The sequence below is a fragment of the Pseudomonas sp. CFBP 8771 genome (genome assembly GCF_014841695.1).
Taxonomy (GTDB): domain Bacteria; phylum Pseudomonadota; class Gammaproteobacteria; order Pseudomonadales; family Pseudomonadaceae; genus Aquipseudomonas; species Aquipseudomonas baltica.
Window position 1 is genome coordinate 799478 of the sequence record NZ_JACYUJ010000001.1, and the last position, 113406, is coordinate 912883.

The 113406-nt window shown below is 63.6% G+C and carries 108 protein-coding genes, 2 tRNA genes and 1 riboswitch (2 of these 111 only partly in view); of the genes, 54 read left to right on the top strand and 56 right to left on the bottom strand.

Translation table 11 applies throughout. From position 1 onward, the window contains the following. On the top strand, positions 1-418 hold the end of the coding sequence (locus IFT80_RS03475) for a glycerate kinase (RefSeq protein ID WP_192136757.1). Its footprint begins 716 nt before the window's first position; 418 of the gene's 1134 nt are visible here — the last part of the coding sequence; its start codon lies beyond the left edge, outside the window; the stop codon is at positions 416-418. 19 nt (positions 419-437) lie between these two features. On the opposite strand, the gene IFT80_RS03480 is transcribed toward IFT80_RS03475, so the two are convergent. Further along, complete coding sequence (locus tag IFT80_RS03480; protein ID WP_192136758.1) at positions 438-1637, bottom strand: hypothetical protein; 1200 nt, start codon at positions 1635-1637, stop codon at positions 438-440. A gap of 222 nt (positions 1638-1859) precedes the next feature. On the opposite strand from IFT80_RS03480, the gene IFT80_RS03485 reads away from it, so the two are divergent. Both IFT80_RS03485 and IFT80_RS03490 read left to right on the top strand, forming a co-directional pair. Further along, positions 1860-2267 carry an SRPBCC family protein gene (locus IFT80_RS03485; protein WP_122797708.1) on the top strand — a complete coding sequence of 136 codons (408 nt, stop codon included), beginning with the start codon at positions 1860-1862 and terminating at the stop codon, positions 2265-2267. 52 nt (positions 2268-2319) lie between these two features. Further along, positions 2320-3270, top strand: coding sequence for a site-specific integrase (locus IFT80_RS03490; RefSeq protein ID WP_192057140.1), 951 nt, complete (start codon positions 2320-2322; stop codon positions 3268-3270). Positions 3271-3303: 33 nt separating this feature from the next. Here the strand turns inward: IFT80_RS03490 and IFT80_RS03495 are convergent, their stop codons facing one another. Then, positions 3304-4668, bottom strand: a complete 1365-nt coding sequence (locus IFT80_RS03495) for a nucleobase:cation symporter-2 family protein (protein WP_192136759.1) — start codon at positions 4666-4668, stop codon at positions 3304-3306. Between the two features lie 179 nt (positions 4669-4847). Beyond that, a complete protein-coding gene (locus IFT80_RS03500; RefSeq protein ID WP_043189407.1) occupies positions 4848-5519 on the bottom strand; it encodes a Bax inhibitor-1/YccA family protein in 672 nt (223 codons plus the stop codon). Positions 5520-5662: 143 nt separating this feature from the next. Between IFT80_RS03500 and IFT80_RS03505 the strand changes: the two genes are divergently transcribed. Next, a tRNA-Ser gene (locus IFT80_RS03505) sits at positions 5663-5753 on the top strand. Positions 5754-6041: 288 nt separating this feature from the next. On the opposite strand, the gene IFT80_RS03510 is transcribed toward IFT80_RS03505, so the two are convergent. Further along, positions 6042-6692, bottom strand: coding sequence for a DUF2238 domain-containing protein (locus IFT80_RS03510; RefSeq protein ID WP_122477010.1), 651 nt, complete (start codon positions 6690-6692; stop codon positions 6042-6044). 255 nt (positions 6693-6947) lie between these two features. On the opposite strand from IFT80_RS03510, the gene IFT80_RS03515 reads away from it, so the two are divergent. Together IFT80_RS03515 and IFT80_RS03520 are read left to right on the top strand one after the other, a co-directional pair. Then, positions 6948-7622 carry a glycosyltransferase gene (locus tag IFT80_RS03515; protein ID WP_122477011.1) on the top strand — a complete coding sequence of 225 codons (675 nt, stop codon included), beginning with the start codon at positions 6948-6950 and terminating at the stop codon, positions 7620-7622. Between the two features lie 158 nt (positions 7623-7780). Next, positions 7781-8029 carry a CsbD family protein gene (locus tag IFT80_RS03520; RefSeq protein WP_122477013.1) on the top strand — a complete coding sequence of 83 codons (249 nt, stop codon included), beginning with the start codon at positions 7781-7783 and terminating at the stop codon, positions 8027-8029. A gap of 104 nt (positions 8030-8133) precedes the next feature. Here IFT80_RS03520 and IFT80_RS03525 read toward each other — a convergent pair whose 3' ends face one another. Continuing rightward, positions 8134-8667: a hypothetical protein gene (locus IFT80_RS03525; protein WP_192136760.1), complete on the bottom strand. Its 534-nt coding sequence runs from the start codon at positions 8665-8667 to the stop codon at positions 8134-8136. 121 nt (positions 8668-8788) lie between these two features. Beyond that, entirely contained in the window at positions 8789-10075 is a 1287-nt protein-coding gene (locus tag IFT80_RS03530) for a DUF2254 domain-containing protein (protein WP_192136761.1), read from the bottom strand. Positions 10076-10305: 230 nt separating this feature from the next. Here IFT80_RS03530 and IFT80_RS21705 point away from each other — a divergent pair, with 230 nt between their 5' ends. From IFT80_RS21705 to IFT80_RS03540, 3 genes are all read left to right on the top strand, one after another. Then, positions 10306-10431 carry a hypothetical protein gene (locus tag IFT80_RS21705; RefSeq protein ID WP_090358366.1) on the top strand — a complete coding sequence of 42 codons (126 nt, stop codon included), beginning with the start codon at positions 10306-10308 and terminating at the stop codon, positions 10429-10431. 52 nt (positions 10432-10483) lie between these two features. Beyond that, positions 10484-10651: a DUF6021 family protein gene (locus tag IFT80_RS03535; protein ID WP_192136762.1), complete on the top strand. Its 168-nt coding sequence runs from the start codon at positions 10484-10486 to the stop codon at positions 10649-10651. Between the two features lie 141 nt (positions 10652-10792). Continuing rightward, a complete protein-coding gene (locus IFT80_RS03540; RefSeq protein ID WP_122477018.1) occupies positions 10793-11062 on the top strand; it encodes a DUF1652 domain-containing protein in 270 nt (89 codons plus the stop codon). Here IFT80_RS03540 and IFT80_RS03545 read toward each other — a convergent pair whose 3' ends face one another. The 3 genes from IFT80_RS03545 to IFT80_RS03555 all read right to left on the bottom strand — a co-directional run bounded on the left by IFT80_RS03545 (position 11063) and on the right by IFT80_RS03555 (position 14180). Next, the gene (locus IFT80_RS03545; RefSeq protein ID WP_446730972.1) at positions 11063-12337 is read right to left on the bottom strand and encodes an MFS transporter; all 1275 of its coding nucleotides are present in this window, start codon (positions 12335-12337) and stop codon (positions 11063-11065) included. It lies immediately after the preceding gene. Between the two features lie 280 nt (positions 12338-12617). Then, positions 12618-12818 (bottom strand): hypothetical protein, encoded by a 201-nt coding sequence (locus IFT80_RS03550; RefSeq protein WP_192136764.1) that lies wholly within the window; start codon positions 12816-12818, stop codon positions 12618-12620. Between the two features lie 210 nt (positions 12819-13028). Beyond that, a complete protein-coding gene (locus IFT80_RS03555; protein ID WP_240998721.1) occupies positions 13029-14180 on the bottom strand; it encodes an aldose epimerase family protein in 1152 nt (383 codons plus the stop codon). 292 nt (positions 14181-14472) lie between these two features. On the opposite strand from IFT80_RS03555, the gene IFT80_RS03560 reads away from it, so the two are divergent. From IFT80_RS03560 to araH, 3 genes are all read left to right on the top strand, one after another. Beyond that, positions 14473-15474 carry a substrate-binding domain-containing protein gene (locus IFT80_RS03560; RefSeq protein WP_122715288.1) on the top strand — a complete coding sequence of 334 codons (1002 nt, stop codon included), beginning with the start codon at positions 14473-14475 and terminating at the stop codon, positions 15472-15474. A gap of 76 nt (positions 15475-15550) precedes the next feature. Continuing rightward, a complete protein-coding gene (araG, locus tag IFT80_RS03565) occupies positions 15551-17050 on the top strand; it encodes an L-arabinose ABC transporter ATP-binding protein AraG (RefSeq protein ID WP_122477023.1) in 1500 nt (499 codons plus the stop codon). Positions 17051-17071: 21 nt separating this feature from the next. Next, positions 17072-18037, top strand: coding sequence for an L-arabinose ABC transporter permease AraH (araH, locus tag IFT80_RS03570; RefSeq protein ID WP_192136765.1), 966 nt, complete (start codon positions 17072-17074; stop codon positions 18035-18037). 109 nt (positions 18038-18146) lie between these two features. Here araH and IFT80_RS03575 read toward each other — a convergent pair whose 3' ends face one another. Both IFT80_RS03575 and IFT80_RS03580 read right to left on the bottom strand, forming a co-directional pair. Then, positions 18147-19499, bottom strand: a complete 1353-nt coding sequence (locus IFT80_RS03575; protein WP_122477027.1) for a GntP family permease — start codon at positions 19497-19499, stop codon at positions 18147-18149. Positions 19500-19604: 105 nt separating this feature from the next. Then, a complete protein-coding gene (locus tag IFT80_RS03580; RefSeq protein WP_122477029.1) occupies positions 19605-20135 on the bottom strand; it encodes a gluconokinase in 531 nt (176 codons plus the stop codon). Positions 20136-20316: 181 nt separating this feature from the next. On the opposite strand from IFT80_RS03580, the gene IFT80_RS03585 reads away from it, so the two are divergent. Further along, a complete protein-coding gene (locus IFT80_RS03585) occupies positions 20317-21333 on the top strand; it encodes a LacI family DNA-binding transcriptional regulator (protein WP_192136766.1) in 1017 nt (338 codons plus the stop codon). Positions 21334-21857: 524 nt separating this feature from the next. Here the strand turns inward: IFT80_RS03585 and IFT80_RS03590 are convergent. After that, positions 21858-22742, bottom strand: coding sequence for an AraC family transcriptional regulator (locus IFT80_RS03590; RefSeq protein ID WP_122478229.1), 885 nt, complete (start codon positions 22740-22742; stop codon positions 21858-21860). Positions 22743-22912: 170 nt separating this feature from the next. On the opposite strand from IFT80_RS03590, the gene IFT80_RS03595 reads away from it, so the two are divergent. The 3 genes from IFT80_RS03595 to IFT80_RS03605 all read left to right on the top strand — a co-directional run bounded on the left by IFT80_RS03595 (position 22913) and on the right by IFT80_RS03605 (position 26522). Further along, positions 22913-23965 (top strand): NAD(P)-dependent alcohol dehydrogenase, encoded by a 1053-nt coding sequence (locus IFT80_RS03595; RefSeq protein WP_185793405.1) that lies wholly within the window; start codon positions 22913-22915, stop codon positions 23963-23965. A gap of 441 nt (positions 23966-24406) precedes the next feature. Next, the gene (locus tag IFT80_RS03600; RefSeq protein WP_240998779.1) at positions 24407-25477 is read left to right on the top strand and encodes a glycosyltransferase family 4 protein; all 1071 of its coding nucleotides are present in this window, start codon (positions 24407-24409) and stop codon (positions 25475-25477) included. Continuing rightward, the gene (locus IFT80_RS03605; protein WP_192136767.1) at positions 25470-26522 is read left to right on the top strand and encodes a hypothetical protein; all 1053 of its coding nucleotides are present in this window, start codon (positions 25470-25472) and stop codon (positions 26520-26522) included. Before IFT80_RS03600 ends, IFT80_RS03605 begins: the two co-directional genes overlap by 8 nt. 16 nt (positions 26523-26538) lie before the next feature. Here IFT80_RS03605 and IFT80_RS03610 read toward each other — a convergent pair whose 3' ends face one another. The 14 genes from IFT80_RS03610 to IFT80_RS03675 all read right to left on the bottom strand — a co-directional run bounded on the left by IFT80_RS03610 (position 26539) and on the right by IFT80_RS03675 (position 39625). Then, positions 26539-26814: a DUF1652 domain-containing protein gene (locus IFT80_RS03610; RefSeq protein ID WP_122478290.1), complete on the bottom strand. Its 276-nt coding sequence runs from the start codon at positions 26812-26814 to the stop codon at positions 26539-26541. 126 nt (positions 26815-26940) lie between these two features. Then, entirely contained in the window at positions 26941-28245 is a 1305-nt protein-coding gene (locus IFT80_RS03615; RefSeq protein ID WP_192136768.1) for an MFS transporter, read from the bottom strand. A gap of 99 nt (positions 28246-28344) precedes the next feature. Beyond that, positions 28345-29286 carry a sugar kinase gene (locus IFT80_RS03620; protein ID WP_192136769.1) on the bottom strand — a complete coding sequence of 314 codons (942 nt, stop codon included), beginning with the start codon at positions 29284-29286 and terminating at the stop codon, positions 28345-28347. Further along, a complete protein-coding gene (locus tag IFT80_RS03625) occupies positions 29279-30061 on the bottom strand; it encodes a sugar phosphate isomerase/epimerase family protein (RefSeq protein ID WP_192136770.1) in 783 nt (260 codons plus the stop codon). Before IFT80_RS03625 ends, IFT80_RS03620 begins: the two co-directional genes overlap by 8 nt. 65 nt (positions 30062-30126) lie before the next feature. Further along, complete coding sequence (locus IFT80_RS03630; RefSeq protein ID WP_192136872.1) at positions 30127-31089, bottom strand: LacI family DNA-binding transcriptional regulator; 963 nt, start codon at positions 31087-31089, stop codon at positions 30127-30129. A gap of 283 nt (positions 31090-31372) precedes the next feature. Beyond that, the gene (locus tag IFT80_RS03635) at positions 31373-31726 is read right to left on the bottom strand and encodes a RidA family protein (RefSeq protein WP_049859546.1); all 354 of its coding nucleotides are present in this window, start codon (positions 31724-31726) and stop codon (positions 31373-31375) included. An 11-nt stretch (positions 31727-31737) separates the two neighbouring features. Then, positions 31738-32907, bottom strand: a complete 1170-nt coding sequence (locus IFT80_RS03640) for an NAD(P)/FAD-dependent oxidoreductase (protein WP_342214328.1) — start codon at positions 32905-32907, stop codon at positions 31738-31740. After that, on the bottom strand, positions 32900-34276 hold the full coding sequence (locus tag IFT80_RS03645; RefSeq protein WP_192056150.1) for an FAD/NAD(P)-dependent oxidoreductase: 1377 nt from the start codon (positions 34274-34276) through the stop codon (positions 32900-32902). Before IFT80_RS03645 ends, IFT80_RS03640 begins: the two co-directional genes overlap by 8 nt. Continuing rightward, entirely contained in the window at positions 34273-34641 is a 369-nt protein-coding gene (locus IFT80_RS03650; protein ID WP_192136772.1) for a (2Fe-2S)-binding protein, read from the bottom strand. The genes IFT80_RS03645 and IFT80_RS03650 overlap by 4 nt, the downstream gene beginning before the upstream one ends. Beyond that, on the bottom strand, positions 34631-35770 hold the full coding sequence (locus IFT80_RS03655) for an NAD(P)/FAD-dependent oxidoreductase (protein WP_192136773.1): 1140 nt from the start codon (positions 35768-35770) through the stop codon (positions 34631-34633). Before IFT80_RS03655 ends, IFT80_RS03650 begins: the two co-directional genes overlap by 11 nt. Next, positions 35767-36564: an ABC transporter permease gene (locus IFT80_RS03660; RefSeq protein WP_122478214.1), complete on the bottom strand. Its 798-nt coding sequence runs from the start codon at positions 36562-36564 to the stop codon at positions 35767-35769. Before IFT80_RS03660 ends, IFT80_RS03655 begins: the two co-directional genes overlap by 4 nt. Positions 36565-36570: 6 nt before the next feature. Then, on the bottom strand, positions 36571-37443 hold the full coding sequence (locus IFT80_RS03665; RefSeq protein WP_122478212.1) for an ABC transporter permease: 873 nt from the start codon (positions 37441-37443) through the stop codon (positions 36571-36573). Beyond that, positions 37430-38503, bottom strand: a complete 1074-nt coding sequence (locus IFT80_RS03670) for an ABC transporter ATP-binding protein (protein WP_122478211.1) — start codon at positions 38501-38503, stop codon at positions 37430-37432. The genes IFT80_RS03665 and IFT80_RS03670 overlap by 14 nt, the downstream gene beginning before the upstream one ends. 69 nt (positions 38504-38572) lie before the next feature. After that, positions 38573-39625, bottom strand: coding sequence for an ABC transporter substrate-binding protein (locus IFT80_RS03675; protein WP_122478209.1), 1053 nt, complete (start codon positions 39623-39625; stop codon positions 38573-38575). Positions 39626-39852: 227 nt separating this feature from the next. Here IFT80_RS03675 and IFT80_RS03680 point away from each other — a divergent pair, with 227 nt between their 5' ends. After that, a complete protein-coding gene (locus IFT80_RS03680) occupies positions 39853-40749 on the top strand; it encodes a LysR substrate-binding domain-containing protein (RefSeq protein ID WP_122478207.1) in 897 nt (298 codons plus the stop codon). 249 nt (positions 40750-40998) lie between these two features. On the opposite strand, the gene IFT80_RS03685 is transcribed toward IFT80_RS03680, so the two are convergent. Beyond that, a complete protein-coding gene (locus tag IFT80_RS03685) occupies positions 40999-43353 on the bottom strand; it encodes an FdhF/YdeP family oxidoreductase (RefSeq protein ID WP_192136774.1) in 2355 nt (784 codons plus the stop codon). A gap of 242 nt (positions 43354-43595) precedes the next feature. Between IFT80_RS03685 and IFT80_RS03690 the strand changes: the two genes are divergently transcribed. Next, positions 43596-45272, top strand: coding sequence for an NAD-dependent malic enzyme (locus IFT80_RS03690; protein WP_192136775.1), 1677 nt, complete (start codon positions 43596-43598; stop codon positions 45270-45272). A 12-nt stretch (positions 45273-45284) separates the two neighbouring features. On the opposite strand, the gene hyi is transcribed toward IFT80_RS03690, so the two are convergent. From hyi to IFT80_RS03705, 3 genes are all read right to left on the bottom strand, one after another. Next, the gene (hyi, locus tag IFT80_RS03695) at positions 45285-46067 is read right to left on the bottom strand and encodes a hydroxypyruvate isomerase (protein WP_192136776.1); all 783 of its coding nucleotides are present in this window, start codon (positions 46065-46067) and stop codon (positions 45285-45287) included. Between the two features lie 128 nt (positions 46068-46195). After that, positions 46196-47482, bottom strand: coding sequence for an MFS transporter (locus tag IFT80_RS03700; RefSeq protein WP_192136777.1), 1287 nt, complete (start codon positions 47480-47482; stop codon positions 46196-46198). A 92-nt stretch (positions 47483-47574) separates the two neighbouring features. Further along, entirely contained in the window at positions 47575-48786 is a 1212-nt protein-coding gene (locus tag IFT80_RS03705; RefSeq protein WP_122478197.1) for a pyridoxal-phosphate-dependent aminotransferase family protein, read from the bottom strand. 153 nt (positions 48787-48939) lie between these two features. Between IFT80_RS03705 and IFT80_RS03710 the strand changes: the two genes are divergently transcribed. Next, positions 48940-49644: a GntR family transcriptional regulator gene (locus IFT80_RS03710; RefSeq protein ID WP_192136778.1), complete on the top strand. Its 705-nt coding sequence runs from the start codon at positions 48940-48942 to the stop codon at positions 49642-49644. A gap of 74 nt (positions 49645-49718) precedes the next feature. Here IFT80_RS03710 and IFT80_RS03715 read toward each other — a convergent pair whose 3' ends face one another. The 3 genes from IFT80_RS03715 to nhaR form a co-directional block, all read right to left on the bottom strand. After that, positions 49719-52373 carry a two-partner secretion domain-containing protein gene (locus IFT80_RS03715; protein ID WP_192136779.1) on the bottom strand — a complete coding sequence of 885 codons (2655 nt, stop codon included), beginning with the start codon at positions 52371-52373 and terminating at the stop codon, positions 49719-49721. A gap of 195 nt (positions 52374-52568) precedes the next feature. Beyond that, positions 52569-53810, bottom strand: a complete 1242-nt coding sequence (gene codA, locus IFT80_RS03720) for a cytosine deaminase (protein WP_192057123.1) — start codon at positions 53808-53810, stop codon at positions 52569-52571. Positions 53811-53902: 92 nt separating this feature from the next. Continuing rightward, positions 53903-54805 carry a transcriptional activator NhaR gene (nhaR, locus tag IFT80_RS03725; RefSeq protein ID WP_122478191.1) on the bottom strand — a complete coding sequence of 301 codons (903 nt, stop codon included), beginning with the start codon at positions 54803-54805 and terminating at the stop codon, positions 53903-53905. A gap of 181 nt (positions 54806-54986) precedes the next feature. Here nhaR and IFT80_RS03730 point away from each other — a divergent pair, with 181 nt between their 5' ends. Next, positions 54987-55742 carry a TerC family protein gene (locus tag IFT80_RS03730; protein ID WP_122478189.1) on the top strand — a complete coding sequence of 252 codons (756 nt, stop codon included), beginning with the start codon at positions 54987-54989 and terminating at the stop codon, positions 55740-55742. An 85-nt stretch (positions 55743-55827) separates the two neighbouring features. Here the strand turns inward: IFT80_RS03730 and IFT80_RS03735 are convergent, their stop codons facing one another. After that, positions 55828-56007: a hypothetical protein gene (locus tag IFT80_RS03735; protein ID WP_192136780.1), complete on the bottom strand. Its 180-nt coding sequence runs from the start codon at positions 56005-56007 to the stop codon at positions 55828-55830. 213 nt (positions 56008-56220) lie between these two features. Here IFT80_RS03735 and IFT80_RS03740 point away from each other — a divergent pair, with 213 nt between their 5' ends. Then, complete coding sequence (locus tag IFT80_RS03740) at positions 56221-56892, top strand: peptidase C39 family protein (RefSeq protein WP_192056121.1); 672 nt, start codon at positions 56221-56223, stop codon at positions 56890-56892. Positions 56893-57068: 176 nt separating this feature from the next. Here IFT80_RS03740 and IFT80_RS03745 read toward each other — a convergent pair whose 3' ends face one another. After that, a complete protein-coding gene (locus IFT80_RS03745; protein WP_192136781.1) occupies positions 57069-58352 on the bottom strand; it encodes an NAD(P)/FAD-dependent oxidoreductase in 1284 nt (427 codons plus the stop codon). A gap of 174 nt (positions 58353-58526) precedes the next feature. Between IFT80_RS03745 and IFT80_RS03750 the strand changes: the two genes are divergently transcribed. Both IFT80_RS03750 and IFT80_RS03755 read left to right on the top strand, forming a co-directional pair. Next, a tRNA-Val gene (locus IFT80_RS03750) sits at positions 58527-58603 on the top strand. Positions 58604-58659: 56 nt separating this feature from the next. Continuing rightward, positions 58660-58860, top strand: coding sequence for a hypothetical protein (locus tag IFT80_RS03755; protein WP_192136782.1), 201 nt, complete (start codon positions 58660-58662; stop codon positions 58858-58860). A gap of 76 nt (positions 58861-58936) precedes the next feature. On the opposite strand, the gene IFT80_RS03760 is transcribed toward IFT80_RS03755, so the two are convergent. The 3 genes from IFT80_RS03760 to IFT80_RS03770 all read right to left on the bottom strand — a co-directional run bounded on the left by IFT80_RS03760 (position 58937) and on the right by IFT80_RS03770 (position 59879). Then, complete coding sequence (locus tag IFT80_RS03760) at positions 58937-59170, bottom strand: DUF6555 family protein (RefSeq protein ID WP_122478181.1); 234 nt, start codon at positions 59168-59170, stop codon at positions 58937-58939. A 150-nt stretch (positions 59171-59320) separates the two neighbouring features. Then, positions 59321-59494: a hypothetical protein gene (locus tag IFT80_RS03765; protein WP_192136783.1), complete on the bottom strand. Its 174-nt coding sequence runs from the start codon at positions 59492-59494 to the stop codon at positions 59321-59323. Between the two features lie 88 nt (positions 59495-59582). Continuing rightward, positions 59583-59879, bottom strand: a complete 297-nt coding sequence (locus tag IFT80_RS03770) for a DUF6388 family protein (protein WP_192057118.1) — start codon at positions 59877-59879, stop codon at positions 59583-59585. Between the two features lie 145 nt (positions 59880-60024). On the opposite strand from IFT80_RS03770, the gene IFT80_RS03775 reads away from it, so the two are divergent. Continuing rightward, positions 60025-60597, top strand: coding sequence for an SPOR domain-containing protein (locus tag IFT80_RS03775; protein ID WP_185793380.1), 573 nt, complete (start codon positions 60025-60027; stop codon positions 60595-60597). A 30-nt stretch (positions 60598-60627) separates the two neighbouring features. Here the strand turns inward: IFT80_RS03775 and IFT80_RS03780 are convergent, their stop codons facing one another. Together IFT80_RS03780 and IFT80_RS03785 are read right to left on the bottom strand one after the other, a co-directional pair. Further along, on the bottom strand, positions 60628-61317 hold the full coding sequence (locus IFT80_RS03780; protein WP_192136784.1) for an endonuclease: 690 nt from the start codon (positions 61315-61317) through the stop codon (positions 60628-60630). 4 nt (positions 61318-61321) lie between these two features. Beyond that, positions 61322-61564, bottom strand: a complete 243-nt coding sequence (locus IFT80_RS03785) for a DUF1654 domain-containing protein (protein WP_122478175.1) — start codon at positions 61562-61564, stop codon at positions 61322-61324. A 279-nt stretch (positions 61565-61843) separates the two neighbouring features. Here IFT80_RS03785 and IFT80_RS03790 point away from each other — a divergent pair, with 279 nt between their 5' ends. From IFT80_RS03790 to IFT80_RS03805, 4 genes are read left to right on the top strand one after another with little or no spacing between them, the layout of a single operon-like run. Then, entirely contained in the window at positions 61844-62725 is an 882-nt protein-coding gene (locus IFT80_RS03790) for a TauD/TfdA dioxygenase family protein (protein ID WP_185793379.1), read from the top strand. A gap of 13 nt (positions 62726-62738) precedes the next feature. Beyond that, complete coding sequence (locus tag IFT80_RS03795) at positions 62739-63620, top strand: ABC transporter ATP-binding protein (RefSeq protein ID WP_192136785.1); 882 nt, start codon at positions 62739-62741, stop codon at positions 63618-63620. Between the two features lie 24 nt (positions 63621-63644). Next, a complete protein-coding gene (locus IFT80_RS03800; protein WP_185793377.1) occupies positions 63645-64511 on the top strand; it encodes an ABC transporter permease in 867 nt (288 codons plus the stop codon). Positions 64512-64541: 30 nt separating this feature from the next. Continuing rightward, positions 64542-65543, top strand: a complete 1002-nt coding sequence (locus IFT80_RS03805) for an ABC transporter substrate-binding protein (RefSeq protein ID WP_122478169.1) — start codon at positions 64542-64544, stop codon at positions 65541-65543. Positions 65544-65636: 93 nt separating this feature from the next. On the opposite strand, the gene IFT80_RS03810 is transcribed toward IFT80_RS03805, so the two are convergent. Further along, complete coding sequence (locus IFT80_RS03810; protein WP_446730973.1) at positions 65637-67676, bottom strand: mechanosensitive ion channel family protein; 2040 nt, start codon at positions 67674-67676, stop codon at positions 65637-65639. A gap of 169 nt (positions 67677-67845) precedes the next feature. Between IFT80_RS03810 and IFT80_RS03815 the strand changes: the two genes are divergently transcribed. The 7 genes from IFT80_RS03815 to IFT80_RS03845 all read left to right on the top strand — a co-directional run bounded on the left by IFT80_RS03815 (position 67846) and on the right by IFT80_RS03845 (position 73359). After that, a complete protein-coding gene (locus tag IFT80_RS03815) occupies positions 67846-68997 on the top strand; it encodes an MFS transporter (protein WP_192136787.1) in 1152 nt (383 codons plus the stop codon). Between the two features lie 72 nt (positions 68998-69069). Further along, entirely contained in the window at positions 69070-69561 is a 492-nt protein-coding gene (locus IFT80_RS03820; RefSeq protein ID WP_192057113.1) for a GFA family protein, read from the top strand. 128 nt (positions 69562-69689) lie between these two features. Then, positions 69690-70022, top strand: coding sequence for a hypothetical protein (locus tag IFT80_RS03825; protein ID WP_446730974.1), 333 nt, complete (start codon positions 69690-69692; stop codon positions 70020-70022). Between the two features lie 29 nt (positions 70023-70051). Next, positions 70052-71197, top strand: a complete 1146-nt coding sequence (locus IFT80_RS03830; RefSeq protein ID WP_192136788.1) for a PQQ-dependent sugar dehydrogenase — start codon at positions 70052-70054, stop codon at positions 71195-71197. A 107-nt stretch (positions 71198-71304) separates the two neighbouring features. Next, entirely contained in the window at positions 71305-71955 is a 651-nt protein-coding gene (locus IFT80_RS03835; RefSeq protein WP_192136789.1) for a glycosyltransferase, read from the top strand. 15 nt (positions 71956-71970) lie between these two features. Continuing rightward, positions 71971-72816 (top strand): glycosyltransferase family 2 protein, encoded by an 846-nt coding sequence (locus IFT80_RS03840; protein ID WP_197975701.1) that lies wholly within the window; start codon positions 71971-71973, stop codon positions 72814-72816. Positions 72817-72900: 84 nt separating this feature from the next. Then, entirely contained in the window at positions 72901-73359 is a 459-nt protein-coding gene (locus IFT80_RS03845) for an REP-associated tyrosine transposase (protein ID WP_192102025.1), read from the top strand. A 390-nt stretch (positions 73360-73749) separates the two neighbouring features. On the opposite strand, the gene IFT80_RS03850 is transcribed toward IFT80_RS03845, so the two are convergent. The 7 genes from IFT80_RS03850 to IFT80_RS03880 form a co-directional block, all read right to left on the bottom strand. After that, positions 73750-75723 carry a response regulator gene (locus IFT80_RS03850; protein WP_192057111.1) on the bottom strand — a complete coding sequence of 658 codons (1974 nt, stop codon included), beginning with the start codon at positions 75721-75723 and terminating at the stop codon, positions 73750-73752. Beyond that, entirely contained in the window at positions 75713-76588 is an 876-nt protein-coding gene (locus tag IFT80_RS03855) for a sensor histidine kinase (RefSeq protein ID WP_122478158.1), read from the bottom strand. Before IFT80_RS03855 ends, IFT80_RS03850 begins: the two co-directional genes overlap by 11 nt. Continuing rightward, positions 76581-77597: an ATP-binding protein gene (locus IFT80_RS03860; protein WP_192136790.1), complete on the bottom strand. Its 1017-nt coding sequence runs from the start codon at positions 77595-77597 to the stop codon at positions 76581-76583. The genes IFT80_RS03855 and IFT80_RS03860 overlap by 8 nt, the downstream gene beginning before the upstream one ends. Continuing rightward, positions 77588-77992 carry an anti-sigma regulatory factor gene (locus tag IFT80_RS03865; RefSeq protein ID WP_122715337.1) on the bottom strand — a complete coding sequence of 135 codons (405 nt, stop codon included), beginning with the start codon at positions 77990-77992 and terminating at the stop codon, positions 77588-77590. The genes IFT80_RS03860 and IFT80_RS03865 overlap by 10 nt, the downstream gene beginning before the upstream one ends. Next, on the bottom strand, positions 77989-78351 hold the full coding sequence (locus IFT80_RS03870; protein ID WP_122478154.1) for an STAS domain-containing protein: 363 nt from the start codon (positions 78349-78351) through the stop codon (positions 77989-77991). Before IFT80_RS03870 ends, IFT80_RS03865 begins: the two co-directional genes overlap by 4 nt. Positions 78352-78355: 4 nt before the next feature. Continuing rightward, entirely contained in the window at positions 78356-79207 is an 852-nt protein-coding gene (locus IFT80_RS03875; RefSeq protein WP_192056088.1) for an STAS domain-containing protein, read from the bottom strand. 136 nt (positions 79208-79343) lie between these two features. Beyond that, positions 79344-79706 carry a YkgJ family cysteine cluster protein gene (locus tag IFT80_RS03880; protein ID WP_122797656.1) on the bottom strand — a complete coding sequence of 121 codons (363 nt, stop codon included), beginning with the start codon at positions 79704-79706 and terminating at the stop codon, positions 79344-79346. A 214-nt stretch (positions 79707-79920) separates the two neighbouring features. On the opposite strand from IFT80_RS03880, the gene IFT80_RS03885 reads away from it, so the two are divergent. The 5 genes from IFT80_RS03885 (at position 79921) to IFT80_RS03905 (ending at position 88857) form a co-directional block, all read left to right on the top strand. Continuing rightward, positions 79921-80661: a FadR/GntR family transcriptional regulator gene (locus IFT80_RS03885; RefSeq protein ID WP_122478282.1), complete on the top strand. Its 741-nt coding sequence runs from the start codon at positions 79921-79923 to the stop codon at positions 80659-80661. A gap of 325 nt (positions 80662-80986) precedes the next feature. Beyond that, on the top strand, positions 80987-82348 hold the full coding sequence (locus IFT80_RS03890; RefSeq protein ID WP_122478149.1) for an MFS transporter: 1362 nt from the start codon (positions 80987-80989) through the stop codon (positions 82346-82348). A gap of 87 nt (positions 82349-82435) precedes the next feature. Then, entirely contained in the window at positions 82436-83989 is a 1554-nt protein-coding gene (gene garD, locus IFT80_RS03895; protein WP_192057108.1) for a galactarate dehydratase, read from the top strand. A gap of 148 nt (positions 83990-84137) precedes the next feature. Next, positions 84138-85778: a phosphoglucomutase (alpha-D-glucose-1,6-bisphosphate-dependent) gene (pgm, locus tag IFT80_RS03900; protein WP_192136791.1), complete on the top strand. Its 1641-nt coding sequence runs from the start codon at positions 84138-84140 to the stop codon at positions 85776-85778. A 985-nt stretch (positions 85779-86763) separates the two neighbouring features. Beyond that, the gene (locus tag IFT80_RS03905; protein ID WP_244652281.1) at positions 86764-88857 is read left to right on the top strand and encodes a UvrD-helicase domain-containing protein; all 2094 of its coding nucleotides are present in this window, start codon (positions 86764-86766) and stop codon (positions 88855-88857) included. A gap of 1 nt (position 88858) precedes the next feature. Here the strand turns inward: IFT80_RS03905 and IFT80_RS03910 are convergent, their stop codons facing one another. From IFT80_RS03910 to IFT80_RS03920, 3 genes are all read right to left on the bottom strand, one after another. After that, positions 88859-90886 carry a response regulator gene (locus tag IFT80_RS03910; RefSeq protein WP_192136792.1) on the bottom strand — a complete coding sequence of 676 codons (2028 nt, stop codon included), beginning with the start codon at positions 90884-90886 and terminating at the stop codon, positions 88859-88861. Positions 90887-90888: 2 nt separating this feature from the next. Beyond that, entirely contained in the window at positions 90889-92373 is a 1485-nt protein-coding gene (locus IFT80_RS03915) for an ATPase domain-containing protein (protein WP_185793365.1), read from the bottom strand. 136 nt (positions 92374-92509) lie between these two features. Then, positions 92510-93565, bottom strand: a complete 1056-nt coding sequence (locus IFT80_RS03920) for a tetratricopeptide repeat protein (RefSeq protein ID WP_192136794.1) — start codon at positions 93563-93565, stop codon at positions 92510-92512. Between the two features lie 174 nt (positions 93566-93739). Between IFT80_RS03920 and IFT80_RS03925 the strand changes: the two genes are divergently transcribed. From IFT80_RS03925 to IFT80_RS03965, 9 genes are all read left to right on the top strand, one after another. Continuing rightward, positions 93740-95401 (top strand): MFS transporter, encoded by a 1662-nt coding sequence (locus IFT80_RS03925; protein WP_122478138.1) that lies wholly within the window; start codon positions 93740-93742, stop codon positions 95399-95401. Continuing rightward, positions 95398-96570 carry an HlyD family secretion protein gene (locus tag IFT80_RS03930; protein ID WP_192136795.1) on the top strand — a complete coding sequence of 391 codons (1173 nt, stop codon included), beginning with the start codon at positions 95398-95400 and terminating at the stop codon, positions 96568-96570. The genes IFT80_RS03925 and IFT80_RS03930 overlap by 4 nt, the downstream gene beginning before the upstream one ends. A gap of 218 nt (positions 96571-96788) precedes the next feature. Further along, positions 96789-97817: an ABC transporter substrate-binding protein gene (locus IFT80_RS03935; RefSeq protein WP_192102019.1), complete on the top strand. Its 1029-nt coding sequence runs from the start codon at positions 96789-96791 to the stop codon at positions 97815-97817. After that, complete coding sequence (locus IFT80_RS03940; protein WP_192136796.1) at positions 97814-98854, top strand: FecCD family ABC transporter permease; 1041 nt, start codon at positions 97814-97816, stop codon at positions 98852-98854. Before IFT80_RS03935 ends, IFT80_RS03940 begins: the two co-directional genes overlap by 4 nt. Then, the gene (locus IFT80_RS03945) at positions 98851-99606 is read left to right on the top strand and encodes an ABC transporter ATP-binding protein (protein WP_192136797.1); all 756 of its coding nucleotides are present in this window, start codon (positions 98851-98853) and stop codon (positions 99604-99606) included. Before IFT80_RS03940 ends, IFT80_RS03945 begins: the two co-directional genes overlap by 4 nt. A gap of 31 nt (positions 99607-99637) precedes the next feature. Continuing rightward, a riboswitch (cobalamin riboswitch) is annotated at positions 99638-99833 on the top strand. Positions 99834-99923: 90 nt separating this feature from the next. Next, positions 99924-100988 (top strand): cobalamin biosynthesis protein CobW, encoded by a 1065-nt coding sequence (gene cobW, locus IFT80_RS03950; RefSeq protein WP_122478280.1) that lies wholly within the window; start codon positions 99924-99926, stop codon positions 100986-100988. A 3-nt stretch (positions 100989-100991) separates the two neighbouring features. Beyond that, positions 100992-104744, top strand: coding sequence for a cobaltochelatase subunit CobN (cobN, locus tag IFT80_RS03955; RefSeq protein ID WP_192136798.1), 3753 nt, complete (start codon positions 100992-100994; stop codon positions 104742-104744). A gap of 13 nt (positions 104745-104757) precedes the next feature. Next, complete coding sequence (locus tag IFT80_RS03960) at positions 104758-105762, top strand: ATP-binding protein (protein WP_192102017.1); 1005 nt, start codon at positions 104758-104760, stop codon at positions 105760-105762. Next, on the top strand, positions 105687-106418 hold the full coding sequence (locus tag IFT80_RS03965; RefSeq protein WP_192136799.1) for a VWA domain-containing protein: 732 nt from the start codon (positions 105687-105689) through the stop codon (positions 106416-106418). Before IFT80_RS03960 ends, IFT80_RS03965 begins: the two co-directional genes overlap by 76 nt. Before the next feature lie 2 nt (positions 106419-106420). Here the strand turns inward: IFT80_RS03965 and IFT80_RS03970 are convergent, their stop codons facing one another. Continuing rightward, entirely contained in the window at positions 106421-107113 is a 693-nt protein-coding gene (locus IFT80_RS03970) for a DUF421 domain-containing protein (protein ID WP_122478126.1), read from the bottom strand. On the opposite strand from IFT80_RS03970, the gene IFT80_RS03975 reads away from it, so the two are divergent. Beyond that, positions 107112-107288 carry a hypothetical protein gene (locus IFT80_RS03975; RefSeq protein WP_192136800.1) on the top strand — a complete coding sequence of 59 codons (177 nt, stop codon included), beginning with the start codon at positions 107112-107114 and terminating at the stop codon, positions 107286-107288. The genes IFT80_RS03970 and IFT80_RS03975 overlap by 2 nt on opposite strands. A gap of 36 nt (positions 107289-107324) precedes the next feature. Next, positions 107325-108254: a sigma 54-interacting transcriptional regulator gene (locus IFT80_RS03980; protein ID WP_192136801.1), complete on the top strand. Its 930-nt coding sequence runs from the start codon at positions 107325-107327 to the stop codon at positions 108252-108254. Positions 108255-108260: 6 nt separating this feature from the next. On the opposite strand, the gene IFT80_RS03985 is transcribed toward IFT80_RS03980, so the two are convergent. Both IFT80_RS03985 and pnuC read right to left on the bottom strand, forming a co-directional pair. After that, entirely contained in the window at positions 108261-108788 is a 528-nt protein-coding gene (locus IFT80_RS03985) for an AAA family ATPase (protein WP_192056071.1), read from the bottom strand. Further along, complete coding sequence (gene pnuC, locus IFT80_RS03990; protein ID WP_192136802.1) at positions 108785-109348, bottom strand: nicotinamide riboside transporter PnuC; 564 nt, start codon at positions 109346-109348, stop codon at positions 108785-108787. Before pnuC ends, IFT80_RS03985 begins: the two co-directional genes overlap by 4 nt. Positions 109349-109590: 242 nt before the next feature. Here pnuC and IFT80_RS03995 point away from each other — a divergent pair, with 242 nt between their 5' ends. Both IFT80_RS03995 and IFT80_RS04000 read left to right on the top strand, forming a co-directional pair. Further along, positions 109591-110421, top strand: coding sequence for an undecaprenyl-diphosphate phosphatase (locus IFT80_RS03995; RefSeq protein WP_122478277.1), 831 nt, complete (start codon positions 109591-109593; stop codon positions 110419-110421). A gap of 52 nt (positions 110422-110473) precedes the next feature. Further along, entirely contained in the window at positions 110474-110851 is a 378-nt protein-coding gene (locus IFT80_RS04000; RefSeq protein WP_192136803.1) for a DUF1294 domain-containing protein, read from the top strand. Between the two features lie 24 nt (positions 110852-110875). On the opposite strand, the gene IFT80_RS04005 is transcribed toward IFT80_RS04000, so the two are convergent. Beyond that, the gene (locus IFT80_RS04005; RefSeq protein ID WP_192136804.1) at positions 110876-111637 is read right to left on the bottom strand and encodes an OBAP family protein; all 762 of its coding nucleotides are present in this window, start codon (positions 111635-111637) and stop codon (positions 110876-110878) included. Positions 111638-111883: 246 nt separating this feature from the next. On the opposite strand from IFT80_RS04005, the gene IFT80_RS04010 reads away from it, so the two are divergent. Further along, on the top strand, positions 111884-112921 hold the full coding sequence (locus IFT80_RS04010; protein ID WP_192136805.1) for an alpha/beta hydrolase family protein: 1038 nt from the start codon (positions 111884-111886) through the stop codon (positions 112919-112921). On the opposite strand, the gene IFT80_RS04015 is transcribed toward IFT80_RS04010, so the two are convergent. Then, positions 112915-113406: the 3' portion of an MFS transporter gene (locus IFT80_RS04015; RefSeq protein WP_192136806.1), read on the bottom strand. It continues 690 nt past the right edge of the window; the window shows 492 of its 1182 coding nt (coding positions 691-1182); the start codon falls outside the window, past its right edge; the stop codon is at positions 112915-112917. The genes IFT80_RS04010 and IFT80_RS04015 overlap by 7 nt on opposite strands.

Sequence of the window (113406 nt, forward strand, 5' to 3'; positions counted from 1 at the left end):
GGACTGCCGTGACGCGCCTGGTTGCGGCGCAGCAGGGGGCATGGGCTTCGCGGCCAAGGCCTTTCTCGGTGCCTCGTTCCGCCCAGGGGTCGAAGTGGTAGCGCAACTGGTGGGCCTGGCCGATGCCGTCATCGGCGCCGACCTGGTGATCACCGGCGAAGGGCGCTTCGATGCCCAGACCCTGCGCGGCAAGACGCCCTTCGGCGTGGCCCGCGTTGCGCGCGCTGCGGGTGTCCCGGTGGTGGTGCTGGCCGGCACGCTGGGCGAAGGCTACCAGGACCTGTACGCCCATGGCATCGATGCCGCGTTCTCCATTGCGTCCGGTCCGATGACCCTGGAGCAGGCGTGCGCCGAAGCCAGTGCGCTGCTCAGCGATCGCGCCCGCGACATCGCCCTGCTTTGGCAGCTGCGCGGTTAGGACGCAAGTGCGCCGTGGGTCAATCGCGCTCGCGCATGAAGAAGCCCGCCACGTACTTGCGGAAGGTCTCCAGGCTCTTGAAGTCGGCCAGGCGCTTGAAGGTTTCGGAACTGGGCTCCGGACCCAGCGGCTCTTTCATCAGCGAAACCGAGAGGACCCGGTCCAGGTCCGAGCTGAGCACCAGTTCGTCCATCACCATGGCGCCGATCACCGGTCGGCGCATCAAGACCTTGACGCCTTTGCTGGCCATCCAGTCGATCAGCGACACCAGCATCTTCAACGCCTCGCGTTCCTCGTCGCGGAACACCGGGAACAGATGCCCGCGGGTCAGCACCGGCACCGTCGCCACATGCACCATTTCATAGAATTGGCTGCCGGCGGTTGCCGGTGAATACAGGGCCAGGGCCAGCAGCGGCCCACTGCTGCGCGCGCCACCCCACAACAGATGATGGCCCTGGAAGTCGAAGCCGGCGGTGCTGCGCTCGGTCATCACCTTGCGCCCGACTACGTCGGACACGCAGTCGAGCAGCAGCCCATAGCGGCGCTGCCCAATGAAGGCGGTGGAATCCTTCAGGCGTGCCTTGAGCATCATCATGTGCTTCATGTCGATGCGGGTTTCCAGATAATTGCTCGCCGGCACCCTGTCGATCAGCGGGTAGCGTGTGGCCACTTCGCGCAGGTCGGCGAACTGGCGGGTCAGATCCTTCTTCAGGTGCGTGGCGTACACATTGAGCCCAGAGGCTTCGATGAACGTCAGCAGCAGCGAGAGCAACCGGTGCTGCTCCCGTCGCGGACTTGCCACCACGGCGGTGCCAGGCGTGCCGGGCATGGCCGGGGCGCGGAAATCGCCAATCAGCTTCAGCGGCACATCGGGGGGCAACCAGGCGGCCGGCAGTGGCCCTTCATCCTCGCGCCCAGGCGTACTGTCACGCTCGTCATGTATGAAGGGGCAACCCTCGGCATGCTCGGCCGTGCCGGGGTTGTTCTTCAAAAACAGCGTGCCGGTACTGCTGTTGAGCGTCACGTTCATCACCGGCAGCGTACCGGGCCGGCAATCGCACGCCAGCCACTGGCCCTGGGTGCGGACCTTCATCAGCCACTGGTTGGCCTGCAGGAGCTTCGGGCCTTCACTGCGGCCTTCGACGAATTCGGTCACCAACTGCTGTTCGGCAGGGGTCAGGGCGCGGACTGGCGCGCCGGTCTTTTCGATGATTCTCATGACGCTGCAAACGCCCCTTCAATGAACGGATCCAGGCCGGGCTGGCCTCCATGGGACAACGTTTGCGCAGCATGTATCCATTGCTGGTGCCGCGCCCGCGCCCACTGCCAGGGCATGATCGCCCCAGCTGCATCGGCCGCATGAACGAATGCACTAACGGCTTGCCGCGCACTCGAACGACCGCTACCGTTGTAGCCTCAGCCCACCGACAGGAGCCATGACATGGCAAGCACGCAAGCGAGCATCGACATTCCGGCATCGGCCGATCAGGTCTGGAATCTGGTGGCCGGGTTCAACTCCCTGGCCGACTGGCTGCCCATGATCCAGCACAGCGAAGCCCAGGAAAACGGCCGGCTGCGCCACCTGACCACGGTGGACGGTACCGTCATCATCGAGCGTCTTGAGACTTACGACAACGCCGCGCGCACCTACAGCTATTCCATCATCGAAGGTCCCTTTCCGGTGAGCGATTACCTGGCGACGCTCAAGGTCATCGAGGTGGACGCCGGCAACAGCCGAGTGGAGTGGGGCGGTCGCTTCAACCCGGTCGGCATGAGTGATGCCGAGGCGGTGGAAATTTTCGACGGTGTCTATCAAGGTGGCCTGCAGGCGCTGCGCGGTAACTTCTGATCGAACCGGCCAGGTAAGGGCGGACGGGTCAGGCACCGACGCGGATGCTAGAATGGCGGGCGTCTACCCTGGCACTCAAGGATCCCCCGGTTTGTCTGATCTGCAGAACCCTCTGTTGCAATATCTCGCGCGGCTGATGCCGTCCAGCCGCACGACCATGCAATACGTATTGCAGGATGCCGCGGACCGGCTGGGCTTCGAGGACGTCGACATTCGCGAGGTGCCCTGGCACCGTCTCGAACCCGGGCACGTTACCTCGCTGGTGGCCGCCCTGCGCGAAGATGGCTACGCCCCCAATACCACCTCGCTTTACGTCAACGCCGTGCGCGGGGTCATGAACGAGGCGTGGCGGCTGAGCCTGATCGACCAGGATCACCTGCTGAAGATTCGCTCGGTCAAGCCCATGCAGGGCACCCGCCTGGGCAACGGCCGCAACCTCAAGCGCAGCCTGATCCGCGACCTGATGGAGGTCTGCGCCAACGATCCGCGGCCGCAGGGCCTGCGCGACGCCGCCGTCATCGCCATCCTGTATGGCTCTGGCATGCGCAAGTCGGAGTCGGTCAACCTCGACCTGGCCCAGGTCGACTTCAGCGAGCGCAGCCTGCGCGTGACCGGCAAGGGCAACAAGGAGTTGATCAAGTACGCGCCGGGCTGGGCTTTTGCCCATCTGCAAACCTGGCTGGCGTTTCGCCGCAGCCAGCTTCCCGCAGGCCAGGCCGATGACGACTTTCTTTTCAATCGCATCCGCCGCGGCGCGCACATCACCCGCGAGCGTATCACCAAGCACGCCATCTACTACATCGCCCGACAACGCGGCACCCAGGTCGGCGTGAAGATCATGCCCCATGATTTCCGCCGTTCGTTCATCACCCGAGTGATCGAAGAGCACGACCTTTCGATTGCCCAGAAGCTGGCGCACCACACCAATATCCAGACCACTGCGGCCTACGACATGCGCGACGACAACGAGCGTCGCCGCGCCGTGGACCGCTTCGATCTTTGAGCCTGCAGGCCCTTGTCGCAAGCTCGGGCCAGCTCAGTGACGAGCCACTGGGCCGGCTGGCAAAAACCAGTTCAGCAGCAGCGCGCAGATACCGCCAGTGGCTACACCCGACTCCAGCACATTGCGCAATGCGCCAGGCATGTGCGCGAGGAACTCCGGCACCTGAGCCACACCCAGGCCGAGGGCGAGCGATACGGCGATGATCAGCAGCGCCCGACGATCAAGGTCGACGCTGGCAAGGATATTGATGCCCGATGCGGCCACCGCGCCGAACATCACCATGGCAGCTCCACCCAGTACCGGTTCGGGCACCGCCTGGATCACCCCGGCAACCGTCGGGAACAGCCCGAGCAGAACCAGCATCCCGGCGATCCATACGCCGATGTGGCGGCTGGCGATGCCGGTGAGCTGAATGACCCCGTTGTTCTGCGCGAAGATGGAGCTGGGGAAGGTATTGAAGACACCGGCCAGCAGCGAGTTGGTACCGTTGACCAGCACGCCGCCCTTGATGCGCTGCATCCACAGCGGGCCCTCTACGGGCTGGCGCGACACCTTGCTGGTCGCCGTCACGTCACCGATCGCTTCCAGGGACGTCACCAGGTAGATCACCAGCATTGGAATGAACAACGCCCAGGAGAAACCGAGGCCGAAGTGCAGCGGTACGGGCACCTGAAATACCGCGGCCTGGTGCATGCCGGTGAAATCCAGTCGGCCCAGGTAACCGGCCAGCGCGTAGCCCATGGCCAGAGCGATGACGATGGCGGCGCTGCGCATCCAGGTCACCGGAATCCGATTGAGCACCACGATGATCGCCAGTACCAGGCCGGAGAGCGTGAGGTTTTCGCCGTTGGCGAACGTGCCATTGGCCATGGCGCCGAAGCCGCCACCCATGCTGATCAGACCGACCTTGATCAGGGTCAGGCCGATCATCAGTACGACGATACCGGTGACCAGCGGCGTGATCAGCCGTTTGACGAAGGGCAGGATTCGCGAAATGCCGATTTCCACGAACGACCCTGCGATGACCACGCCGAAGATCGCCGCCATCACAGCTTCCACCGGTGTGCCCTGTTGCACCATCAGCGCACCCCCGGCAATCAGCGGGCCGACGAAGTTGAAACTGGTGCCCTGCACGATCAAGAGGCCCGCGCCGAACGGGCCGATGCGTCGGCATTGAACGAAGGTAGCGATGCCTGAAATGACCAGCGACATGGAAACGATCATGTTGGTGTCACGGGCGCTGACGCCCAGTGCCTGGCAGATCAGCAGGCCAGGCGTGACGATCGGTACGATGATCGCAAGCAGGTGCTGCAGCGCGGCAAGCATGCCCAGCAGTGGGCGAGGGCGGTCTTCCAGGCCCAGGATCAATTCGTCGCTGGGTGGCTGTGGGGTGCTCATGGCAAGGGCTCCTGAGAAAGAGCGCGAAGGCTCCGGCAAAAAGAGCGCGATGGCTCAATCGAAAGGAGCGCGATTCTACGGCGCGGCGCCCATGGGGCAAACCGGTTTTTGCTGAGGATGTTCGAACCAGGGGCAAGAAAAAGCCCGCACGAGGCGGGCTTCGACAGGGCAACGGTGAATCAGTCGTCGCGACCCATGATGCCGAACAGCTGCAGCAGGCTCACGAACAGGTTGTAGATCGACACGTACAGGCTGATGGTCGCCATGATGTAGTTGCGTTCGCCACCATGGATGATCGCGCTGGTCTGGAACAGGATGCACACCGACGAGAACAGCACGAAACCGGCGCTGATCGCCAACTGCAGACCGGCGATCTGGAAGAAGAAGCTCGCCAGCACCGCGCCCAGCAGCACGAAGAAGCCTGCGGTAATGAAGCCGCCCAGGAAGCTCATGTCCTTGCGAGTGATGAGCACATAGGCCGACAGGCCGCCGAACACCAGCGCCGTCATGGCGAAGGCCGAGCTGACCACTTCGGCGCCGCCCTGCATGCCCAGGTAACGGTTGAGGATCGGGCCGAGCAGGAAGCCCATGAAGCCGGTCAGGGCGAAGGTGGACACCAGGCCCCAGGCCGAATCACGCAGCTTGTTGGTCAGGAAGAACAGCCCGTAGAAGCCGATCAGCACGACGAAGATGTTCGGGTAGCCGACGCGCATCTGCTGCGCGACGTAGGCCATCACGCCACTGAAAGCCAGGGTGAGTGCCAGCAAGCCGTAGGTGTTGCGCAGGACGCGGCTAACTTCTAGCTGCTGCACCTGCGAGCCTTGATTAACTGCATAATCCTGTTCGCGCATGGCGAGACTCCTTTGATTGAACACGTCTGAAACGTTCAGATGCAAAGATCATATCAGACCCTTGCCTAGCCGCTCTATCCAGAGTTTGACAGCGTGTTTCATTCCGGTATTATGGCGCCCGCAAAGCAACCAGCAAGACATTCGGGAAATTGGCAGAGTGGTTGAATGCACCGGTCTTGAAAACCGGCGAACGTTAATAGCGTTCCCAGGGTTCGAATCCCTGGTTTCCCGCCAAACATCGAAAAGCCCCGCATTGGCGGGGCTTTTTCGTTTTCGCCGTTGCAGAAGTGCCATGTCGCGAAACCCACTTGTGCAGGTGTCCTGATTGTTGCGTTACAGCAAGAAAAAGATATCGAGGTTGATCAGGAAAGGCGTCGTCTACGTGACGGTCATGGGGGTGATGGGAAATTCCGGGAGGATCTTCGATCACCTTTCGGTTTGGCAGCCGTGGCGCCTGGCGAAACAGATGCTTGGCTATGTATTGATGCATTGAGGTATCGATGCATTGAGCCGCTGGGCGTTTCAGTGCGGTGTCAATCGCCCGCGCAGCGCCGAAACCCCGGCGCGCAGCGCGTGGCCGCGGCAGGTCAGCACCACCAGCGAGGCAGCCGCCGCTACGGCCATGTCTTTCTGGGCATCCCAGAAATCGCCCTGGGCACCGACGAAGGCCGAGTCGCCACCGCCCACGTACGCGGCGCCTGCCCACTCCATCAGTTCATAGAGCATCGAGGTCGACAGCACCAGCGACCAGGCGATCAATGATGCCCACGCACCCTTGAGCTGGCATTTCTCACTGACGATTTCCCGCAAGGGCAGGCTGAGCAGCAGGCCGTAGGCCAGGTGCACGAAACGATCATATTGATTGCGCTCCCAGCCCAGCGCTGCATTCACGTCCACCCCGCTGATCAGGTACAACGCTTCGTTGTAGGGAACCTGGGGGTAGGTGAAGTGCGTGCCCACCTGATGCAGGCATAGAAAGATGATCACCATCACCCACGCGCGTCGGCTCCACTGGAAATGGTCACGGGTGAACCACACGGCCACGGCGCCCACCAGCACCAGAATGTTTTCGATCAGCCAGGTCTGGCGGTCCAGCGGCTGCCAGCCCGAGGCGATCACCGCCAGCAGCAACACCCAGTGCCAGTAGCCTATGCTTGTCCTTCGAGTTGCCATTGTCACGCTCCTCGCCAAGTCCTCTGCTGCAGTTGATCACCATGCCCTACATTAATTCGTTCAGGCTTGCAGCGCTGGCTGATCGACAGCCCGGTCCGGGTCGTCGGGCCTCTGGAGGGGAGAAAGTGAATTGCAAATTGGAATGAACATTTGCCGAACTACCACCCGTCGTATCTATCTGCAACCAACGCGCGATAGATAGGTCAAGAGACTTACAGCCGCCGGATGCCGGCATCTCCTCGACAGGTATCGTCCATGATCGGAATCATTGTCCCAGCTCATAATGAAGAAGCAGTGGTCGCTCAATGCATCGAGTCGTTACTGATTGCCGGTGAGCATCCTGGACTGTCGGGCGAAGAGGTCAAGGTGGTTATCGTGCTGGACGAATGTTCCGACGGTACCCAGCAAGTGGTCAACCGCTACCCCGTACAGAGCGTGGCCGTGGCGCACTGCAACGTCGGTCGTACGCGCGCCGCGGGTGCTCAACTGTTGTTGGATCAAGGCGCCCGCTGGTTGGCGTTCACCGATGCCGATACCCTCGTGCCGCCCACCTGGCTGGTCGATCAGCTGCGCTTTCGCACCGACGCGGTTTGCGGCACGGTGCGCGTGGATGACTGGTCGTTGCATGCCGAGGAAGTTCGCAGCCGTTACGACGCCCTGTATACCCCGGTGGAAGGTCACAAGCATGTCCACGGCGCCAACATGGGCGTCAGTGCCCAGGCCTACCGCCGGGTTGGCGGGTTCAAGCCGCTCAAGGCCCACGAGGACGTGCACCTGGTGGCCGACCTGAAAGAGGTCGGGGCGTCGATCACCTGGACTTCGATCAACTGCGTGACGACCAGCGCCCGGCTGGATTGTCGCTGCCGTGAAGGCTTCGGCGACTACCTGCGCTCGCTGTCGATCGGTGCTCCGCTGGAAGCAGTTGGTTGAGCGTGCCCGAGCGTCCGAATTTGCCAACATGAACACTGAAAATAAGATCGGAACTATTTCCAACCGGCAACGCCCTAAGTTCAGGCAGCAAGTACGTAGCTTCCGGCTTACATACTTCAAGTACTGTCACTAAAACGATGATCAAAGTGAGGCTCAACATGAAAAGCGAACAAATCGAAGGCGTAGCAGAAAAGATCGCCGGCAAGGCTCAAGGTGTAGTGGGCAAACTGGTCGGTGACCATTCCCTGCAGGCAGAAGGCGCAGGTCGTGAAGCGGCTGGCCAACTGACCAAGACCTACGGCGACGCGCTGAACAATGTGTCTGCCTTCGTCAAGGAAAAGCCAGGTGCCTCGTTGGCCATTGGCGCTGCCATTTTCGTACTGGTAAGCCGTTTCCTGCGTCGCTGATTCTGCTGCGCTTAAAGTGTCTTCCCAACCGTTCGATTCCTGGCCTTCAGCCAATTGAACGGTAGGGAAGTGCAGCAACCCCCCCCCGCACTCCCTCTAACGCTTCAACCCCCCCAACCCAGCGAACGACGAATGACGTCTCTGTAAGGCGTTTCTAGTTGCTGCGGCAGTTGTTCAATGTATTCCCGCGCATGTATTCGCACTTCACCCGTCAAGTTTTGCAGATAGTCGAGAACATCGTCGATGGTGGGTATCCGTGCCTCTATACCCGCGAATCGCGGCGGCAAAGCGGTCCAGATGACTGCATCCAGTTCTCGCTCACGAGCCCATTGGGCAAGGACCCCGGTGGACCGGTCGCTGCAGATGAAACTGCCGATGCCATCATCGCGCGAATGGGGTATCTGTTCACGTTCGCGCAGTGCCTGGCAGGCGTCGTCGAGCGAGGTGGTGTCCAGCAAGGCCCAGAGAGATGGCACAGCAGGTGCATTCAGGCAGATCGCCGTGGCCAGCTCGCCGCCATCGCCGACCCTGCAAAGCTCGACGGGTAATGCAGGGCCGTCGGTGTGCCACGGGCTGCAGGCCGGTAAAGCCCCCGGCTTCCATACCAGCGATCCCCAGGCCAGGCAGGCTATGTTCATCATCGTTTTCCGTTTGAGCAGTGATTGCCTGCAAGTGCAGGTGTCAACTCAGGCCCGCCGACAGCTGCACAAGTTCAGCGCCATCGCCCCAGTGGACGCTTCGGGCGCCGGTGCTCGGCATTCAGCCCAGCAGCGGTTTGGCCAATTCACGCAGCCGCTGCTTGTCTTCATCCAGGGTAAGCGCGCTGTCGGCGCGTTTCAGCAGTCGAGTCGCGTGCAGCCGGCACTGGGCGGCGAAGGTTTGCGGGCTGATCTCGTTCAGGCTGATCAGCGCCTTGATCATGCGAATGTCGACTTCCAGCAGCCCGGCGCCGTCGCGCGCCACGAAGGTGAAGAAGTCGTCGAACAGATCGGCCACCTGCAAGCCGCGAACGTGCACTCGGCGGCAGTGTGGATCGATCTCGCGGGATGTCGAATCGGTAGTGCTGTGTACATGCCAGGCGGTGAAGCACCTGACTCCGCGGCCAATCACGTCGATCACCGTGCCCGAGTCGTTGGTGGCCGGCGACAGGGCGCGCGAAGCGATCTCCGCGAGAACCGAAATGCCGAAACGTGGGTCCTGTTCGAAGGTACGGCGCAGGCCGATCGTGACAGCCGCGCGGATCTCCGCGGCGAGGTCTGCCTGGGCCTGCGCCTGGCCGTCGCTGTCCGCGGTATACCAGGCCAGGTCTGCGCCGAGGTGAAGGAACGCGCCTGGCAGTACGCTCAGGTAGATCTGCAGCGCGTGCTTCTCGGCCAGCACGCCAAGGGCGGCGACATCGATGTGCTGCACGTAGCCGGTGTCCTCGCTGCGCACGGTGGCTGCCGTTGGCGGAGTCATCAGATCGAGCGGGTAGGGCGCCGCGCCCATGTACGGCCAGCGCGCGCGGTTTTCCAGGGATTGCAGCGCTGCGGCTTCGACCCGGTCGATGGTTTCGCCGACCCGGCCCAGCTTGGACAGGTGGTCGATCCAACGCAGCAGCGTATAGACGATCAGGATGATCATGACGATGGTCACCGCGAACAGCACCACTCGCCCTTGAGCGCCGTAGGCGCCGGTGCTCAGGGCAATGATCCCGACCAGGCTGAACAGGAACGAACCGATGAAGGTTGCCAAGGCGTTCTGCGTGGTGGTGTCCTCCATCACCAACGATGTGGCACGGGGCGTCACGCCGCTGCTGGCAGCGCTGTAGGCACTGACCATGGTGCTGAGCGAAAAGGTAGTCACCGCGAGCATGCTCGAGGCGATGATGGCCAGGATCTTGTCGACCGAGTCGGCGCCGATCCGCGTCGGCAGGTCGGCGGGTACGAAGTCCTTGAAGACGATGGCGACCAGTGCCGTGGCGATGCCCGTCAGGGAGAACAGGCTTGCGCGGAACCACAAGCGTTTGGTCATCTGACCCAGAGCCCAGCGCCAGCGAGCGATCATCGTGTATTCCTCGGGATTGTCAGTCGGACCGCCAGCAGCCATGCTGGCGCGGCTGCACATTGAGTGCCTGGAGCTGACGAAAGTTTCATGCCACCGCAAGAGCGGTCATCGGCCGCGAAAGGAGCGACGCGATGTATCGGCCATGACGACAGCGGCCTGGTCGATTGCACGGAACCCCGGATCGGTCTGCAGGCTCACAGTGTAGAGCCCCTCATTGAAAGGAACCGATCATGGCCGATGACAAGCAACCGCCCGCCGAGGACACCGAGGACCAGACGCCCGCCCATTCCACCCCGGAAGAAAAGGAACGGCTGAAGGATTTCAACAAGGACGGCATCCCGCCAGGCGTCGCCTGATGCTGGAGCAGCGCTATCGCGCCGATGGCCCCCATTCAAGACCGGAGAATTTATGAGCAACGAGACCAAGCCCGACAACGACCTGGGGTTCGACCCGGACTCTCCCGACCTTGCCGACCCGCAGGTCGATCCGATCGGGCCCGCCAAGAAGCCCGAAGACGACACGTCCGAAAAAACCGGTGACGCAGATAAATATCCGCCCTATGGCACCCAGGACTGAGTCTGGTAGCCTTGTGCAGGCAGCCCTCGGAGCCTGCCTGCCGCAATACGCTGAAAGTGTGAGCGCGCCGCCGCTGCCGAGCGGCCGTGCACCCACGCTGCGACACGTCTCCAGCCATGACATCGCCAGGAGAAGCTCTAGATGATTCCCACCACTGAAATGCGCCGCATCGTCGAAGCCAGCTTCGCGCCCCTCAAGTGCCACTGCACGTTGAATCCGGGGGGCACTATGACGGTCGAGGTGTCCGACCCGGCCAGTGGTCAGGTCGACCTGCTGATGGTAGGTGTCGATACCCAGCCGTTGTCCAGCAGTCGGGCGATTGCCGAACTGGTGGCGCAGCTGCGTGCCGAGCTCAAGGGCAACCAGGAGTGGTTCTGCCGCCATGCCCCGCGCGGCGCTAGCCGGTCGTGATCAGGCTGGTGTGTTCTGGCGCTCGGGCAAGGCCTGCTCGTTGTTCTCGATGGTCCACAGCGGTCTGAACAGCCGTGTCCACAAGGCGACGATCACCAACGTACTGACAGCGCCAAACAACGCTGCTGGCACCGTGCCCAGCGCCGTCGCGCTGACCCCCGCACGGAATTCGCCCAGTTCGTTCGAAGAGCCGATGAATAACATGTTCACCGCGCTGACCCGTCCACGCATATCGTCGGGCGTGGCGAACTGGATCAGCGAAGAGCGGATGTACACGCTGATCATGTCTGCTGCCCCAGCGACGAACAGCGCCGCGCACGACACCCAGAACCACGTGGACAAAGCGAACACCAGGTTGGCCACGCCGAACACGGCCACCGCGAGGAACATGCGCTGGCCCATCCGCGCGTTGAGCGGACGGATGCTCAGGTAGAAACCCATGCCCAGTTCACCCAGTGCGATGGCGCTGCGCAGCAGGCCCAGCCCGGCGGGGCCGACATGGAGAATTTCCGCAGCATAGATCGGCAACAGGGCGACCACGCCACCGAGCAGCACCGCGAACAGGTCCAGCGATATCGCACCGAGGATGATCGGCCGCGAGGTGATGAAGCGGATGCCAGCGGTGAAGCGACTCACTGCTGTGGTCTGATCATCCACCGGCCGCACGATGCGCACGCTGGGTACCCACTGCAGCAGCAGCACACCCAGGGCGAAGCCCAGCAGGCAGATGCCGAACGTCCAGCCACCGATGGCGGCATACAGCAGCCCGCCCAGCAGGGGACCGGCAATTACCGCCACTTTCATGATCATGCTGTTGGTGGCGATGGCCTGGGCCAGGTGCTCGCGCGCAACGATCTGCGGCAGCAGGCTTTGCACGGCGGGCCCGGTGAACGCTCGGGTACAGCCGAACACGAACAATGCGACGTAGTAGGGCCAGGTGTCGACGGTTTCACTCAGGGCCAGCCACAGCAGCGCGGCGGAGGAGAGCACCGACACACTCCAGCTGATCTGCAGGATGCGCCGCCGGTCGAAGCGATCCAGCAGATCCCCGGCCGGCAGCAGCAACAGCACCATGGGGATGAACTGCGCCAGGCCGACGTAGGCCAGTGTCAGTGGATGGCGGGTCATGTCGTACATGTGCCAGGCGACAACGATGGCCTGGATCTGCATGGCGAACATGGCCGCGAGACGTACCATGAGGAAGGCACGGAAGCCGGGCTGGGAGAAGATGGCGGTGGAGTTGCGTTTCAAGGTCGACGTTCTTGTGCCAGTCAATGGGTCACGCGATCAGCGCATACGTATCAAGATGTTAACGAAGACCGAGTGTACGTGATCAAGTGTCAGGTGCGCATCCGCTTGCGCACCGTTGAGTGCCTGCGGCACGTTTCATGTGTCGATAATGACTATTGACGAACGCAATAGTGGCGCCTCGGTTCGGCTGGTATCTTTGATTTCGAAGATTGAATACGAGGCCAGGCGCTGATTCTTCCCCGCATAGCGACTGGCCCAGTGCTCTGCTTCAACTCTCTTTGGTTAGATTTTCAGCCACCTCACGTCAGTGCGGTGGCTTTTTTTTACCCACGATCCATGCCCGATATTCGTAGGAGCGGTCCGTGGCCGCGAAACGGGCGCTGCGGTCGGTCAGGCACATCGCAATCAGCCTTTCGCGGCCGATGACCGCTCCTACAGGCGCTGTCCACCTCACGTAGGAGCGGTCCGTGGCCGCTAAACGGGCGCTGCGGTCGGTCAGGGACATCACAGTCAGCCTTTCGCGGCCGATGACCGCTCCTACAGGCGCTGTCCACCTCACGTAGGAGCGGTCCGTGGCCGCGAAACGGGCGCTGCGGTCGGTCAGGCACATCGCAGTCAGCCTTTCGCGGCCGATGACCGCTCCTACAGGCGCTGTCCACCTCACGTAGGAGCGGTCCGTGGCCGCGAAACAGGCGCTGGGGTGGGTCAGGCCGAATCACTGCGCCGAGAAGGCAAACACCGTGGTGTGGGTGTAGGTCTGGCCGGGATCGAGGCGGGTGCTGGCGAACGTGGGCTGGTTGGGGGCATCGGGGAAGTGCTGGGTTTCCAGGGTGAAGGCGCCCCAGTGCGGATACACCTTGCCACCCTTGCCGCGAACGGTGCCGTCGAGGAAGTTGCTGGTATAGAACTGCACGCCCGGCTCGGTGGTGTAGAGCGTCAAGGTGCGCCCCGAGACCGGGTCGGTCACCTTGGCGGCCTCGCGTTTCAAGTCGCCTGCGCTGTCGAGCACCCAATTGAAATCGAAGCCGCCTTGTTTCGGCTCGGCGAACGCCAGCTGCTCATGCTTGGCACCGATGTGCTTGCCAATCGCGGTAGGCGCGAGGAAATCCATCGGCGTGCCTTTCACCGGTGCCAACTCGCCGGTCGGGATCAACTTCGCCGTCACCGGCGTGTAGCGGCTCGCATGCAAGGTGGCCACCTGCTTCAACACATCGCCACTGCCGGCACCGGCCAGATTGAAATAGCTGTGGTTGGTCAGGTTGAGCACGGTGGGTTTGTCGGTGGTGGCCTTGTACTGCACGCGCAGTTCGTTGCGTTCGTTCAGGCTGTAGGTGACCTGGGTCGCCAGGGTCCCGGGAAAGCCCATCTCGCCATCGGGTGAGCGATAGGTGAAGGTGGCCGCGACCTGGTCGGCATCCTGCGTGGCCTCTACGGCCCAGACGTGTTTGTCGAACCCTCGGGTGCCGCCGTGCAGGGCATTGCTCTTGTCATTGAGCGGTACCGAATAGGTCTGCCCGTCCAGGTTGAACTTGCCCCCGGCCAGGCGGTTGCCGAAGCGGCCGATAGTGGCGCCGAAATACACGGTGGGATTGGCCTGGTAGCCCTGAATGTCATCGAAGCCCAGTACCACATCCGCAACCTCGCCTTTCTTGTCCGGCACTTGCAGCGCCTGCAAGGTCGCGCCGTAGGTGATGATGCTGGCTTTCATACCGTGGCTGTTGCTCAGGGTGATCTTTTCCAGCGGCGTGCCATCGGGCAGCGCGCCGAAGCTTTCGCGGGTCGAAGTCAAGCCTGCCGCATGGGCAGAGATGGAAGCAGTCATGAGGGTCAATCCAATGGCGCTGAGCAGTTTTTGATAAATAGGCATGTAAGGCGTTCCGTAGTTTTTTATAGGAAATGGCTGGATCCCGGGGTTGGACAACCGGACTCCGGCGGTGGCTGCACTGGCAGGTATAGCTGAAATTCGACGTCCGTAAAAATAAATGGTAATACTATTTGCCAGATCACTCGTGGTGTCATTTCTGACAGGATCTACGACACGCCGCTGTGGATGGCGCAAGCGTGACGTTACGTTACAAATGCCCATCCTGTTATATGGTATGACTATTCGCTGATATCGCTGGACGCTGTAGCTATTCAATAAAAATAAGGAGTTAGCTATGTTGAGTCGTCATGGGATCCGTTCCCTGTGTTGTGCCGCCCTGACCGCCGCGATGTTCGCAGGCTCGTCGGCTTCGTGGGCCGAAGAGGTCAAGATCGGTTTCCTGGTCAAGCAGGCTGAAGAGCCCTGGTTCCAGACCGAGTGGGCCTTTGCCGAGAAGGCCGGCAGGGACAAGGGCTTCAAGGTCATCAAGATCGCCGTGCCCGACGGCGAGAAAACCCTTTCGGCCATCGACAGCCTGGCCGCCAATGGGGTCAAGGGTTTCGTCATCTGCCCTCCTGACGTTGCGCTAGGCCCGGCCATCGTCGCCAAGGCCAAACTCAACGACATGAAAGTAATGGCCGTGGACGATCGCTTCGTCGATGCCAAGGGCAACTTCATGGAGGACGTGCCGTACCTGGGCATGGCCGCCTTCGAAGTCGGCGAGAAACAGGGCATGGCCATGGCCGGCGAAGCCAAGAAGCGTGGCTGGGACTGGAAAGACACCTACGCCATCATCAATACCTACAACGAGCTGGATACCGGCAAGAAGCGCACCGACGGCTCGGTCAAGGCGCTGAAGGCTGCGGGCCTGCCGACCGAGCACATTCTGTTCGCCGCGCAGAAGACCCTCGATGTACCCGGCAGCATGGACGCCACCAACTCCACGCTGGTCAAGCTGCCGTCAGGCGCCAAGAATCTGATCATCGGTGGCATGAACGACAACACCGTGCTGGGTGGCGTGCGCGCCACCGAGAGTGCCGGGTTCGCCGCAGCCAACGTGATCGGCATCGGCATCAACGGTACCGATGCCATCGGTGAGCTGAAGAAAGCCAACAGTGGCTTCTTCGGCTCCATGCTGCCCAGCCCCCATACCGAGGGCTACAACACGGCAAGCATGATGTTCGAGTGGGTCACCACCGGCAAAGAACCGCCCAAATACACCGCCATGGATGATGTGACCCTGATCACCCGCGAGAACTTCAAGCAGGAACTGGAAAAGATCGGTTTGTGGAACTGATCCGACCCATGGCCTCTGCCCTGGCAGAGGCCGATTCTTCACGGCGTGCCGTGATGCCTGCTCTGGAGTTGTATCCATGCGTGTAGAGTCATTGCGTTTCAACGGTATCGGCAAGAATTTCCCGGGCGTGCGCGCACTGTCGGACATCAGCTTCGAAGTTCGCCCGGGCAGCGTGCATGCCCTGATGGGCGAAAACGGTGCCGGCAAGTCCACCTTGTTGAAGATCCTGGGCGGTGCCTACCAGCCCAGCACGGGCAGCCTGCAGATTGGCAGCCAGAGCCTGGTGTTCAAGTCCGCTGCCGAAAGCATCGGCAGCGGCGTGGCCGTGATTCACCAGGAGCTGCACCTGGTGCCGGAAATGAGCGTGGCGGAAAACCTGCTGCTGGGCCACATGCCAGCGCGTTTCGGCCTGATCGATCGCAGCGCCATGCTGCGCCGTGCCGGCGAGCTGCTCGCCGGTCTGGCCGACGAGATCGATCCACGCCAGCGCTTGGGCAGTCTGTCCCTGGGCCAGCGGCAGTTGGTCGAGATTGCCAAGGCGATGTCGCGCAATGCCCATGTGATCGCCTTCGACGAGCCGACCAGCAGCTTGTCGGCACGGGAAATCGACCGGCTGATGACGATCATTGCCAAGCTGCGCGACGAGGGCAGGGTGGTCCTCTATGTCTCCCACCGCATGGAGGAGATATTCCGCATCTGCGACGCCGTCACGGTGTTCAAGGATGGCCGCTACGTGCGCACTTTCGACGACATGGCCGAGTTGACCCACGACCAGTTGGTGACCTGCATGGTCGGCCGCGATATCCAGGACATCTACAACTACCGTCCTCGCCCTCATCAGGGCCAGGCACTGCGCGTCGAGGGCTTGCTGGGGCCGGGTCTGCACGAGCCGGTCAGTTTCAGCGTCGCCAAGGGTGAAGTGCTGGGCTTCTTCGGCCTGGTGGGCGCAGGCCGCACCGAGCTGTTGCGCCTGCTGTCCGGATTGGCCGCCAGCAAGGCAGGCAGCCTCACCCTCGATGGGCGTTCGCTGACCCTGGCCAACCCGCGCGACGCCATCGCCGCTGGCATTCTATTGTGCCCCGAAGATCGCAAGAAGGAAGGCATCGTGCCCCTGGCCAGTGTGGCCGAAAACATCAACATCGGCGCCCGCGACCGCCATCTCACCCTGGGCTGCCTGGTGCAGGGCCCGTGGGAAAAGGAGAACGCCGCGCGCCAGATCAAGGCGCTGAATATCAAGACCCCGTCCGCCGAGCAGCCGATCATGTACCTCTCCGGCGGCAACCAGCAGAAGGCCATCCTCGGTCGCTGGCTGTCGATGCCGATGAAGGTCCTGTTGCTCGACGAACCCACACGCGGCATCGACATCGGTGCCAAGGCCGAGATCTACCAGATCATTCACGGCCTGGCCGCCGATGGTATTGCGGTGATCGTGGTGTCCAGCGACCTGATGGAAGTGATCGGCATCAGCGATCGAATCCTGGTCATGAGTGAAGGTGCGTTGACCGGCGAAGTGCTGCGCGAGCAGGCGCAGGAATCCAGGTTGCTGCAATTGGCACTGCCGCGCACTCGCGGCTGAACAATAACAACAGAGGTGCTTATGTCTACGCAAAACACGCTGCAGGCCCCCCGCCAGGGTCTCAACCTGCGTCGCTTTCTGGACGAGTGGGTGATGCTGCTCGCCGCGCTGGCGATCTTCGTGCTGTGCACGATGTTCATCGACAACTTCCTCTCGCCATTGAACATGCGCGGGCTGGGCCTGGCCATTTCGACCACCGGCATTGCGGCCTGCACCATGCTCTACTGCCTGGCGTCCGGACATTTCGACCTGTCCGTGGGTTCGGTGATTGCATGCGCCGGGGTCATCGCGGCGGTGGTGATGCGCGACACCGAAAGCGTGCTGCTGGGCGTGGGCGCGGCCTTGCTGATGGGGCTGGTGGTTGGCCTGATCAACGGCATCGTCATCGCAAAGTTGCGCATCAATGCCTTGATCGCGACCCTGGCGACGATGCAGATCGTGCGCGGCCTGGCCTATATCTTTTCCAATGGCAAGGCGGTCGGGGTCATGCAGGAGGACTTCTTTATCTTCGGCAATGGCCAGTTGATGGGCGTGCCGGTGCCGATCCTGATCACCATCGTCTGCTTCATCTTCTTCGGTTGGTTGCTCAACTACACCACCTATGGACGCAACACCATGGCCATCGGTGGCAACCAGGAAGCGGCGCTGCTGGCGGGTGTGCACGTGGATCGCACCAAGATCATCATCTTTGCCGTGCACGGTGTGATCGGTGCGCTGGCCGGTGTGGTACTGGCGTCGCGGATGACCTCGGGCCAGCCGATGATCGGCCAAGGCTTCGAATTGACGGTGATCTCGGCGTGTGTGCTGGGTGGGGTGTCGCTGGCCGGGGGCATTGGCATGATTCGCCACGTGATCGCCGGCGTGCTGATTCTGGCGATCATCGAGAACGCGATGAACCTGAAGAATATCGACACGTTCTATCAGTACGTGATTCGCGGGACGATTCTGCTGATCGCGGTGATCATCGATCGTTTGAAGCGGCGCTGATCTGCGGGGGGCTTTCGCGGCCGATGACCGCTCCTACAGGGGAATGCACATCTGTAGGAGCGGTCATCGGCCGCGAATAGGCGCTACCCAATTGCATATGTGATCGGGTTCAGACCACCATCGACAACAGCAGGATGAAGATCAGGCCGACAACGGACAGGATGGTTTCCATCACGGTCCAGGTCTTCAGGGTTTCGGTCACGGTCATGTTGAAGTACTGCTTGACCAGCCAGAAACCCGCGTCGTTGACGTGGGACAGGATCACCGAGCCGGCGCCGGTGGCCAGCACCAGCAGCTCACGGTTGACGCCGGGCATCATGCCGATGACCGGGGCGACGATACCGGCACCGGTGATGGTCGCGACCGTTGCCGAGCCTGTGGCAACGCGAATCACCGCAGCCACCAGCCACGCCAGCAGAATCGGATTGACCTCGGCCTGCACGGCCATCTGGCCGATGATGTTGCCCACACCGGTATCCACCAGCATCTGCTTGAAACCACCGCCAGCGCCGACGATCAGCACGATGGCCGCAGTCGGGGCCAGGCTCTGGTCCAGCAGTTTCATGATCTTCGAACGGTCGAAACCGCGCGCCACACCAAAGGTGTAGAAGGCCAGCAACAGGGCCGCGAGCAGCGCGGTGATCGGGTGGCCGATGAAGTCCATCCACTGGCGGAACAGGTTCTCTGCCGGCAAGGCCACGTCGGCGAAGGTCTTGAGCATCATCAGGAACACGGGCAGCAGGATGGTGATCAGGGTCACCGCGAAGCTGGGCAGGTTTTGGTTGTCCGACTCCTTGGCAATCTGGTCCATCAGCTCCTTGGAAGGATTGCCCGGAATGTACTTGGAGATGAACGAGCCGAAGATCGGGCCGGCGATCATCGCAGTGGGCAGGCCGACGATCAGGCCGTAGAGAATGGTCTTGCCGATATCGGCGTTGAAGATGCCGATGGCCAGCAGCGGACCCGGATGTGGCGGCACCAGGCCGTGGACCACCGAAAGACCGGCAAGCAGCGGGATGCCGATCTTCACCAGCGACACGCCGGAACGGCGGGCGACGATGAACACCAGCGGGATCAGCAGCACGAAGCCGATCTCGAAGAACAGCGGGATGCCCACCAGGAACGCGGAGAACATCATTGCCCAGTGGATGCGCTTGACCCCGAACTTGCGGATCAGGGTTTGCGCGATCTGGTCGGCGCCGCCCGAATCGGCCATCAGTTTGCCGAGCATGGTGCCCAGCGCAAGGATGATGCCGACGAATCCAAGCACCCCGCCGAAGCCGTCCTGGAAGGACTTCATGACCTTGACCACCGGCAAACCGGACGTCAGGCCGAGGAAGATCGCCGCAATGGTGAGTGCGACGAAGGGATGGACCTTGAACTGGGTGATAAGCACGATCAGACCAATGATGGTGACCAGTGCATCGAGCAGCAAGTAAGTGTCGTGAGCTAAGCCAAACATAAAGGTTTGCCTCGTGTTGTCGTTGTTGTGGGCGCAACGGTTGTGGTTGGGGACATCAGGCACTGCTGCGCGGGATGCTCAGACAGCGCTGTCTTCGAGTGCCGATCAAGCCAGCGTGGAAGCGCCGTGCTCGACCAGCCAGTGTTCCACCTGCTGCGCCAGGTCCACGATGGGAGTGGTGGCGTCCAGGTCCAGGGTCAAGGGTTCGCCGGTCGGCGGTTCCAGTGCAGCGAACTGGCTGTCGATGAGGCTGGCCGGCATGAAGTGACCGGGCCGATGGGCGACGCGGTTGGCGGCTTCTTCGCGGGTCAATGCGAGAAACACGAAGCCCAGGCCAGGCACGGCGTCGCGCAGGGTCTTGCGATACTTGAGCTTGAGCGCCGAGCAGGTCAATACGGGGCGTTGCCCGGACTCGATGCAGGCACGCATTTCCTCGCCCAGACGCACCAGCCAACCGGCGCGGTCGTTGTCGTCGAGGGGGTGGCCGGCGCTCATCTTGGCGATGTTGGCCTCGGGATGAAAGCTGTCGCCTTCGATCAGGCGGCCGCCGCTGCGGCCAACGATGGCGGCACCGACGCTGCTCTTGCCGCAGCCGGATACTCCCATCACCACCAAAGCGTTCAGAGGGGCATTCATCAAGTCACTCCTGCTGGGGCCGGCCGTTCGTGGATACGGCGCCCTCATCTTATTGATCTTGTCAAAGCAGTCTGGTGCAGCCTGCGGTAATAGCAAGGCACAAATCATTATTGCTCTGGATTCGAGACAGCGCTACCTTACCTCAACTCTTTTTCATTGCAAGTAGATAACAACAAGAATCATGGCGCGAATCGGTTCACGCGCAACTGGCCTGCCCACCCTGGCCGAAGTTGCCAAACTCTCAGGTGTTTCCCCTATTACGGCTTCACGCGCACTGCGCGGGGTGTCGACGGTCGCTCCACAATTGGCCACCAAGGTCCTGGAGGCCGCGCAGACCCTGGGCTATGTGGTCAACCCGGCGGCACGCGCGCTGGCCTCGGCGCAGAGCCAGTCGGTGGTGGTGCTCATTCCCTCGTTGTCCAACCATTTGTTCATCGACACGCTGGAAGCCATCCATGAAGTGATGCGCCCGCGCGGGCTGGAAGTGCTGATCGGTAACTACCACTACGATGTCGACGAAGAAGAAAACCTCATTCGCAACTACCTGGCCTACAAGCCGGGCGGCATCCTGCTGACGGGCATGAGCCGCACCGAGCGTGCGCATGCCATGTTGCACAACAGTGGTGTGCCGTGCGTGCACATGATGGAGTTGGGCGCCAGCGGCGGGCGTGCCTGTGTCGGCTTTTCCCAGGAGCAGGCCGGAAGCGTGGCGGCGCAGCATCTGCTGGACGCCGGGCGCCGACGCCTGGGCTATGTGGCCGCACAGCTCGACCCGCGTGTGATGCAGCGCGCCGAAGGATTCAGGGCGGCGCTGGAGAGGGCGGGGGTGCATGATCCCCAACTCGAGGTGCTGTGCCCGCAGCCTTCGTCGATCGGCTTGGGCGGCGAGTTGTTCGCTGACCTGATGCAGCGACACCCAGATGTCGACGGGGTGTTCTTCTGCAATGACGACCTGGCCCAGGGCGCCATCTACGAGGCCCAGCGCTTGGGCATCGCCATTCCGGGACGAGTGGGCATGGTGGGCTTCAACGATCTGCCGGGTTCGGCGCATCTGGTACCGCGCCTGACCTCGATCCGTACCCCGCGCGCCGAGATCGGCCGCAAGGCGGCGCAGATGTTACTGGACAGCATGGCTGGCAAGAGTGACAGCGCCCAGGCAATCGACCTCGGCTTCGAGCTGGTCGTACGCGAAACCTGACCGGGCGTCCCTGATGCCTGCGGTGATGCCGGACGCGGCTTGCGCCGCTGCTACAGGGGATCGCGGTGCCTCTGTAGCAGCGGCGCGAGCCGCGTCGGCGGTGGGAGCGGTGTGTCTGATGCCCTGCGGTGATGCCGGACGCGGCTTGCGCCGCTGCTACAAAGGATGTGTGGCGCCAGTGGCAGCGGCGCGAGCCGCGTCGGCGGTGGGAGCGGTGTGTCTGATGCCCCGCGGTGATGCCGGACGCGGCTTGCGCCGCTGCTACAGGGGATCGCGGTGCCTCTGTAGCAGCGGCGCGAGCCGCGTCGGCGGTGGGAGCGGTGTGTCTGATGCCACGCGGTGATGCCGGACGCGGCTTGCGCCGCTGCTACAGGGGATCGCGGTGCTTCTGTAGCAGCGGCGCGAGCCGCGTCGGCGGTGGGAGCGGTGTGTCTGATGCCCCGCGGTGATGCCGGACGCGGCTTGCGCCGCTGCTACAGGGGATCGCGGTGCTTCTGTAGCAGCGGCGCGAGCCGCGTCTGGGTTCAGCGCGTTACTCGTTCCTGGCCAGGGCTGTGGTTGAACAGGCGTTTGTATTCCCGGCTGAACTGCGAGGTGCTCTGGTAACCCACGCGCAACGCGACCTGGTTGACGTTCATTGCATCCGCGACCAGCAGCGCGCGGGCCTTGAGCAGGCGCAGGCGCTTGATGTACTGCACGGGCGAGGCCAGCGTATTGCGCTTGAAATGCTCGTGGAACGTCGAAGCACTCATGTTCGCCCGTCGCGCCAGGTCATCGACTTGCAGCGGCTGCTCGTAATGCGCGTGCAGCCAGGACAGCGCGCCGGCGATACGTGCGAATTGCCCTTGCTGTTCGACCAGCGCGCGCAGCACATGCCCATTGGGACCGCGCAGTGCGGTGTAAAGCACCTCGCGCAACCGGGCCTGCGCCATGGCCAGGCGCTCCTGGGGATCGTGCAGGCACTGCAGCAGCCGCTCCACCGCGCCGCGCATGGCGTCGTCCAGCGCTACGGCAGTCATCGACTCGGTGGTCTGTGCCTGGCTCGGGCCGGGCTCCATGGCCAGCACCAGTTCACCCAACAGCGTTCGATCGATCGGGATAGATACACCGAGCAGGGGCAACTGCTCGCTGGCGAAGGTCTCGCACTCGAACGGCACTGGCAGTGCCTGTATCAGGTAGTGGCCCGCACCGTATTCCAGGGTGCGCTCGCCCAGGTACGCCAGTTTGCTGCCCTGGGCGATCACCATCAGGCTCGGTTCGTAGATCTGCGCGGTCCGCGCGACGTGGCTGCGGCACGAAACCACGCGCAGGCCGTCGATGGCCGTCGGGATCCAGTCATCGGCAATGGCCAGCGGGCGAATCAGCTGTACCAGGCGGGCGTTGGCGTCGAGATGTTTGGTCAGGCTCATGGGATACCACGGATCAGGCATGAAATCAGTCGCGGATGATCGCACGTTCGGGCCCCGTTTGCGGGGTGCTCGGAGGAATGGGCATTCATTGCGCAGGATCGGACATGGCCGCAGGCGCGCGGGAAAGCCACAATCCAAGCCTGATCATTTTTCGTTTCGAGAGGTTTACCATGTCCAAGGCACTCGGCTACGCCGCGCTTTCGCCCACCACGCCCCTGGCGCCCTTGAGCTTCGAACGTCGCGCCTTGCGCCCTGACGATGTCAGCATCGAAATCCAGTATTGCGGCGTCTGCCACTCTGACTTGCACCAGGCCCGCAACGACTGGGGCATTGCGGTTTACCCACTGGTACCGGGCCACGAAATCGTCGGCCGCGTGGTTGCCGTCGGTTCCCAGGTTCAGAAGTACGCCGTGGGCGACCGCGTCGGCGTGGGCTGCATGGTCGACTCGTGCCAGCATTGCGATGCCTGCCACGCGGACCTGGAGCAGTACTGCCTGGAAGGCCCGACCATGACCTACGCTACGCCTGATCGCGTCGATGGCAGCAACACCATGGGCGGTTATTCCGACAGCATCGTGGTCAGCGAGAATTTCGTGGTGCGCATTCCCGACGGCCTCGACCCGGCCAACGCCGCGCCGATCCTGTGCGCCGGGATCACCACCTATTCGCCGCTGAAGCATTACGGCGTCAAGCCGGGTGACAAGGTCGGCATTCTGGGCATGGGTGGCCTGGGCCACATGGGCATCAAGTTCGCCAAGGCGCTGGGCGCCGAAGTGACCCTGTTCACCCGTTCGGCGAGCAAGGCTGCCGAAGGCCGTCGCCAAGGTGCGGACCATGTGATCGTATCGACCGATGCCGAGCAGATGAAGGCCGCCGCCGAGACCTTCGACTTCCTGCTCGACACCATTCCGGTGCCGCACGACCTGAACCCCTACCTGGAAACCCTGCGTTTCGACGGTGTGCACATTCTGGTCGGGCTGATCCAGCCGGTAGATCCCGCTCTGCATGCGGCCAACCTGGTGCTCAAGCGCCGCGTTCTGGCCGGTTCGTTGATCGGTGGTATCAAGGAAACCCAGGAAGTCCTGGATTTCTGCGCCGAGCACGACATCACCTGCGATATCGAGATGCTGGACATCAAGAACATCAACGAGGCGTTCGAGCGCATGCACGCCGGTGACGTGAAGTACCGCTTCGTGATCGACATGGCCACCCTCAAGGCCTGATACGGCAGGGCATAACCTGTGTAGGAGCGGTCCTTGGCCGCGAACCAGGCGCTGCGGTGTGTCAGTCAATCCGCGGTGTGCTTTTCGCGGCCGCTGACCGCTCCTACGGATACGAGGTCACCTGTAGGAGCGGCCTGAGGCCGCGAAACGGGCGCTGCGGTGTGTCAGTCAATCCGCGGTGTGCTTTTCGCGGCCGCTGACCGCTCCTACGGATACGAGGTCACCTGTAGGAGCGGCCTGAGGCCGCGAAACGGGCGCTGCGGTGTGTCAGTCAATCCGCGGTGTGCTTTTCGCGGCCGCTGACCGCTCCTACGGGTACGCGGTTACCTGTAGGAGCGGTCCATGGCCGCGAACCGGGCGCTGCGGTATCGCGCTGCTACTTTATGCAACCATTCCTGCGCGCCAGCCTCAAAGCTGCAATCCGTGCCAGGAACATCCCCGATGTCTTCATCTTCCGCCCGCCCGTTGCGCATCGGTGTGCTGACGCACATCAAACACCCCATTCGCCAACCGTTCGCCGGCGGCTTGGAAGCGTTCACCCACGATGTGACATCCGGGCTGATGCAACGCGGCCATGACGTCACGCTGTTCGCCAGCTCGTCCAGCGATCCGGCGCTCAACATTGTCCCGGTGTGGGATGACACCACCTACAAGGACGGTCGACGGGCCTGCCTGAGCTCCGAGTACATCGAGGAGCATCACGCCTACCTCAAAGCGATGCAGAACATCGACGACCGCCGCTTCGACGTCATCTTCAACAACAGCCTGCACTATGTGCCTGCGACCATGGCCTCGATGATTCGCACACCGATGCTGACGGTGCTGCACACCCCACCTTTCTTCGAATTGATCAACGCCTACAGCGGCGAGCGCCGCGCCGGGCACTTCGCAACCATCTCCGAAGCCAACGCACGGCAGTGGAAAGAGGTCGTTCCCGAGTGCCATGTCATCCCCAACGGCATCGACCTGCAGCTGTGGTCACCGCGCGCGGCACCGCTCGAGCATGCCATCTGGTTCGGGCGGCTGGTGCCGGACAAGGGCGCGCACCTGGCCATGGACGCCGCGAAACTGGCCGGCGTACCGCTGCGCCTGGCCGGTCAGGCGGTCGACCCGCGTTACTTCAAGGAGCAGATCCAGCCGCGCTTGAATGACCAGTGCCAGTACCTTGGGCACTTGGGCCGTGACGAACTGGCCATCGAGCTGGCCAGCGCGTCCGCCGCCTTGGTCACCCCGTGCTGGGAAGAGCCCTTCGGCCTGGTCGTGGCAGAAGCCCTGGCCTGCGGCACACCGGTAGCGGCCTTCGCCCGCGGCGCGGTGGGCGATCTGCTGACCGACGCAACCGGTGCGCTGGCCGCAGGCGGCGACGTCGAAGGCTTGGCACACGCTTTGCGCCTGGCCCGGCGCAAGTCACGCCTGGCCTGCCGCCTGCACGCCGAGAGCCAGTGGAGCCACGAGGTCATGCTCGACCGCTACGACGCGCTGTTGCGGCAAGTGGCCGACGCCGGTGCCTGAGCGCGCGCAGGTCGGCTACTACGTGCATCACCACGGCTCCGGCCATGGCATGCGCGCCCTGGCCATCGCTCGACACATGGACTGCGACGTCACGTTGATCGGCTCGCGGTTGCCCGACGCCGACTACCCCTCGACGATCAAGGCCCTGCAGTTGCCCGGCGACACTGCGCCCGACATGCATGTGGAGAGCTTTCCCGCGCTGCATTATGCGCCCTTGGCGGTGGACGGGCTGCGCGAACGCATGGGGCTTCTGGCCGACTGGATGCGTAGCGCCTGGCCGTGTCTGCTGGTGGTCGATGTATCCGTGGAAGTGGCGATGCTGGCGCGCCTGTTCGGCGTACCGTGCGTGTACATGCGCCAGCACGGCGAACGTACCGACCCGGCCCACCTGCAGGCTTATGCATCGGCCTCGCGCTTGCTGGCGCCGTACCCGGCTTCGATGGAGTGCAGCCAGATGCCCGACTGGGTGCTGGCCAAGACCGACCACTGCGGTTGGGTGTCCCGCTACAGCCAACAAAGCAGCGCTCATGTGGCGCCTGAGCATGGCGCGGTGCTGGTGATCACCGGGCAGGGTGGCACGGCCTTCACCGTCGATTCACTGATCGCCATTGCCAGACGCTGCCCCGAAGATCGATTTCGTGTAGCCGGACCGCTGCCCGCCAGTGACCTGCCGCTGCCGGGAAACCTGACGCTGCTGGGGCACCTGGTCGACCCCTTGCCGGAACTGCTGCGTGCCGAGATCGTGGTAGGCAGTGCCGGGGACAATGTGGTCGCCGAGGTCGCGCATATGGGCGGGCGTTTGATCGCCATTGCCGAGCAGCGCCCGTTCGATGAGCAACGCCTGCAGGCGTTGCAGCTCGAAAGGTTGGGCGTGGCACTGGGTGTGCTCGGTGTCCCGGCTGCAGATCAGTGGCCGGCTCTACTGCAGAGGGCTCGGCATTTGCCCGGTCGCCGCGGCTGGCAGGCATTGCTCAACGACAATGCCGCAGCCGACGCCGCTCGGATCGTTGTGGATACGCTGCACAGTCATTTCGGATCGAGCTGATGGAGGGCTGGCGCGCTCAGCCTGCCTTGAGCGCCAGCGGCGGAATGAACGCCTCGAGCTCGGCTTCCACTGCCTCGATGATGCGCTCGACGTCCGCGGCATTCATGACCGTTGCACAAGGCAGCCCGGCGATGGCCAACAGGGTTTCGCCGCTGCTGCGGTCGAACAGCCTGGCCACCATGCTGCTGGGCGCATCCATATTGCCCTCGAAGCCCATGGGGTGAAAGTGCCAGCGCATGACCTGGCAAGCGTTCGGAAATGTCATCTTGTTCATCGCGCCCACCTGTTGCAGCCGCACGTGGCAGGGCAGGCCATCGGAATGGATAGCCTGTGGAGTATTAAAAGTAGCACCACCTGGATGACAGCTGTGCGCTTTGCCACGAATACCGGGCGATTTCATGAAGTTTCATGATCTGCGTCAGTTTTTGCAGGACGCAAGCCCCGTGGCGTCCGCTTTGCCGACCACCGCATCGCAGCCTCCGGGCTTGAGCATGATGGTCAGCAGCGCCGAGAGCAGCAGCGCCCCGCTCATCAACAGGTAGGAAGCGCCCGGGTTGCCGGTGCTGGCGTTCAGATAGCCAACCAGGTAGGACCCGGCAAACGAGCCCAGGGCGCCCATGCTGTTGATCAGCGCCATGGCACCACCGGCCACGTTGGCGGGAAGGATCTCCGGCACGATGGCAAAGAACGGACCATAGGGCGCATACATGCACGCTCCGGCGATCACCAGCAATGCATAGGACCACCAGAAATGCTCGCTGCCCAGCGCGTACGAACCGTAGAACGCCAGTGCCGCCAGCAGCAGCGGTGGCCAGACGAAGCGCTTGCGCCGTTGCATACGGTCGGAAAACCAGCTCACCACCAGCATGCCGATCACCGCCGCCAGGTAGGGCAGGGAAGACAGCCAGCCAGCCTCGATCATGTCCATCTGCGCGCCCTGCTTGAGAATCGACGGCAGCCACAGCACAAAGCCGTACACGCCCACACTCCACAGGAAGAACTGCAACGACAGGGTGATGACCTTGCCCGAACGGAAGGCTTCGGCGTAGTTCTTCACCGGCTTCATGCCCACCTGTTCGGCGGCCAGTGCCTGTTGCAGATTGTCTTTTTCCTGCTGGCTGAGCCACTTCGCCTGGGCGGGTCGATCATCGGCCAAGCGCCACCAGATGAATGCCCAGATGACGGCGGGCAACCCTTCGATGATGAACATCCAGCGCCAGCTGTAATGCTGGATCAGGTAGCCGGACACCACCGACATCCACAGCATCGTCACCGGGTTGCCCAGTATCAGGAAGGTGTTGGCGCGTGAGCGTTCCGCGCGGGTGAACCAATGGCACAGGTACACCAGCATCGCGGGCATGACCACGGCTTCGACGACGCCGAGCATGAAGCGGATCACGATCAGCCAGTAGGCGCTGGAGACGACACCGGTTAAGGTTGCCAGGCTGCCCCAGAGGATCAGGCTGACGAAGATCAACTGCTTGACACTGTGCTTCTGCGCATAGATCGCGCCGGGGACCTGGAAGAAGAAGTAACCCAGGAAGAACAGGGCGCCGAGCAGCGAGGACAGCCCCGGCGTTATGTTCAGGTCGGCGGCCATGCCCGAGGCTGCGGCAAAACCGTAGTTGGCCCGGTCCAGGTAGGCCAGGCTGTAGGTGATGAAGACGATCGGCATGATGTACCACCAGCGACGGCTGGCGAGTTTCACGGTGTGGCTGTGCATGGTCTGACTCCTGAGCATTTTGTAATTGTCGCAACAGGTAGGGCGTTTTGATTCATGGGTGCAGGGCGCAACGTTTTGCGGGTGTCTTTTTTGCGTGCGTCAGTGGCTTTCGTCCTCGATCAGCGCGGCGCGCGTCGGCAGGCCTTCCATGTCGCCCGGGCTCTGTACAGCCAGGCTGCCGATCCAGTTGCCGCGGCCGGCGGCCTGGGCCAGGTCGCGGCCTTCGAGCAGGGCACTGATGACGCCCACGGCGAAGCCGTCACCCGCGCCGACCGTATCCACCACCTTGGTCACGGGGCGGCTGGCTACATAGCCTTGTTGCTCGGCGCTGCAATAGAACGCGCCGTCCGCGCCCAACTTGATCACCACCGCCTGCACACCCTGGTCGAGATAGAAACGGGCAATGTCTTCGCAGCGTTGGTGTCCGGTCAGCAGCTGCCCTTCGGCCAGGCCCGGCAATACCCAGTCGGCCAGCGCGGCGAAGCTGTTGATCTGCTCGATCATGTGCGCCTGGCTGGGCCACAGCGACGGGCGCAGGTTGGGGTCGAACGAGACGCTCCGGCCTGCCGAACGCATGGCGGTCATCAAACCGCGGGTCAACGCGTTCATGCTCGGCGACAGCGCCGGGGCGATGCCGGTGGCATGCAGGTGACGGGCATCGAGCAGACGTGCAGGCACGTCGCCAATGCCCATATGGCTGGCCGCCGATCCGCGGCGAAAGTATTCGACCGTGGGGTCGCGGCCATCGTCCTGCAGCGACTTGAACTGGAACCCGGTGGGGTGCTGTGAATCCACGCCGACATGGCTGCAATCCAGCCCTTCGCGTTGCAACGCGGCGACGATGAAGCGACCGAGCGAGTCGTTGCCCACTCGGCTCAGCCAGGCGACGTTGAAGCCCAGCCGCGACAGGCCGATGGCGACGTTGTTGTCGGCACCGGCAATGCGTTTGCGGAAGCGCTCGACTTCGGCCAGTTCGCCGGTCTGCTCGGCGACGAACATGGCCATGGTTTCGCCGAAGCTCAGCACATCGAACTCAGCCATGGGCCACCTCCTGCGCGGCCTGGCCGAGGCGGGTGAGGGTGGCCACCTGTGCCTTGGCGACAGCCAGCAGGTCGCTGCCCTGCAACGGGTACTCGATGGCCCGCACCAGGCCTGGGGCCATGTGCCCGAGCAGGCGCGCCCACTGATGCAGGTCGGTCAGCTCGGGCGGCGTGGCGACCAGCTTGCCGGCCGTGGTGCGTTGTACGGCCTTGCAGTGAATGTATTCGACGAAACGGCCCAACTGCTGCGCAGCGCTCGAAACCGACTGTTGCTGCCATTGCCAGTTGCCGATGTCGAAGGTCATGCCCACCGGCACGCCTTGCCCGGCTATCGCAGTGAAGAAGTCGACCAGCGGCTCGATCCGCCCACCGTGGGCAGTCTGGTCGTTCTCGATCAGCAGGCGCACGGGTTGATCGCGCAACTGGTCATGCAACAGGTGCAAGTCGCTGGCAATGGAGTGAAAACCCAGCGAGACCTTGAGCCAGATCGCGCTGCACGCGGCCGCGCGAGCGAGCGCCAGTTGCAGCTGCGGATTGGGCGCGGCCTGGCCGGGCTGCCACAGCTCGAGCGGCGAGGAATAGACGCAGGTGAGGCCTTGCGCGGCGATGGCACTGCGCAGGGAGGGCGCATCGAAGTCATCGAACAGCTCCTCGCGCAGTTCAATATGGCTGGCGCCGGTCTGGGCGACCAGCGGTGCCAGGCTGGCCTGGCCCTGTGTACGAACATGGTCCGCGCCGAAGCTGGAAAGGCTGATGGAGACGGGATAGGGATGCATTGTTATTGTCCTCTGAAACCGGTTTCAATTGTAAGCATGGATACTGCGCACGCCGCAGCGCTTTTTCAGCGGAGCGGGGTGGAACCTCGAATGATCAGATCGGGGGTGAAGTGGAACGTCTGGGCTGGACCTTGCGCCCCTTGCAGCCGCTTCAACAGGCATTCAAGTGCCTGCACGCCGATGGCATGGGTGGGTTGGGCAAGGGCGGTAATACCGTTGCCTACCAGGGGGTACCAGTCGAGGTCGTCGAGCGCGATCAGCCCCACGTTTTCGCATGCCTGGTTGCCCAACTCCCGCAGGGCCAGCGTGCAGGCCAGTGCCGCCACGCCATTGGCGCAGAACAAGGCCTTGGGCCCGACGTCGGTGCTGGCAAGGAACGTGCGTAGTTGCTCGCCGAGGCCGGCACCTGTGTAGAACACCGTGCCGCCGGTGCGTTGCGCGAAGGCCTCGATGCGTTCGGTACGGGAGCTGGTGCCATCGACCGCCTCACTGACCAGCGCCAGCTGGCGATAGCCGCGCTCGTGGAGGTGGTCCAGGGCCATGTCGACGGCCATCCGGTTGTCCAGCCCGACAAGGTCGCTGGGCAGGTCGGCCACCTTGCGGTCGACCAGCACCATGGGCAGTTCCCGTTGCAGTTCGCGCAGCTCATCCAGGTGGTGGCCGAGGGTGTTCACGATCACGCCTTCGACGTTGTAGGCACGCATGGCCTGCAACTGCTGGCGTTCCTGTTCCGGGTCGCGGTCGGTGTTGCATACCACCAGACTGTAGCCATGGCGGCGGCAGGCGGTTTCCACGCCATGCATGACGGCCACCGAGTAGGGGTTGCGGATATCGGCCATGAGCATGCCGATCAGGCGCGTACGACCGCGCTTGAGGCCGCGGGCCATCTGATTGGGGCGATAGCCGAGGTCGTCGATGGCGCGGGCGATGCGTGTGGCGATGACGTCGGACAGCAGACCGCGATCCTCACCGATGAAGCGCGAGACACTGGCCTTGGATACACCTGCGCGCTCGGCTACGTCGAGCATGGTCACACGAGGGCGTACAGGAACGGAAAGACGGGTCACGGCCTGAGTCCTTTTATGGATGTTATGGGCAGGCGATCAGTGGTTGAAACCGGTTTCAGGAAACACCAAATCGAAGTGGCCGTCAACGGGGGAGGATGGATTTTTGCGCAGGCGATCGGGGCACTAGGGTGGTGCATTTCACGGCTGGAACCGCAGCGCGGCCTTCGCGGGCAGAGCTCGCTCCCACAGGGGATCGGGCTACTCCTGTGGGAGCGGGCTCTGCCCGCGAATCAGGCGACGCGGGTCAGCCAGCGGCGACGACGGTGATTTCCACCAGCAGATCGGGCGCGGCCAGGCGGGATTCCACGGTAGCACGCGCCGGGGCGTGGCCTTCGGGTGCCCAGGCGTCCCACACTTCGTTCATTCCGGCGAAATTGGCCTGGATGTCCGACAGCCACACTTGCGCGGTGACGATACGGGTCTTGTCCAGGCCAGCCTGCTCCAGGAAGCTGTCGATCTTGGCCAGCACCTGGGCAGTCTGGCCCTTGATGTCCAGGCTACGGTCAGTGGCGGTCTGCCCGCCGAGGAAGGTGAAGCCGTTGCACTGCACGACACGGCTCATGCGTTGGTTGGTTTCGATGCGCTTGATGTCCAGCATGGTGTATTTCCTCACGAGTGGATAAGGGATGTTGCAGGTTGTTCGAGCGTCGTCGCCGATTGCGCGAAACGCCCTACGGAAAAGGGGTCGAGACTGATCGGCGAGGGCTCGCCGAGAATCTGCTGGGCCAGGCGCTGACCGGTCCCGGGACCCATCTGGAAACCACTGCCGCAGAAACCGAAGGAATAGCTCAGCTTGTCCGTCTTGCAGCTGGCGCCGATCACTGGAATGTCATCGGCGGTAAACGCCTCGACACCGGCCCAGACCCGATTCACACCCAGGTTGCGCAAATGGGGAAACAGGTCGGTTACCGTACGCGCGCTGGTGCTCAGCCGGTCCATTTGAACCTCGCCATGGCGCGCGGCGAACTCCACCGAGCCCACCAGCTTGCCGCCGATCACCACGGTGCCGTTGGCGAACTGTTTGAATGACAGCGCCCGGCCCGTAGCGCCCAGCACCGGCGCACAGAATGGGGCGACCCGGTGAGTGACCATCAGCATCAAGCCCTGCGGATGCACCGGCACCGGCTCGCCGACCTGTGCCGCCAGTTGCGCCGCCCAGGCCCCTGCGGTGACCACCAGGTGCTCCGCTTGATGCACGCCCGACCGTGTCTCGACCCGCCAATGGGTGGCGCTGCGCTCGATGCGCAGTGCCGGCGTCTGCTCCAGGACCCGTACTCCCAGCCGCTGCGCAGCCAGGCGAAACGCGGTAACGGTGTGGTACGGCACGGCATAGCCGTCGCCGTCGACCCAGATACCACCTACCACATGGGGTGCCACCGTAGGTACCAATTCGAGCACCTGCTGCCGATCGATCAATACCTCATGGGCGAAGCCCAAGGCATGCAACTGCTCCACACGGCGCTGGCATTCCTGCAGTTCAACGTCGTTCTCGGCCAGTTTCAGCTGGCCGCTGGCGACGAAGCCACCGTCCTCGCCGAGCACGTCCTGCAGGCCATGCCAAAGCGTTCGCGAAGCGAGGGCCAAGGGGATTTCCGCCACATGGCGGCCCAGGGTGCGCACGCCACCGGCGTTCACCCCGGAAGCATGGCGACCGCAATACTCCGCCTCCAGCACGGTCACCCGGACGCCGGCGCTAGCCAGGTGCAGGGCGGTGCTGAGGCCGTGGATGCCGCCGCCGATCACCAATACATCAGCGCCCGAGCGCTGGCGCTCAGTCACCGGCCAGCTCCCCGAGTGTGATGGGCTTGATCGGCGGACGAATCCGGTAGTAACCGACGTCACCTGCGGGCACCTGGCGCGCATCGGCGATCACTTCGGTGACGGTCAGGCCGCACAGGCGTCCCTGGCAGGGCCCCATGCCGCACCGGCCGAACGACTTCGCCTGGTTCGGACCGGCGCAGCCCATGGCGACGAACTGGCGCAACTGGCCGGCGGTGACTTCCTCGCAGCGGCAGACAATGACGTCGTCAGCCGGGATCCGATGCTCGTCGCGGGGCCGGTACAGCGCGTCGAGAAACGGTCTGATGCGCAAATTGTCGGTCAACGCCCGGCGCAGCTCGACGCCACGCCGATCGCGCTGCGGAGCGCCCAGCGCGCCCAGCCGAGCGGCGATGCCCAGGCCGGCCAGCCGGCCCTGCAGTGCCGCCGCCTGTGCACCGCCGATACCGCCTCCGTCACCGGCGACAAACACCCCTGGCACGTCCAGTTCGCCCCAGCTGTCCCTGAGCGGGCTGAAGCACAGCTGCTGCGGATCCCAGGCGTGGGTCGCACGCAGCGACTGGCTGAATTGAATATTGGGTACCACCCCCTGGTGCAGCAGCACGCACCGACTGGCGATGCGCTGCGCCTTGCCGTTGGCGGTGAAGCTCAGCGCCTGGGCCGAATCGGTACCCTCGATCGCCAACTGCGAGGCGCCGGTGAAATGGGCGATGCGCGCCTGGCGCAGACTGCGCATCAGCTCCAGGCCCTTGCGCAGGTAAGGCCAGGCACGCAGGGCCGAGACCAGATGACGCCGCGCGCGCCAGTAGTCGTCGCGGTGCGTGGTATCGACCAAGGCCTTGATCGGCACTCCGGCACGCAAATACTGCCAGCCCAGCAGGTACAGCAAAGGTCCGCAACCGGCCAGCACCACCGGCTCGGTGGGTACTGCGCCAGCGCTCTTGAGCAGGATCTGCGCCGCGCCCGCAGTCATCACTCCCGGAAGGGTCCAGCCACGGATGGGGAAGGGCCGCTCCATGGCGCCGGTGGCCAGCAGGACCGCGCGGGCCTGCAACGTGTGCATGCGCCCACCCTGCAGATAGCTGACCTGATGATCACGACCCACCTGCCACACTGCAGCTTCCTTGATGTGCCGCACCGGAGTGTCCTCCAGGGCTCTGGCGAGCACGTTGCCGTGGGCATAGTCCGGTCCCAGCAGGTCGCGCCGGCTCAGCGGCGCCAGGGTGATACCGCGATAGATCTGCCCGCCAGGGCTGCCTTGCTCGTCCAGCAAGACCACGGCGAGGCCCAGCCCGGCCAGCTCGGTGGCACCGGCCATGCCTGCCGGGCCGGCGCCCACGACGACGACGTCGACGGATTCGGGGTTCATGGCTGCACCTCCAGGACGCTGACCGAGGGAGCCTCGAACTGCAAATCGCGAGCGCCTTCCTGGGAGCGCACCTGCATGCCGTCGACCACATCGATCAGGCAACTCTGCCGATTGGGCACGCCATCGATGCTGACCAGGCATTCGAAACACACGCCCATCATGCAGTAGGGCGCGCGCGGCGACTCGCTCACCGGCGTGGCCCGGAAGCGCTCGATTCCGGACATCAACAACGCCGCCGCCACGCTGATGCCTGGCGGTACGCTCAACGCCTCGCCGTTGAAGCTGAAGGTCACACTGCGGCTGCTGCGGGTTTCGCCGGCCACCGACTGGAACAGCGGGGCGCGGCTGGGGGCTTCAATGGGCATGGGCAAGCACCTTGTCGCTGAGAAAACGTTCGCCGTTGAACACGGCCAATTCGTCGGGCTGCGCCGCCCCCATCACCCAGGGCGCAATGCGCAGGGCGTGGGCGGCGGCCAGGGTTACACCGCTGTGGCAGGTGATGACGAAGGCCCCGGGGTGGGTCGACGACTGCTGGTAGATCGGGAAACCGTCCGGGCTCATTACCCGCAAGGCACCCCAGGCACGGATCAGGCGCACATCGCGCAGCAGCGGAAAGGTCGCTACGCCACGCTGGGCGATCGCCGAGAGCACACCGGTGGAGGTACTGTCGTCGAAGCCGACTTCTTCCATCGAATCGCCCAGTTGCACCGTGCCTTCGTCGGTCTGGCGGACATTGATGGTGGGATAGTCGAGAAACGGCTGGACCCGCTCGCTGACCAGTACCTGCCCGCGGTTGGGTGCGACCGGTGCATGCAGCCCGACCTGCGCGGCCAACCCGGGGTTGCCCAGGCCGGCTGCGAGTACCACGCGCGGCGCACAGTAGGCCTGCTCCCCGGCCCAGATGCGGAAGTCGCCGGCACTGCCCTCGATGCGCTGGATGTGCTGGCCGCCTGCGAAACGCGCGCCATGGCGTTGCGCGGACGCATGCAGGGCGCGCAGTAGCTTCAGCGGGTTCACATGGCCGTCCTGGGGGGTATAACTGGCGCCGATCACGGCCTTGCCGATCAGCGGCAGGCGCGCCTTGAGTTCGCCGGCATCGAGCATCTCGAAGGGGTAGTCACCGACCGCCGCCTGCAATTGGCGCAGGCGCGCCTCGCGCTCTAGCAGTTCCTCGTCGCTGAAGCACATGTGAAAGCCACCCGGCTGCTTGAGGCTGACATCCACGCCACTGTCGGCCAGCAGCATATCGCGCAGGTCGGCCCAGCGTTGCGCCGAAGAACGTGTCCAACGCGCATAGTCGGGCAGGTTGTAGCCTTTGCCCTGAACCCAGACCAGGCCGAAATTGCCACGCGAGGCGCGGAACGCATCGTCGCCCTGGTCGAGCACCACGGTGTCGGCGCCGTTGCGCGCCAGGCCGTAGGCCACCGCCGTACCCACCAGCCCGCCACCGACGACGATCACGTCGGCCTTGATCGCTGCCGTCGAGCGCTTCATTTGCCTTCTCCTATGAGCACGCGGTCCAGGCCTACCAGGCGATCCAGCACCAGCATCAAGATCAACGTGCCAACGATCAGCACCGTAGAGACCGCCGTGATCAACGGGTCGATGGTCTGGGAAATCTGGTTGTACATGGCCACCGGCAATGTCGTGGTGCCGGGCGTGGCCACGAACACGGTCATGGTCAGCTCATCGAAACTCTGGATGAAAGCCAGCATCCAGCCGCCGACCACGCCAGTGCGGATGCGCGGCAGGATGACCCGGTGGAACGCCGTCCAGCGTTTGGCGCCCAGCGACAGCGCGGCCTGCTCGATGTCTTTCTCCAGGCCGATGGTGGAGGCCAGGGTCAGGCGCAATGCATAGGGCAGCACGACGATCACGTGAGTCAGGCACAGCGCCCAGAACGAGCCGCCAATCTGCGCGATGGAGAAGAAACGCAGGAAGGCGATCCCCAGCACCACGGAAGGAATCATCAGCGGCGAGAGCAGAAAACCGGTCAATGTGCCGCGGCCGGGGAAATCGTAGCGGCTGATGGCCAAGGCCGCCGGGATGGCCAGCAGCGTGGCGATGGTGGCCGACGCCAGGCCCAGCTTGATCGACAGCATGAACGCGTCGAGCATTTCCTGATTGTCCAGCAGGGCCCTGAACCAGCGCAGCGACAAGCCATTGGTGGGCAGTGAAAGATACCCCTTGTCGGTGAATGCCATCGCCATCACCACCAGCAGCGGCGCGACGATGAAGCCGATGAACAGGGTATGGAACAGCAGCGAGAAAAAACCGTTCTTGTGCATGGCGGCCTACTCGAAGACTTGCTTGAAGCGGCGCTCGGCCAGCTTGCTGCAACCCAGAATGATGATCAGATTGGCCACCAGCAGGAGCATGGCGATCGCCGCGCCCAGAGGCCAGTTGAGGGTGCCGAGGAATTCGTCGTAGGCCGCAGTGGCGACCACTTTAAGCCGGCGTCCGCCGATGATTGCCGGAGTGGCGAAGGCCGAGGCGGCGAGGGCGAAGACGATGATCGAGCCGGAAAGAATGCCCGGCATGATCTGCGGCACGATGATGCGCCGGAACACCGTCAGCCGCGACGCGCCCAGGGACAGGCCGGCCCACTCCACCTGCAGGTCCAGTCGCTGCAGGGTGGCCCACACCGCGATCACCATGAAGGGCACCAGCACATGGGTCAGGGCAATGATCACGCCCACTTGGGTGAACAGGATCTTTACCGGTTCGTCGGTGATGCCCAGGCCCTGCAGGGCATCGTTGATCAAGCCGTTGTTGCCCAACAGAATCGCCCAGCCGAGGGTCCGCACCACCACTGAAATCAACAGCGGGCCAAGCACCACCAGCAGGAAGGTCGAGCGCCAACGTGGCGCCATGCGCGCAATGATGATGGTTTCCGGGACGCCGAGCAGTACGCACAGCACCGTCACTGCCAGTGCCATCGAGCCGGTTCGCAGGAAAATCTCGTGGAAATAGTCGTCCTTGAACACCTCGATGTAGTTGCCCAGGCTGTACACCGGCAGCACGCCTTCGGTGTCGCTGAACAGGTTGAGCGACAACAGCGCGGTCAGCAGCAACGGTGCCAGCAGCAGGGCGATGAATACCAGCAGTGCCGGGCCGCTGAGCAGCCAAGGCGCCGCGCCTACGTGTTCGGCGTCATACCTGGCCATGGGCAGCCTCCCGGTCGAGCAGGCGCAGGTCGTCGTCCGACCAGTCCAGGCCGACTTCGTTGCCCTCGGCGGGCGGTACATGCCCCAGATTCGGCTGGGTCAGGTGGACCAGGCCAAAGTGGCTGTCCACGGCAAGCAACCACAGGTTGCCGAGGAACACCCGCAGGGCGATCCGACCGTTGATGCGGCCCAGGCCAGGTTCGGTCAGGCGGATTTTCTCGGGGCGGATGTACACGTTGACGTCCTGACCCAGGGAGCGGTCCTCGTGGGGCACATGCAGCAAGGTATCGCGCACCTGCACGTGGCAGCAGCGCTCGTTGCGCAGCTGCACGGCACCGGCGAAGGCGTTGGTCTTGCCCAGAAACGCCGAGGCGAAGGGCGAATGGGGTCGTTCGTAGGCTTCGAATGGTGTATCGATCTGCACGATGCGCCCGCGCTGCATGACTGCGATGCGGTCGCTCATGGTCATCGCTTCGACCTGATCGTGGGTGACCAGAATGGTCGTGATACCCAGTTCGCGCTGGATGGCGCGCAGCTCGATGTGCATTTCCTCGCGCAGCTTGGCATCCAGGTTCGACATGGGTTCGTCGAGCAGCAACAGGTTGGGGCGGATGGCCAGGGCGCGGGCAATCGCCACCCGCTGGCGCTGCCCGCCGGAAAGCGCCTTGGGATAACGCTCGCCAAGCCCGCCAAGACGGACCAGGTCCAGCGCCTCGACCACGCGCTTGGCACGTTCGGCCTTGGCCACGCCGCGCATCTCCAGGCCGAAGCTGATGTTCTGCGCCACCGTCATGTGCGGGAACAGCGCGTAGCTCTGAAAAACGATGCCAAGGCCGCGATCTTCCGGGCGTACGTGAGTGATGTCGCGACCGTCGAGCACGATCCGGCCTTCGGTGGGTTGCACGAACCCGGCGATCGACTGCAAGGTGGTGGTCTTGCCGCACCCGGAAGGGCCGAGCAGGGCGACGAACTCGCCGTGCTGTACCTCCAGGCTCAGGCCGTCGATGGCTTTGAACGTACCGTAGTTCTTGACGAGGCCTTCCAGTGTCAAAAATGCCATGGCTTTGCCACGCAGGCATGCGCCTGCGGCTCCAGGAAAAGGTCGGGAAAGTTCGGACGGGCGCGCGGATCAGCGCTCGACGGTACGGTTCCAGCGTGTGGTCCACTCACTGCGCTGCTGGTTGATGGTCTCCCAGTCGACTTTGATCAGGGCACTGACTTTGTCCGGGCCATAGGGCATGCGCGCGGCGATCTCGGGGCTCAGCTCGACGGTCTTGTTGACCGGCGCAAAACCGTTCTCGTGGGCCTGGATGGTTTGCACTTCGGGCGACAGCACGTACTGGATGAACGTCTGTGACAGTTCCGGCTGGGCATTGGGTGTCACCCCGCAGGCGGCCAGTTGCAAGGCCACACCACCTTCCTTCGGGTAGATGAACTTGAGCGGGAAACCGGTGCCCTGCAAGGCCACGGCGCGACCGCTGCCGTAGACCGCCATGACCACATCGCCGTTCTGCATCATGCCGTCCATTTCACCGGGCGCCGACACCCAGGCCAGCACGTTCGGACCGATCTCGTCCTTGAGCGCCTTGAAGCCGGGGTCGATGTTCTTCTCGCTGCCGCCGCGCAGGCGAGCCATCTCCACCAGTGTGTGCAGGCCGTAGGTGTTGGTCACCGGGGGCATGCCGAGCAGTTGCTTGTAGCGTGGGTCGGCCAGGTCTTCCCAGGAGTCGGGGGCGTCCCAGCCACGCTTCTTGAAGGCTTCTTCGTTGTAGCCGATTCCGGTAGCGACCATGCCGATACCAGTGGCCTGTGGGCTGAGGCGAGCCAGCGGGTAAAGGTCCTTGTACACCGGCGCATCGCTAAGGTCGCCGCACAGGCCCTGCTGAAGTGCCTGGTACATGGGCCCGTCGTCCATCATGGCGACGTTGATCTGCTGGCGGCCCTTCTGCGCCTGCAGCTTGGCCAGAGTTTCAGTGGAGTTGCCGGCTACGTAGACCACTTTGACGTCGTGCAGCTTCTCGAAGGCGGGAATGATCTTGCTCTTGTACATCTGCTCGGTAGAGCCGCCGACACCGGCAACGTAGAGGGTTGGGGCGGCATGGGCGCAGGCGCCGCTCAGAGCGGCGAAAGCGAGGGCAACGCGCAGGGAAGTGAGGCGAAAGGACGGTTGTTGGCTATTCACAGACTATCTCCGAAGTGCAGGGGGCAGATCGAACAATGCGTCGGTCGCTCCGGCGAACCGGGGCCACGCATGCGCTGTGCATGCTCCCGGCCATGGGCGGCGCCGGGTAACGCATCTTGGTGTGCGCTATGTGTATGTGCTGCTGGACTTGAGTATTGCGAGCGTGACGGTATATGGTCAAATACGGATATCGGGCCTAGTCATGCATATTTGATATGGAGGCGTCAGTGAACCTGAGGCAGATCGAAGCGTTCCGCAGTGTGATGCGCATGGGCTCGATGACCGCAGCGGCCGATGTCCTGTACACCTCGCAACCCAACGTCAGTCGACTGATCGCTCAACTCGAGCTGAGCACCGGGCTGACCTTGTTCAAGCGCGCCGGGGTACGGCTGATCCCGACACAGGAGGGTCGCGCGTTCTTTCAGGAGGTGGAGCGCGCATTCGTCGGGCTCGACAGCCTCAAGCATTCGGCGAAGAACATTCGCAACCTGGGCACCGGGCGCCTGCGTGTTGCGGCTGTGCCGTCGACGGGCATGAGCGTGATTCCCGAGGTGCTCAAGACGTTCACGTCGACCCGTCCGGAGCTGACCGTATCGCTGCACGTGAACTCGTCGCCCACCGTTGAACAGTGGGTGAAATCGCAGTTCTGCGACATTGGCATCGTGGTGCATCCGGGCGATGTGGCGAACCATCAGGTCGAGTTGCTGGCCGAGATGGCCGCAGTCTGCGTGTTGCCGGCGGCGCATCCCCTGGCTGAGCACCAGAGCATTACCTTCGCGGACCTGCAGGGGCAGCCTTTCGTGTCGCTGTGCCACGGAGACGGCACGCGGGCGCTGGTCGACGGGCTGTTCGAACAGGCCGGTGTGGAGCGAATCATGGCCCTGGAAGCGCAATACAGCGCGATCAATTGCGAAATGGTTGCGCACGGCATGGGCATAACCCTGGCTCATCCGCTGGTGGCCAGGGATTACCTGCACCGCCAGATCGTGGTTCGACCCTTCCGCCCGGATATTCCCTTGCCGACTTACGTGATCTGGCCCCATGCGCAGAACCGCACCCTGTTGGCCGAGGATTTCATCGACACCCTCAAAGCCCATTACCAGCACCTGACCAAATCCCCGTAGCCCACCTGCAGGTCCGCGGTTATCTGTGGGAGCGGGCTCTGCCCGCGAATCGCGCCGCGGTGCATCAGGCACTCCGCGGTGTCCCTTTCGCGGCCGATGACCGCTCCTACAGGGGTACCGAGATCCCGTCTGGCACAGGTAGTATGAGGACAAACTGTAGGAGCGGTCCGTGGCCGCGAATCCGGCGCCGCGGTGCATCAGGCACTCCGCGGTGTCCCTTTCGCGGCCGATGACCGCTCCTACAGGGTGCTAGATCACCTGGTCGGCGAGTGGAATAGCGTGGGCCATGTCTTCGGCGCGAGCCTGGGACTTGTGCAGGGTGACCGGGATCGACTTGGCGGCGGGCACCTTGCTCTTGCTCGCGTAATGCCACAAGGGCACCAATGCATTGCACTCGGGGTAGTAGGCGCCCGCGCAATTGATCGGGATATCGTAGGCGATGATCTGCATCGGCCCCACCTCGCGGCGCACCTGCGGCTCGATGGCGGTACGAATCGTGACCCAGTCGCCCGGATTGAAACCCAGCCGGACGATGTCGTTGCGGTTCAGGAAGATCACGCTGCGCGTGCCCTTGACCCCGCGAAAACGGTCTTCGTAGCCATACACCGTGGTGTTGAACTGATCGTTGCTGCGCAGCGTCATCAGTTGCAGCACATCGCGCTGTCCGCCGTTCTGCGAGACGTCGTCGTCCTCGTCAAGCGTCTTTGCGGTGACGAACTGCGCCTTGCCCGAGGGTGTGGTCCAGTGGCGCTCGCAGGCGCCCAGCGGCCGATGGAAACCGCCGGGCTCCCACATCCGTGTCTCCATGTCATGGAAGATCTCTGGATAGGTCTGGGCGATGGCCTCCCGCACGCGGGCATAGTCCTGGCGCCACAGCTCCCACGGAATCTGCTCGTTGCCGCTCAGCGTCGCCTGGGCCAGGCCGGCGATGATCGCCAACTCCGCGCGCAAGTGCTCGCTGGCAGGCTCGGCGCGGCCTTCCCAGGCGCGGATGCAGCCGGTGCTGTCCTCGGTGGTGTAGACCTGGCGGCGGCCGTCCTGCACATCGCGCTCGATGCGCCCCAGGCACGGCAGCAGCCAGCCATGCTGGCCGGGGAACAGGTGGGTGCGATTAAGCTTGGTGGCGATCTGTACGTTGAGGGTCAGTCCTGCCCAGGCCGGCTCGATGCGTTGGGTGTCCGGTACCGCGCGCAGAAAGTTGCCGCCCAGGCCGATGAAACCCTTGACCGTACCGGCCACGATGCCCTCGCAGGCATCCACCGTGGCCATGCCCTTTTGCGTTGGTACCTTGATGCCGAACAACGACTCGATCTTGTCGACCGGCACCTTGGCCGGATCCTCGGTGATGCCCACCGTGCGTTGCCCCTGCACGTTGGAGTGCCCGCGCACGGGGCAGATGCCAGCGCCCGGCTTGCCGATGTTGCCGCGCAACAGCAGCAGGTTGACCAGCATCTGCACGTTCTGCACGCCATGGCGATGCTGGGTCAGCCCCATGCCATAGATGATCATCACCCGGTTGCTGCGGGCATACACGGTGGCAGCGGCCTCCAACGCCGCGCGATCCAGGCCGCTGCGCTGTTCCAGCGCGGCCCATTCGTGCTGGTCCACCTGGGCCAGGAAGTCATCGACCCCCTCGGTGTGCTCGGCGATGAAATCATGGTCGATCACCGCCGGCCGGCCGTCGGCATGCGCCGCGCGGTCCATCGCCAGCAGGGCCTTGGCGATGCCCATTACCGCCGCCGTGTCACCACCGATAGCTACCTGGTGGTATTGCGTGCTGATCACCGTGGAGTCCGGCCCCAGCATTTCCACCGGCGATTGCGGATTGACGAAACGTTCCAGACCGCGCTCGCGCAGCGGGTTGAAGCTGATGATCGGCACCTGGCGCTTGCGCGCCTCCTGCAGTGGATGAAGCATGCGCGGGCTGTTGCTGCCCACGTTCTGACCGAAGAAAAAGATGCAGTCGGTCAGCTCGAAATCCTTCAGGTTCACCGTACCCACGGGCACCCCGATGCTTTCCTGCAGGCCCACCGACGTGCTTTCGTGGCACATGTTCGAGCTGTCCGGCAGGTTGTTGGTGCCATAGGCGCGAGCCAGCAATTGGTACATGAACGAAGTTTCCAGCGAGGCACGTCCCGAGGCGTAGAACACCACACTGTCGGGTTCCAGCCCGCGCAGTTGCTCGCCGATGCCCTGGTAGGCTTCCTCCCACGTGGTGGTCACATAACGATCACTGGGCGCGTCGTAGCGCATCGGATGAGTCAGGCGCCCGTTGCGTTCGAGCTCGTAGTCGCTCCAGGTGCGCAGCTCGCTGAGGCTATGCTTGGCAAACAGCTCGGGACCTGTGCGCAGCGCGGTCAGCTCCCAGGCGGTCGCTTTGGCGCCGTTCTCGCAGAATTCCAGGGCGTGAGGATTGCCTGGCTTTGCCCAGGCGCAACTGACGCAGGCGAACCCGTCGGGTTTGTTTTGCCGCAACAGCGCGGCAGGGCCCTTGCCCAGGGCTTGCTGGCGCCAAAGGATATTCATCACCGAAAACGCCGATCCCCAGCCTCCGGAAGAAGAGGTGTAGGGTTGATAGCGCGCTTTGGGGTGAATGATCTGCATGGTCTGGATCCTCGGATGCGGATGCCTCGGTGCATGAGGCCTGCATTTACGACGGCCCGTAATCGGCAAAGGTTCGAAGAGCTTTACGCGGCGCTGCCTGCAGGCTGTTCTCGCGCACTTTATCCGGCACGGCCCCTCGGTCAGCGCTGGCGCCGCAGCGGCGATTGCGCTAAAACCGATGGCACCCTTTGGCAAAGGCGTCTATTTTGAATGCAAAATACAAAAAGCAAGGGAGAGACAGCATGACCAGCTCCGCCAAACGCCCGATCAAGGTCCCGTTCACCGGCCCGGCACTGCTTGCCACGCCGTTGCTGAACAAGGGCACCGCTTTCACCGCGCAAGAGCGCGACACCTTGCATTTGCAAGGCTTGCTGCCCCAGCAGATCGAGACCATCGACCAGCAATGCGCGCGGGCCTATCACCAGTTCCAGGCATGCTCGACCGACCTCGAGCGCCACGTGCTGCTGCGCTCGATCCAGGACTCCAACGAAACACTGTTCTACCGCCTGGTCGACGACCACATCGACGAGATGCTGCCGATCATCTATACCCCCACGGTCGGCAAGGCGTGCCAGGAATTCTCGCGCATCTACCGCAGCCATCGCGGCTTGTTCATCAGCATCGACGATGTCGAGCGCATGGACGAAATCCTCAACAACGTGACCAAGGACAACGTCAAGGTCATCGTCGTCAGTGACTGCGAGCGAATCCTCGGCCTGGGCGACCAGGGCGTGGGCGGCATGGGCATCCCCATCGGCAAGTTGTCGCTGTACACCGCCTGCGGTGGCATCAGCCCGGCCTACACCCTGCCGGTGGTGCTCGATGTGGGTACCAACAACCCCGAGCGACTTGCCGACCCGCTGTATTTCGGGCGTCGCGAAGAGCGTGTGCGCGGTGAACGCTACGAAGCTTTCGTGCAGGCGTTCGTCGAGGGCGTGCAACGGCGCTGGCCGGAGGCGATCCTGCAGTTCGAGGATTTCGCCCTGAGCAATGCCATGCCACTGCTCGAGCGGTTCCGTGACCAGCTGTGCTGCTTCAACGACGATATCCAGGGCACCGCCGCCGTCACCGTGGGCACCTTGCTGGCCGCGTGCAAGGTCAAGGGCCAGAAGCTTTCCGAGCAGACCGTGGCATTCGTCGGCGCCGGTTCCGCCGGGTGCGGCATCGCCGAGCAGATCATCACTGCCATGCAGCTGGAAGGGTTGAGCGACAAGCAGGCGCGCAGCCGTGTCTATCTGCTCAACAGCAAGGGCCTGCTGACCGACCGCCAGCCCGACCTGTACGACTTCCAGCAACGCCTGGCCCACGACAGCCAGACGCTGGCGTCCTGGTCGTTCGCCGGGCAGTGGCCGACCCTTCTGGAAGTCGTGGCCAACGCCAGGCCAAGCGTGCTGATCGGCGTTTCCGGCAAAGCCGGTCTGTTCACCGAGGAAGTGGTGAAAACCCTGTATCAGCATTGCCCGGCGCCGATCGTCATGCCGCTGTCCAACCCCACCTCGCAGATCGAAGCCCACCCCAAGGACATCCTGCAGTGGACCGAAGGCAACGCGCTGGTTGCCACCGGCAGTCCATTCCTGCCGATCGAAGTGTTGGGCCGTACTTTCCCCATCGCGCAGTGCAACAACTCCTACATCTTCCCCGGTGTGGGTCTGGGCGCCATTGCCAGCCGGGCCACGCGCGTTACCGACGGCATGCTCATGGCTTCGGCACAGGCGCTGGCCGACAGCGCGGCAGCGGGGCAGATGCTGCCACCGTTGCGCGACGTGCAGGCGGTCAGCAAACGCATTGCCCTGGCGGTAGGCCTGGCAGCGCAGAAGGACGGCGTGGCTGCACCGATGGATGAGGCCGCGTTGCGCGAGGCAATCGACGTGCATTTCTGGAAGCCGGAATACCGCGCCTACGAACGCCAGCCTCTGTAGCGCGCCGGGGGCTCAGGCCAGGTTGTGGCTCTTCATCCAGCCAAGCCCGGCCTCGGTTCCATTCAACGGTTTGTACTCGCACCCCACCCAGCCCTGGTAGCCGATCCGGTCCAGGTGCTGGAACAGGAAACGAAAATTGATTTCCCCGGTGCCCGGTTCGTGGCGGCCGGGGTTGTCCGCCAGCTGCACGTGGCCGATAGCCTGCAGGTGCGACTGCAACGTGCGCGCCAGATCACCCTCCATCACCTGCATATGATAGATGTCGTACTGCAGGAACAGATTGTCGTGGCCCACCTGTTCGCGAATCGCCAATGCTTGCTGTGTGCCGTTCAGGTAGAAGCCGGGCATGTCGCGGGTGTTGATCATCTCCATCACCAGGCGAATGCCATGACTCGCCAGCGCGTCGCTGGCGTAGCGCAGATTGTCGACGAGGGTCCGTTGCGCCAGTTGCGGGTCGTCGCCGGGCGGGGTGATACCGGCCAGGCAGTTGATCCGGGTATTGCCCAGCACCTTGGCATACTCGATGGCCGTGGCCACGCCGGCGCGAAACTCCTCGCGCCGGTCCGGCAGGCAGGCGATCCCGCGCTCACCGCTATCCCAATCGCCGGGTGGCAGGTTGAACAGCACTTGGGTCAGGCCGTGCTGCTGCAGTCGCGCCTTGATCTCGGCGCTGTCGAAGTCGTAGGGAAAAAGGAATTCCACACCCCTGAACCCGGCCTTGGCGGCGTGGGCAAAGCGTTGCAGGAATTGATGTTCGGTGAATAGCATCGAAAGGTTGGCACACAAACGAGGCATGGCAGGCTTCTCCAGGCAGGAGGCGTGGCGACGGGCGCGTGACACAGGCCGGCCCGCCGCCTCACCGGTCCAGGTTATCGTACTCCTTGCTCAGGATTGTTTCGCGCCTGATGTCATTGCGCCAACAGTCACTTGGGCACCGCGACAGCCACCGGCGTGGCGGATGTCGGAAGCTCATAGACGAAGCGGTTCTGTGGGCGCATGCGGAACGACAGCACCACGCCGATAGCCAGCAGCACGATGCTGACCATGAACGGCAGCTGCCAGTTGCCGAACTTGTCGATCAGCAGTCCGGCGGCCACCGGGCTGATGATTGCGGCCATGGCCGATCCGGTGTTCATCATGCCACTGGCGGTACCGCAATGGTCCGGGGCGATGTCCATGGGAATCGCCCACATCGGCCCGATGGTCATCTCCGAGAAGAAGAACGCGATGGCCAGGCAAGCCAGCGAGACGTACATGTCGTGGGTGAACATCAGTGGCAGCAGGGCTACCAGGGTCAACGACAGGCAGATCGCAACCATCAGGCTGCGCGCCCGGTTGAGGTTGCCGGTGCGTTTGTAGATGCGGTCGCTGACGATGCCGCCCAGGGTGTCGCCGACCACGCCGCCGAAGAACACGGTCGAGGCGAATATAGCGGTGCTTTTCAGGTCCAGGCCCATGTTCATGAAGTACATGGGAACCCAGCTCAGCAGCAGCCACAGGGTCCAGCCATAGCAGAAGTAGACGATGGTGACCGGGGCCATGCGCCGGAACAGTCGTCCCCAAGGCAGCTTGATGGTGTTCTTGGGCTTGGGCGCAGGCAGGGCGTCCAGCTCTTGCTGGGTGATGCGCGGGTGATCCTTGGGTTGCTCGGTGAACACCAGCGCCCACAGCGCGACCCAGACGAAACTGATACCGGCGCAGACATAGAACGACTCGCGCCAGCCATAGGCCGCCATTACCGCGACCATCGCTGCCGGCGCCAGCGCGTTGCCCAGGCGGGCGAAGGCGTGGGTGATGCCTTGGGCGAAGCCGCGGTTCTCCTTGCCGACCCAGCGCGACATGGCTGCAGTGGCGGCAGGGAAGGTGGCGCCTTCGCCCAGCCCCAGCAACACCCGCGCCACGATCAGGGAAACGAAGCCGCCGGCCATGCCGGTGAGCACAGTGGCGCTGGCCCAGATCAGCCCGCACACCACCAGGGTGCGCTTGGCGCCGAAACGGTCGCTGACCCAGCCGCCGATGATCTGGAACACCAGGTAGGGGTAGGCGAAGGCCGAGAAGACGATGCCGATTTCGGTCTTGGTGAGGTTGAATTCCTTGCCGAAACCGACCGCAGCGGTACTGACGTTGACCCGGTCCAGGTACGTGATGAAATACATGGCGCACAGCATGACCAGCACCATGGTAGTGGGGCGCAGATATAACCGCTTCATGTTCTATCTCCAGTTTCTTATTGTTTACGCCCGCAGGCGTTGATTCGGGATAGTCAGTCGCATCGGGCGCAGCCAGGGGCAGCGCCGGTGATTCACTCGCGGCGCAGGGGCACGTGCTGCCCGCCCAGGTAATCCATGGCGGCGAGCACGCCGCTGGCGTCCAGTTTGACCCCGGCCATCTGCAAGCCCATTTCGCAACCACTCAGGGTGGCCATCAAGGTCAGGTCGTTGCAGTCGCCCAAGTGGCCGATGCGGAACATGCGCCCCTTGAGCTTGCCCAGGCCGGTGCCCAGCGACATGTCGAAGCGCTCGTAGATGGTCTTGCGCACCTGGTCGGCGTCGACGCCTTCGGGCGTCATCACACCCGTGAGTACCGGGCTGTAGACACTGGGATCGGCGCACTGGATGGGCAGGCCCCAGGCCTGCACGGCGGTACGGCAGGCCTGGGCCAGGCGTTGGTGGCGGGCGAAGACATTGTCCAGGCCTTCGCCGAGAATCATGTCCAGTGCCTCGGAAAGGCCATAGAGCAGGTTGGTATTGGGCGTGTAGGGCCAGTAGCCGGTCTTGTTCATCTCGATGATGTCATCCCAGGCCCAGAAGCTGCGCGGCAGGCCACCGCGCTGGCTGGCTTCGATGGCCTTGGGCGAGAGCGCGTTGAAGCTTATGCCGGGAGGCAGCATGAGGCCTTTCTGCGAGCCGGAGATGGTCACGTCCACGCCCCATTCGTCATGGCGATAATCAGCCGAGGCGAGCCCGGAGATGGTGTCCACCAGCAACAGGGCAGGGTGCCCGGCGGCATCGATGGCCCGTCGTACGGCAGGAATGTCGGAAGTCACTCCGGTGCTGGTTTCGTTGTGCACCACGCACACCGCCTTGATCCGGTGCTCGCTGTCCTGTTCCAGGCGCGCCTGGATCATGTCTGCACGCACGCCGCCGCGCCAGCCTTCGATGCCTGGCAGGCCGATGAATTCGGGCTTGAGCCCCAGGCTGATGGCCATCTTCTGCCACAGGCTGGCGAAATGGCCTGTTTCGAACATCAGCACCTCGTCGCCTGCGCTCAACGTGTTGCACAGTGCCGCTTCCCATGCACCGGTGCCTGAAGCGGGGTAGATGATCACCGGGTGGCGGGTCTTGAAGATCTGCTGAATGCCTTCGAGCACCTTGAGGCCCAGTTCACCGAACTCGGGACCGCGGTGATCGATGGTCGGGTAGCTCATGGCGCGCAGGATACGATCGGGTACCGGGCTGGGGCCCGGGATCTGCAGAAAATGGCGGCCGGCAGGATGGAAGTCGAGCTTGAGCATAGGTCAACCCTTTGTTGTTGTATTTTGAATGCAAAATTACATTAGCAGTTGGGGGCGCTGTGTCAAACCACTCAATTGCGCTAATATCCGCCTAGATTCGCGCTTTTTAGAATAAGAAAAGCTCGCGTTAACCCATCGCTACAAGGAGTTTGCATGCAGTCTTCGTCAATGGCCGCCCCGGCCACGCCCGCGCTGCAATTGCCACGTCTCGAACGGCAGCGTCTGCACGACACCGTGGTAGAGCACTTGCGTGGGTTCATCACCGAGGGGGTGCTGCCGCCCGGTACCAAGCTGAACGAGCGCGAGTTGTGTGAGACGTTGGGTATTTCACGCACGCCTCTGCGCGAGGCGCTGAAGGTGCTGGCCGGGGAAGGCCTGATCGAAATCAACCCGAACCGCGGAGCCAGCGTCGCGCGCATGAGCGAATTGGAAATTCGCGAGGCATTCGAGCTGATGAGTGGCCTGGAAGCCTTTGCCGGAGAGCTGGCGTGCGAGCGCATCACCGATGCGGAGCTGGAGCAGATCAAGGCTTTGCACAATGCCATGGTGGTGAGCAAGAGCCAGCATGACCTGGTGGGTTACTACCAGCGCAACCGCGCCATCCACGACCTGATCAACCTGGCGTCACGCAACTCGGCGCTGCGCCAGATGTACCTCACGGTGAACCGCCGCCTGCAGGCGTTGCGGTTCCTGTCCAACCAGCAGGCACCCAAGTGGGATCGCGCCCTGCACGACCATGAACAGATGATCGAAGCCCTTCAGGCCCGCGACGGCAAGCGCCTGAGCGCGATCCTGCGCCAGCATTTGCTGGAAAAGCGCGACGCCATCATGCTGCTGGTACAAACCACCCGGCCCTGATCTGCGATGCACGCTTCGCAGTCACTGACCGTTCACACGGATACAGGGTCGGGTTCTGGATTCGCCTGCGTGGGTCAGCGCAAACTCAGCGGGATGTTCAGATCGCTGATGCGCTGGGCGGTATCGGCACCGACCGTGCCGGCCACGAACGCCGACTCGCGGGTCGTGCCGTTTTTACTGGGCACTTGCACGTCCAGGGCTGCCAGTGGCAAACCCGTCGGGGCTTGCCAGCTCGACCGTCGCGGCGGAATGTAGCCATGGTAATGGCTGCGTATCGCATCGCTGTCCAACACCGGGGTGTCCTTGAACGATGCCAGACTGCCGGCAATCGTCAAGCGACCCGCTGCGTTGACCGAAGCGGCATGGGTGGCCAATCGCACCGCCGCGATGTCTATATCGCCGCCCGCTTTCATGGCGAAGCCGTTATGCACACGGTCCGTCACGTGCGTACGAGCATTACCGTTGGTTGACACGAAATGATACTCAGGCAGATCGTTGTCCAACCATATCGCCCGGTTGCGCGGTCCCGCAGGCTCCAGGCTGGCGGTAAGCTGGATATCGCTGGCCTGCAGCTTGATGTCCCCCTTGCTGTCCAGCTCCGAGCCAGCCACGTCGAGCATCGTGCCCGCAGTGACCTGCACGGTGTCACCGGCCAGCGTGCTGCGCGCCTGGGATTCCTTGAAGCCTGTACGGTTCCAGGGGCGTTGCGATGCACCGGCCATTGGGCTCCAATGCGACCCACTGAGGGTGAAGCCTTCCGTTTCGCCGATGCCGCTTATCCAGACATTGTCCTGGGCGTCGAGGGTCAGGGCAGTGCCTGCCAACAGGTGGGAGCCCGCGATGGAAATGTCACCGTCTCTGAAGGTCGACCGACGCGCGCGCAGTGCCAGTGTGCCGCTGGCTGCCAGCACGCTGGGGCTGATAGCTGTAGACGTGCGATCGAAGCCACGCGCTGCCTGTGCGGCGCTCGGACGCGCACCTTCGAGATGCATGCGCGCGCTGGAACCCTCGATGGCGATGTTGCCCTGGCTGTGCAGACCCACACTTGCTGCCGACAGCCTGCTGCCGCTGATGGAGATGTCCGTGCCCCGGATCGACAGCTCGCCGTCGAGGGCATTCAGCTGCGTTGGCAACTGATACGCATGGGTGCGCGCGGCCTCATGGGCGCGGGTCTCGGTCAAGGTCACGCGCCGTACATCGGCACCTTGGCTCGACGCGCTGCGCAGCTCCTGTCCAGCGATGTGCGTGGCCCCCGACCCGCCGATGTGCAGCGAATGGCTCGCATCGATTCTTGCACCCACCAGCCTGGCGCTGGGGAGTGTGACCGAGCCGCCGCTGATATGGCTGGTGTTGGCTCGCTCGACGTAGGTAGAGGCGTTGTCTTCAGGGCTTTCGGACGAAGCGAGCCGAACGCTGCGCGCGTGTGTGTCCAGCTCCGCCCCGACCTCGACGCCTCCGCGCACCGTGTAGATCCCGACGTGCTCCGGTCCAGCGATACGGCTGGCAGCGATGTCGATGCCATTGACACCGTCCAGGCGCACCCGCCCCTGAGCGATCAGGTCATTGCCTACATGGCGCAGCGTGCGTTCGGTGACGTGAGCGTCGGCTTCCCCCTGCGCCAGGGTGAACCAGTGATCCTCGGCATGCGCCGGTCGCTGTGTTTCGGTCTGGTGAGCGAGGGCGTCCAGCTTCAGGCGCGCACCTGAACGTGCGTCGATGTGTCGACCCGTGACCGCCAGCGACGTCAGCGTCAAGTCACTTGCGGCTGACAGGCTCACGTCCTCGTCACCCGCGTCGAGCGTGGCCTGGGCGGGCTCGCCGTTCTGGCGGGCAGTGGAACTGATCGCCAGCGCCCCGGCCGACGCGATCTGGATACCTTGGGCGGCGTGCATGCCAGTGATGCCCATGTTCACGCCGGCACCGGCCTGGGTGCTGATGACCTTGATGCGCCGGGCGTGCATGGCGCCCAGCAGGTTGGCGTCGACCGCCGTCTGCGTCGGTGCAGTGTCGGTGCTGGCCAGCGTTCGCGCATCGACCTGCTGGCGACCCATCAGCAAGCTCAAATCGCCACCCGCCGTCATGTCGCCGCTGACCATCACGCTGGGTGCGATCAATTGCACGGAGCCGGCGCCAACGTTCACGCCAGCTTGGCCGACCACCAGGCGCTGCTGCGAATCACGCGTGTCGTAGCGCGCGATCGCGCCATCTGCCAGCACCGTCGTGCCCACCACGTAAGTTGCCGTGTCGTGTTGACCCAAGGCCAGGCGGGCGCCATTGAGCTCGATGCCATTGGGGTTGCTCAACACGTAGTCGGCGGCCTGGCCGAAGATGACTTGCTCGCCGTCGATACGGGAGCCGCGCGTGCCCACCACTTCGTTGAGAATGGTGCGAGCGGCGACATCGGCCAACTGCGGGTTGGCTGCAACCGTGATATCGAGCCCGCCAACACTGGCTTGTCCTGCGGCCAGGCTGTTGTTCAATACCACACCGGCGGCGCCAACGTTGTAGTCCTGCCAACGGTTGTGGGAAAGACCCTGGGCATTGGGTGCAACGATGGCAATCACCGGTGCGGGCGTTTGGCTGTCGACCAACGCGGTGCCCATCGGGCCATCGATTGCCACCAATCCATCGGCCATGGCAGGTTCGAGGGCCGTCAGCAGGGCCATGGAGATGGCCATGCCGAGCGTGTGTCGGGTCAAGGAAGGGGTGCTGCAGGCTGCTGGTTGCACGTGGATGCTCCTCTCGGGGGCTGGGAAACATGGGCAAGCGGCGGGAAGAATCCGCCGTCGGCCACTCTAGAGAGGAGGGGGTCGGGTAATGAGTGCAGAAGGATCCTTGTGCTGTAGGACGTGTCTGTCAGATACAACGTCAGCGGCCGACGGTGCCAGTTGGCTCGGGACCGGCACCGAGCAGGGTCCAGCCCGTCAGCCGAGATTGAACTCCACCCGCTCCGGTACCCGATTCATCAATACCCGGCCGCCGCGAATCGACACCCGCGCCTTGGCCTGTTGGCGCACCGCTTCATAGTCGCTCTCGGCGCCCAGGATCACCATGTTGGCCGGGCGGCCCACGGCGATGCCATAGCGTTCGCCCAGGTTCAGCGCGCGGGCGCTGTTGTCGGTGACCAGGTCGAGCGAGCGCTGCAGGTCTTCGAAGCCCATCATGTGACAGATGTGCAGGCCCGCATCCAGGACCCGCAGGATATTGCCGTTGCCCAGCGGGTACCACGGGTCCTTGATGGAGTCCTGGCCGAAGCAGACATTCATGCCCGCCCGATCCAGCTCGGCTACGCGGGTCACGCCGCGGCGCTTGGGAAAGGTATCGAAACGCCCCTGCAGGTGAATGCTTTCGGTCGGGCAGGACACGAAGCTGATCCCCGACTGTTTGAGCAGCCGGAACAGTTTCGAGCAATAGGCGTTGTCGTACGAGCCCATCGCCGTGGTGTGGCTGGCCGTGACCCGGCTGCCCATGCCACGCACGCGAGCTTGTTCGGCGAGTACTTCGAGAAACCGCGAATGCGGATCATCGGTCTCGTCGCAATGCACGTCCACCAGGCAACCGGTGCGCTCGGCCAGATCCATGAGGAAGCTGATCGAGCTGACGCCCTGCTCTCGAGTGTTCTCGAAGTGCGGAATTCCGCCCACCACGTCGGCGCCCATGGCAACTGCGCGCTCCATCAGCTGGCGGCCATCGGGGTAGGACTCGATACCTTCCTGGGGAAACGCCACGATCTGCAGATCGATCAGGTGGCGCGCTTCTTCGCGCACTTCGAGCATGGCCTTGAGCGCGCCCAGGGTCGGGTCGGTTACATCGATGTGCGTGCGTACGTGCTGGATGCCGTGTTCGGCGAGCATGCCGATGGTGGTCAGAGCGCGCTGCTTGGTGTCTTCGTGGGTGATGCTCGCCTTGCGTTGGCCCCAGCGTTCGATGCCTTCGAACAGGGTGCCGCTCATGTTCCATTGCGGATCACCGGCCGTGAGGGTGGCATCCAGGTGAATGTGCGGCTCGACCAGCGGCGCTATCAACAATTGCCCCTGTGCGTCGATGTCATCCCCATGAGCCTGGACCCTGTTGGTTTGTGCCTGGACCGCCGCTATGCGGGCACCGCTGCAGGTGACGGTGTGCAGGCCTTCGGTCTTGCGCAACCTGGCGTTGATGATCTTCATGGGGGCACCCTTTGTGTAAAAGCCGATGACCAATGTTGCCATAGTTGTCCGCCAGCCCCCGGAAAAACCTCGGGGCAATGTGCGGCCGCGGGTCAGGCCGGCGCGGTGAACAGCTCGCGGCGTGCACCTTCGGTGATGGCCACGATGCCAGGGTGCTTGACCTTGCGCTCTACCGAAATCACGTAGAAAGACTCGGTGACGGCTTCGGTCTGCCCGATCAGCCGCACTTGGTACTGGGTCATGATTTCATCGGCAATCACACTGGGCGCGATGAAGATGCCGCTGCCCGACTGCCCGAAGGCCTGCATCAGTGCACTGTCGTCGAACTCGCCGACTACCCGCGGTAGCAGCCCTTGATCGCCGAACCAGCGCATCAGCCGGCTGCGCAGCACGCTCTCCTGGCCGGGAATCAGCAGCGGTGCACCGTGCAGGCACTGCGGGAAATCGCCGCCATGGCGTGCGGCCAACTGCTCGGTAGCGAAGAAGCTGATGCCGCATTCGCCCAGCTTCTGGCTGTAGCCCTTGATGTCCAGGTGTGATGGCATCGGACTGTCGGAGATGACCATGTCCAGACGCTGGATCGCCAGATCGGCCAGCAGCCGTTCCAGCTTGTCTTCCCGGCAGGTGATGCGCAGGGGTTCGCTCAGTTCCATGGTCGGTGCAATCAGCCGATACACGATCGACTTGGGCACCACGTCGGCCACGCCTACCCGAAAAGGAATCTGTTCCTCATCGGGTTGGGTCCGCAGCACCGCCTCCAGTTCTCCGCCAATCTGGAACATGCGTTCGGCGTAGGGCAGGGCCTGGCGACCCGCCTCGGTGAGCTCAAGGTGCCTGCCAACACGCCGAAACAATTTCACACAGAACGTTTCTTCAAGCAGGCTGATCTGACCGCTAATGGTTTGTGCGGTGAGGTTGAGTTGCTCACTGGCACGCACGATGCTCCCGGTGCGCGCAACGACCCAGAAATAGTGAAGCTGACGATAATTGAGCACGGCGACCTACACTTCGTAAAAGCCGAAGTGTAACTGGTAAAAATACGAATTTTCCAGAGGTGTCCGTGTCTCTAGAATGCCTCGCTAGCAAAGAGCCAGTAGTTGGGGCTTGCTAGCGTGCGCGGCACCAGCCGAGCCTCTCCAGACATTCAGCGAACCGTGATAAGGGCAGGAACGATACATGGAATACCTACTGGAACTGGCTTCAAGCCCTACCGCCTGGGTGGCATTGGTGACCCTGGTGATCATGGAAGTCGTGCTGGGCATCGACAACCTGATATTCATCTCGATTCTGACCAACAAGCTTCCCAAGGAAATTCAGGCCAAGGCACGCCGTATCGGTATCAGCATGGCGCTGATCCTGCGCCTGGGCCTGCTGAGTACCGTGGCGTACATCGTGCAACTGACCGAGCCGGTTTTCTCCGTGCTGGATCACTGGTTCTCGTGGAAGGACGTCATCCTGATCGCCGGTGGCTTGTTCCTGCTGTGGAAAGCGACCAAGGAGATCCACCACACCGTGGATCCGGTCGATCAGGAAGAGGCGAAGATCGGCGACAAGGTGAGCATGAGCTTCGCCTCGGCGATCGGTCAGATCCTGGTGCTGGACCTGGTGTTTTCCATCGACAGCATCATCACCGCCGTAGGCATGACCGAGCACTTGCCGATCATGATCATCGCCGTGGTCAGCGCCGTCATCGTGATGCTGGTGGCCGCAGAGCCTCTGGCCAAGTTCATCAACGACAACCCTACGGTGGTCATGCTGGCCTTGGGCTTCTTGATCATGATCGGCATGACGCTGATCGCCGAAGGCTTCGGTGCACACGTGCCTAAAGGCTATATCTACGCAGCGATGGCGTTCTCGGCGACGATCGAGGGCTTGAACATGTGGTCGCGCAGGTCCAAGCAGCGCAAGCTGGCGGCCAATCGCGAAGCGTAAAGGCGGCAGACAAAGCGAGGGGGCATGGATGCCCCCTTTTTTTCGCCTTTGATTTTAGGCTGGCTTGACGTTCCGGACGGACGGGTCAGACGTGCTGAGGCGTCCCGGGGCGACGGGGTGCGGCCGGCGCAGAGCGCTTGGCTGCTCGTGGCTGCGGCTGCGCGTGCTGGTGGCGGCGAGCGATTCGCAGCACCCCCCAGAGCATGGCGGCCGCTACGGCCATCCAGCCGGCAATCAGGCTGAAGATTATCATTGCAAGGCTCATCACTACCTCCATTGCTTTCGCGTCTTCTAGGTCACGTAATAGATGACCTTGAGGGTTTGCGGGCGTTTCAACCTATTGACGAAAGGTCATTTGCGTGCATCGGCCGGGCCTGTGCGGCCGTCCATTGTTCAGCCGCTATACCGCTAGCTGCGGGAAATCTATGATGGCCGTTCCGGCGTCACAGTGTGTGTCGCCACGGAGCAAGGGAATACGATGCAGCCCAGATCTAACGTCGTGGCCGGTCTACTGCTGATGTGCAGCCTGGTAGCAGGTCTGGCCGGTTGCGCAAGCAACAACGGCCCGGCACTGCCTGGCCTGGCGGACCGAGTGGAGCTCAACGGAGTACCGTTCTATCGGGGCAACGCCAATCAAAGCGGTTCGATGGTGCTGGCCAGCATGCTCTCGCAACAAGGCATTACCATTACACCTGGGTTGCTCGATCCGGCGCTGAAACTGCCCGGTGAAACAGATCGCCTGCAGCAGAACATCACGCAGGTAGCCCGCGAGTATGGCTTGCTGGTGTATGCGCTCGATCCGCAGCTCAACGCGTTGCTGACTCAGGTGGCGGCGGGTAACCCGGTGTTGCTGCGCTACAGCGAGGGCTCGGCGTTCTGGTCGCAACCGCGGTATGCCTTGTTGGTGGGCTATGACCGATTCAAACGGCACGTTTTGCTGCGCTCGGGGATGAACCGACGTCTGACGATGGATTTCGACAGCTTCGATTCGGCGTGGAAGAGTGCCGGTGCCTGGGCCATTCTGGTTCAGCAACCCAACCAGTTGCCGGCCAAGGTCGACCGCCAGCGCTGGCTGGACGCCGCTGGCGAAACCGCCGCCGCCGGCCAGGAACCCGCCGCAGCCCGCGCCCGCAAAGCGCTCGGCTCCTGAACGCTTCCGCCGTAGGAGCGGTCATCGGCCGCGAAAGGGACGCCGCGGTGTGACAGGCAAAGCACCTATACCGCCGACGCGGCTTGCGCCGCTGCTACAGGGGATTGCGGTGCCTGTAGCAGCGGCGCGAGCCGCGTCCGGGGACGCCGCAGGGTTTCAGCCTGCTCGCGCTCCGATCAAAACCCCAGGCGATCGCGCAGGCTGTAATACCAGGCGCCCAGTTGGGTCAGAGGCGCGCCGAAGGTGCGGCCGCCAGGGAAAGGGTAATGGGGCAGATCGGCGAAAGCGTCGAAACGCTCGGCCTGGCCGCTGAGCGCCTCGGCGAGCACCTTGCCCGCCAGGTGGGTGTAGGTCACCCCATGCCCGCTGCAACCCTGGGAATAATAGATGTTGTCGCCCAGGCGGCCCATCTGCGGCAGCCTCGACAAGGTCAGCAGGAAATTGCCTGTCCAGGCGTAGTCGATCTTTACCTGCGCCAGCTGCGGGAACGCCTTGAGCATCTTCGGCCGGATGATCGCCTCGATATTGGCGGGATCCCGCGCGCCATACACCACCCCGCCGCCGAAAATCAGGCGCTTGTCGGCCGTCAGGCGGTAGTAGTCGAGCAGATAGTTGCAGTCTTCCACACAGTAGTCCTGCGGCAGCAGGCTACGCGCCAGCGCCTCGCCCAAGGGCTCCGTGGCGATCACCTGAGTGCCGCAGGGCATGGACTTGGCCGCAAGTTCCGGTACCAACTCGCCAAGATAGGCATTGCCGGCAACGATCACGAATTTTGCCCGCACCCGGCCCTGAGCCGTGTGCACGACAGGATTGGCACCGCGCTCGATGCGCAGGGCCGGGGACTGTTCATGGATGCGCCCGCCGAGCGATTCGACCGCTGCCGCTTCCCCTAGCGCCAGGTTCAGAGGGTGGATATGCCCGCCGCTGACATCCAGCAGACCGCCCACGTATTGCTCGCAATCGACGACCTGGCGGATGCGCGTCTGGTCCATCAGCTCCAGCTGGGTGTGCCCATAACGTTCCCACAGGCGCTGTTGACCCTCCAGGTGCTTCATCTGTTTGACCGTCAGCGCAGCGAATACGCCACCGTTCTTCAAGTCGCAATTGATGCCGTAGCGAGTAACCCGGTCGCGAATGATCCGCGCGCCCTCGAAAGCCATGTCGCCGAGCAACCGCGCCTGTTCGGCACCGACGCTGCGTTCGATCACATCCAGATCCCGGCTGTAGCTGTTGACGATCTGCCCACCGTTGCGCCCCGAAGCACCGAAGCCGACCTTGGCCGCCTCCAGTACGCAAACGCTGAAACCGCGTTCGAGCAGGAACAGCGCACTGGACAGCCCGGTGTAGCCTGCGCCAATGATGCACACGTCCGTTTCGATATCATCCTGGAGGGCAGGGCGAGACGGCGCTGCATTGGCAGATGCGGCGTAGAAGGACGGGGGGTATTGCATGCTGGACATCCGGCAACCTCGGCTCGATGGGATTTCGCCTGTGCCGGGATGCTATCGCAGTTGCCCTTGCCTCACCAGCATGCCGAATTCACCCGCGCCAAAAATAATTCCGCATTTCATAGGGTTAGCGCGCAGAAAGGAGTTGACAGGCAACCCCGAATCCGTAGAATGCCGCCTCACAGCAGGCACGTAGCTCAGTTGGTTAGAGCACCACCTTGACATGGTGGGGGTCGTTGGTTCGAGTCCAATCGCGCCTACCAAACAAAATCCGCTCTGCTGGGCGGTCTGGAAGGGCTCACCGAAAGGTGGGCCCTTTTTGCGTTCATTGGGTGATGTGTTCGAGCCTTTCGATAAGGGTGGCCAGTTCCGCACTGCGCCGTTCAAGGTCAGCCAGCACCTGGTGAACCTCCGCACCTGCGCCGGGCCGCTGCAGGCAGCGTCGCACGTCGGCCAAGGCACCAGCGTATGCCTGCTGATGCTGATGCTGATGAAGGCGCATCAAATGCAAAGCCAATAGATCGTGATCGAACATCGCCGTCACCTCGCTACGGGTTGCTGCAGTCTATCAATGCCGCCCGCCCGATCGCGCAGATTCAGTTCAATGGTCGCCACTGTACGTCACGCAGCCCGCGGCGTTCGACATGCCTTCTGAGTTGCGCCGCATGTTCTGCCGCGTTGGTGCCGCCGTAGACCAGCCCGATGCCCGAGTGCAGCGCGGCGTAGTACAACGCATCGGCATCGCTCATGTGGGTATCGCGCTGCTGAAAGCGCCTGGCCTCACCGTTGAGGACGTAGCGAATTTCGTAGTCCGTGAACCGGCTTGTCATAGTTTACTCCCGTGTTACCGGGCATCAGACATGCAGGCCATTGGCCAGTTCCGTGGTGATGGCAAAAAACTACTATTGATCGCTTGCGTGAAGGGTCGCCAAGGCAAGCTTCATGTCACCCTGGCGAATCGCAGGACCGATGCCCAATGCTCAGCTGGGTTCGGTGGACGCATCGGCGCCGTCGATGTCCAGATCGTCCGGGCCTGCTTCGGGCTCGTCTGCATCGGCGTCGTTCAGCGCGGCGCCATCGCTGTGCACCTCATCGTCGAGAGGTGATTCCCCGGCCTGGCCGATAAGCGGGATGGGATCGAGATCGATAGTCATGGCATGCCTCGCAAGTTGACGTGGGTGTCATGCTTTCGAGCGACGATGGGCGAGCAGGGTTCGATTCAGCTTGAGACCGTCGGTCATGTCACAGTTCGACGGCATTGAATTCGCAATAGTCTTCCCAGCTCAGGCCCAGTGCGTCCGCCACTTCCTGGTGAACCTCGAGGCGCATCGCCTTGAGTTCTTCCGGGCTTTGCGCAATCAATTGCAGCGCCAGCTCCCACGGTTCCAGACCCTGGGCCTGTGCCTCGTCCTCGAAGGCCCACTGCACCTGTTCGGCCTGCTCGCGGCTGTCCAGCACCTGGATCTCCTCGCGCAACTCGGGGTGGGCGTCGAGGAATATCGCCAGTGCGGCTGTGTTGCGGTCTTCTTTGGCGATCATGTCGGGGCCCTGCTGGCTATTCGAAAAGGTAAGGCTTGCATGATGCCACGGCGTTACCGCGGCGTCAGCGGCGGTCGACGCGCGAACGGGCGCCGGCCGGGTGGATAGTGATAAAATCGGCGCCTCGAATTCTGGAGGTAGGCGTGTGCGCAAGTTGATGATGGTGATGGCAATGCTGACGTTGGCCGGTTGCGGTACCGCGTTCGAAAAAGCCCATGAGGCGGTGTCGCAGTTGTTGGAGAACCCCAAGACGGCGCGTTTCACCAACGTTCGCACCACCGACCAGGGCAACTACTGTGGACAGGTAAAGGGCAAGAACGCCCAGGGCGTCTACGGACCTTATCGCAGCTACGCGGCCGTCCCCCATGGCGACCGGTTCGAAGTTGTCATCGACAACGATGGCAACGACCCTCGCGTGCGCGAAGTGTGCGGCAGCGCCGAGGAACTGCTGGCGCCCGTCGATGTAGCCGAACAGCCAGGGCAGCGTTGGGAGGTGCGTATCGTTTCGGGTCGCAACATGGGCTCGGTGACTGACATGGCGGCGCGGCTGGTGGAAAACGGCTTCGTTGCCAGCTTCGTCCAGCGCGACGGCCAGACCCTGGTCTACCTTGGGCCGTTCGACAGCCGGGCCGAAGCCGACAAGGAGCGCGCTCGCCTCATGGGCTCGCGCGGTATCGAATCTGTGGTGATGCCGTTCAGCGAGGCCGACAAGCCCTGAAGCGCGGTTGCACGCCAGGGCTCTCTGGCTTCAGCCGCAGGACTTGAGGTCTACCGGCCCGACGAAGGCGTTGCCGTGGCCCATCACGCACGCCACCTGCTGGTTGCGCTGGCGCTCCCAGACCTGCACCGGGTAGGTCTTGTCCCAGGCCTGGTACAGCTGGGTGTCCTGGCGCGACAGGCGCAATCCGTACTGCTTGCTCATGTACATATAGGTGCGCGCGATCATCCCGCGGATCGAAGGCCGTGGCATGACCTTCTTGGCCTTGAAGTCGACCTGGGTCAGGCATGAACCGTACTGCCCGCGTTGTTCGGGCAGCCAGCCGAAGCTGAAGTTGCTGCGGTCGCCATTCACCTCGCCAATGCTCGGTACCAGGTTGTGCAGATCGGCTTCGGCGGTCTGGTAGACCTTGTCGTTGCGGGTGCAGTTCTTGCGCCCGCCGTTCTGCCAGCATTGGCGCTGGTGGCCGATCTGCCAGGCCGGCACGATATGCTCCCATTCGATGCGCGCAGCGCGGTTGGCGTTCTTGCGCGGTACATAGCCGCACGCCGCAAGGTTGACCCGATTGCCGGTGTACTTGCAGCCGCAGTAAAACTCGGTGGACTGCGGAGCGTACAGCTTCCAGGCGACTTTCTTGGCTTCGCTGAACGTGCGTGGGGCATCGGCATACGCGGTAAAGCTGAACAACATCAAGCTGATGAAAAAACTGCGGACCATCATCGAATCAATCTTCCTTCGGCACGACCCAGAAAATCTGCACGCCACCGTCGTCGCGGTGGGCGAGGGTGACGTTGTCGTTCTCGGCGATTTCCTCGAGCATTTGTGCCCAATCGTCCTCGCTTTCGTGCTCGAGGCGGAATATGAGGGCGGCGCGAGACTTCTGCGCGGTGGGCGAATTGATGATCTTCTGGACGCGCACGCCAAGACGCTCATAGGCGCTCGGCGCGGCAGGGGTGGCAGTGGTCACGACAGAATTCCTTATTGGCTGTACGTGCGTACAGTATTTGACTGTAAGACGTTTCGCAATAGCGCAGGGTCAATAGCGGGTTTCTGACAGCCAATCCTGTTGTTTTCTTCACGGCGTTTAAAAAAAACTTCAAGCGGATCAGAGACATCCGACGCGACTCCACAATCTGAAAGTCCCGACAGCGATATCGATATGCGATAACGATATTTAAAATTCTATTCTTATAGCTCTACAGTCTGGCTATCCCCTCGTACTCAATAGCCAGAGTCGGAGCACAACATGGCCGCCGTCCTTCCTGAAACCTCACGTCAAGCATTCGAAGTTCGTCCGCTGGCCGGCCATGTCGGTGCCGAAATCGTCGGCCTGGACCTGCGCCTGGCGTTGAGTGACGAAGACTTCACCCGCATTCACCGCGCCCATCTCGACCATCATGTCGTGGTGTTTCGCGATCAGCGCATCACCCCTGAGCAACAGATCGACTTCAGCCGTCGTTTCGGTGTGCTGCAAATCCATGTGCTCAAGCAGTTCCTGCTCGCAGGGCACCCAGAGATCCTCATCGTTTCCAACATTGTCGAGAACGGCCAGCCGGTCGGGCTGGGTGACGCCGGCAAATACTGGCATTCGGACCTGTCCTATAAAGAACTGCCGAGCCTGGGCTCCATGCTGCATGCGCAGGAATTACCCAGCGAAGGCGGTGACACCTTGTTCGCCGACATGCACAGGGCTTGGGACACTCTTCCCACAGCACTGCGCCAGGCCGTTGAGGGCAAGCACGCCGTGCATTCCTATACCGCGCGCTACAGCGAGGGCAAGAACGCCGCCAACTGGCGACCGACCCTGAGTGCCGAACAGCTGGCCCAGGTGGTCACCGTGACCCATCCGGTGGTTCGCACCCATCCAGAGAACGGGCGCAAGGCTTTGTTCGTCAGCGAAGGCTTCACCACGCACATCGTGGGCCTGCCCGAAGATGAAAGCCGCGACCTGTTGCAACAGCTCTATGCCCACAGCGTGCGCGATGAGCATGTGTACCGTCATCAGTGGCAGCCACACGACATGGTGTTCTGGGACAACCGCTCGTTGGTACACCTCGCGGCCGGCTGTCCGGACCACCTGCGGCGCAAGTTGTACCGCACCACCATCCAGGGCGATGCGCCGTTTTGATAGGGAGTCTTGCATGAACGCTGCACTGCCAGGCCACACGGCCAGCGCTGATATCGCAGGTGTACCCGGGCAACGGCCGACTGCCGAGACCCTGCTGCAGGTGGACAACGTCAGCCTCGAATACCGCACCTCCGAACGGGTGGTGCGCGCAACGCATCAGGTCAGCTTCGAAGTGGACCGTGCCGATCGCTTCGTCCTGTTGGGCCCCTCCGGGTGTGGTAAATCCACGCTGCTCAAAGCGGTGGCGGGCTTCATCAAGCCCAGCGAAGGGCAGATTCGCCTCGCCGGAGAGCGCATAGAAGAGCCAGGCCCGGACCGTATCGTGGTGTTCCAGGAGTTCGATCAACTGCCCGCCTGGAAAACCGTGATCGAGAACGTGATGTTCCCGCTGCTGGCGTCGCGCACCTTGAAACGCGCCGAAGCCAACGAGCGCGCCCGTCACTACCTGGAGAAGGTCGGCCTCAGTGCTTTCGCCGATGCCTACCCGCATACGTTGTCTGGCGGCATGAAGGCGCGGGTCGCCATCGCTCGCGCGCTGGCCACGCAGCCGAAGATCCTGCTGATGGACGAACCGTTCGCGGCGCTCGACGCACTGACGCGGCGCAAGATGCAGGAAGAACTGCTGGAACTGTGGCAGGAAGTGCGCTTCACCTTGCTCTTCGTCACCCACTCCATCGAAGAAGCATTGGTGGTGGGCAACCGCATTTTGCTGCTGTCGCCGCACCCGGGGCGGGTGCGGGCGGAAATCAACAGCCACCAGTTCGACCTGAGCAGCCTGGGCGGCGTCGATTTCCAGGCCAGCGCCCAGCGCATCCATCGCCTGCTGTTCGACGAGGGCGAAGCGCCTGAGCTGGACCGTCCGGTGGATTTCCAGCGCCTGCGCATCGCCTACTGATCTCGCCGCATTCGGAGCAACGACATGAGCCTTTCCCCACCCGCACGCCAGGAGTACGAAGTCGTCCTGGAGCCGTTCACCCAAGCCGAACTGGTGCGCGACATCTCCTTGGCGCAGCGGATCTGGCAACAGGCCTGGGTGCGCAAGGGCGTGATCCTGCTCGCCCTGGCGGTTATCTGGGAACTGGCCGCCCGTTGGCAGAACAACGACTTGCTGCTGCCCAGCTTCATGCAGACCGCCCATGCCTTCATCGACGGTGTGGCCAGTGGCGAGCTGTTGAGCAAGGTCTGGATATCGCTGACGGTACTGATCAAGGGCTACCTGATCGGCATCGTCCTGGCCTTCGGCCTGACCACGCTGGCAGTGTCGACCCAGTTGGGGCGCGACCTGCTCAGCACTTTGACGGCAATGTTCAACCCCTTGCCGGCCATCGCGCTGTTGCCGCTGTCGCTGCTGTGGTTCGGCCTGGGCGAGAACAGCCTGATTTTCGTGCTGGTGCATTCGGTGCTGTGGGCATTGGCACTGAACACCTACGCAGGCTTCCTCGGCGTGTCGGAAACCCAGCGCATGGCGGGCCGCAACTACGGCCTGAGAGGGCTGCGATTCGTCTGGTACATCCTCATTCCGGCCGCGCTGCCGTCGATCCTGGCAGGCCTGAAGATCGGCTGGGCGTTCGCCTGGCGCACGTTGATCGCCGCTGAACTGGTGTTCGGCGCCTCGTCAGGCAAGGGTGGCCTGGGCTGGTACATCTTCCAGAATCGCAACGAGCTGTACACCGACAAGGTGTTCGCCGGCCTGGCTGCGGTGATCCTGATCGGCCTGTTGGTGGAAAACCTGCTGTTCAACACGTTCGAACGCCTCACCATCAAGCGCTGGGGCATGCAGCGCTGAGTCCATTTCCTTTAGTCCAGAGACTTCATCATGGTATTTGCAAGCAAGCTATCCCTGGCCTGCGGCCTGGCCGGCGCACTGCTGGCCAGCGGCGCCAGCGCGGAAGGCAAGATCAGCATCGCCCAGCAGTTCGGCATCGGTTACCTGATCCTCGATGTCGTGCGTGACCAGCAACTGATCGAGAAACACGGCAAGCAGCAGGGCGTGGACATCGAAGTGGACTGGAACAGCATTTCCGGAGCCACCGCGATGAACGAAGCGTTGCTCGCCGGTGCGTTGGATGTGGTGTCGGCCGGCGTGCCGCCGATGCTCACCGTCTGGGACCGCACCAAGGGTCGGCAGAACGTCAAGGCCATCGCGTCGCTGGGCTCGATGCCCAACTACCTGCTCAGTAACAATCCTGACGTCAAGACCTTGCAGGATTTCACCGACAAGGACCGCATCGCGGTGCCCGCCGCAGGGGTTGGCTTCCAGTCGCGCACTTTGCAGTTGGAGACGGCCAAACTCTATGGCGACAAGGAATTCAAGAAATTCGACAACATTTCGGTGAGCATTCCCCACCCGGACGCCACCTCGGCGCTGATGGCCGGCGGTTCGGAAATCAGCGCGCATTTCTCCAGCCCGCCGTTCCAGTACCAGGCCCTGGAAAACCCCAAGGTGCACAAGGTGCTCAGCAGCTACGACATCCTCGGCGGCCCGGCCACCTTCAATGTGCTGTACACCACGCAGAAATTCCACGACGACAACCCAAAGACCTACAAGGCGTTCTACGACGCTTTGGTGGAGGCCGCGCAGATCGTCAAGGCCGACAAGGTCGCCGCAGCCAAGACCTATATTCGCGTGGAGAAATCGACCTTGAGCGAGGCGTTCGTGGAAAAGATCGTCCAGGACCCGGAGATCGACTTCACGGTGGTGCCGCAACGCACCTTCATATATGCCGAGCGGCTGCATGAGCTGGGTGTGCTGAAGAACAAGGCAGACAGCTGGAAAGACTACTTCTTCGAAGAAGCCCACGGCGGCGCCGGTAGCTGATCCGCCCGCTCCCTCACCATCGACGCACACCTCGGCACCGACGTTCACGCACCCTGTGAACGTCGGTGCCGAGGTTTTTTTGCGGCGGGTAATTCAGGCCGGGGTCGGGGCGGGCAGGCCGAGGGCAGGGTAGTACTGGGCGAAACGCACGTTGTCATGCTGGTCGACCAGCTTCTTCAGGCGCTCGTTGAATGCCCGGCCCACGCCGTACTGACCGCCGGACACAGTGCGGAATTGCGAGGTCAGGACGATGCCATTGAGGTCCATCTTGTCCACCCCGAACACCTGCAACGGACCCTGCAGGTTGTGCTTGAGCATCACGTCCTCGACGATGGATTGCCCCGCCTGCTTGATCAGGTCCAGGGCGGTGTCGATGTCGCTGTCGTAGGTGAACTGCACCGAGAAGAACGCGTAGGCGAATTGCCGGGATTGATTGGTGACTGCCTTGATCTGGCCGAACGGCACCGAATGCACGAAGCCCTTGCCGTCGCGCAGGCGCAGGGTGCGGATGGTCAGGCTCTCCACCGTGCCGGCGTGGCCGGAGTCGAGTACCACCCAGTCGCCGATGGCGATGGTGTCTTCGATGAGGATGAACAGGCCGGTGATCACATCCTGCACCAGTTGCTGCGAACCAAAGCCGATGGCCAGGCCGACTACCCCGGCACCGGCCAGAAGCGGCGCAACGTTGATGCCCAGGTTGGCCATGGTGGTGATGGTGCAGATCACCAGCAGGATGATCTTGATGGCGTTGCGCAGCATCGGCAGGATGGTCAGCACCCGAGTGCTCGGCTGGCGCGAGGCGCGTTTGCCGACCGACGGCTTCAGTGCCTCCTGGATGGCTGTGTCCAGGACCACCCACAACAGCCAGGTGACCAGCAGGATCAAGCCGATGCTGCTCAGCGAATCGCTGATCGCCCGGCCCATGCTGTTGCTGGCGGCGAATTCGAGCATCGACACGCCCCAGATGCGTCCCAGCAGTTCGATGAAGGCGATGGCCATGACGATGCGCACCACGGCGTGGCCCAGGTTGCGCAGCAACTCTTTATAGGGCCGCAGGCGGGGTGCGGCAGTGGCGGCAGCGGCGGGTTTGAACAGGTGTTGCATGACAGTGCTGAGGAACACCGTAGCGATCAGCAGCACGGTGGTGAGCAGGGCGTTCTGCAAGGCTTTCTGGCTTTCCTCGCCGGCGCCGATCAGATGCACCGCCGAGACCAGAATCATCAGCAGGATGGGCAGGTACCACAGCGCCGAAAACAGCCGCAGCGACTCTTGCACTCCGCGGTGCTGCAGGCGCTGCGCCAGTGGCCGATTGCGGATCAGATGGGCCACCGGCCGACGCATGCGCACCACCAGCACCGCGAAGGACAAGGTGGCGAACAGGCCCGCGACCACCGCCAGGCTGGCGGTGAAGTTGGTGCCCAGCTGGCGGGCGATCTGCGGGCTGGTGAGGGCGTCGCTCAGGGCTGCCAGAAAGCCGATCATGAACAGCGGGCGCGGCGCATAGCGACGCAGTACCGTGACCGCAGCGCGCTTGTGACCGCTGTCGAACAACGTGATCACGCACATGATCACCGAGGTGGAGAAAATGCCGCTGCTGGTGGCGTAGGCCAGCGACATGCCGATGGCTCTGGCGATGGATGCGTCCAGCGAGTGACTGGCATACAGCGTCACTGGCAGGGCAATGATAGCCGGCAAGGTGAACGGCAGGATGTAGCCCAACAGGTTGTGCAGGCGCGGACGCTCGCGGACGAAACGACGGTGGCCGCTGCGGGCAACGATGAAGCGCCCGAGAAAATGCGCGAGCAGAAACGCTGCCATCCAACACACCGACAGCAGAATGAAATCCGTTGCCAGGTCGAGCGCCGAGTGGGAGTGTCGATTGATCAGCTTATCGACCTCGCTGGCGGCGCGGTCGGTGCGCAGGCGCCAGGTGTCGAGCAGATGTTCGTCGAGATCGAGCTTCTTCTGCACGTCGTCGATGCCGGTACTGATGGCACCCAGCAAGCCGCCTTGCACCAGCGGTGCTGGTTCTTCGACAGGCGCATCGGCCGCCGGGGCTTCAGCGGCCTGCAAGGTGGAAGTCAGCAGCAGGAACAGCAGGGGGAGGAGGATTTTCGGCGGGGAACTGAACACAATGCGGGTCGCTCTATTGATCGGTACACCAGTCGTTGAGTGAATTTTTACCGGCAAGTTCGCCGATCCACGGCATTTGTCGCGATTGTTCATCTTGCATTCAAGGTAGTCGCCTGTCGCTCGAGCGGTGCGCGCGGCTGCATGAAACTCTTTATCCAAGGCTTTGATCATGTCGTCGAGCAGCACCTTCGCCACCGCCACGCCGGGTCGGCAAGAGCAGTTTTCCACCCGTATCGCTTTCTTCATCGCCGGCTTCGCCATGGCTGCCTGGGCGCCGCTGGTGCCGCTGGCCAAGGCGCGGGCGCAGCTCAGCGACGGCAGCCTGGGCTTGCTGCTGCTTGGGCTGGGCGCAGGTTCCATCCTGGCCATGCCATTGGCGGGTTATTTCTGCGCGCGCTGGGGCTGCCGACGCGTCATCGTCGGTGCAGCCTTGCTCATCTGCCTGACATTGCCGCTGCTGGCCAGCGTGGCGACCCTGCCGCTGTTGATTGCCGCAATCCTGGTGTTCGGCGCCGGAATGGGCGCCATCGATTGCGCCATGAACATCCAGGCGGTGCTGGTCGAGAAGGCCAGTGGTCGGCCGATGATGTCCGGCTTCCACGGTTTGTTCAGTGTGGGTGGCATCCTCGGAGCGGGCGGCATGACCGCTTTGCTTGCGCTCGGCCTGACGCCGCTGCTGGCGGTGGCCTGCGTGGTAGCGCTGACCCTTGTCGCGGTATTCAAGGCGGCGCCGCATCTGCTGCCCTATGGCAATGAAAGCGACGGCCCGCTGTTCGCCGTGCCACGTGGGATCGTGCTGTTCCTCGGGGCGCTGTGTTTCATCGTCTTTCTCACCGAGGGGGCCATGCTCGACTGGAGTGCTGTATTCCTGGTTTCCGAGCGCGACATGCAACCTGCCTACGCAGGGCTTGGCTACGCTGCCTTCGCCACGACCATGACGATCGGCCGCCTGACCGGCGATGCCATCGTCTCGCGTTTCGGTGGCGCCCGGGTCACGTTGTACGGGGGGCTCTGCGCGGCAATCGGTCTGGCCTTGTCGCTGGCCGTTCCGGCGTGGCCGGCGGCATTGCTGGGCTATGCCTTGATCGGCGCAGGCTGCTCGAACATCGTCCCGGTGCTGTTCACCGCGGTCGGGCGCCAGACCACCATGCCGCAGAGCGCCGCCATTCCTGCCATGACGTCCCTGGGGTATGCAGGCATCCTGGTAGGCCCGGCTTTCATCGGCTTCGTGGCCCACGCCAGCAGCCTGTCGATTGCCCTGGGCGTGTTGATCGTGATGCTCCTGTTCGTCGCGGCCAGCGGGCGCTACCTGCGAAACTGAACGGCCCGTGCAGGGTCTACGCTGAACGTTCATCAACCGCCCATTGATCGCCACTCGATACGGAGTTCAGCCATGCAACTGCACGGATCCTGTCACTGCGGTGCCGTCACTTTCAGCCTGCACAGCGCCCATCCTTACCCTTATCAGCGGTGCTACTGTTCGATCTGCCGCAAGACCCAGGGTGGCGGCGGTTACGCCATCAACCTGGGCGGCGAAGCGGCCAGTCTCAATGTGCAGGGTCGTAGTCATATCACCGTCTACCATGCCAGGTTGCCCGACGAGAACGGCAGCGGCACTCACCCCAGTACTGCCGAGCGGCATTTCTGCCACCTGTGCGGCAGCGCCTTGTGGTTGTTCGATCCGGCCTGGCCGGAGCTGGTGCATCCATTCGCCAGTGCCATCGACAGCGAGTTGCCGGTGCCGCCCGAACACACCCACCTGCTGCTCGATTCCAAGGCGAGCTGGGTCGAGGTGCAGTCCGGCAAGCACGACCGGCAGTTTCAACAGTACCCGGACGAGTCGCTTGCGCAGTGGCACGAGAGGCTCGGCCTGACCCAGCCTTGAGTGGTGCAGGTCGATATTTGAAACATGGTGAATCACCTCGACGAGCTCGCCGGGCCATGCCGCGGCGAACGTCAGGGACAATTCATCCTCAAATCCCTGAATCCACCGTGATCGAGGGCGAGATACCCATGAAGTTGTCCCTACTGGCGTCGCTGATGCTTGGCACGATGCTGTCTCATTCGGCGATGGCCCACGTGTCGATCGCCACCGAGCAACCGCGTCAGCCAATCACCGTGGCCGCCAACGATACCTCCAATCCCTACAACAGCCCCACTCGACGGATCAATCCGAACAGCCGCCAGGGCACTACCGCGCCCAATCCGCAACTGCGCCAGCCGACGCCGCGCAGCGACAATCCGCGACCGCCGACGCTTGAAAACCGCGGCATCGGCAACGGCGAGAACCTGCGCCGCCCGGCCAACGGCACCCAACAACCCCGCACCGCCCCTGGCACGCGTTGATCACTCCATTCTTGCTGAAGGATAAGCCCATGCTGCAGAAAACCCTTTTGGCCTCGGCTTGCGCCGGCCTTGCGCTGTACGGACTGGCCGCTTCGGCGGCAACGGTGACCACTTACCCGAGCGAACTGGGCCAGATCACCGTGACAACCGTGGCCGAAGGCCTCAAATACCCTTGGGGTTTGGCCTTCCTGCCGGACAACAAGGGCATGCTGGTCACTGAAAAACCGGGTGATCTGCGCGTGGTCAGCGCCGAGGGCAAAATCTCTTCACCCATCAGCGGTGTACCGCAGGTATGGGCGAAGAATCAAGGCGGGTTGCTCGACGTGGTGCTGTCACCCGACTTCAAGGCCGACCGCATGGTCTACCTGTCGTATGCCGAACAGGGCCAGGATGGCAAGGGCGGCACCGCCGTGGGTCGTGGACGGTTGTCCGAAGACCTGACTCATCTGGAAAACTTCACCACGATTTTCCGCCAGGAGCCGAAGCTGTCGGTCGGCAATCACTTCGGTTCCCGTCTGGTCTTCGACCGCGACGGCTACCTGTTCATCGCCCTGGGCGAAAACAACGAGCGTGCCACTTCTCAGGACCTGGACAAGCTGCAGGGCAAGGTCGTGCGCATCTTCGCCGACGGCAAGGTGCCCAAGGACAACCCGTTCGTGGGGCAGAAGGGCGTGCGTCCGGAAATCTGGTCATTCGGGCATCGTAACCAGCAAGGCGCTGCGCTGAACCCGTGGACCGGCACCCTCTGGACCCATGAGCACGGCGCCCGTGGCGGTGACGAGCTGAACATCATCGAGCGCGGCGCCAATTACGGCTGGCCGCTCTACACCCACGGGATCAATTACTCCGGAGAGCCGATTCCCGAGGCCCGCGGCAAGACCGGGCCGGGCATCACCGATCCGTACCATGTGTGGGAAAAGTCACCGGCCATCAGCGGCATGGCGTTCTATGACAACGACAAGTTCAAGCGCTGGAACCACAATCTGTTCATCGGTGCGTTAGCCTCCGAAGACCTGATTCGCCTGCAGTTCGAGGGTGACAAGGTGATTCACGAGGAACGTCTGCTGGGTGAACGCGGCGAGCGGATCCGCGACGTGCGCCAAGGCCCGGATGGCTATCTGTATGTGTTGACCGATGACGACGACGGGGAATTGCTCAAGATCGGTCTTGAATGAATCTGCACGTTTCATCGTTTATCTGAAACCTCTCGTTCATCTTCGAGTCGATTGCTGGTCAATGGCCAGCATGGTCTCGACGATTTCGTCTCTTCAAGAGGTTCAGCATGATCGGCGTCATCATTCCTGTGCAAAACGAGCACGCCAGTCTCGACCGATGCCTGCGATCGGTCATGTTGGCTGCCGAGCACGGCACGCTGTGTACCGAACTGGTACGCATCGTCGTGGTGCTCGACGCCTGCAGTGACAGGTCGCGCGATATCGCCCAGCGCTATCCGGTACGGCTGATCGATACCAATGCCGCCAACAAGGTAGCGGCGAGGGCCGCAGGCGCCGCACACCTGGTACAGGCGGGCGCACGATGGCTGGCCTGGACGGAAGCGGATGTGCGGGTGCCTGATGACTGGCTGGCCGCGCAGCTGGCCTACGGGGTCGACGCTGTGTGCGGGCGGGTGGATGCCGAACCGGGTGCCAGCCGCTTCGTCCAGGGTCGGCGGCGGCGCTCGGTGACCATGGATGAACGGCGCTCGAACGTGCATATGGCCAATCTCGGTATGAGCACCCTGGCCTACATGGATGCCGGAGGGCTGAATGCGAACTTGGGTCATGACGAGCGGCATCTGATCGAACAGGTGGAGGCCCGCGGCCGGCGCATTGCCTGGAGCGGCTCGGTGCGTGTCAGCCGGTGTGCACCGGCGGGCAGCGGTTACGGCGAGCCGGCGCGGTTGCCGGGGTTGTGCAAGGTGAGTGGGTTCTGACGAGGTGAACGTGACATGGTGAGTGTGATCACACTGGTGCATGGCCGCGAGCGACAGCTGGACAATGTCATCCGTGGACTGGAGCAGGGCAACCTGATGCCCGAGGCGTTCTGGGTGGTGTTCATGAATCAGCCGGCGCGTGATTTGCACAGTGAGTGCTTTCCCATCCACTGCCTCGTGGTCGATGATGCGTCTCATGGCTTGCCGCTGGCGAAAGCGCGCAATGCCGTGCGCCAATGCGGGGGCGAGCATTGGGTGTTCCTCGACGTGGACTGCATCCCGAGCCAAAGCCTGCTGTCCGATTACGCGGCCGCGCTGCGTGAAAGGCCTGAAGCTTTGCACCTGGGCGAGGTCCGTTACTTGCCCAGTACCGCCCGGATTGAAGACTGGACTCAAGCCACGTTGATGCGCGACGGCGTTGCCCATCCGCTCAGCCAATACCGCGGGAAGCCGGGTTCGCTGCTTGCGCATCACCTGTTCTGGTCGCTGAATTTCGCTTGCACCCGTGAGGTATTCGAACGCATCGGTGGCTTTGACGAGGGGTACCTGGGCTACGGCGCCGAAGACACCGATTTCGCGTTCAGCGCACGTCACCATGGCGTGGAGCTACGAGTGGCAGCGGCCCTGGCCTTCCATCAATACCACCCGACCTGGCGTCCGCCGCTCAACCATTTTTCGGCGATCGTAGCCAATGCTCAGCGCTTTCACCAGCGCTGGGCGCAATGGCCGATGGAGGGGTGGCTCGGCGAATTTGCGGAGCTGGGCCTGGTGAGCTGGACGTCTGACTCGCTGGAGATCCTGCGTTATCCCACTGATGCCGAGGTCGATGCTTGCCTGGACAAGGCCGGCTCGGGGTTCTAAAAGCCTGGTCAGATCCGGCAATGATTGTGCGCTTGCCCTGGGCTCATCTGTTTTCTACGTTGAAGGCTTTTCGGTGGACAGGGAATGTCGGCGTGCAGAAAAGCCTATGTATTGCGCAAGGGGCGCTGCAGCGAGGTAGGCCGGATTTACTCGATCACCTGTGTGACGGCTGATCGGGCTCCCGTTTTTTCCTGCTTACATACCGCCCGGGCGCTGGTTGCTCAGTTGCGCGCCCTGCATGACGCAGGGGACGTAGAGTCGTTGGCCTGGGTGGTGATGCCGGATCATCTGCACTGGTTGTTTCAATTGCGAAAAGGCGATTTGGCTACGATCGTTTGCCGGATGAAAGCGCGCAGCAGCCTGGCCATCAATCGCCGCAACGGGACCTGTGGCCGACTCTGGCAGAAAGGGTATTACGACCGTGCCCTGCGCCGCGAAGATGATCTCAGAAGCGCAGCCCGCTACATCATCATGAACCCGGTCCGCGCCGGGCTGGTTCAGAAGGTTGGCGATTATCCTTTGTGGGACGCGATATGGCTGTGATCAGCGATCGCGTGCACCGCCGACGCGGCTCGCGCGGTGGTGGGTCAGGCGCAACGCGGACACCGCCGACGCGGCTTGCGCCGCTGCTACAGGCACCGAGAACCCCTGTAGCAGCGGCGCAAGCCGCGTCCGGGGGTGGTGTGGTGGGTCAGGAGGAATGCGTAGACCGCCGACGCGGCTCGCGCCGCTGCTACAAATCACTCGCCTGTAGCAGCGGCGCAAGCCGCGTCCGGGCGCGCTGTGGTGGGTCAGGCAGAACGCATAAACCGCCGACGCGGCTTGCGCCGCTGCTACAAATCACTCGCCTGTAGCAGCGGCGCAAGCCGCGTCCGGGGGTGGTGTGGTGGGTCAGACGGAACGCGGACACCGCCGACGCGGCTCGCGCCGCTGCTACAGGGGATCGCGTTCGAGGAGGTGGGTGATGCGGCCGACCAGGTCGCCCATGCGGAAGGGCTTGATGACCATGTCCATGCCTTCAGCGAGGAAGGTCTGCAGGTCCAAGGCGTTTTCCGCGTAGCCGGTCATGAACAGCACCGGCAGTTCGGGACGCAAGGCGCGAGCAGCGTCGGCGAGAACGCGGCCGTTCATTTGCGGCAGGCCGACGTCGGTCAACAGCAGCTGGATCGACGGGTCATCGCGCACGATATCCAATGCATCCAGCGCACTTTCTACCTCGGTGCAGCGGTACCCTGCGTCGATCAGCGCCTCAACCACGAACATCCGTACCGACGCCATGTCTTCCACCACCAGCAAGTGCTCACCGTTACCGCGGTTCTCCAACTGCACCGGCTCGCTGGGCTGCGGCAGCAGCGCCAGGCCAGCCGGCAGCATCAGGGTGACCTCGGTGCCGTGGCCAAGCAGGCTGCGGATTCGCACATCGCCACCGGACTGCCGGGCAAATCCGTAGATCGTCGACAGACCCAACCCCGTACCCTTGCCAACGGCCTTGGTGGTGAAGAACGGGTCGAAGACCTTGTCGATGATGCTGTGATCGATCCCGGTACCGTCGTCACGCACCGACAGCACCACGTAGTCGCCATCGGCCAGGCGTGTGTCGCCCCGCGAATAGGCGGCGAAGGTCGACAGACGAATGTTGCCGCCCTCGGGCAGCGCGTCGCGGGCATTGATCACCAGGTTGAGCACCGCATTCTCGAATTGGATCGGATCGACCATGGCGATGGCTGCGCTGTCGGTCAGGTCCAGGCTCAGGGTGATCCGTTCACCGATGGTGCGGCGCAACAGGTCTTCCAGCGAATGCACATGCTGGTTGATCGCGATCGGCCGCGTATCGAGCGGCTGCTGGCGGGCGAAGGCCAGCATGCGATGGGTGAGGGCGGCCGCATTGGTTGCCGACTGCAGCGCCGCATCGGCATAGCGTGACACGGCTTTGTCGACGCTGCCGGTGGCACCTTGCACAGCGGAGGGCTCGACCCGCTTCTTGATCAGCTCCAGCGCCGTGATGATGCCGGTCAGCAGGTTGTTGAAGTCATGCGCAATACCCCCGGTAAGCTTGCCCAAGGCGTCCATTTTCTGCACTTGCAACAGTTGCGTCTCGGTGCGCGCGCGCTCGGCCACTTCCTGCGCCAACAATGTCTGTGCGTCTGCCAACTGGATCTGTTGCTGACGCTCGCGCTGCCGGTGCTCGGTCACATCCTCGATGAACACCAGGCTGTGCCCGGGTGCGCGATAGGGCGAGACCTGCCATTCGGTTTCACGCAGTTGATCGTCGACCCTGATGGTCAGGTTGCCACGCCAGCGTTCGCCTTTGCTCAAGCGCACCTGCAGGTCGTCCAGCACGCTTTCCTGCCCGGCCGCCAGTTGCGCTTGCAGGCTGGTGAGGGACACCGGGGTAGGCAGCAGTTGCGAGAACGCATGATTGCACTCGATCACCTGCAGCTGCTCGTCGATCACCGCGATGGGCGCGGCGATGTTGGCGAAAATCTCGCGAAAGCGTGCCTCGCTTTCGCGCAGCGCGTTCTCGGTGTCACGCACGCGCAGCAGAGTGCGCAGGGTGGCCAACAGCACGTCGGCGTCCACTGGATGGATGAGGTACGCATCGGCTCCGGCTTCCAGACCCGTGATGATGTCGCCGGTCTGAATGGACGCCGCCGACACATGGATGATCGGCAGCAGGGCGGTGGCCGGCTTGGCGCGCAGCAGTCGGACGATGTCGAAACCGCTCATGTCCGGCAGGTTGACGTCGAGAATCAACGCGTCCAGTTGCTCGCTGGCGATCAGCGCCAGGCCATCGCCGCCAGTGCCGGCTTCCAGAATGACGATGCCGTGGCGTTCCAATCGGCGCCGCAGCGCGTAGCGAGTGGCGCTGTTGTCGTCGACGATGAGTACCCGCACTTCAGGTGTCATGGCCAGGCTCCGGCGCAATGGCCAACGGAATGATCACAAAGAATGTCGAGCCCACCCCCGGGCTGCTTTGCACGCCAACCGTGCCGCCCAGCAACTCGGCGAAGCGCTTGCACAGCGACAGGCCCAGGCCCGTGCCGCGCAGGCGTTTCTGCACCGGCGAATCGATCTGGGCAAAGTCCTCGAACAACGTACCATGCAGCTCGGCGGGAATGCCGATACCGGTATCGCTCACGGCGAAGCGGATCTGCGATGGCGATTCCAGCCTGGCCGACACCCGCACCTCACCTGCGAGGGTGAACTTCAACGAGTTGGAAATGAAGTTGCGCAGGATCTGCGCGAGTTTCTTGTCATCTGTATAGAGGCGTGGCAGTCCGACAGGCTCTTCGAAGATGAGGTCCACGGCGCTGGCATTGACGATCGGCCGGAACATGCCGCGCAACGCCGAGAACAGATCGAACATGTCGAACCATGCCGGCGATATGCTGATCCGACCTGCCTCGATCTTGGCCAGGTCGAGCAGGTCGTCGACCATGTCGCTGAGTTCCTGGGCGGCGTGAGTGATGAAACTCACCTGCTTCTGCTGCTCCGGTGCCAAGGGGCCGTCCAGTTCATCGGCAAGCAGGCCGGTAATGCTCAGGATCGAGCCCAGCGGGGTGCGGAATTCGTGGCTCATGTAGGACAGGAAGCGGCTCTTTAGGTCCGAAGCCTGGCGCAGTTCCTCAGCCTGGCCGTCGAGTTCGCCATACAGTGCCAGCACGCCCTGGTTGGTTTCATCCAGTTCGTCACGCAAGGCCTGGGCCTCGGCACGCAGTTGGGCGATCAATGCCGCACTGGCCTCGGCATCCAGATCGAGGGGTTCAGACATGGGGTGGCTCCAGAGCGATGACCAATACGGTGATGTCGTCGCGGCCGCGACAGAAGTCGCGGTACAGCACCGACGCGATGATGGCGGGGTGAAGGTGGACCAGGCCCGGGTAGTCGGCCATGTTCCAGCGCGACTGCAACCCGTCGCTGTACAGAACGAGCAACTGCTCGTTCGCCTCGTCGAACGTGAAGGCTTGCGCGCGACGGAACTGTCCGCCGACGATGCCCGGATGGGACGCCAGTCCGCGGCTCTTGCCCGGCGATAGCAGCGTGGCGCCGATGTTGCCGATGCCGGCGAAACGCAGTTGCCCGGCGTGGTATTCGAACTGGGCAACGGCCACTGCGCCACCGCGTGTGCCGTTCATGGCCTGGTGCATGTCGTCGAGCACATGTTCGGGCCGTGCGAACGGTGCCTGAGCGAACGCCTGGCAACCTGCGCGTGCGGCCTTTTCGGCCTCTTCGCCATGACCGAGACCATCGACCACCACGGCGCTGATACCCTCGCCGGCGAACGTTACCTGCCAGGCATCGCCACACGCCGGGTCGTCGTGCAGCGAGCGCTGGGTCACGCCCAGGCGCAGGTCGGCGAGCTTGTCGCGCTTGCGGTACAGGCGTGCCAGCACTACTGAACCGCGGGCGTCGCTGTACGCATCGAACACTTCCGACTGCCGCGCCAGCGCGCCGAGGCCGATGCCTTGAGTGCCGCGCGTGGAATAGCCGTCGGCCATGCACTCGTGCAGCTCGAAACCAGTGCCGCGGTCCACTGCCAGCAGTTCCACACCCGGTGAAGTTGGATGGGGCAGGGCACGCAGGTGCAGCTCGCCGTGGCCGGCATGCTTGAGGATATTGCTGGCCAGCTCGGTGGCCAACAGCGCCACGCGGCCGCAGTCGGTTTCGTCGAGGCCCTGGGTCTGCGCCATGTTCTGCGCGGCACGGCGGGCTTCGCCTACCTGGCTGGGGTCCTGCAGTGCGATCACCTGGGTGATGACACTGCGCAAGGTCAGGTCCATCGAGTGATCGTCACGCGAGTGCCCTGGCCAGGCGCGGTATCCAGTTCGAACTCCTCGACCAGGCGACGTGCACCGGTCAGGCCCAGGCCAAGCCCGTTGCCCGAGGTCCAGCCATCGGTCAGTGCCAGTTTCAGATCGGGGATGCCCGGGCCTTCGTCGCGAAACGTCAGGCGCAGGCCTTTGCGCACCCCGTCATCGAGAATTTGCCAGTCCATGTCGCCGCCACCGCCATAGACCACGGTGTTGCGCGCCAGCTCGCTGACCGCCGTCACCAGCTTGGTCAGGTCGATCAGGCGCATGCCGCAGTCCTGGGCCAACTTGCGCGCCGTCTGGCGGGCCAGCACCACGTCCTGTTCGAGGCGCACCGGTTGACTGCCGCTGCTCTCGATGTTCATGAGCCGTTCACCCGTGCCTGCAGCAGGCGCATGCCGCGCTCCACGTTCAGCGCGGTGCTCACGCCCGGCAGGTTCATGCCCAGCTCGACCAGCGTGATCGCCACGGCGGGCTGCATGCCGACCAGCACGGTTTCGGCGTCCATGATCCGCGACAGGCCGGAGATGGTGCCGATCATCCGGCCGATGAACGAATCGACCATGTCCAGTGCGGAAATGTCGATCAATACGCCCCGGGCCGAAGTCTTGCTGATCTTTTCCGACAGGTCATCCTGCAGCGCCAGCGCCAGTTGATCGTGCATGTCGACCTGGATGGTCACCAGCAGGTACGCGCCCATCTGCAATATAGGGATGCGTTCCATGGGCTCAAACCGCCTTGCTGACGGTCAGGTTCAGGCGGCGCAAGGCCAGGGCCAGGGCGTCTGCCAGATTGGCCTTGGTGACCACGCCTTGCAGGTCCAGGCCCAGATGGACGATGGTCTGAGCGATCTGCGGGCGCACGCCGCTGATGATGCAATCGGCACCCATCAGGCGAATGGCGGTGACTGTCTTGAGCAGATGCTGGGCCACCAGGGTGTCGACCGTCGGCACCCCGGTGATATCAATGATGGCTATTTCCGAGCCGGTGTCGACGATGCGCTGCAACAGCGATTCCATCACCACCTGGGTACGCTGCGAGTCCAGCGTGCCGATCATCGGCAGGGCCAGTACGCCTTCCCACAGCTTGACGACGGGGGTGGAGAGTTCGAGCAGTTCTTCCTGCTGACGCTTGATGACCATCTCGCGGGACTTTTGGAAAGTGCGGATGGTGTGCATGCCCAGCCCGTCGAGCAGGTCCGAGACCAGCAGCACCTGCTCGGCAAGCTCGGCCGGATGGCTGGCGTACGCTGCCTGCAGCACGGCGAACAGCGGGCGCTTGAGGGCAAAGATGAAATGCGCGGTCTGGTGCGAGTCGTGGCCCAGCAGCGCGCGGCTGTGGGACAGTTTCTCCAGTACCTGACGGACATCGGCCCATTGGCTGCCGGCAATGTTGTGGGTCTGACTGGTTTCCAGGGCGATGATCAACTGGCTGAGCAGCTCGCTGCTCTGCTGCCGAAGGTCGGCTTCCTTGATGTTGCGCGTCGCTCCGCTGGCTTCAAGGCCTGCGAGCCACTGCTCGACAATGGCATTTTGCTGGGATTTGAAAGCGTCAACGGTTTGCGTGTTCAGCGCGGCCATGCAAGAACTCCTGGTACAGAGATGGGGCGAGATAGCGTAATGATGGCCGATTATCTGCTAAACGCCGAATCCCGTCGATGGCCAAAAGCGCACGGCATCCGGCTGCTCTCGGCGCAGAGCGCGGCGCTTGAACCGGCTAGCTGGCGAGGAGGGTCATGACCGGCTCCGGCAACGGCGGCAAGCCATGGGCTGCACGCGCCTTGTCGCACGCCGGGTTATGTTCGCCGTGTTCCCAGGAAGCGTCGAACTCGCGGCAGGTACTGGAGCGCTGGGCATACATCGTACAACCGATTCCGACCTTGCCCACCTCGCCGGCGAGGGCGACGCAGCGCGTGGGCTTGGCGTCGGTGCCGAGCATCGCCACCCGATTGTGGGTGACCTGAATGACCTGCTCGTCAGGCACCAGGCCGCCCGCAGACTGGCATTCGCCCCAATAGAAGGACACACGGAAATGCGCGCAGCAGGCGCCGCACTCAAGGCAGGGATTGGCTTTGGACATGTTGGCTCGGGAGGGGGGGCAACAGCGTTATTGGGGACCGCGACCACGCCGCCATTCTAGGCCTGCCGTAGCGGTTGGGAAGGGGGGGTTCAAGGTATATTTCAAGGGCGCCGCACCTACCGCGAACACCTCGAAAGGCGGCATGTTCGCGCTGTCATCACACAACTTGCTGATATATGATCGGTTTTCCTTTTCCAGCCATGATCGCGCCGCCATGAGCAACGACATCGTCACCGCCGACATCACGCGTCGCAGGCCGGGCAACCTGGCGCAGAGCCTGGTGGACGATGTCTGCAGGATGATCAGCCAGGGTGTGGTCAAGCCCGGAGACAAGCTGCCCACCGAACTCGAATTGATGGCGGTGGGCGGTGTAAGCCGGGCTACCGTGCGCGAGGCACTGTCCCGCCTGCAGGTGTCGGGCATCGTCGAAACCCGTCGCGGCATCGGCACCTTCGTCCTCAACGTCCCGGGTTCGACCGTATCGCGCCTGGACCCGGCCACTATCGTCACCCTGCAGGACGTCATCGCCATTCTCGATGTGCGCATCAGTTTCGAGATCGAAGCGGCGGGGTTGGCGGCACTGCGGCGCAGCGACGACCAGTTGGCGTGTATCGAAGACGCGCTGAAGCGCTTCGAACAGGCGTCCGACACCAGCGGGTCCATCGTCTCCGACTTCCAGTTCCACCTGCAGATCGCCCAGGCTTCCAACAACCGCTATTTCGCCGACATCATCACGCATTTCGGCACCAGCATGTTTCCCCGTGCACGCCTGGACACCGTGGCCATCGCACGTCTGGACCGCCAGCAGAAACACGAACGGCTGGTCCGCGAACATGCGCACATCTTCGAAGCGGTCGCCCGCTGTGACTATGATGCCGCCCGCGCCGCGATGCGCATCCATCTGGCCAACAGCCGGGCGCGCGTGGTCAAGGCGCACGAAGATCTGTCCATCTGACCCTCCAAGTCAGCGCCTGCAACGTAGTACGATGACTTCCCGCCCACATCGCTACATCTTTGGAAATAATTCATCTCCGAGGTATGGATATAATCAGCGTTGTACGATAACGTAACTGCAGTACCGGCACAGACCGGTGTCCCCTAATAATTCCAACGTCCAGGGTGCTGCAACCATGATTATCCACGTGATGTCTTCCCGCTGTTGTCCGACTTCCTCCGTCCTACAGGGCCATGGTTTGCAGCCCGGCTGAGTCAGCGACACCTGAAATACCCGGCTTCATACCCTCTACCCGCATAAAAATAACTCGTGGGAGTACCTTCGCATGCCAGCGACGAAGAAGACGCATGTGCGCTACATGATCCTGTTCCTGTTGTTCGTGGTGACAACACTGAACTACGCGGATCGCGCCACCATTTCCATCGCCGGTGCCAGTCTGCAGAAAGACCTGGGCATCGACGCCGTCACCCTCGGCTATATCTTCTCCGCGTTCGGTTGGGCTTACGTCCTGCTGCAGATCCCCGGTGGCTGGTTGCTCGACCGCTTCGGCTCGAAGAAGGTGTACGCCTGGAGCATTTTCCTTTGGTCGCTGTTCACGGTAATGCAGGGGTTCGTCGGCTACCTGCCGATGGCCAACGCGGTGATCGCGCTGTTCATGCTGCGCTTTCTGGTCGGCGCAGCCGAAGCGCCGTCGTTTCCCGGTAACGCACGCATCGTTGCGGCCTGGTTCCCGACCGCCGAGCGCGGCACGGCGTCGGCGATCTTCAACTCGGCGCAATACTTCGCCACGGTGCTGTTCGCTCCGCTGATGGGCTGGATCGTGCACTCCTGGGGCTGGGAGCATGTCTTCGTGGTCATGGGCGGCCTGGGCATCCTCTTTTCGGGCGTATGGCTCAAGTACATCCACAATCCCAAGGAACACCCAAGCGTCAGTGCCGAAGAGCTGGAGTTCATAGAGCAGAACGGCGGGCTGGTGGACATGGACCAGGCCAAGGGCGGCAAGTCCAAGCCGAAGTGGAACTACATTCGCCAACTGCTGACCACGCGCATGATGCTTGGTGTGTACCTGGGGCAGTTCTGCATCAACGGCATCACCTACTTCTTCCTCACCTGGTTTCCGGTGTACCTGGTCCAGGAACGCGGCATGACCATCCTCAAGGCAGGCTTCATTGCCTCGCTGCCGGCCATCTGCGGCTTCATCGGTGGCGTGTTGGGCGGGGTCATCTCGGACAGCCTGCTGCGTCGCGGCCATTCCCTGACCTTCGCGCGCAAGACGCCGATCGTCTGCGGCCTGATGCTGTCGACCACCATGGTGATCTGCAACTATGTGCAGGCCGAATGGATGGTGGTGGCGTTCATGGCTTTGGCGTTCTTCGGCAAGGGCGTGGGTGCGCTGGGCTGGGCCGTGGTGTCCGACACTTCGCCCAAGCAGATCGCCGGGATCAGCGGCGGCTTGTTCAACATGTTCGGTAACGTGGCGTCCATCACCACGCCGATCGTGATCGGCTACATCATCAGTGCCACCGGCTCGTTCAAGTACGCGCTGGTCTACGTCGGTGCCAATGCCCTGGTAGCGGTGTTCAGCTACCTGGTGATTGTCGGCCCGATCAAGCGCGTGGTACTGCGCGAAGAGAACGGCGACCCGGTCGTCGACGATGCACCGCAGCTCAATGCCGCTCGTCCCTGAAGCGTCTGCAGCCAACGACAAGACCGCGGCCGGCACTGCCGGTACGCGGCTCTGGATTCAGCCTGAATTGATTGGAAGGGCCAAGCCATGCAATTGATCGAACATTCCGATTCTCCCCGCTACGTGCGCCTGCACGCAGACGATAACGTCGTGGTCGTGGTCAACGATCAGGGCGTGGCCGAAGGCAGCCGTTTTCCCGATGGCCTGACGGTCATCGAAGGTGTGCCGCAGAGCCACAAGGTCGCCACCGTCAACATCGCCGAGGGCGGTGCTGTGGTGCGTTACGGTCAGATCATCGGCTACGCACTGGAGCCGATCCGTCAAGGCAGTTGGGTCAAGGAAAGCCAGCTGGCCATGCCTTCGGCGCCGCCGTTGGACAGCCTGCCGATGTCCGACGCGGTACCGCCGGCTCTGCCGCCGCTGGATGGCTTCACCTTCCAGGGCTACCGCAATGCCGACGGTACCGTGGGTACGCGCAATATTCTGGGGATCACCACCACGGTGCAGTGCGTGACCGGAGTGCTGGACCACGCGGTTAAGCGCATTCGCGAAGAGCTGCTGCCCAAGTACCCCCACGTCGACGACGTGGTGGCGCTGACCCATAGCTACGGCTGCGGCGTGGCCATCAATGCGCGCGATGCCTACATTCCGATTCGCACCGTACGCAACCTGGCGCGCAACCCGAACCTGGGTGGCGAAGCCCTGGTGATCGGCCTGGGTTGCGAAAAGTTGCAGGCCGGGCAGGTTATGCACGAGGACGATCCCTCGGTAGACCTGAGCGAGCCGTGGCTGTACCGCCTGCAGGACTCCGGGCATGGCTTCGGTGAAATGGTCGAGCAGATCATGGCGCTGGCCGAGACGCGGCTGGCCAAGCTGGACCGTCGGCGTCGCGAAACGGTGCCCGCCAGCGAGCTGATCCTGGGCATGCAGTGTGGCGGTAGCGATGCGTTCTCCGGGATCACCGCCAACCCGGCCCTGGGCTTCGCCTCCGACCTGCTGGTTCGCGCCGGGGCCACGGTGATGTTCTCCGAGGTCACCGAGGTGCGCGATGCCATCTATATGCTCACCTCGCGGGCCGAAACCCACGAAGTGGCTACCCAGCTCGTGCGCGAGATGGACTGGTACGACAATTATCTGGAACGCGGTGCGGCGGACCGCAGTGCCAACACCACACCGGGGAACAAGAAAGGCGGTTTGTCCAACATCGTCGAGAAGTCCCTAGGGTCGATCGTCAAATCGGGCAGCAGCGCCATCAACGGTGTGCTCGGTCCGGGCGAACGGGTCAACCGCAAAGGCCTGATCTACTGCGCCACGCCCGCCAGCGACTTCGTTTGCGGCACGCTGCAATTGGCTGCGGGGATGAACCTGCACGTGTTCACCACGGGGCGCGGCACTCCCTACGGCCTGGCGATGACGCCGGTGGTGAAAGTGTCTACCCGCACCGAGCTGGCCGAGCGCTGGCCTGACCTCATCGATATCGACGCCGGGCGCATTGCCACCGGGCGGGCGACCATCGAGGAACTGGGCTGGGAGCTGTTCCATTACTACCTGGCCGTGGCCAGCGGTGAAAAACAGACGTGGGCCGAGCGCTATCGCCTGCACAACGACATCACCTTGTTCAACCCCGCGCCGATCACCTGATCAGGCGTCCCGAAGGGCAGCAGGCAACCTGCTGCCGGTCGGTTCGACAAAAGAAGCGTCAAAAAAGGGAATCAAATAGCTACCTCCAGTGTCGAAGTGCCACTAAACTGTCATTCTCCGTTTCGGTACCTACACTAGAGGTTTTTGCATGAAGCTCAGTCCGTTTGCGGGCAAACCTGCTCCAGCCCAGCTGCTGATCGACATCCCGCGTCTGGTCACGGCCTATTACACCGGCCAGCCGGATGCAAGCGAGCCCACTCAGCGTGTGGCGTTCGGGACCTCGGGGCACCGCGGCAGCTCGTTCGACTTGAGCTTCAACGAGGCCCATGTGCTGGCGATCAGCCAGGCGATCTGCCTCTACCGCAGCAGCAATGGGATCGACGGCCCGCTGTTCGTCGGCATCGACACCCACGCGCTGTCGACCCCGGCAGGCGCCAGCGCCCTTGAAGTGTTCGCCGCCAATGGCGTGCAGGTGATGTTGTCCAAGGACGACGAATACACCCCGACACCGGCGGTCTCCCACGCGATCATCTGCTACAACCGTGAGCGCAGCAGCGGCCTGGCGGACGGTGTGGTCATCACGCCGTCGCACAACCCTCCGCAAAGCGGTGGTTTCAAGTACAACCCACCCAATGGCGGCCCGGCCGACGGTGACGTGACCAAGTGGATCGAAGCCAAGGCCAACGAGCTGCTTGCCGATGACCTGCGCGGCGTCAAGCGCATGCCTCACGAGCAGGCGCTGAAGGCTGCCACGACTCACCGGCACGACTACATCGGTCACTACGTGGCCGACCTGGTCAACGTGATCGACTTCGACGTCATCCGCAAGGCCGGCCTGCGCTTGGGTGTGGATCCGCTGGGTGGGGCAGGTGTGCGCTACTGGTCGGCCATTGCCGAGCACTATCAGCTCGACCTGCAGGTGGTGAACACCGAAGTCGATGCCACCTTCCGCTTCATGTGCGTGGACTGGGACGGCCAGATTCGCATGGACCCATCGTCCAGCTACGCCATGCAGGGGCTGATCGGCCTGAAGGACCGCTTCGACGTGGCCTTTGCCTGCGATCCCGATCACGACCGTCATGGCATCGTCACCCCGACGGGCGGGCTGCTGGCACCCAACAACTACCTGGCGGTGGCCATCGACTATCTGTTCCAGAATCGTCCGCAGTGGCGCGCCGACGCAGCCGTGGGCAAGACCGTGGTCAGCAGCGGCATGATCGACCGCGTCACTGCGCGCCTGGGGCGTCGTCTGCATGAAGTGCCGGTGGGCTTCAAGTATTTCGCCGACGGTCTGTTCGATGGCTCGCTGGGGTTCGGCGGTGAAGAGAGCGCCGGTGCGTCGTTCCTGCGCATGGACGGCAGTGTCTGGACCACCGACAAGGACGGGTTGATCCCGGCCCTGTTGGCCGCTGAAATGACCGCACGTACGGGGCGCGATCCGAGCCAGGCGTATGAGGCACTGACGCAGAGCCTGGGCGAGCCGTTCTCTACGCGCGTGGAGGCCAAGGCGAATCCGCAGCAGAAGGCGGCCTTGAGCAAGCTGTCGCCCGAGCAGGTGAAGTCCACGGAGTTGGCCGGTGAGCCGATCGAGCAGATCCTCAGCCATGCGCCAGGCAATGGGCAGGCCATCGGTGGCTTGAAAGTCATCACGGCCAACGGCTGGTTCGCCGCGCGTCCCTCGGGCACTGAAGACATCTACAAGATCTACGCCGAAAGCTTCATCGACGAGGCGCATCTGCAGCGTCTGGTAGCCGAAGCGCAGGTGCTGGTGGATTCCGCCATCGGTTGATCCCGCACGCACCTCCCGTGGTGGCGGGCATCGGCCGCGAAGGGGCGCTGCGGAGTATCTGATAGACCGAGTCGACCGTTTCGCGGCCACGGACCGCTCCTACAGGGAATTCGGTATCGCGTAGGAGCGGTCATCGGCCGCGAAGGGGGCGCTGCGGAGTATCTGATAGACCGAGTCGCCCGTTTCGCGGCCGCGGACCGCTCCTACAGGAAATCCGGCATCTCGTAGGAGCGGTCATCGGCCGCGAACAGGGCACTGCGGAGTATCTGATAGACCGAGTCGCCCGTTTCGCGGCCGCGGACCGCTCCTACAGGAAATCCGGTATCGCGTAGGATCGGTCATCGGCCGCGAAGAGGGCACTGCGGAGTATCTGATAGACCGAGTCGCCCGTTTCGCGGCCGCGGACCGCTCCTACAGGAAATCCGGTATCGCGTAGGAGCGGTCATCGGCCGCGAAGAAGGCGGTGCGGAGTATCTGATAGACCGAGTCGCCCGGTTCGCGGCCACGGACCGCTCCTACAGGGAATTCGATATCGCGTAGGAGCGGTCATCGGCCGCGAAGAGGGCGCTGCGGTGGGTCAGGTACACCGCACAGGCCGCCGACGCGGCTTGCGCCGCTGCTACGGAGGGTGTGCAGCGTTTGAAGGTGGGATCTTTGGTATATTGCGGTCCTCGCGATATGCCCAGGAGTTTTCGTGTCATCGCAACCTACCGACAAAGACCGTCAAGCCCCAGGCCTGATCGCCCGGGGCTGGCGTTGGCTGCGCTCGCAGCAGCGTGACGCCTGGTTTCACACGCCGCTCACAGAAGCTACCGCGCCGGCCCCGCCTGTCGAACCACCCCCCGAGTCACAGTCGAAACGGCCACCCCGCGCGCCGAAAAAACCCGTCAACTCACAAACGCCACAGCCGTTGCTCTTCGCGCCCTGGCAGCTCGAGCTGACGCCAGCACTGAAGAAAACCATTAAGGCTGACGTCGCTGCATGCTTGCCCGAACACGCCCAGCCGAGCGCCGCGCAGTGGAAAATGATCTTCAGCACGACACCCGCCACGTGCGTGGTGGCTGGTGCAGGTGCAGGTAAATCCACATCGCTGGTACTGCGCGTGCTGGTGCTGCACCACTACATGGGCTTCGAACTCGACAGCCTGAGCGTGGTGACCTTTACCCGGGAGTCACGTCGAGACTTTATCAAGAAGTTGTGCCAAGTCTTTGATATGTGGGAAGTACCTTACGTATTCGAGAAAGTACGTGAAGTGGTCAGAACCTATCATTCCCTGGTTCTGCCGTTGATTCACGCGCTGCCTGGGCTGGCTGAAGTGCGCGCTTTCGAAAACCTCGGAGCGGCCGCAACAGGTAGCGAGGAAGCGAATCCGTTCCAACTGCGGCTCAACGACACCCAGCGTCAGTTGATGAACGAATGCTATCGCAGCCTCATGAGTAGCGATCCTTCGTTCAGTGGTCACGTCGGCAGCTTGCGCGCGAGCGCCGCCCAACTGCGCAAGCTGGACCCGCAGGATCCCGACGTGCAGAAGCGGCTCAAAGCCCTCAGCCTAGCCAGCGCTCGCGACGCCGAACTGTGTGACTTGATCGAAGAACACTGGCGTGCGCAGGATGCCTGGCCTATAAAAGGGATCAAGATAGATCGACAAGCCATTGATATAAAAGGTTTTACCTTTCATGCGCATGGTTACATTGCACGGTTGAACACCTGGGTCGTGTTAGGGTTCGAACCCGGTACCGATGCCCAACTCACCCGGCCCACGGCCAAGATTCCAATCTGGGGCGAATGGGCAGTCAAGCGCACCCTGTTTCAAGCTTTCTGTGATAAGCCACTGATATGGCTGGATAATCCTTCCGATGCCAAGAAGGCTTTGGCAGCCTTGAACAGCAAAGGGTTGACCGGGCCCGGGTTCGAATACCAGTTGCCCGGCGAACTCGCCCCGGCGCCGCTGCTGGACTGTTTCGTGGCTGCCGCGACCTTCATCGAGAACCTCGGAGTGCAGGTCGTCGACGCCATCGACCGGATGAGCTGGAACGCCGGAGATTCCGAAGCGGACTTTTTCGCGGCCTTGCGCCTGTTCTGGCCGGCACTCGAAGCGCATCTGCACAACCAGACGCCGCCAGTCATGCTGTTCAATCGCATGTTCGCCTTGCTTGGCGAAGGGCCAGGCTCGCGGGTCAGCCAACTGCCTGACGACGCACTGCGCCCCATGTCCCATCTGCTCGTCGATGAATTCCAGGACATTTCCGCACAGATCGTGGGCTGGTTGAGGGCCAGCCTTGCGGAAATCCTGCGCCGCAGCACCGCGTTGGCCGGTGAGCGAGCCGCGCAGCACAGCTCGCTGATGTGCGTTGGCGACGACTGGCAGTCGATCTATGGCTGGCGCGGCAGTAACCCAAGCTACTTCATGCAGTTCAACCGCACCTTCAGCGCTCACAAGCACACGCGTGTACTGCTGATCGACAACTACCGCAGCCATCAGGCGATCATCGACGCCGCCGAGCATATCGTGGCGGCGGCACCGGCCATACCCGGCAAGAAGGCTCTGGCCCGCCGCGTATTCGATCGCGAGCCATCGCCTGTGATTCTCTTGAGTCGAGACCTTGCCGATCTGGCGCGCCGCGCCGCCGAGCATCACGCTGCAGGCGACTCGATTCTGGTGCTCTACCGTCGCAACAGTGACCGCCAGGCCTTGGCCGAGCATATCCAGGGCCTGTTGCAGGCAGATCAAGCGTTGCCAGTCGAGCAACGCCGTTTGCGCCAGCTCACGTTCCACAGCGCCAAAGGTTTGCAGGCTGACGCGGTCTTCCTGCTGGGCGATTGCCAGTACGCCAGTCGCTCGCCCTACAAGAACCAGGTCTATGCCCTGGCGGGCCTGGCGCAGGCGGGGCAGGTGGACGGCTACGACAGTGCCCAGCACGAGGAAGCGCTGCGCCTGGCCTATGTCGGGATCACCCGGGCCATCCACAGCTGCTATTGGTATGTGGAAACCGCTGCCAAACCAGGCGCCCGCGCCTCGGATCGAGTGGACGCCAGAATGCCGTGCTTCAACGATGTGCGGACCAAGCCCAAGCGCTGATTCAGGCCTGGGACATCTCTCGCACCTTGGCCGTGAGCACGTCGAACGCGAACGGCTTGGTGATCATCTGCATGCCGTCATCGAGAAAGCCGGCGCGCACTTCGGCGTGCTGGGCATAGCCGGTGATGAACAGCACCTTGAGTCCCGGCCGCAGGTGGCGCGCGACTTCGGCCAGTTGCCGACCGTTCATGCCGGGCAGGCCGACATCGCTGATCAACAGGTCGATGCGCTGCCCGGACGCCAGGATCGGCTGCGCGGCGCTGGCATCGGCTGCCTCCAGATAGCAGTAACCCAATTCGCGCAGGACTTCGCACACCAGGCTGCGCACGGCATGGTCATCCTCGACGATCAAAACCGTTTCGCCATTGGTGGCCATCGGCGATTCGATCACCGGCGCAGTGGCCTGGGGCAGTTGCGAGGCATAGCAGCGCGGCAGGTAGAGCTGCACCGTGGTGCCCTGGCCGGGGGTGCTTTGGATCGCCACGTGGCCCCGCGACTGCTTGCTGAACCCGTAGATCATCGACAGGCCCAGGCCAGTGCCCTGGCCAATGGGCTTGGTGGTGAAGAATGGATCGAATGCGCGATTGATCACGGCCTGGTCCATCCCCGACCCGGTGTCGCTCACACTGAGCAGGATGTAGTCGCCCGGTGCCAGGTTCTGGTGCGCACTGGTAAAGCTTTCATCGAGGTGCCGGTTGGCCGTTTCGACGATCACTTCGCCACGCCCTGGCATGGCATCGCGGGCATTGATCACCAGGTTGAGCAGGGCACTTTCCAGTTGATGGGGGTCCGCCTCGGCTATCCACAGTTCGGGATCCAGGTGCATGCGCAGCGCAATGCTCTCATTGAGGCTGCGGTGCAGCAGTTCTTCCATCGACTGCACCAGTCCGTTCACCTGGACTGGCTTGGAATCCAGTGACTGGCGGCGGGAAAACGCCAGCAGGCGGTGAGTGAGGGATGCGGCGCGGTTGGCCGAGCTGATACCCATGTCGATCAGCTTGGGCAGGTCGTCGAGCTGGTTGCGGCTCAGGCGTCGGCGCATCAGCTCCAGGCTGCCGATGATGCCGGTGAGCATGTTGTTGAAGTCGTGGGCGATACCGCCGGTCAACTGGCCCACCGCTTCCATTTTCTGCGCCTGGCGCAGGGCCTCTTCGTTGATCCGTACCTGGGCCGTGCGTTCCTCGACCTGCTGTTCCAGATTGCCGTTGAGTTCACGCAACTGTTGTTCGGCGGCTTTCTGTTCGGTGATATCGGTGGTAACCCCGACCAGTGCCTGGATGCGTCCCTGCCTGTCGGGAATGGCGCGGGCGCGCATGTCCACCCAATGCACTGAACCGTCAGGCCAGCTGTTGCGGAACTGCAAGGCGAAGTCGGCGCCCAGCTGCAGGCTGTTGATCAGCGCCTCCTGCATCATGGCCTGATCGCCCGGATGCACGCACAGCAGCCAGTCTGAGTAGTCGAAACGGGTGCTGGGCTCGATGCCGTAGTGGGTGCGGGTCCGGTCCGAGCAGTTCAACTGCAGCGGGTTGCAGGTCAGTTCCCAGGCTCCCAGGCGCCCGGCACTCATGGCGTGCTGCAAACGCTGTTCACTTTCGCTCAGGTCCAGCAGACGGTCACGCGCTTCATATTGACGGCGCCGACCACGAATGGCCGTCTTGGCCAGGCTGATCAAGGTCAGCGGGTGAAACGGGCGTTCCACGAACGTGACGTTGCCCAGGCGCGCAGCGAGCAGCATGGACTGCGCCTGATCGGCCGCGCGTTGATGGGTCATCAGCACGATCGGCAAGTCGGACCAGGCCGGCTGCTGGCTCAGGTACACCAGCAACGGCTGCATCCTGGCTTCGGACAGCGCTTCGTTGGCGACAATGCAGACACCTGCGCCTTCGCGCTGCAGGTGCGCACAGAGATCGTCGACGTCGGCCACGGCGATGCCTTGAATACCCGCCTGTCTCAGAATCTGCAGGGCCACCTGGCTGTCGCGTCCCATGGGGGCAAGCACCAGCACTCGTTCCGATGTGGGTATCGACATCTTCACTGATCATCTGCTTCAAGCAGGGGACGGGCTTCGCCGACGTAGGTCGGGACACCGCGCAACACCCCCTGGAAAGCGCTCAGTGGCTCACCGACCTTCATGCCCTGGCTGCTGATCTTGTATTCGCGAATGGTGTTCTCGTGGCCGCCAAAGCGCTTCTTGATCACCGACACCGCACGCCGCACGTTGCCCAGCGCCTCGAAGTAGCGCAGGAGAATGACGGTGTCGGCCAGGTAGGTGATGTCCACTGGCGCCTTCATGTCGCCGACCAGCCCCTGTTGGGCCACGGTCATGAAGGTCGAGGCGCCCAGGCGGTTGAGGTACAGCAGCAGCTCATGGATGTGCAGCACGGGTGTGCTTTCGCCCATCATTGCGGCGTGGTAGCCATTGATGCTGTCGATCACCACTGTCTTGATGTCGTGCAGGATGACGCTGGTGCGGACCATGTGGGCAAATTCGCCCGGCGACTGTTCAGCGGCGTCCACCTGCTGGATGACCATCTTGCCACTGCGCTGATAGGCTTCCAGATCGATGCCCAGGTTTTTCATGCGCTCGAACAGCAAGCTGAGCTCTTCGTCGAAGATGAACAGCGCGACTTTTTCGCCACGGGCCACGGCCGCAGCGGCGAAAACCATGGAAATGAGCGATTTGCCGGTACCCGCGGGGCCGATGATCAAAGTGCTCGAACCGTTCTCGACGCCGCCGCCCAGAAGGGCGTCCAGCTCCGGGATGCCCGAAGTCAGTTGGGTGCGCTCGTAGCGGGCGCGATGTTCGGCCGCAACCAAGCGCGGATAGACGTGAATCCCGTCGGCCTGAATGGTGAAGTCGTGATAACCGCCGCGGTATTTCTGCCCGCGGTACTTCATGATGCGCAGGCGCCGGCGCTCGGCGCCGTAGTCCGGCGCGGTTTCTTCCAGGCGAATCACGCCGTGGGCGATGCTGTGCAGGGTCTTGTCCAGTGGCTCGCTGGTCATGTCGTCGAGCAGCAGGACGGTCGCATTGAAACGCGCAAAATAGTGCTTGATGGCGAGAATCTGCCGCCGATAGCGCAGCGAGCCCTGAGCCAGCAGACGTACCTCGGACAAACTGTCCAATACCACCCGTGAAGGCTTGACCCGTTCGACTTCATCGAAGATCTGCCGCGTCGCTTCGCCCAGTTCAAGGTCGCTGCTGTAGAGCAGGCTTTGCTGCTGTTGCAGGTCGAGCACCAATTCCGGCGGCGTCAGCTCGAACACGGTGACCCGCTCGTCCAGTTCCCAGCCGTGGGAGCGAGCGCCTTCGCGCAGTTCCTTGGTGGTTTCGGACAAAGTGATGTAGAGACAGGTTTCGTTCTGCGCAACGCCTTCGAGCAGGAACTGCAGGGCTACCGTCGTCTTGCCCGCACCCGGTTGACCCTCGAGCAGAAAGATATGGCTGCGGGTCAGACCTCCACCAAGAATGTCGTCCAGCCCGGCGATACCGGTGGCTGCTTTGGCCGTCGTCAAAAAGGTGTCCTCGGGTAGCGGAAGGGGCTGCAGTGCAGAACGCGACGCAGGTTGATACTGGACACCGGGCCGTGGGCGGGGTTCCGAGCTCATTCAGACAAAAACGGGCGAGGGTGGCCCTGGAAAAGCCGCGACTTCACAACCCCTGCTGCAGGCTGGGGTCGTCGGCGTTCTGCTGCTCGAGTTCGGCCAGCAGCACCTGCACGTTCTGCAACTGACCGGTTTCTTTCCAGTACTGGATCAGCAACACCCGTGCGCGTCGGTTGGCCGGATCCCGCCGCAGGATTTCTTCGAGCTGCTTCTGCGCCGCTTCGACCTGCTGCAGGTCGTGCAGGTTGGTGGCCAGGACATAGCGGTAGTCAGTGTTGTCCGGTGCCAGCTCCACCGCACGAGCGAGGGCGAGCAGGGCGTATTCGTCCTCGTCATGGGCCATCAGCCACAGGCCCAACTGCTGCTGCAACAGGGCCGATTGTGGATGCACCAGCAACTGTTCGGCCAGCAGACGCCGCGCCTGGTCACTTTTGCCCTGGTGCTCGTACAGCTCGACCTGCAGCGCAATGGCTTCCAGATCATCGGGCTGGAGCAGGCGATAGCGGGCCAGCGCCTGCTCGGCTTGAACATGCTCGCTCTCGTGCAAGTACAGCCGGGCCAGCGCCAGTTGGGCGGCAGCGCTGTCGGTCTGGCCCTGCAGGGCAGCAATCCAGGCGTTCACCACCTTGTCCAGGTGGCCGAAATACAGGCCCAGTTCATCGGCTGGCAAGCCGAGCAACCCCCGCGCGGCGTGAAAGCGGATCGACTCGTCACGGTCTTCCAGCAAGGGCCCCAGCAGTACGCTGCGCTGGTTCTCGGGGACCAGGCCGATGACGGCATCGATTGCCGCGTGGCGCACGTCGGCAAGGTCGCTCTGCAAATCGGCAGTGGCGAGTTTGAGGGCCTGTGGACTGGGGTAGTTGGGCAGTTCGGCGTACAGCGCAGCGCGCCGCTCGGCGCTGAGGTCGGTGCGCGCCAACTGCTGATAAAGCACTCGTGCGGCGCCCGGCTGACCATGGCGAGCCTGGCTCAGGGCTTTGCCGTAGCCCTGCTGCGGCGCTGCCGGAACCGTATGGGCCGCAGGGCGCCAGGCGTACCAGAGCGCTATCAGCAGCAGTGCCACGAGCAGCAGGGTCAGCGGAAGGCGAACGCGTTTGAACATGCGGGTATCCGAAAGGGCGCAGGCTTGGCCGGGGCATTCAGCTTGGGTCACTGCCGGGGTGCAGTCAAATCATGGCAGCGACGAGCATTGGCAAGCCCCCCGCCGGTGAGGTTTACTAGCGCCCGATCTTCGTCGTTTCTTCGTCGTTTCTACGCTCCCCGCCAAGGCCACCGCATGACCCGCTACACGAGCCGCGATTGGCTGCCCCACGAAAAGCCGAACTTGCCGGGCTCTCCCTCGACGCCTCTGCATTCGACGCGCAAGCGCCTGGCGTTCGGTATCGTCGGCCTGCTGGTGGCACTGACCGGCGGCCTCGGCAACTCGCTGGTGGTGGCGAACCTGCAATTCCTGCAGGGCTCGCTCGGCGCCACGGCGGCGGAGATGGCCTGGCTGCCTGCGGCCTACGTGATGACCAATGTGTCGATGAACCTGCTGCTGGTGAAATTCCGCCAGCAGTTCGGTCTGCGCACGTTCACCGAACTGTTTCTGATGCTGTATGCGCTGGTCACCTTTGGCCATCTGTTCGTCAACGACCTGGGCTCGGCGATTGCCGTTCGCGCCGCCCACGGCATGGTCGGGGCGGCGCTGAGTTCCCTGGGTCTGTACTACATGATCCAGGCGTTTCCTGCCAAGTGGCGTCTCAAGGCCCTGGTGCTGGGCCTGGGCACCTCGCAGCTGGCCTTGCCACTGGCGCGGGTGTTTTCCGAAGACCTGCTGCAGATCGCCGAATGGCGCGGCCTGTACCTGTTCGAATTGGGCATGGCGCTGCTGACCCTGGGTTGCGTGTTCCTGCTCAAACTGCCGCCGGGCGACCGCTTCAAGACCTTCGAACCGCTGGATTTTCTCATTTTCGCGATTCTTGCGTCCGGCATTGCGCTGCTCTGCGCGGTGCTGTCCCTGGGCCGGATCGACTGGTGGCTGGAGGCACCCTGGATAGGCTGGGCCTCGGCAGGGGCCATCGTGCTGATCCTCGGTGGCCTGGCGGTGGAGCACAATCGCAGCAACCCGATGTTGATGACCCGCTGGCTGGGCAGCGGTGTCGCCATCCGCCTGGCCCTGGCGGTGATCCTGACGCGCATGGTGCTGTCGGAGCAGTCCACCGGGGCGGTCGGTCTGTTGCAAGCGTTGAACATGGGCCAGGAGCAGATGCGCACTCTTTATTGCGTGATGCTCTTCGGCGCGGTGGCGGGGCTGGCCGTGAGTGCCTGGACCATCAACCCCGAGCATCTGTTCATGCCACTGATCATTGCCCTGGCGCTGATGGCGGTGGGTTCGGCCATGGACAGTTTCTCCAGCAACCTGACGCGTCCGGCCAATATGTACGTCAGCCAGTTCCTGCTGGGCTTCGGTGGCACGTTTTTCCTGGGCCCGACCATGGTGCTGGGCATGCGCCACGTGTTGACCAACCCGCGCAACCTGGTCAGCTTCTCGGTGCTGTTCGGTATCTGCAACAATTTGGGCGGGTTGATCGGCGCCGCGTTGCTGGGCACGTTCCAGATCGTCCGCGAGAAATACCATTCGAGCATGATCGTCGAGCACCTGACCCTCATGGACCCGCTGGTCCAGGCGCGGGTCAGCAATGCCGCCGCCAGCTACCTGGCGCACATCGCCGACCCGGCCCTGCGGGCCACTTTGGGCACCCGTGCGCTGGCGACGGCCGCCACGCGCGAGGCGAACGTCATGGCCTACAACGATGTCTTCATGCTGATCTGCATCATTGCCGTATTGACCATGCTGTGGATCTTCGTCCGCAGCCTGTGGCTGATGAGCACCACCCGGGCGGTGACCACCGCCGCGACACCTACCGTATCCACCAGCGGCGCCAGCACTTCATGACCGAACCGACGTCCACGACCACCAATGCCATCGCCGCCACGCCCGAAGGCCAGACCCCACCGCCCAATCCAGCGGCCACCGAGCCGCGCTCGCGGCGGGTGCGGGTACTGTCCAGCCTGATCTTCGCCAGCATCGCGTTGGTGGGGGTGGCGATCGTGCTGTACGCCTGGCAATTGCCTCCGTTCAGCAGCCACATCGAAAGTACCGAAAATGCCCTGGTGCGTGGCCAGGTGACGATCATCGGGCCGCAACTGGCAGGCTATGTGTTCGAAGTGCCGGTACAGGACTTCCAGTTCGTCAAGGCAGGCGACCTGCTGGTACGCCTGGACGACCGTATCTACCGCCAGCGCCTGAACCAGGCGCTGGCGCAGGTCCAAGTGCAGAAGACCGCCCTGGCCAACAACCTGCAACAGCGCCGCAGTGCCGAAGCCACCATTACCCAGCGCCAGGCGGCGGTGGCGGACAGCGAAGCGCAGGCGCGCAAGGGCGCTGCCGATCTGGGCCGCAACCAGAACCTGATCAGCGACGGCTCGGTGTCGCGCCGCGAGCTCGATGTGACCCGCGCTGCCAACGCCCAGGCGCTGGCCTCGGTGGCACAGGCCAAGGCTGCGCTGGCCATTGCCCGCGAAGACCTGCAGACGGTGATCGTCAACCGTGACTCGCTGGCCGCCAACGTCGCCAACGCCGAAGCCGCGGTAGAGCTGGCACGCATCGATCTGGACAACACGCGCATCCTGGCGCCGCGCGACGGCCAGTTGGGGCAGGTCGGCGTGCGCCTGGGGGCCTATGTGAATTCCGGTGCGCAACTGATGGCGCTGGTTCCCGACACGCTGTGGGTCATGGCCAACATGAAGGAAACCCAGATGGCCGATGTGCGTATCGGCCAACCGGTGAGCTTCACCGTCGATGCCCTCGACCACCTGCGCCTGCGCGGGCATGTACAGCGCATCTCACCGGCCACCGGCTCGGAATTCAGCCTGTTGCAGGCCGACAATGCCACCGGCAATTTCGTCAAGATCGCCCAGCGCATTCCGGTGCGCATCACCGTGGACCCGGACCAGGACGGGGCGCATCGGCTGCGCCCCGGCATGTCGGTGGTGGTCAGCATAGACACGGGCTATGTGGTCGAGCAGAACCGTACCGACCGGCCCCGCGACGGCGCCCCCTAGGCAGGCAATCGGGGTATCCACAGCGCGTTGCGCGGGTTAAACCATTTGATCTTTGCCGACGGGTCGCCTACCGTCTGCGCCGCTTGTCTTCGCCCAGAGCAGGAAGCCGGTTCGAATCCGGCGCGGTCGCGCCACTGTGATCGACATGTTGCATGTCGTCAGCCAGACCTTGCTGTGGGTTTCTTCGATCTGTTGGACGCGCCATCCAAGGAGTTGCAATGAATCTTCCTGCCGTATTCGTCCGCGCCAGCGTCGCTGCCGTCGGTCTCTTCGCTGCCGTCGCCAGTCACGCCGCCACCCACTACCCACTGACGCTGCCCAACTGCGGCGCGCCCTTGACCGTCCAGGCCGCGCCGCAGCGTGCCGTCAGCCTGGGCCAGGCCAGCACCGAAATTCTCCTCTCGCTGGGCCTGGCGCCACGCATGGTGGGCACCGGGGTCTGGTTCGGGCCGTTGCCCGAGCCTCTGCGCGCGGCCAATGCCCAGGTGCCACGCCTGGCCGACAATGCCCCCAGCTTCGAGGCGGTGGCCACTACCGCACCTGACATCGTGGTGGCGCAGTACACCTACCACGTCGGACCCAACGGCGAAGTCGCCAAGCCCGAGCAACTGGCCAGCCTTGGCATCCCTTCCTATGTGTCGCCCAGTGACTGCGACGGCAAGGAAGTCACCGCCACCTCCAATGCCGACGGCAGCCGTAGCCAGGTGTTTTCCATGGCACTGGTGGACAAGGAAATCCGCGAGCTGGCGAGCATCTTCGATGTCGAGGCGGCCGGCGAGCGCCTGACTGACCAGTTGCACGCACGCATCCAGAAAGCCACCGAGCGCGCCGGCAGCGCCGGGCACGCACCGCTGTCGGTGGTGTACTGGTTTTCCAGCACGCGCCTGGAAGGCGACCCCTGGGTAGCCGGCAAGAGCGGCGCACCCGGCTATATCAACCGTCTGCTGGGCCTGCGCAACATCGTCGACAGCGACGAGGAATGGCCTGGGGTGAGCTGGGAAAGCATCGCTGCGAGCAATCCCGATGTCATCGTCGTCGCGCGCATGCAGCGGCGTCTGTACCCGGCCGACGATGTCGAGAAAAAGCTGGCGTTCCTGCGCAGCGACCCGGTGACCCGTGAGCTGGATGCCGTGCGCAATGGCCGCATCATCGTGGTCGATGCGCAGTCGTTGAACCCTTCCATGGATGTCGTGCGCGCGGTGGAAGACATTGCTGCCGGCCTCGAGCGTACACGGGCCACACCTTGATCCAGCGCCTGGCGCGTGAAGATGGCTGGGTCTGGCGCCTCCTGTTGGCGCTGCTCGCCCTGGCGACGTTGAGCGTGTCGATCGCCCTGGCGGTGTCGGTGGGGGAAATGGGCATTGCCCTGGCCACGGTCGGCAAGGCGCTGCTCAATGGCGTGGGCCTGGCCGACTACCCCGTGCCGAGAATCATCCAGGGCATCATTTGGGAATACCGCCTGAGTCGCGCGCTGGTCGCCGCCTGTTGTGGCGCCGGCCTGGCGATCTGCGGCGCCGTGTTGCAGGCGCTGCTGCGCAACGTGCTGGCCGAACCCTACGTGCTGGGCATCTCCGCAGGCGCTTCGACCGGCGCGGTGGTGGTGATGCTGCTCGGGCTGGGCGGCGGCGTGATCGGCATTTCCATGGGCGCGTTTCTCGGTGCGGCCCTGGCGTTCGGCCTGGTGCTGCTGCTGGCTGCCGGCACTCGCAGCGGCCCGGCGCAGGTGATCCTCGCCGGTGTCGCCGGATCGCAACTGTTCAATGCGCTGACGGCCTATATCGTCTCGACCTCGGCCAATGCCGAGCAGGCGCGCAGCGTGATGTTCTGGCTGCTCGGCAGCCTGGGCGGGGTACGCTGGCCCGACGTGGGTCTGGCGGCGGCAGTGGTCGGCGCAGGCCTGCTGCTGTGCCTGTACTTCGCACGGGCGCTGGACGCCTTCGTGTTCGGCGAAGACGCTGCCGCCACCCTTGGCGTGCCGGTGGTCACGGTGCGCCTGGTGTTGTTCGCCACCACCGCACTGATCACCGCGACCATGGTCAGTATCGTCGGCGCAGTGGGTTTCGTCGGTTTGGTGGTGCCCCACATTGCGCGCTTTCTGGTGGGGCCCAGCCACGTCCGGCTGTTGCTCGCCTCGGTGCTGATCGGCGCCAATTTCATGGTGCTGGCCGATATCGTCGCGCGCATCATCGTGCCCGGCCAGGTGTTGCCCATCGGGGTGGTCACGGCCCTGGTCGGCGCCCCGGCGTTTGCCTTGATCCTCTACCGCGCGAGGCGTCGAGCATGAGCCTGCAACTGCACCAGGTCAGCTGGAAAGCGGGTGGGCTGCTGATTCTCGACGACGTCAGCCTGGCCATCACGCCCGGCAGCATGGTCGGCCTGATCGGCCCCAATGGCTCGGGCAAGTCGTCGCTGCTGCGCCTGCTGGCCGGGCTCGGGCGTCCCAGCCAGGGGCAGGTCACACTCGACGATCAGCCCATGGCGGACGTATCGCGGCGAGCGGTCGCACGGCAGGTGGCGATGGTGGAACAACACGCCAGCACCGAGGTGGACATTCGCGTACAGGAGGTGGTGCGCCTGGGGCGCACGCCGCACCGCTCGCCGTTCGCACCGTGGCTGCGCGAAGACGACCTGGCGATTGCCCAGGCCCTGGCCCAGGTCAACCTGAGCGGCCATGCACAGCGGCGCTGGCACACCTTGTCCGGCGGCGAACGGCAACGGGTGCAGATCGCTCGCGCCCTGGCCCAGCAGCCCAGCGAATTGCTGCTCGACGAGCCCACCAACCACCTCGACATCCAGCACCAGCTGGAATTGCTGCAACTGATTCAGGACCTGCCGTTGACCTGCGTGATGGCGATTCATGATCTGAACCTGGCGGCGATGTTCTGCGACGTGCTGGTCGTGCTCAAGGGCGGCCGTCTGGTTGCCAGCGGTGCGCCGGCGCTGGTCTTGACCGAGCGGCTGATCGCCGAGGTCTATGGCGTTCACGCCGAGGTTAGCCTGGCCGGCGGCCGCCCCCATGTGCGCTATCGGGTCTGAGCCGTATCACTGACACGTCCCGTGCCCTGTGGTAGCCTTGCGCGTTCGAGGTTCTCTGCCCAGCAGAGCTAAGACGGGAACGCGGTCCAAGCCGCGGCTGCCCCCGCAACTGTAAGCGATGAAGGCTGCGCCAAGGCCACTGCGAACGCTCGCGGGAAGGCGCCGCAGCCTGGGCCAGAATGGCCGGCATCGCGAGCCAGGAGACCTGCCTCGACTGTTCTTTCCTATTCAACCGGGCGGGGTGATCCGGTGACGAATGCTGGCGCCTGCCGTTGCGGCGCTCGTCTCGTGCCCTGCCGCGCAATCAGGGCGACCCGATGAAAACGCTGTCCAAACTACCCGTCACCATCGTCACCGGCTTTCTCGGCTCGGGCAAGACCACCTTGCTGCGCCATATGCTCGACAACGCGCAGGGCCGCCGCATTGCCGTGATCGTCAACGAATTCGGCGAGCTGGGCATCGACGGCGAGATCCTCAAGCAGTGCACCATCGGCTGTACCGAAGAAGAAGCCAATGGCCGGGTCTACGAGCTGGCCAACGGCTGCCTGTGCTGCACCGTGCAGGAAGAGTTCTTCCCGGTCATGCGCGAGCTGGTGGCACGGCGCGCCGACCTCGATCACATCCTCATCGAAACCAGCGGCCTGGCCTTGCCCAAGCCGCTGGTCCAGGCCTTCCAATGGCCGGAAATCCGCAGCGCCTGCACGGTCGATGCGGTCATCACCGTGGTCGACAGCCCGGCCGTGGCGGCGGGTACCTTCGCAGCCTTCCCCGAGCAGGTCGATGCCCAGCGCAAGCTCGATCCCAACCTGGACCATGAATCGCCGCTGCACGAGCTGTTCGCCGACCAGTTGGCCAGCGCCGACCTGGTCATTCTGAACAAGGCCGACCTGATCGACGCAGACGCCCTGGCTGCGGTGCGCGCCGAGGTCGCCGAGGAACTGCCGGCGGCAGTGAAGGTGGTCGAGGCCAGCAGTGGCCGTTTGCCGCTGGCGGTACTGCTGGGCCTGGGCGCAGAGTCCGAGCAACACATCGACGGCCGCAAGACTCACCACGACCACCATGAAGGCGACGACCACGACGACCACGATCACGACGCCTTCGATTCGATCTCCATCGAGCTGCCGCAGGCCGAAGAAGCCAAGCTGCTGCAGGCGCTCAACGCTGCCGTGGTCCAACACGGCATCCTGCGCGTCAAGGGCTTCGCGGCCATTCCGGGCAAGCCGATGCGCCTGCTGATCCAGGGCGTGGGCACGCGTTTCGACAAGCACTTCGATCGTGCCTGGGGCGCAGACGAAGTGCGCAGCACGCGCCTGGTGCTGATCGGTCAGGAACTGGATGCAGCATCGCTGCAAGCGCAACTGCGCGCCGCGCTGGAAGCCTGACCGATGCACCTGCTGAGGACCCAACCCGGCGGCTTCGTGCCGGACGACAGCATCGCCGACCTCGGCCAGACGCCCGCCGAACTGGTCATCCTCTGCAGCGGCGATTCGCACCTGGCCTTGCTGGCCGAGGCCAGCGAGCGGCTGCCGGCCGACTACCCGAGCCTGCGCCTGGCCAACCCCATGCAGGTGCAGAATCATTCTTCGGTCGACCTCTACGTCGACCAGGTGCTGCGCCACGCCAAGGTCATTCTGATTTCCCTGCACGGCGGCATCGGCTATTGGCGCTACGGTGTCGAGCAGTTGATGCAGCTGGCCGAGCGGGGCGTGCAGGTCATCCTGGTGCCAGGCTGCGATCGTCCCGATCCCGAATTGGCCGAGCTTTGTACGGTGCCTGCCGAGCAAGCCGAACGCCTGTGGCAGTACCTGCGCCAGGGCGGCATGGAAAACGCACGCAACCTGTTCGGCTACCTCGGCAATACCTGGTTCGGACGCACCGAACCGTGCGAAGCGCCTCAGACGCTGCCGCGCACGGTCATCTACCATCCGACGCAACCGACCGCCGACCTGGCCTACTGGCAGACGCAGTGGCAAGCGCAATGGCCTGTGGTGCCGTTGCTGTTCTATCGCTCGCACCTGCAGGCGGCCAACACCGGTTTCGTCGACACCTTCTGTGCCAGGCTGCAGGCGGCCGGGCTCAATCCGCTGCCGATCGCCGTGGCCAGCCTCAAGGAAGCTGCATGCCTGGCGCAGGTGCAGGACTGGATGGACGAGGCGGGTGCCGCGATCATTCTCAACACCACCGGCTTTGCCCAGTCCAGCCCGGAAGCACCGCACCTGCGGCCGTTTCGCCGTGACATTCCGGTGATCCAGGCCATCTGCGCGCAGGACAACCAGGCATTGTGGCAGGCGAGCGAGCAGGGTCTGGGCGCGCGCGACCTGGCCATGCACATTGCCTTGCCGGAGCTGGACGGGCGCATCATCAGCCGGGCCATCAGCTTCAAGGACCTGGCCTGGCACAACGAGCGCAGCCAGAGCGATGTGGTGTGCTACACGGCGCATGTCGAGCGCATGGATTTCGTCGCCGAGCTGGCGCGCAAATGGGCCGCTTTGGCGCGTCTGCCCAATGCCGACAAGTGTGTCGCCCTGGTGCTGGCGAACTATCCGACCCGCGATGGCCGAATCGGCAACGGCGTCGGCCTCGACACTCCGGCTGCGGCGCTGAACATCCTGCGCGCGATGCAGCAGCAGGGCTATCCGGTGGCCGATCTACCCGACAGCGGTACGGCGCTGATTCACCTGCTGCTCGGCGGCGTGACCAACGATCTGGAACAACTGGACCTGCGCCCCTGTGCCCAGAGCATGGCGCTGGACGACTACCTCGCCGCCTTCGCCTTGCTGCCGGCGGCCAATCAGACCGCCGTGCGCGAGCGCTGGGGCGAGCCAGGTGCCGACCCCATGTGCCGTAACGGCCGCATGATGATCGCCGGTCTGCGCATGGGCCTGACCTTCGTCGGCATCCAGCCGGCGCGCGGTTACCAGGTGGACGTCAGCGCGGTCTACCACGACCCTGATCTGGTGCCGCCCCATGGTTACCTGGCGTTCTATTTCTGGCTGCGCCACACTTACGGCGCCGATGCGCTGATCCACGTGGGCAAGCACGGCAACCTGGAATGGCTGCCGGGCAAGGGCGTCGGGCTGTCCGAGCAGTGCTGGCCCGATGCGGTACTGGGGCCGATGCCGAATATCTACCCGTTCATCGTCAACGATCCGGGCGAGGGCGCCCAGGCCAAGCGGCGCACCCAGGCGGTGATCATCGACCACCTGATGCCGCCGCTGACCCGCGCCGAGACCTACGGGCCGCTGCGCGATCTGGAACTGTTGGCCGACGAGTACTACGACGCGCAGATGCTCGATCCGCGCCGCGCCCAGGCCCTGGAACAGGACATTCTGGCGCTGGTGCGCGAAACCCGCATCGATCACGAGCTGCAGATGGCCGAGGGTGCCGAAGCGGCGGTGTGGCTGCCGCGCCTGGACACCTACCTGTGCGACTTGAAGGAGTCGCAGATACGCGATGGGCTGCACGTGTTCGGCGAGTCGCCCCAGGGTCGCCTGCGTACCGATACCCTGCTGGCACTGCTGCGCATTCCTCGGGGCGACGGCCGCGGCGCCCAGGCCAGTGTGCTGCGAGCATTGGCCAAGGCTTTCGAGCTGGGTTTCGATCCGCTCGACTGCGACCTCGGCGCACCTTGGGACGGACCACGGCCGACGGCCCTGGCCGCGATCAGCGAGGAGCCCTGGCGCAGTGCCGGCGACAGCCGCGAACGGCTCGAACTGTATGCCGCCCAGCTGATCGAGCAGGCCTTGAACGGTCCGCTGGAACTGGGCGAAGGCTGGAGCGACGTGCAACTCATCCTGGGCCACCTGTGCGACACCGTGGCACCGCGTCTCGATGCCTGCGGACCGGCGGAAATGCACGGCCTGCTCAGCGCATTGTCGGGCCGTTTCGTGCCCGCCGGGCCGAGCGGGGCACCCAGCCGCGGGCGCCTCGACGTGTTGCCCACCGGGCGCAACTTCTTTTCCGTGGACGTGCGCAACCTGCCGACCACCACTGCCTGGCGCATCGGCTTCGCCTCCGCCAACCTGATTCTCGAGCGGCACCTGCAGGACCATGGCGATCACCTGCGCCAGCTGGGCCTGTCGGTCTGGGGCACGGCGACCATGCGTACCGGCGGCGACGACATCGCCCAGGCCATGGCGCTGATGGGTGTGCGCCCGGTGTGGGCCACCGGCAGCCAGCGGGTGGACGATTTCGAGATTCTGCCATTGAGCCTGCTTGATCGCCCGCGGGTGGACGTGACCCTGCGGGTGTCCGGGTTCTTTCGTGATGCCTTTGCCAACCTGTTGCGCCTGTTCGATGCGGCCGTACAGGCCGTGGCGGCGCTCGACGAGCCCGACGATCTCAACCCGCTGGCAGCCAAGGTCCGTGCCGAACAGGCGCAACTGCTGGCCGAGGGCGTACCGGCCGAGCAGGCCGCCCGCGAGGCAGGCTGGCGTATCTTCGGCGCCAAGCCCGGTGCCTATGGCGCCGGGGTGCAAGGGGCCATAGACGGCCGCCTGTGGCAGACCCGCGAAGACCTGGCCGAGGCCTACCTGAACTGGGGCGCCTATGCCTATGGTGCGGACGACGAGGGAACCGCCGCACGCGCACCTTTCGCCCGGCGCCTGGGGCAGGTCCAGGCCGTGCTGCAGAACCAGGACAACCGCGAGCACGACCTGCTCGATTCCAACGATTACTACCAGTTCCAGGGCGGCATGCTGGCCGCTGCGGAAACCCTGGGCGGGCAGAAGACCGCCAGTTACCACGGCGACCACAGCCAGCCAGACGTGCCGCGCGTGCGTACCCTGAAAGAAGAGCTCAACCGCGTGGTGCGTGCCCGCGCGGCCAATCCGAAGTGGATCGAAGGGGTCAAGCGACACGGCTACAAGGGCGCGTTCGAACTGGCCGCGACGGTCGACAACCTGTTTGCCTTCGATGCGACCACGCACCTGATCGACGATCACCAGTACGCGTTGCTCACCGACGCCTACCTGCTGGATCCTTCTACCCGCAGTTTTCTGCAGGAGCACAATCCGGCGGCGCTGCGCGACATGGCCGAACGTCTGCTCGAGGCTCAGCAGCGAGGCCTGTGGGCTGAACCGGGCGACTACCGACAAGCCGTGGAAGACCTGCTGCTGGATACCGAAGAAGATGCCTGAAGAGATCCCTGCAATGACCGACACCCTGCACTTTCCCCTGGCCGCCGTGGTCGCCGCCGATTCGCTGAAACTGGCGTTGTGTCTGGCCGCTATCGATCCGCGCATCGGTGGCGTGTTGATCGAAGGGCCACGGGGCATGGCCAAGAGCACCCTGGCGCGCGGGCTTGCCGATCTGCTCGCCGGTGGCCAGTTGGTGACCTTGCCGCTGGGTGCCAGCGAGGACCGCCTGGTCGGCACGCTCGACCTGGAAGCGGCGCTGGGCGAAGGGCGGGCACGCTTCTCGCCAGGCGTGCTGGCCAAGGCCGACGGTGGCGTGCTGTACGTGGATGAGGTGAACCTGCTCGCCGATCACCTGGTCGACCTGTTGCTAGACGTCGCTGCCAGCGGCGTCAACCGCATCGAGCGCGATGGCATCTCCCACGCCCATCCGGCGCGCTTCGTGCTCATCGGTACGATGAACCCCGAGGAAGGCGAGTTGCGTCCGCAGCTGCTCGACCGCTTCGGCTTCAACGTTGCCCTGGATGGCCAGCCCGCGCCGGCCGAACGCAGCCAGATCATTCGCCGCCGTCTGGCATTCGACAGCGACCCCCAGGCGTTCTGCGCGCAGTGGGCTGCCGCGCAGGCGGCGCTGCGGCTGCGTTGCCAACAGGCGCGGGAGCGTCTCGAGTCGATTCCGCTGAGCGACCAGGCGCTTGAATCGATCACCACCCGTTGCTTCGCCGAAGGCGTGGACGGCCTGCGCGCCGACCTGGTCTGGCTGCGCGCGGCGCGCGCCCATGCGGCCTGGCGCGGCGGCGACGCTATCCTCGACGAAGACGTTGACGCGGTTGCCGAGTTCGCCCTGCGCCATCGCCGCCAGACGAACCGGCCGCCAGAGTCCAGCGCGACACCACCTCCGCCCGCTGCCAGCGCTGAGCAACCCTCCGACCCCGGTCAAGGCCAGTGGGGCGACATGCCGGCGCAGGCCGTTCCGGTGGGCGAACGGCGCACGGTGCCGAGCTGGCCAAAAAAGCCCTGAGCATCCGTCCGCGCCCGGCGGATGCTCGGCCCGGCAAGGGCAACCTCGAACAAGGGCGGCAAGGCGCGGCGCGCGCGGCATCGGCCGGCAAGGTCGACTGGCCGGCTACCCTGCTGCAGGGGCGGCCGCGCCAACGTGACGACCTGCGTTGGCAACAGCGTCGCAGTGCCGCCCAGCAGCTATGGCTGATAGTGGTGGACGCGTCGGCTTCGACGCGCCGGCACGGTGCCCTGGCCGAGGCCAAAGGCGTGCTGGCCCAGGTCTTCGACGACGCCTACCGGCAACGGGCCCGGCTGGCGCTGCTCACCGCCAGCGGCACCGGGCCGGCCTGGCAATGCCACGGTTTGAAGGCTTCGGCGGCGTTGCAGCCCTGGCTGGCCGAGCTGGGCGCAGGCGGCGGCACGCCACTGCTGGCAGCACTGGACCAGGCTCGCGAATGGCTGCAACAGCGCGCACGCCAGCACCCCCAGGAAGCACAACGCTGCCTGGTGTTCACCGACGGGCGTCTGAAGTCACTGGAAGGCGCGTTGCCAATGGCCTGTCCGGCATTGCTGGTGGACATGGAGAAGGGCGCGATCCGGCTGGGTCGCGCCCGCGCTCTGGCCGCGGCGCTGAACGCCGAGTACCAGCATCTGGACGACTTGCCGCGGCGGTAGCCTCAGGCCGCCCGTGGATTGCAGAGCGCCTTGCTCCACACCGGATTGTCGCAACGCGGGCAGGGCAGGGCCTGCTGGTGAACCAGGGTTTCCAGGTGGCCGCAATACTCGCAGGCATACAGGTCCTCGCGATCGGCCGTGGTCAGCGACTCCCGATGCTCGGGCGGGAGGATCGACAACCCAGGCTTTACATCCTCGCGTTCGTGGAAGTACAGGCTGACGTCACCATTCACCTCGAGGATACCCAGCCGCACCTGGCCCAGGTGCTCGACGCCGCGAAGGCGCAGTTCCATCAGGAACTCGGCGTGGGTGATGTTGCCGCTCTGCAGCGCCTTGAGCTCGAACACACCGTCGCGAATGATCAGAAACGGCTTGCCCTCCAACCATTCGCCGAAGCGGCCGCTGCGCTCGGTCAAAAAGGTGGTGAGGCGATACAAGATGATCATCGCCAGGAACACCACCAGTACGGGCAATACGGGTACGTCCTCGTAGAAGGTCACATCGCCAGCCGCCGAGCCCAGGGTCAGGATCACCACCAGCTCGAACAGCGACAGCTGGCGCACCCCGCGCCGTCCGGCGATCTTCAGAAACAGGAAGACCACCACATAGGCCATGAGCGTACGCGCGACCACCTCGCCCAGAAACCCCGTGTTGACATCACCCAGCAGCACACGGTGCCAATCGAACGCGTTCATGCTCATCCTTGCCGATACCGAAAAACGGCGATTGTACACCGGCGTCGCGCAGGCTCCGCGAGACGTATCGCTGACGCGCCAATGTCGCGCGACGACGATCAATGACCAGCCCGAAGGTGTTAAACGTCAATTTTCCGTTACTGTTTTGGCACAACTTGCAAGCCGCTGTTTTTGATGTATTTTCCCGATCACGTCCCAGCAAGGAAAGGCCATGCCTGTGAATTCGAACGCCTACCCCTGCGAGCCTTGCGGACTGTTGGGCGATAGTCAGCCCATGCGCGACTTGTACAAGCTCATCAACAAGTTCTCGACCACCGATTCCCCGGTCTTGATCCGGGGTGAAGCGGGTACCGGCAAGCAGTTGATCGCCCGCGCACTGCACCAGCAGTCTGCGCGCCGACTGCAGCCCTTCATCGTCTTCGACTGCCAGGCTCGTGCCCACCGCCCGGGCCAGACGCCACTCTTCGCGCCTGGCTGTGGCGAGACCAATGTGCACCCGTTGTCCGGCAGCGTGCTGCAGGCCGTCCATCGCGGTACCTTGCTGCTCGAGCAGGTACATGGCTTGCCGCTGGACATCCAGGAGCAACTGCTGCGGTTTCTGCAGCGCAAGGGCTCAGGCGAGGTGGACGTGCGCGTGGTGGCCACCAGCGACAGCGACCTGGCAGGCGCCATGCGCAAGGGGCAGCTGCGGGAAGATCTCTACTACCGGCTCAACGTGCTGGAGATCGTCGCGGTACCGTTGCGCGAACGCTACGGCGACCTGGCCATGCTGGCCAATCATTTCGCCCAACGCTACAGCCGCGAGAACGGTCGGCGCCATCGCCCGTTCAGCCAGGAGGCACTGATTGCCATGGGCGAGCATGACTGGCCGGGCAATGTCCGTGAGTTGTCCACCCGGGTTCGCCAGGCCCAGGCACTGGCCCACGGCAACCAGATCGAAGCCGGGGACCTGGGGCTGGGCACCGAGACCCTGGTCGCCGCGCCTTTGGGGACGCTGCAGGATTACAAGCACCGCGCCGAGCGTCAGGCGCTGGGCGACGTGCTGCTGCGCCATGGCGGCAACCTGAGCACGGCGGCCAGGGTGCTTGGCGTGTCACGCCCGACGCTGTATCGCCTGCTGCACAAACACCACATGCGCTGACGCACGCTAGGGTTGATCCAGAACATGCCGAATGCTCGCCAGCACCTGTGTTTCACGCGCTCGCCAATCTCCGCTGATGACGGTGCAAGGCAGCGCGTGGGCCAGCAGCCAGGCCCGGCTTTGGGCAAAGAAGGCTTGGCGCTGGGACAGCTCGGGTTGACAGCGCTGGCCATCGGCAGTCCATTCCACGCCCTCTGGCGAGAGCAGCAAGTGCGCGTCGTAGTGCCGTTGCAGCAGCGCCGTTTCCAGCCACGCCGGGCAGTTGCCGAACAAGGTCTCACTCCAGAGCATATTGCTCAGCAAGTGGGTGTCGAGCACCAGCAACGCCGGTTGCGCGCGGCGGGCGGCATCTTCCCAGGCCAATTGGCCGCGAGCGATGGCGTCGATGTCGGCGTAGCAGGTGTCACGCTGTTCGCGGTCGATGAAGTGGCGCACGTATTCGCCCACCACCACCGCACCCAGTTGCACGCGCATGCGTTCGGCCAGCCAGCTCTTGCCCGACGATTCGGGCCCGCACAGCACCACGACCTTCATGCGGCCACCGCCACGCTCTTGCGCCACTGGTGCCAGCCGTGAATCGCCAGCAGCAGGAACAGCGCATACAGGCCGGCCGTCAGGTACAGCGCCTGATGCACGAACAAGCCGACGAAAATCGCATCGAGGACGATCCACAGCGGCCAGCACTGCTCGCGCTTGGTGGCCATCCACCACTGTGCGACCAGGCTGAAGCCGGTCAGCAGGGCGTCCAGCCACGGCTGGCTGGCGTCGCTCCAGGTGGCCATCGCCGCTCCCAGCGCAAGCCCTGCAACCAGGCCGATGAGCAAACCGCCGAGCAGCGGCGGTGGTGCCAGGCGCGTGACCGGTCGACCATTGGCCGTCGATGCACCACGGGTCCAGTGCCACCACCCGTACACCTGCACGCCCGCGTACACCACCTGCAACAGCATGTTGGAGTACAGCTTGTAGTCATAAAACACATACGAATAGATCAGTACCATGACCAGGCCGATCGGCCAGCACAGCCAATTCTGCTTGACGGTCAACCACACCGCGATCACGCCCAGCGTGGCGGCGAACAATTCCAAAGGCGACATGGACAATCCCTGGCAGGTGCATGCAATGCATCGAAGGCCGGGATTGTAACCTGCGCCACACTCGCGGCGCGCGTTGCGTGCCGTGGACCTGCCGTAAAGATGAAACTTCAACTCAATCAACGCTCGACGGCGCCGGCATGCGGATTTGCACGACCTGCTCTGATAGCATCGCGGGGCCCGACGGCAATGAGTTCTATTAAACAGACAGGACCGCGCCAGGCGCGCGTCCAATTGGGGGAATGATGGATTTTTGGACCGCCATGCAGGCGTTGATTCTGGGCATCGTGGAAGGCTTGACCGAGTTCCTGCCTATCTCCAGCACGGGCCATCAGATCATCGTGGCCGACCTGATCGGCTTCGGAGGCGAGCGGGCGATGGCCTTCAATATCATCATCCAGCTGGGTGCGATACTGGCCGTAGTGTGGGAGTTTCGCCGCAAGATCCTCGAAGTCGTCACCGGCTTGCCGACCCAGCGCAATGCGCAGCGCTTCACCATCAACCTGCTGATCGGCTTTCTGCCTGCAGTGGTGCTGGGGGTGATATTCGCCGACAAGATCCACGAATACCTGTTCAACCCCATCACCGTGGCCGTGGCGCTGGTGCTTGGCGGCTTCGTCATGCTCTGGGCCGAGAAGCGCGAACATGCCGTGCGGGTTCACCACGTCGATGACATGCACTGGAGCGATGCGCTCAAGGTCGGCTTTGCCCAATGCCTGGCGATGATTCCCGGCACTTCGCGCTCGGGCTCGACCATCATCGGTGGCCTGCTGTTCGGTCTGTCGCGCAAGACGGCCACCGAGTTCTCGTTTTTCCTGGCCATGCCGACCATGGTCGGCGCCGCGGTGTACTCCGGCTACAAGTTCCACCATCTGTTTCAGCCAGCGGACTTCCCGGTGTTTGCGCTGGGCTTCGTGGTCTCGTTCATCTTCGCGATGATCGCAGTGCGCGGCCTGCTCAAGTTCATCGCCACCCATAGCTACGCGGTGTTCGCCTGGTACCGCATCGCCTTCGGCCTGATCATCCTGGCCACCTGGCAGTTCGGCTGGATCGACTGGTCCAGTGCGCAGGGCTGAACCGGCGTCGCGCCGGGCGCCGTCACCGCTGCGCGGCGGGCAGCAGCGTCCCGTGCGATTCCTGGCGCTGAAACTCGGGGCCTTCATCCTGCTATGCCTGTTGCCGTTCCTGGGCGTATTGCGCCTGGTACTGGCCGGGCACCCGGTGCTGCTGGCAGTTTATGCCCTGATGAGTCTGCTTGCGGTCGGGTTGTACTGGCATGACAAGCGCCGCGCCACGGTGCAGGGCCAGCGCATTCCGGAAAGACTGCTGCACGGCGTCGAGCTGCTCGGCGGCTGGCCGGGTGCGCTGCTCGCCCAGCAACTGTTCCGGCACAAGACGCGCAAGGTGTCCTATCAACTGGTGTTCTGGCTGATCGTCGCGCTTCACCAGGCGTTCTGGTTCGATCAGGTCATTTTTGCCGGACAGCACCTGGGTATCACGTTCTGACGCCACGGCTCTGCACTTGCAGGCTCAATGCGCGTGACGACTGCCGGTGGGGTCCTGGATCTGGATGACGCGACCCTTGCTCCAGGCATCGGCGCCTGGGTCTATCGCCGGCGCGGGGATATCGGCGCGGGCCGCTTTCTTGCTGTCGCTGTCGACACCAAAGCGTTTGTCGCGCTCGCGCACCAGCGCCGGATCGATCTGACCATCAGCGGTGAAACCCATCATCAGTTGCGGTACGCCCAGGGGCAGCTGCTTGTCCAGATCGGTGTGCCAGGTATGCCAGGTCTTGCCGTAGGTGTTCACCAGTTTTTCCATCAGGGCATGTTCGGCCGGCGCGGGAATGCCCGGCGCTATCAGTTGGCCGGACTTCACTTCGTGGACGTGGCTGTGCCACAACGCTTTCTCGGCCGTGGGCAGTTTGGCGAAGAGCCCGGCGCTGATGATGTATTCGACGCCCATCAGTTTTGCATCCTTGACGTTACCGTCATAAATGACGCACTGAATCACTTCTTCATTGAGGATGGCGCAATAGTGATGGGCTTCCATCTGCGCACCGGGGTGTCCATTGTAGAAATGAAAGCCGTCCAGGTAGGCGTTCAACTCATCGATGGGTGGGCGCGACTGCAGCGCGTTGGCGCCAGCGTCCAGGGTCTTGGTCAGCGCTGTGGCCGGTACGCCAGGCGCGTCCACCTTGGATGCGCTGTTATTGCCGGCGCAGCCCGCGATGGCGAGGGCGGCAAGGCACGTCAACGAGGTGCGCGTGGCAAGGGCCTTTCGAGTGTTCATGCTGGAGTCCTTTTCATGGGGGCGAAGCGCAGCCAAGGCTTTGTGAGCGATGGCCGGCAACACTTCAGGGGCACCTTCATAGAGCCGGACCACGGACGAGGGTTCAGCCGAGCAGACTCTGGTTGCGGTCAGTGGAGGGTTTTCAGCCGCGCCTGCGTAATATTTCACGGAACCGGCGTGTGACTTGGCCCATCCTATGCTGTGTCAGAACCTACCCCCGAGGTTTTGCCAAGGAAGAGCGCCGCGATGGTCCGTCGTTGTGCAGTATTGGTTTTTCTGCTGCTGTTGAGCCTGTTTTCGGTGCAGGCTCAAGCGCTTCCCCATGCCCGCTGGAACGTGGGTTATCACCTGCTGACCTTCAACGACCCGCTCGACGACCAGCCCATGCAAGCCTATGCCTTCTACCCCACCCAGGGACGTACGCATCCGGCCCGATTGGGCGGCTACAGCATCGACGCGCAGCAGGATGCCCCGATCGCCATCGGTCGCTTCCCGCTGCTGATGCTGTCCCACGGCAACACCGGCACCCCCTTGGCCTTGCACGATCTGATCACTGCACTGACGCGCAAGGGCTTCGTGGTGGTGGCGGTGGTCCATCCGGGTGACAACGCCCAGGATCACAGCCGTTTGGGCAAGCTCAGCAATCTGTACGGGCGGCCACTGCAGATCTCCCAGGCGATCAGCGCAGCGTTGGGCGATTCGATGTTGTCGCCTTTCGTCAATGCCAACGCGGTTGGGGTGATCGGCTATTCCGCAGGTGGCGAGACGGCATTGATCCTCTCCGGCGCGCGCCCCGACCTTCAGCGCTTGCGCAAGTACTGCGAAGAGCGGCCCTACGACGCCGATGCCTGCCAGACCCGTGGTGAACTGGAAGCCGACCGCGACGACCTGAACCCCGAAGCCGACCCTCGGGTCCGCGCGCTGTTGTTGATGGCGCCGTTGAGCCTGATGTTCGGTCGCCAGACCCTGGCTGAAGTCCACTTGCCAACCCTGATCTACAGCGGCGATAACGATCAACTGGTGGCCATCGACAAGAATGCCGAGGCGCTGGCGCGCAAGCTGCCGGGAAACACGGACTATCGACTGCTGCCCGGCGCCGGTCACTTTGTTTTCATGGCACCGTGCACGGACGAGCAACGCGACGCCTCGCCGACCCTGTGTACCGATGCCGACGGCGTGGACCGTGAAGGCATCCACCGCGACCTGATCCACGAAGCCGGAAAGTTCTTCACTCACACCCTGGGTCGGCCTTCACGCGCGGGCCTGCAGACCGCCGATCACTGATCCTGGCGCGACAGCCACGCAGTGAGCCCCAGTGCCGCGAGGGACAGCCCGGCGGCCAGAGCGAAAATCGATCCATAGCCGAACCCGGCCGCTACTGCGCCCATCACCGGTCCGGCAATCGCCAGGGCCAGATCGAAGAACACCGCGAAGGCGCTCAAGCCTGCACCGCGGCTGGTGCCCGGTACCTTGTGGATGGCCAGCACCCCCAGCGCAGGATAGACCAGCGACAACCCCAAGCCGGCCAGCGCTGCACCCGCGAGCGTGAAGGTCGGCGAGGGCGCCAGCCAGAGCAGGCTCAACCCGACCACCTCCGTGGCGATACAGGCCATGGCCACCGTCGAGCCGCCCAGGTGATTGATGCTGTTGATGAACACCAGGCGCGCCGCGATGAAGCTGATGCCGAAGGCGGTCAGGCACCAGGCCGCGCCTTCCCAGCCGCGCTCCACGTAGTAGAGGGTGATGAACGTGGTGAGGGTGCCGTAGCC

Coding starts and splice junctions, on each gene's coding strand:
- IFT80_RS03480 (WP_192136758.1), bottom strand. CDS start 1,637: ATGAGAATCATCGAAAAGACCGGCGCGCCAGTCCGCGCCCTGACCCCT.
- IFT80_RS03485 (WP_122797708.1), top strand. CDS start 1,860: ATGGCAAGCACGCAAGCGAGCATCGACATTCCGGCATCGGCCGATCAG.
- IFT80_RS03490 (WP_192057140.1), top strand. CDS start 2,320: ATGGCGGGCGTCTACCCTGGCACTCAAGGATCCCCCGGTTTGTCTGAT.
- IFT80_RS03495 (WP_192136759.1), bottom strand. CDS start 4,668: ATGAGCACCCCACAGCCACCCAGCGACGAATTGATCCTGGGCCTGGAA.
- IFT80_RS03500 (WP_043189407.1), bottom strand. CDS start 5,519: ATGCGCGAACAGGATTATGCAGTTAATCAAGGCTCGCAGGTGCAGCAG.
- IFT80_RS03510 (WP_122477010.1), bottom strand. CDS start 6,692: ATGGCAACTCGAAGGACAAGCATAGGCTACTGGCACTGGGTGTTGCTG.
- IFT80_RS03515 (WP_122477011.1), top strand. CDS start 6,948: ATGATCGGAATCATTGTCCCAGCTCATAATGAAGAAGCAGTGGTCGCT.
- IFT80_RS03520 (WP_122477013.1), top strand. CDS start 7,781: ATGAAAAGCGAACAAATCGAAGGCGTAGCAGAAAAGATCGCCGGCAAG.
- IFT80_RS03525 (WP_192136760.1), bottom strand. CDS start 8,667: ATGAACATAGCCTGCCTGGCCTGGGGATCGCTGGTATGGAAGCCGGGG.
- IFT80_RS03530 (WP_192136761.1), bottom strand. CDS start 10,075: ATGATCGCTCGCTGGCGCTGGGCTCTGGGTCAGATGACCAAACGCTTG.
- IFT80_RS21705 (WP_090358366.1), top strand. CDS start 10,306: ATGGCCGATGACAAGCAACCGCCCGCCGAGGACACCGAGGACCAGACG.
- IFT80_RS03535 (WP_192136762.1), top strand. CDS start 10,484: ATGAGCAACGAGACCAAGCCCGACAACGACCTGGGGTTCGACCCGGAC.
- IFT80_RS03540 (WP_122477018.1), top strand. CDS start 10,793: ATGATTCCCACCACTGAAATGCGCCGCATCGTCGAAGCCAGCTTCGCG.
- IFT80_RS03550 (WP_192136764.1), bottom strand. CDS start 12,818: ATGTCCCTGACCGACCGCAGCGCCCGTTTAGCGGCCACGGACCGCTCC.
- IFT80_RS03555 (WP_240998721.1), bottom strand. CDS start 14,180: ATGCCTATTTATCAAAAACTGCTCAGCGCCATTGGATTGACCCTCATG.
- IFT80_RS03560 (WP_122715288.1), top strand. CDS start 14,473: ATGTTGAGTCGTCATGGGATCCGTTCCCTGTGTTGTGCCGCCCTGACC.
- araG (WP_122477023.1), top strand. CDS start 15,551: ATGCGTGTAGAGTCATTGCGTTTCAACGGTATCGGCAAGAATTTCCCG.
- araH (WP_192136765.1), top strand. CDS start 17,072: ATGTCTACGCAAAACACGCTGCAGGCCCCCCGCCAGGGTCTCAACCTG.
- IFT80_RS03575 (WP_122477027.1), bottom strand. CDS start 19,499: ATGTTTGGCTTAGCTCACGACACTTACTTGCTGCTCGATGCACTGGTC.
- IFT80_RS03580 (WP_122477029.1), bottom strand. CDS start 20,135: ATGAATGCCCCTCTGAACGCTTTGGTGGTGATGGGAGTATCCGGCTGC.
- IFT80_RS03585 (WP_192136766.1), top strand. CDS start 20,317: ATGGCGCGAATCGGTTCACGCGCAACTGGCCTGCCCACCCTGGCCGAA.
- IFT80_RS03590 (WP_122478229.1), bottom strand. CDS start 22,742: ATGAGCCTGACCAAACATCTCGACGCCAACGCCCGCCTGGTACAGCTG.
- IFT80_RS03595 (WP_185793405.1), top strand. CDS start 22,913: ATGTCCAAGGCACTCGGCTACGCCGCGCTTTCGCCCACCACGCCCCTG.
- IFT80_RS03600 (WP_240998779.1), top strand. CDS start 24,407: ATGTCTTCATCTTCCGCCCGCCCGTTGCGCATCGGTGTGCTGACGCAC.
- IFT80_RS03615 (WP_192136768.1), bottom strand. CDS start 28,245: ATGCACAGCCACACCGTGAAACTCGCCAGCCGTCGCTGGTGGTACATC.
- IFT80_RS03620 (WP_192136769.1), bottom strand. CDS start 29,286: ATGGCTGAGTTCGATGTGCTGAGCTTCGGCGAAACCATGGCCATGTTC.
- IFT80_RS03625 (WP_192136770.1), bottom strand. CDS start 30,061: ATGCATCCCTATCCCGTCTCCATCAGCCTTTCCAGCTTCGGCGCGGAC.
- IFT80_RS03630 (WP_192136872.1), bottom strand. CDS start 31,089: ATGCTCGACGTAGCCGAGCGCGCAGGTGTATCCAAGGCCAGTGTCTCG.
- IFT80_RS03635 (WP_049859546.1), bottom strand. CDS start 31,726: ATGCTGGACATCAAGCGCATCGAAACCAACCAACGCATGAGCCGTGTC.
- IFT80_RS03645 (WP_192056150.1), bottom strand. CDS start 34,276: ATGAACCCCGAATCCGTCGACGTCGTCGTCGTGGGCGCCGGCCCGGCA.
- IFT80_RS03650 (WP_192136772.1), bottom strand. CDS start 34,641: ATGCCCATTGAAGCCCCCAGCCGCGCCCCGCTGTTCCAGTCGGTGGCC.
- IFT80_RS03655 (WP_192136773.1), bottom strand. CDS start 35,770: ATGAAGCGCTCGACGGCAGCGATCAAGGCCGACGTGATCGTCGTCGGT.
- IFT80_RS03660 (WP_122478214.1), bottom strand. CDS start 36,564: ATGCACAAGAACGGTTTTTTCTCGCTGCTGTTCCATACCCTGTTCATC.
- IFT80_RS03665 (WP_122478212.1), bottom strand. CDS start 37,443: ATGGCCAGGTATGACGCCGAACACGTAGGCGCGGCGCCTTGGCTGCTC.
- IFT80_RS03670 (WP_122478211.1), bottom strand. CDS start 38,503: ATGGCATTTTTGACACTGGAAGGCCTCGTCAAGAACTACGGTACGTTC.
- IFT80_RS03685 (WP_192136774.1), bottom strand. CDS start 43,353: ATGCAGATCATTCACCCCAAAGCGCGCTATCAACCCTACACCTCTTCT.
- IFT80_RS03690 (WP_192136775.1), top strand. CDS start 43,596: ATGACCAGCTCCGCCAAACGCCCGATCAAGGTCCCGTTCACCGGCCCG.
- hyi (WP_192136776.1), bottom strand. CDS start 46,067: ATGCCTCGTTTGTGTGCCAACCTTTCGATGCTATTCACCGAACATCAA.
- IFT80_RS03700 (WP_192136777.1), bottom strand. CDS start 47,482: ATGAAGCGGTTATATCTGCGCCCCACTACCATGGTGCTGGTCATGCTG.
- IFT80_RS03705 (WP_122478197.1), bottom strand. CDS start 48,786: ATGCTCAAGCTCGACTTCCATCCTGCCGGCCGCCATTTTCTGCAGATC.
- IFT80_RS03710 (WP_192136778.1), top strand. CDS start 48,940: ATGCAGTCTTCGTCAATGGCCGCCCCGGCCACGCCCGCGCTGCAATTG.
- codA (WP_192057123.1), bottom strand. CDS start 53,810: ATGAAGATCATCAACGCCAGGTTGCGCAAGACCGAAGGCCTGCACACC.
- IFT80_RS03730 (WP_122478189.1), top strand. CDS start 54,987: ATGGAATACCTACTGGAACTGGCTTCAAGCCCTACCGCCTGGGTGGCA.
- IFT80_RS03735 (WP_192136780.1), bottom strand. CDS start 56,007: ATGAGCCTTGCAATGATAATCTTCAGCCTGATTGCCGGCTGGATGGCC.
- IFT80_RS03740 (WP_192056121.1), top strand. CDS start 56,221: ATGCAGCCCAGATCTAACGTCGTGGCCGGTCTACTGCTGATGTGCAGC.
- IFT80_RS03745 (WP_192136781.1), bottom strand. CDS start 58,352: ATGTCCAGCATGCAATACCCCCCGTCCTTCTACGCCGCATCTGCCAAT.
- IFT80_RS03760 (WP_122478181.1), bottom strand. CDS start 59,170: ATGACAAGCCGGTTCACGGACTACGAAATTCGCTACGTCCTCAACGGT.
- IFT80_RS03765 (WP_192136783.1), bottom strand. CDS start 59,494: ATGACTATCGATCTCGATCCCATCCCGCTTATCGGCCAGGCCGGGGAA.
- IFT80_RS03770 (WP_192057118.1), bottom strand. CDS start 59,879: ATGATCGCCAAAGAAGACCGCAACACAGCCGCACTGGCGATATTCCTC.
- IFT80_RS03780 (WP_192136784.1), bottom strand. CDS start 61,317: ATGATGGTCCGCAGTTTTTTCATCAGCTTGATGTTGTTCAGCTTTACC.
- IFT80_RS03790 (WP_185793379.1), top strand. CDS start 61,844: ATGGCCGCCGTCCTTCCTGAAACCTCACGTCAAGCATTCGAAGTTCGT.
- IFT80_RS03795 (WP_192136785.1), top strand. CDS start 62,739: ATGAACGCTGCACTGCCAGGCCACACGGCCAGCGCTGATATCGCAGGT.
- IFT80_RS03800 (WP_185793377.1), top strand. CDS start 63,645: ATGAGCCTTTCCCCACCCGCACGCCAGGAGTACGAAGTCGTCCTGGAG.
- IFT80_RS03805 (WP_122478169.1), top strand. CDS start 64,542: ATGGTATTTGCAAGCAAGCTATCCCTGGCCTGCGGCCTGGCCGGCGCA.
- IFT80_RS03815 (WP_192136787.1), top strand. CDS start 67,846: ATGTCGTCGAGCAGCACCTTCGCCACCGCCACGCCGGGTCGGCAAGAG.
- IFT80_RS03820 (WP_192057113.1), top strand. CDS start 69,070: ATGCAACTGCACGGATCCTGTCACTGCGGTGCCGTCACTTTCAGCCTG.
- IFT80_RS03825 (WP_446730974.1), top strand. CDS start 69,690: ATGAAGTTGTCCCTACTGGCGTCGCTGATGCTTGGCACGATGCTGTCT.
- IFT80_RS03830 (WP_192136788.1), top strand. CDS start 70,052: ATGCTGCAGAAAACCCTTTTGGCCTCGGCTTGCGCCGGCCTTGCGCTG.
- IFT80_RS03835 (WP_192136789.1), top strand. CDS start 71,305: ATGATCGGCGTCATCATTCCTGTGCAAAACGAGCACGCCAGTCTCGAC.
- IFT80_RS03840 (WP_197975701.1), top strand. CDS start 71,971: ATGGTGAGTGTGATCACACTGGTGCATGGCCGCGAGCGACAGCTGGAC.
- IFT80_RS03845 (WP_192102025.1), top strand. CDS start 72,901: ATGTCGGCGTGCAGAAAAGCCTATGTATTGCGCAAGGGGCGCTGCAGC.
- IFT80_RS03850 (WP_192057111.1), bottom strand. CDS start 75,723: ATGACACCTGAAGTGCGGGTACTCATCGTCGACGACAACAGCGCCACT.
- IFT80_RS03855 (WP_122478158.1), bottom strand. CDS start 76,588: ATGTCTGAACCCCTCGATCTGGATGCCGAGGCCAGTGCGGCATTGATC.
- IFT80_RS03860 (WP_192136790.1), bottom strand. CDS start 77,597: ATGGACCTGACCTTGCGCAGTGTCATCACCCAGGTGATCGCACTGCAG.
- IFT80_RS03865 (WP_122715337.1), bottom strand. CDS start 77,992: ATGAACATCGAGAGCAGCGGCAGTCAACCGGTGCGCCTCGAACAGGAC.
- IFT80_RS03870 (WP_122478154.1), bottom strand. CDS start 78,351: ATGGAACGCATCCCTATATTGCAGATGGGCGCGTACCTGCTGGTGACC.
- IFT80_RS03875 (WP_192056088.1), bottom strand. CDS start 79,207: ATGGCCGCGCTGAACACGCAAACCGTTGACGCTTTCAAATCCCAGCAA.
- IFT80_RS03880 (WP_122797656.1), bottom strand. CDS start 79,706: ATGTCCAAAGCCAATCCCTGCCTTGAGTGCGGCGCCTGCTGCGCGCAT.
- IFT80_RS03885 (WP_122478282.1), top strand. CDS start 79,921: ATGAGCAACGACATCGTCACCGCCGACATCACGCGTCGCAGGCCGGGC.
- IFT80_RS03890 (WP_122478149.1), top strand. CDS start 80,987: ATGCCAGCGACGAAGAAGACGCATGTGCGCTACATGATCCTGTTCCTG.
- garD (WP_192057108.1), top strand. CDS start 82,436: ATGCAATTGATCGAACATTCCGATTCTCCCCGCTACGTGCGCCTGCAC.
- pgm (WP_192136791.1), top strand. CDS start 84,138: ATGAAGCTCAGTCCGTTTGCGGGCAAACCTGCTCCAGCCCAGCTGCTG.
- IFT80_RS03910 (WP_192136792.1), bottom strand. CDS start 90,886: ATGTCGATACCCACATCGGAACGAGTGCTGGTGCTTGCCCCCATGGGA.
- IFT80_RS03920 (WP_192136794.1), bottom strand. CDS start 93,565: ATGTTCAAACGCGTTCGCCTTCCGCTGACCCTGCTGCTCGTGGCACTG.
- IFT80_RS03925 (WP_122478138.1), top strand. CDS start 93,740: ATGACCCGCTACACGAGCCGCGATTGGCTGCCCCACGAAAAGCCGAAC.
- IFT80_RS03930 (WP_192136795.1), top strand. CDS start 95,398: ATGACCGAACCGACGTCCACGACCACCAATGCCATCGCCGCCACGCCC.
- IFT80_RS03935 (WP_192102019.1), top strand. CDS start 96,789: ATGAATCTTCCTGCCGTATTCGTCCGCGCCAGCGTCGCTGCCGTCGGT.
- IFT80_RS03945 (WP_192136797.1), top strand. CDS start 98,851: ATGAGCCTGCAACTGCACCAGGTCAGCTGGAAAGCGGGTGGGCTGCTG.
- cobW (WP_122478280.1), top strand. CDS start 99,924: ATGAAAACGCTGTCCAAACTACCCGTCACCATCGTCACCGGCTTTCTC.
- cobN (WP_192136798.1), top strand. CDS start 100,992: ATGCACCTGCTGAGGACCCAACCCGGCGGCTTCGTGCCGGACGACAGC.
- IFT80_RS03960 (WP_192102017.1), top strand. CDS start 104,758: ATGACCGACACCCTGCACTTTCCCCTGGCCGCCGTGGTCGCCGCCGAT.
- IFT80_RS03975 (WP_192136800.1), top strand. CDS start 107,112: ATGCTCATCCTTGCCGATACCGAAAAACGGCGATTGTACACCGGCGTC.
- IFT80_RS03970 (WP_122478126.1), bottom strand. CDS start 107,113: ATGAACGCGTTCGATTGGCACCGTGTGCTGCTGGGTGATGTCAACACG.
- IFT80_RS03980 (WP_192136801.1), top strand. CDS start 107,325: ATGCCTGTGAATTCGAACGCCTACCCCTGCGAGCCTTGCGGACTGTTG.
- IFT80_RS03985 (WP_192056071.1), bottom strand. CDS start 108,788: ATGAAGGTCGTGGTGCTGTGCGGGCCCGAATCGTCGGGCAAGAGCTGG.
- pnuC (WP_192136802.1), bottom strand. CDS start 109,348: ATGTCGCCTTTGGAATTGTTCGCCGCCACGCTGGGCGTGATCGCGGTG.
- IFT80_RS03995 (WP_122478277.1), top strand. CDS start 109,591: ATGGATTTTTGGACCGCCATGCAGGCGTTGATTCTGGGCATCGTGGAA.
- IFT80_RS04005 (WP_192136804.1), bottom strand. CDS start 111,637: ATGAACACTCGAAAGGCCCTTGCCACGCGCACCTCGTTGACGTGCCTT.
- IFT80_RS04010 (WP_192136805.1), top strand. CDS start 111,884: ATGGTCCGTCGTTGTGCAGTATTGGTTTTTCTGCTGCTGTTGAGCCTG.